Origin of the sequence: Aeromonas sp. ASNIH4, from assembly GCF_002934425.1 — a bacterium.
Classification (GTDB): domain Bacteria; phylum Pseudomonadota; class Gammaproteobacteria; order Enterobacterales; family Aeromonadaceae; genus Aeromonas; species Aeromonas hydrophila.
On the sequence record NZ_CP026217.1, the window covers coordinates 224,429 to 337,176 of the forward strand.

Annotated in this window: 108 protein-coding genes and 1 riboswitch (2 of these 109 running past the window's edge); of the genes, 75 read left to right on the top strand and 33 right to left on the bottom strand. The window is 63.2% G+C overall.

Annotation, left to right across the window (positions count from 1 at the left end):
- Positions 1 to 93 carry the start of an acetylornithine deacetylase gene (argE, locus tag C2U40_RS01055; RefSeq protein WP_103827363.1) on the bottom strand. It extends 1,053 nt beyond the left edge of the window, so the window shows 93 of its 1,146 coding nt (coding positions 1–93); it begins with the start codon at positions 91 to 93; its stop codon lies off the left edge, out of view.
- Between the two features lie 268 nt (positions 94 to 361).
- Here argE and argC point away from each other — a divergent pair, with 268 nt between their 5' ends.
- From argC to C2U40_RS01085, 6 genes are all read left to right on the top strand, one after another.
- Complete coding sequence (gene argC, locus C2U40_RS01060; protein ID WP_103827364.1) at positions 362 to 1,369, top strand: N-acetyl-gamma-glutamyl-phosphate reductase; 1,008 nt, start codon at positions 362 to 364, stop codon at positions 1,367 to 1,369.
- Positions 1,370 to 1,392: 23 nt separating this feature from the next.
- Positions 1,393 to 2,172: an acetylglutamate kinase gene (gene argB, locus C2U40_RS01065; RefSeq protein WP_103827365.1), complete on the top strand. Its 780-nt coding sequence runs from the start codon at positions 1,393 to 1,395 to the stop codon at positions 2,170 to 2,172.
- A 25-nt stretch (positions 2,173 to 2,197) separates the two neighbouring features.
- Complete coding sequence (locus C2U40_RS01070; protein ID WP_181014752.1) at positions 2,198 to 3,109, top strand: ornithine carbamoyltransferase; 912 nt, start codon at positions 2,198 to 2,200, stop codon at positions 3,107 to 3,109.
- A gap of 54 nt (positions 3,110 to 3,163) precedes the next feature.
- Positions 3,164 to 4,399 (top strand): argininosuccinate synthase, encoded by a 1,236-nt coding sequence (locus C2U40_RS01075; RefSeq protein ID WP_011704563.1) that lies wholly within the window; start codon positions 3,164 to 3,166, stop codon positions 4,397 to 4,399.
- 387 nt (positions 4,400 to 4,786) lie between these two features.
- The gene (gene argH, locus C2U40_RS01080) at positions 4,787 to 6,169 is read left to right on the top strand and encodes an argininosuccinate lyase (protein WP_103827367.1); all 1,383 of its coding nucleotides are present in this window, start codon (positions 4,787 to 4,789) and stop codon (positions 6,167 to 6,169) included.
- A 127-nt stretch (positions 6,170 to 6,296) separates the two neighbouring features.
- On the top strand, positions 6,297 to 6,932 hold the full coding sequence (locus C2U40_RS01085; protein WP_103827368.1) for an FMN-binding negative transcriptional regulator: 636 nt from the start codon (positions 6,297 to 6,299) through the stop codon (positions 6,930 to 6,932).
- A 73-nt stretch (positions 6,933 to 7,005) separates the two neighbouring features.
- On the opposite strand, the gene C2U40_RS01090 is transcribed toward C2U40_RS01085, so the two are convergent.
- The 5 genes from C2U40_RS01090 to C2U40_RS01110 form a co-directional block, all read right to left on the bottom strand.
- A complete protein-coding gene (locus C2U40_RS01090; RefSeq protein ID WP_103827369.1) occupies positions 7,006 to 7,467 on the bottom strand; it encodes a hypothetical protein in 462 nt (153 codons plus the stop codon).
- A gap of 200 nt (positions 7,468 to 7,667) precedes the next feature.
- Positions 7,668 to 7,880 (bottom strand): hypothetical protein, encoded by a 213-nt coding sequence (locus tag C2U40_RS01095; protein ID WP_016349365.1) that lies wholly within the window; start codon positions 7,878 to 7,880, stop codon positions 7,668 to 7,670.
- Between the two features lie 108 nt (positions 7,881 to 7,988).
- Positions 7,989 to 8,330, bottom strand: coding sequence for a DUF1294 domain-containing protein (locus C2U40_RS01100; protein ID WP_039215378.1), 342 nt, complete (start codon positions 8,328 to 8,330; stop codon positions 7,989 to 7,991).
- Positions 8,327 to 8,917, bottom strand: a complete 591-nt coding sequence (locus tag C2U40_RS01105) for a sugar O-acetyltransferase (RefSeq protein ID WP_016349367.1) — start codon at positions 8,915 to 8,917, stop codon at positions 8,327 to 8,329. The genes C2U40_RS01100 and C2U40_RS01105 overlap by 4 nt, the downstream gene beginning before the upstream one ends.
- An 80-nt stretch (positions 8,918 to 8,997) precedes the next feature.
- Positions 8,998 to 10,260, bottom strand: a complete 1,263-nt coding sequence (locus C2U40_RS01110) for an MgtC/SapB family protein (RefSeq protein WP_016349368.1) — start codon at positions 10,258 to 10,260, stop codon at positions 8,998 to 9,000.
- 209 nt (positions 10,261 to 10,469) lie between these two features.
- Between C2U40_RS01110 and C2U40_RS01115 the strand changes: the two genes are divergently transcribed.
- The 6 genes from C2U40_RS01115 (at position 10,470) to cbl (ending at position 16,329) form a co-directional block, all read left to right on the top strand.
- On the top strand, positions 10,470 to 11,471 hold the full coding sequence (locus C2U40_RS01115) for a sulfate ABC transporter substrate-binding protein (protein WP_029304545.1): 1,002 nt from the start codon (positions 10,470 to 10,472) through the stop codon (positions 11,469 to 11,471).
- Positions 11,472 to 11,527: 56 nt separating this feature from the next.
- Entirely contained in the window at positions 11,528 to 12,103 is a 576-nt protein-coding gene (locus tag C2U40_RS01120; protein WP_011704572.1) for an RBBP9/YdeN family alpha/beta hydrolase, read from the top strand.
- Between the two features lie 279 nt (positions 12,104 to 12,382).
- On the top strand, positions 12,383 to 13,222 hold the full coding sequence (cysT, locus tag C2U40_RS01125) for a sulfate ABC transporter permease subunit CysT (RefSeq protein WP_005308571.1): 840 nt from the start codon (positions 12,383 to 12,385) through the stop codon (positions 13,220 to 13,222).
- Entirely contained in the window at positions 13,219 to 14,115 is an 897-nt protein-coding gene (gene cysW, locus C2U40_RS01130; protein WP_024944616.1) for a sulfate ABC transporter permease subunit CysW, read from the top strand. The genes cysT and cysW overlap by 4 nt, the downstream gene beginning before the upstream one ends.
- Positions 14,116 to 14,137: 22 nt before the next feature.
- Positions 14,138 to 15,205, top strand: coding sequence for a sulfate/molybdate ABC transporter ATP-binding protein (locus C2U40_RS01135; RefSeq protein ID WP_011704575.1), 1,068 nt, complete (start codon positions 14,138 to 14,140; stop codon positions 15,203 to 15,205).
- A 176-nt stretch (positions 15,206 to 15,381) separates the two neighbouring features.
- Positions 15,382 to 16,329 carry an HTH-type transcriptional regulator Cbl gene (cbl, locus tag C2U40_RS01140; protein WP_011704576.1) on the top strand — a complete coding sequence of 316 codons (948 nt, stop codon included), beginning with the start codon at positions 15,382 to 15,384 and terminating at the stop codon, positions 16,327 to 16,329.
- Between the two features lie 72 nt (positions 16,330 to 16,401).
- On the opposite strand, the gene gbpA is transcribed toward cbl, so the two are convergent.
- Positions 16,402 to 17,826 (bottom strand): N-acetylglucosamine-binding protein GbpA, encoded by a 1,425-nt coding sequence (gbpA, locus tag C2U40_RS01145; protein ID WP_044799107.1) that lies wholly within the window; start codon positions 17,824 to 17,826, stop codon positions 16,402 to 16,404.
- Positions 17,827 to 17,888: 62 nt separating this feature from the next.
- Positions 17,889 to 17,974: riboswitch (cyclic di-GMP riboswitch) on the bottom strand.
- 265 nt (positions 17,975 to 18,239) lie between these two features.
- Complete coding sequence (locus C2U40_RS01150; protein ID WP_103827370.1) at positions 18,240 to 19,937, bottom strand: methyl-accepting chemotaxis protein; 1,698 nt, start codon at positions 19,935 to 19,937, stop codon at positions 18,240 to 18,242.
- A gap of 295 nt (positions 19,938 to 20,232) precedes the next feature.
- Between C2U40_RS01150 and C2U40_RS01155 the strand changes: the two genes are divergently transcribed.
- Positions 20,233 to 22,080, top strand: coding sequence for a M3 family metallopeptidase (locus tag C2U40_RS01155; protein ID WP_103827371.1), 1,848 nt, complete (start codon positions 20,233 to 20,235; stop codon positions 22,078 to 22,080).
- A 76-nt stretch (positions 22,081 to 22,156) separates the two neighbouring features.
- The gene (locus C2U40_RS01160; RefSeq protein ID WP_103827372.1) at positions 22,157 to 22,948 is read left to right on the top strand and encodes a substrate-binding periplasmic protein; all 792 of its coding nucleotides are present in this window, start codon (positions 22,157 to 22,159) and stop codon (positions 22,946 to 22,948) included.
- A gap of 13 nt (positions 22,949 to 22,961) precedes the next feature.
- Here C2U40_RS01160 and C2U40_RS01165 read toward each other — a convergent pair whose 3' ends face one another.
- The gene (locus C2U40_RS01165; RefSeq protein WP_103827373.1) at positions 22,962 to 25,157 is read right to left on the bottom strand and encodes a glycoside hydrolase; all 2,196 of its coding nucleotides are present in this window, start codon (positions 25,155 to 25,157) and stop codon (positions 22,962 to 22,964) included.
- A 332-nt stretch (positions 25,158 to 25,489) separates the two neighbouring features.
- Here C2U40_RS01165 and C2U40_RS01175 point away from each other — a divergent pair, with 332 nt between their 5' ends.
- Together C2U40_RS01175 and C2U40_RS01180 are read left to right on the top strand one after the other, a co-directional pair.
- Positions 25,490 to 26,152, top strand: coding sequence for a hypothetical protein (locus C2U40_RS01175; RefSeq protein WP_103827375.1), 663 nt, complete (start codon positions 25,490 to 25,492; stop codon positions 26,150 to 26,152).
- A gap of 20 nt (positions 26,153 to 26,172) precedes the next feature.
- A complete protein-coding gene (locus tag C2U40_RS01180) occupies positions 26,173 to 27,516 on the top strand; it encodes a zinc-dependent metalloprotease (protein WP_103827376.1) in 1,344 nt (447 codons plus the stop codon).
- Positions 27,517 to 27,618: 102 nt separating this feature from the next.
- Here the strand turns inward: C2U40_RS01180 and C2U40_RS01185 are convergent, their stop codons facing one another.
- Positions 27,619 to 30,789, bottom strand: coding sequence for a S41 family peptidase (locus tag C2U40_RS01185; protein WP_104467474.1), 3,171 nt, complete (start codon positions 30,787 to 30,789; stop codon positions 27,619 to 27,621).
- A 260-nt stretch (positions 30,790 to 31,049) separates the two neighbouring features.
- On the opposite strand from C2U40_RS01185, the gene C2U40_RS01190 reads away from it, so the two are divergent.
- The 6 genes from C2U40_RS01190 (at position 31,050) to C2U40_RS01215 (ending at position 35,786) form a co-directional block, all read left to right on the top strand.
- Positions 31,050 to 31,526: a L,D-transpeptidase family protein gene (locus tag C2U40_RS01190; protein WP_024944607.1), complete on the top strand. Its 477-nt coding sequence runs from the start codon at positions 31,050 to 31,052 to the stop codon at positions 31,524 to 31,526.
- 148 nt (positions 31,527 to 31,674) lie between these two features.
- Positions 31,675 to 32,394: an AzlC family ABC transporter permease gene (locus C2U40_RS01195; protein WP_011704586.1), complete on the top strand. Its 720-nt coding sequence runs from the start codon at positions 31,675 to 31,677 to the stop codon at positions 32,392 to 32,394.
- Between the two features lie 2 nt (positions 32,395 to 32,396).
- The gene (locus C2U40_RS01200) at positions 32,397 to 32,738 is read left to right on the top strand and encodes an AzlD domain-containing protein (protein ID WP_010635181.1); all 342 of its coding nucleotides are present in this window, start codon (positions 32,397 to 32,399) and stop codon (positions 32,736 to 32,738) included.
- 116 nt (positions 32,739 to 32,854) lie between these two features.
- Positions 32,855 to 34,381 (top strand): YjjI family glycine radical enzyme, encoded by a 1,527-nt coding sequence (locus tag C2U40_RS01205; RefSeq protein ID WP_103828470.1) that lies wholly within the window; start codon positions 32,855 to 32,857, stop codon positions 34,379 to 34,381.
- A gap of 37 nt (positions 34,382 to 34,418) precedes the next feature.
- Entirely contained in the window at positions 34,419 to 35,270 is an 852-nt protein-coding gene (locus C2U40_RS01210; RefSeq protein WP_103828471.1) for a YjjW family glycine radical enzyme activase, read from the top strand.
- A 192-nt stretch (positions 35,271 to 35,462) separates the two neighbouring features.
- Positions 35,463 to 35,786, top strand: coding sequence for a DUF1820 family protein (locus C2U40_RS01215; protein ID WP_011704589.1), 324 nt, complete (start codon positions 35,463 to 35,465; stop codon positions 35,784 to 35,786).
- Between the two features lie 42 nt (positions 35,787 to 35,828).
- On the opposite strand, the gene C2U40_RS01220 is transcribed toward C2U40_RS01215, so the two are convergent.
- From C2U40_RS01220 to C2U40_RS01230, 3 genes are all read right to left on the bottom strand, one after another.
- On the bottom strand, positions 35,829 to 36,752 hold the full coding sequence (locus C2U40_RS01220; protein ID WP_103828472.1) for a LysR family transcriptional regulator: 924 nt from the start codon (positions 36,750 to 36,752) through the stop codon (positions 35,829 to 35,831).
- 125 nt (positions 36,753 to 36,877) lie between these two features.
- Positions 36,878 to 38,074, bottom strand: a complete 1,197-nt coding sequence (locus C2U40_RS01225) for an amino acid aminotransferase (protein WP_103828473.1) — start codon at positions 38,072 to 38,074, stop codon at positions 36,878 to 36,880.
- A 168-nt stretch (positions 38,075 to 38,242) separates the two neighbouring features.
- The gene (locus C2U40_RS01230) at positions 38,243 to 38,518 is read right to left on the bottom strand and encodes a metal/formaldehyde-sensitive transcriptional repressor (RefSeq protein ID WP_017408992.1); all 276 of its coding nucleotides are present in this window, start codon (positions 38,516 to 38,518) and stop codon (positions 38,243 to 38,245) included.
- A 71-nt stretch (positions 38,519 to 38,589) separates the two neighbouring features.
- On the opposite strand from C2U40_RS01230, the gene dmeF reads away from it, so the two are divergent.
- Complete coding sequence (gene dmeF / locus C2U40_RS01235) at positions 38,590 to 39,540, top strand: CDF family Co(II)/Ni(II) efflux transporter DmeF (protein ID WP_103828474.1); 951 nt, start codon at positions 38,590 to 38,592, stop codon at positions 39,538 to 39,540.
- A gap of 63 nt (positions 39,541 to 39,603) precedes the next feature.
- Here dmeF and C2U40_RS01240 read toward each other — a convergent pair whose 3' ends face one another.
- Positions 39,604 to 40,014 (bottom strand): hypothetical protein, encoded by a 411-nt coding sequence (locus C2U40_RS01240; RefSeq protein ID WP_103828475.1) that lies wholly within the window; start codon positions 40,012 to 40,014, stop codon positions 39,604 to 39,606.
- 281 nt (positions 40,015 to 40,295) lie between these two features.
- Here C2U40_RS01240 and pulA point away from each other — a divergent pair, with 281 nt between their 5' ends.
- Positions 40,296 to 44,333: a pullulanase-type alpha-1,6-glucosidase gene (gene pulA / locus C2U40_RS01245; RefSeq protein ID WP_103828476.1), complete on the top strand. Its 4,038-nt coding sequence runs from the start codon at positions 40,296 to 40,298 to the stop codon at positions 44,331 to 44,333.
- 192 nt (positions 44,334 to 44,525) lie between these two features.
- Here pulA and C2U40_RS01250 read toward each other — a convergent pair whose 3' ends face one another.
- Positions 44,526 to 46,934: a zinc/cadmium/mercury/lead-transporting ATPase gene (locus C2U40_RS01250; protein ID WP_181014886.1), complete on the bottom strand. Its 2,409-nt coding sequence runs from the start codon at positions 46,932 to 46,934 to the stop codon at positions 44,526 to 44,528.
- A gap of 217 nt (positions 46,935 to 47,151) precedes the next feature.
- Here C2U40_RS01250 and tpx point away from each other — a divergent pair, with 217 nt between their 5' ends.
- A complete protein-coding gene (gene tpx, locus C2U40_RS01255; protein ID WP_016349389.1) occupies positions 47,152 to 47,652 on the top strand; it encodes a thiol peroxidase in 501 nt (166 codons plus the stop codon).
- Positions 47,653 to 47,719: 67 nt separating this feature from the next.
- On the opposite strand, the gene C2U40_RS01260 is transcribed toward tpx, so the two are convergent.
- Complete coding sequence (locus C2U40_RS01260) at positions 47,720 to 48,538, bottom strand: transporter substrate-binding domain-containing protein (RefSeq protein WP_103828477.1); 819 nt, start codon at positions 48,536 to 48,538, stop codon at positions 47,720 to 47,722.
- 169 nt (positions 48,539 to 48,707) lie between these two features.
- On the opposite strand from C2U40_RS01260, the gene C2U40_RS01265 reads away from it, so the two are divergent.
- Entirely contained in the window at positions 48,708 to 49,928 is a 1,221-nt protein-coding gene (locus C2U40_RS01265; RefSeq protein WP_103828478.1) for a DEAD/DEAH box helicase, read from the top strand.
- Between the two features lie 196 nt (positions 49,929 to 50,124).
- On the top strand, positions 50,125 to 51,618 hold the full coding sequence (locus C2U40_RS01270) for an alkaline phosphatase D family protein (protein ID WP_103828479.1): 1,494 nt from the start codon (positions 50,125 to 50,127) through the stop codon (positions 51,616 to 51,618).
- A gap of 73 nt (positions 51,619 to 51,691) precedes the next feature.
- On the opposite strand, the gene C2U40_RS01275 is transcribed toward C2U40_RS01270, so the two are convergent.
- From C2U40_RS01275 to C2U40_RS01300, 6 genes are all read right to left on the bottom strand, one after another.
- On the bottom strand, positions 51,692 to 52,480 hold the full coding sequence (locus C2U40_RS01275) for a hypothetical protein (protein ID WP_103828480.1): 789 nt from the start codon (positions 52,478 to 52,480) through the stop codon (positions 51,692 to 51,694).
- On the bottom strand, positions 52,477 to 53,793 hold the full coding sequence (locus C2U40_RS01280; RefSeq protein WP_103850978.1) for a sphingomyelin phosphodiesterase: 1,317 nt from the start codon (positions 53,791 to 53,793) through the stop codon (positions 52,477 to 52,479). Before C2U40_RS01280 ends, C2U40_RS01275 begins: the two co-directional genes overlap by 4 nt.
- A 204-nt stretch (positions 53,794 to 53,997) precedes the next feature.
- On the bottom strand, positions 53,998 to 55,557 hold the full coding sequence (locus C2U40_RS01285; RefSeq protein ID WP_103827832.1) for a methyl-accepting chemotaxis protein: 1,560 nt from the start codon (positions 55,555 to 55,557) through the stop codon (positions 53,998 to 54,000).
- Positions 55,558 to 55,795: 238 nt separating this feature from the next.
- Positions 55,796 to 56,626, bottom strand: coding sequence for a CPBP family intramembrane glutamic endopeptidase (locus C2U40_RS01290; protein WP_103827831.1), 831 nt, complete (start codon positions 56,624 to 56,626; stop codon positions 55,796 to 55,798).
- 163 nt (positions 56,627 to 56,789) lie between these two features.
- Entirely contained in the window at positions 56,790 to 57,083 is a 294-nt protein-coding gene (locus tag C2U40_RS01295) for a hypothetical protein (RefSeq protein ID WP_016349397.1), read from the bottom strand.
- A 63-nt stretch (positions 57,084 to 57,146) separates the two neighbouring features.
- Positions 57,147 to 57,521, bottom strand: coding sequence for a YacL family protein (locus tag C2U40_RS01300; protein WP_011704605.1), 375 nt, complete (start codon positions 57,519 to 57,521; stop codon positions 57,147 to 57,149).
- Positions 57,522 to 57,842: 321 nt separating this feature from the next.
- Here C2U40_RS01300 and C2U40_RS01305 point away from each other — a divergent pair, with 321 nt between their 5' ends.
- From C2U40_RS01305 to C2U40_RS01335, 7 genes are all read left to right on the top strand, one after another.
- A complete protein-coding gene (locus C2U40_RS01305; RefSeq protein WP_103827830.1) occupies positions 57,843 to 58,958 on the top strand; it encodes a sugar diacid recognition domain-containing protein in 1,116 nt (371 codons plus the stop codon).
- 119 nt (positions 58,959 to 59,077) lie between these two features.
- On the top strand, positions 59,078 to 60,340 hold the full coding sequence (locus C2U40_RS01310) for a GntP family permease (protein ID WP_016349399.1): 1,263 nt from the start codon (positions 59,078 to 59,080) through the stop codon (positions 60,338 to 60,340).
- A gap of 9 nt (positions 60,341 to 60,349) precedes the next feature.
- Positions 60,350 to 61,483 (top strand): glycerate kinase, encoded by a 1,134-nt coding sequence (locus C2U40_RS01315; RefSeq protein WP_039214270.1) that lies wholly within the window; start codon positions 60,350 to 60,352, stop codon positions 61,481 to 61,483.
- Positions 61,484 to 61,693: 210 nt separating this feature from the next.
- Positions 61,694 to 62,257, top strand: a complete 564-nt coding sequence (locus C2U40_RS01320) for an NnrU family protein (RefSeq protein WP_103827829.1) — start codon at positions 61,694 to 61,696, stop codon at positions 62,255 to 62,257.
- Positions 62,258 to 62,337: 80 nt separating this feature from the next.
- Entirely contained in the window at positions 62,338 to 62,853 is a 516-nt protein-coding gene (locus tag C2U40_RS01325; RefSeq protein ID WP_103827828.1) for a glutathione peroxidase, read from the top strand.
- An 82-nt stretch (positions 62,854 to 62,935) separates the two neighbouring features.
- Entirely contained in the window at positions 62,936 to 63,871 is a 936-nt protein-coding gene (locus C2U40_RS01330; RefSeq protein WP_016349403.1) for a LysR family transcriptional regulator, read from the top strand.
- Positions 63,872 to 64,053: 182 nt separating this feature from the next.
- The gene (locus tag C2U40_RS01335) at positions 64,054 to 65,250 is read left to right on the top strand and encodes a NupC/NupG family nucleoside CNT transporter (protein WP_011704612.1); all 1,197 of its coding nucleotides are present in this window, start codon (positions 64,054 to 64,056) and stop codon (positions 65,248 to 65,250) included.
- Positions 65,251 to 65,588: 338 nt separating this feature from the next.
- On the opposite strand, the gene C2U40_RS01340 is transcribed toward C2U40_RS01335, so the two are convergent.
- Positions 65,589 to 66,083 (bottom strand): methylated-DNA--[protein]-cysteine S-methyltransferase, encoded by a 495-nt coding sequence (locus C2U40_RS01340; RefSeq protein WP_103827827.1) that lies wholly within the window; start codon positions 66,081 to 66,083, stop codon positions 65,589 to 65,591.
- 33 nt (positions 66,084 to 66,116) lie between these two features.
- Positions 66,117 to 66,533, bottom strand: a complete 417-nt coding sequence (gene arfB / locus C2U40_RS01345) for an alternative ribosome rescue aminoacyl-tRNA hydrolase ArfB (protein WP_011704614.1) — start codon at positions 66,531 to 66,533, stop codon at positions 66,117 to 66,119.
- Between the two features lie 201 nt (positions 66,534 to 66,734).
- On the opposite strand from arfB, the gene glnK reads away from it, so the two are divergent.
- From glnK to C2U40_RS01370, 5 genes are all read left to right on the top strand, one after another.
- Positions 66,735 to 67,073: a P-II family nitrogen regulator gene (gene glnK, locus C2U40_RS01350; RefSeq protein ID WP_011704615.1), complete on the top strand. Its 339-nt coding sequence runs from the start codon at positions 66,735 to 66,737 to the stop codon at positions 67,071 to 67,073.
- 207 nt (positions 67,074 to 67,280) lie between these two features.
- On the top strand, positions 67,281 to 68,288 hold the full coding sequence (locus C2U40_RS01355; protein WP_103827826.1) for a Fe(3+) ABC transporter substrate-binding protein: 1,008 nt from the start codon (positions 67,281 to 67,283) through the stop codon (positions 68,286 to 68,288).
- 40 nt (positions 68,289 to 68,328) lie between these two features.
- A complete protein-coding gene (locus tag C2U40_RS01360; protein ID WP_103827825.1) occupies positions 68,329 to 69,954 on the top strand; it encodes an ABC transporter permease in 1,626 nt (541 codons plus the stop codon).
- Between the two features lie 69 nt (positions 69,955 to 70,023).
- Complete coding sequence (locus C2U40_RS01365; RefSeq protein WP_017409013.1) at positions 70,024 to 71,058, top strand: ABC transporter ATP-binding protein; 1,035 nt, start codon at positions 70,024 to 70,026, stop codon at positions 71,056 to 71,058.
- A 103-nt stretch (positions 71,059 to 71,161) separates the two neighbouring features.
- Entirely contained in the window at positions 71,162 to 72,067 is a 906-nt protein-coding gene (locus C2U40_RS01370) for a Dyp-type peroxidase (protein ID WP_060390416.1), read from the top strand.
- A gap of 86 nt (positions 72,068 to 72,153) precedes the next feature.
- Here C2U40_RS01370 and argR read toward each other — a convergent pair whose 3' ends face one another.
- Positions 72,154 to 72,624 (bottom strand): transcriptional regulator ArgR, encoded by a 471-nt coding sequence (gene argR, locus C2U40_RS01375; protein ID WP_005308670.1) that lies wholly within the window; start codon positions 72,622 to 72,624, stop codon positions 72,154 to 72,156.
- Positions 72,625 to 72,825: 201 nt separating this feature from the next.
- Here argR and C2U40_RS01380 point away from each other — a divergent pair, with 201 nt between their 5' ends.
- From C2U40_RS01380 to C2U40_RS01405, 6 genes are all read left to right on the top strand, one after another.
- A complete protein-coding gene (locus C2U40_RS01380; protein WP_005308671.1) occupies positions 72,826 to 73,566 on the top strand; it encodes an ATP-binding cassette domain-containing protein in 741 nt (246 codons plus the stop codon).
- A gap of 25 nt (positions 73,567 to 73,591) precedes the next feature.
- Positions 73,592 to 74,329, top strand: a complete 738-nt coding sequence (locus tag C2U40_RS01385) for a transporter substrate-binding domain-containing protein (protein WP_103827824.1) — start codon at positions 73,592 to 73,594, stop codon at positions 74,327 to 74,329.
- A gap of 3 nt (positions 74,330 to 74,332) precedes the next feature.
- A complete protein-coding gene (artQ, locus tag C2U40_RS01390; protein WP_017409015.1) occupies positions 74,333 to 74,983 on the top strand; it encodes an arginine ABC transporter permease ArtQ in 651 nt (216 codons plus the stop codon).
- A 2-nt stretch (positions 74,984 to 74,985) separates the two neighbouring features.
- Positions 74,986 to 75,648, top strand: coding sequence for an arginine ABC transporter permease ArtM (gene artM, locus C2U40_RS01395; protein WP_039214261.1), 663 nt, complete (start codon positions 74,986 to 74,988; stop codon positions 75,646 to 75,648).
- Positions 75,649 to 75,869: 221 nt separating this feature from the next.
- Positions 75,870 to 76,805 (top strand): malate dehydrogenase, encoded by a 936-nt coding sequence (mdh, locus tag C2U40_RS01400; RefSeq protein WP_103827823.1) that lies wholly within the window; start codon positions 75,870 to 75,872, stop codon positions 76,803 to 76,805.
- A gap of 436 nt (positions 76,806 to 77,241) precedes the next feature.
- Complete coding sequence (locus C2U40_RS01405) at positions 77,242 to 77,841, top strand: tetratricopeptide repeat protein (RefSeq protein WP_016349413.1); 600 nt, start codon at positions 77,242 to 77,244, stop codon at positions 77,839 to 77,841.
- 102 nt (positions 77,842 to 77,943) lie between these two features.
- Here C2U40_RS01405 and hmpA read toward each other — a convergent pair whose 3' ends face one another.
- The gene (hmpA, locus tag C2U40_RS01410) at positions 77,944 to 79,137 is read right to left on the bottom strand and encodes an NO-inducible flavohemoprotein (RefSeq protein ID WP_103827821.1); all 1,194 of its coding nucleotides are present in this window, start codon (positions 79,135 to 79,137) and stop codon (positions 77,944 to 77,946) included.
- Positions 79,138 to 79,248: 111 nt separating this feature from the next.
- On the opposite strand from hmpA, the gene C2U40_RS01415 reads away from it, so the two are divergent.
- The gene (locus tag C2U40_RS01415) at positions 79,249 to 79,716 is read left to right on the top strand and encodes an Rrf2 family transcriptional regulator (RefSeq protein WP_085734215.1); all 468 of its coding nucleotides are present in this window, start codon (positions 79,249 to 79,251) and stop codon (positions 79,714 to 79,716) included.
- Positions 79,717 to 79,749: 33 nt separating this feature from the next.
- Here the strand turns inward: C2U40_RS01415 and C2U40_RS01420 are convergent, their stop codons facing one another.
- Together C2U40_RS01420 and C2U40_RS01425 are read right to left on the bottom strand one after the other, a co-directional pair.
- Positions 79,750 to 81,030: an HlyC/CorC family transporter gene (locus C2U40_RS01420; RefSeq protein ID WP_011704627.1), complete on the bottom strand. Its 1,281-nt coding sequence runs from the start codon at positions 81,028 to 81,030 to the stop codon at positions 79,750 to 79,752.
- Positions 81,031 to 81,070: 40 nt separating this feature from the next.
- Positions 81,071 to 81,862: a cytochrome C assembly family protein gene (locus tag C2U40_RS01425; RefSeq protein ID WP_011704628.1), complete on the bottom strand. Its 792-nt coding sequence runs from the start codon at positions 81,860 to 81,862 to the stop codon at positions 81,071 to 81,073.
- A gap of 285 nt (positions 81,863 to 82,147) precedes the next feature.
- Between C2U40_RS01425 and ffh the strand changes: the two genes are divergently transcribed.
- The 5 genes from ffh (at position 82,148) to rplS (ending at position 85,666) form a co-directional block, all read left to right on the top strand.
- Entirely contained in the window at positions 82,148 to 83,524 is a 1,377-nt protein-coding gene (gene ffh / locus C2U40_RS01430; protein WP_011704629.1) for a signal recognition particle protein, read from the top strand.
- Between the two features lie 183 nt (positions 83,525 to 83,707).
- Positions 83,708 to 83,956 (top strand): 30S ribosomal protein S16, encoded by a 249-nt coding sequence (gene rpsP, locus C2U40_RS01435; RefSeq protein ID WP_005341383.1) that lies wholly within the window; start codon positions 83,708 to 83,710, stop codon positions 83,954 to 83,956.
- Positions 83,957 to 83,980: 24 nt separating this feature from the next.
- Positions 83,981 to 84,502, top strand: coding sequence for a ribosome maturation factor RimM (rimM, locus tag C2U40_RS01440; RefSeq protein WP_011704630.1), 522 nt, complete (start codon positions 83,981 to 83,983; stop codon positions 84,500 to 84,502).
- Between the two features lie 34 nt (positions 84,503 to 84,536).
- A complete protein-coding gene (gene trmD / locus C2U40_RS01445; protein ID WP_011704631.1) occupies positions 84,537 to 85,286 on the top strand; it encodes a tRNA (guanosine(37)-N1)-methyltransferase TrmD in 750 nt (249 codons plus the stop codon).
- Between the two features lie 32 nt (positions 85,287 to 85,318).
- Positions 85,319 to 85,666 (top strand): 50S ribosomal protein L19, encoded by a 348-nt coding sequence (gene rplS / locus C2U40_RS01450; RefSeq protein WP_005313505.1) that lies wholly within the window; start codon positions 85,319 to 85,321, stop codon positions 85,664 to 85,666.
- Positions 85,667 to 85,769: 103 nt separating this feature from the next.
- Here rplS and C2U40_RS01455 read toward each other — a convergent pair whose 3' ends face one another.
- Positions 85,770 to 86,099 carry an isoamylase early set domain-containing protein gene (locus C2U40_RS01455; RefSeq protein ID WP_011704632.1) on the bottom strand — a complete coding sequence of 110 codons (330 nt, stop codon included), beginning with the start codon at positions 86,097 to 86,099 and terminating at the stop codon, positions 85,770 to 85,772.
- An 82-nt stretch (positions 86,100 to 86,181) separates the two neighbouring features.
- Entirely contained in the window at positions 86,182 to 86,856 is a 675-nt protein-coding gene (gene mutH / locus C2U40_RS01460) for a DNA mismatch repair endonuclease MutH (protein ID WP_103827820.1), read from the bottom strand.
- A 733-nt stretch (positions 86,857 to 87,589) separates the two neighbouring features.
- On the opposite strand from mutH, the gene rppH reads away from it, so the two are divergent.
- The 8 genes from rppH to C2U40_RS01505 all read left to right on the top strand — a co-directional run bounded on the left by rppH (position 87,590) and on the right by C2U40_RS01505 (position 95,189).
- Positions 87,590 to 88,117 carry an RNA pyrophosphohydrolase gene (rppH, locus tag C2U40_RS01470; protein ID WP_011704634.1) on the top strand — a complete coding sequence of 176 codons (528 nt, stop codon included), beginning with the start codon at positions 87,590 to 87,592 and terminating at the stop codon, positions 88,115 to 88,117.
- Positions 88,118 to 88,131: 14 nt separating this feature from the next.
- Complete coding sequence (gene ptsP, locus C2U40_RS01475; protein WP_103827818.1) at positions 88,132 to 90,411, top strand: phosphoenolpyruvate--protein phosphotransferase; 2,280 nt, start codon at positions 88,132 to 88,134, stop codon at positions 90,409 to 90,411.
- A 67-nt stretch (positions 90,412 to 90,478) separates the two neighbouring features.
- Positions 90,479 to 91,303 carry a prolipoprotein diacylglyceryl transferase gene (gene lgt, locus C2U40_RS01480; RefSeq protein WP_103827817.1) on the top strand — a complete coding sequence of 275 codons (825 nt, stop codon included), beginning with the start codon at positions 90,479 to 90,481 and terminating at the stop codon, positions 91,301 to 91,303.
- Positions 91,303 to 92,097: a thymidylate synthase gene (thyA, locus tag C2U40_RS01485; RefSeq protein WP_103827816.1), complete on the top strand. Its 795-nt coding sequence runs from the start codon at positions 91,303 to 91,305 to the stop codon at positions 92,095 to 92,097. Before lgt ends, thyA begins: the two co-directional genes overlap by 1 nt.
- A 226-nt stretch (positions 92,098 to 92,323) precedes the next feature.
- Positions 92,324 to 93,514 carry a Na+/H+ antiporter NhaA gene (gene nhaA, locus C2U40_RS01490; protein WP_103827815.1) on the top strand — a complete coding sequence of 397 codons (1,191 nt, stop codon included), beginning with the start codon at positions 92,324 to 92,326 and terminating at the stop codon, positions 93,512 to 93,514.
- Positions 93,511 to 93,918: a hypothetical protein gene (locus tag C2U40_RS01495; protein ID WP_026080223.1), complete on the top strand. Its 408-nt coding sequence runs from the start codon at positions 93,511 to 93,513 to the stop codon at positions 93,916 to 93,918. Before nhaA ends, C2U40_RS01495 begins: the two co-directional genes overlap by 4 nt.
- On the top strand, positions 93,905 to 94,837 hold the full coding sequence (nhaR, locus tag C2U40_RS01500) for a transcriptional activator NhaR (protein WP_017409027.1): 933 nt from the start codon (positions 93,905 to 93,907) through the stop codon (positions 94,835 to 94,837). The genes C2U40_RS01495 and nhaR overlap by 14 nt, the downstream gene beginning before the upstream one ends.
- Before the next feature lie 49 nt (positions 94,838 to 94,886).
- Positions 94,887 to 95,189: an ArsR/SmtB family transcription factor gene (locus tag C2U40_RS01505; protein ID WP_016349423.1), complete on the top strand. Its 303-nt coding sequence runs from the start codon at positions 94,887 to 94,889 to the stop codon at positions 95,187 to 95,189.
- 50 nt (positions 95,190 to 95,239) lie between these two features.
- Here C2U40_RS01505 and rpsT read toward each other — a convergent pair whose 3' ends face one another.
- Positions 95,240 to 95,503, bottom strand: a complete 264-nt coding sequence (gene rpsT, locus C2U40_RS01510; RefSeq protein ID WP_005308808.1) for a 30S ribosomal protein S20 — start codon at positions 95,501 to 95,503, stop codon at positions 95,240 to 95,242.
- Between the two features lie 191 nt (positions 95,504 to 95,694).
- Between rpsT and murJ the strand changes: the two genes are divergently transcribed.
- Positions 95,695 to 97,260, top strand: coding sequence for a murein biosynthesis integral membrane protein MurJ (gene murJ, locus C2U40_RS01515; protein WP_016349424.1), 1,566 nt, complete (start codon positions 95,695 to 95,697; stop codon positions 97,258 to 97,260).
- 39 nt (positions 97,261 to 97,299) lie between these two features.
- Here the strand turns inward: murJ and C2U40_RS26430 are convergent, their stop codons facing one another.
- Positions 97,300 to 97,497 (bottom strand): hypothetical protein, encoded by a 198-nt coding sequence (locus C2U40_RS26430; RefSeq protein ID WP_181014800.1) that lies wholly within the window; start codon positions 97,495 to 97,497, stop codon positions 97,300 to 97,302.
- Here C2U40_RS26430 and ribF point away from each other — a divergent pair.
- From ribF to tppA, 11 genes are all read left to right on the top strand, one after another.
- Positions 97,402 to 98,376, top strand: coding sequence for a bifunctional riboflavin kinase/FAD synthetase (ribF, locus tag C2U40_RS01520; RefSeq protein WP_017409028.1), 975 nt, complete (start codon positions 97,402 to 97,404; stop codon positions 98,374 to 98,376). The two genes, C2U40_RS26430 and ribF, sit on opposite strands and share 96 nt — an antisense overlap.
- The gene (gene ileS, locus C2U40_RS01525) at positions 98,376 to 101,237 is read left to right on the top strand and encodes an isoleucine--tRNA ligase (RefSeq protein WP_011704643.1); all 2,862 of its coding nucleotides are present in this window, start codon (positions 98,376 to 98,378) and stop codon (positions 101,235 to 101,237) included. Before ribF ends, ileS begins: the two co-directional genes overlap by 1 nt.
- Positions 101,237 to 101,740, top strand: coding sequence for a signal peptidase II (lspA, locus tag C2U40_RS01530; RefSeq protein WP_011704644.1), 504 nt, complete (start codon positions 101,237 to 101,239; stop codon positions 101,738 to 101,740). The genes ileS and lspA overlap by 1 nt, the downstream gene beginning before the upstream one ends.
- Complete coding sequence (fkpB, locus tag C2U40_RS01535) at positions 101,737 to 102,189, top strand: FKBP-type peptidyl-prolyl cis-trans isomerase (RefSeq protein ID WP_103827814.1); 453 nt, start codon at positions 101,737 to 101,739, stop codon at positions 102,187 to 102,189. The genes lspA and fkpB overlap by 4 nt, the downstream gene beginning before the upstream one ends.
- Positions 102,189 to 103,124, top strand: coding sequence for a 4-hydroxy-3-methylbut-2-enyl diphosphate reductase (gene ispH / locus C2U40_RS01540; RefSeq protein ID WP_103827813.1), 936 nt, complete (start codon positions 102,189 to 102,191; stop codon positions 103,122 to 103,124). The genes fkpB and ispH overlap by 1 nt, the downstream gene beginning before the upstream one ends.
- Before the next feature lie 261 nt (positions 103,125 to 103,385).
- Positions 103,386 to 103,889, top strand: coding sequence for a type IVa pilus pseudopilin TppE (gene tppE, locus C2U40_RS01545; protein WP_011704647.1), 504 nt, complete (start codon positions 103,386 to 103,388; stop codon positions 103,887 to 103,889).
- Complete coding sequence (gene tppB, locus C2U40_RS01550; protein WP_016349429.1) at positions 103,886 to 104,299, top strand: type IVa pilus pseudopilin TppB; 414 nt, start codon at positions 103,886 to 103,888, stop codon at positions 104,297 to 104,299. The genes tppE and tppB overlap by 4 nt, the downstream gene beginning before the upstream one ends.
- Positions 104,296 to 105,390: a PilW family protein gene (locus tag C2U40_RS01555; protein WP_043166244.1), complete on the top strand. Its 1,095-nt coding sequence runs from the start codon at positions 104,296 to 104,298 to the stop codon at positions 105,388 to 105,390. Before tppB ends, C2U40_RS01555 begins: the two co-directional genes overlap by 4 nt.
- 10 nt (positions 105,391 to 105,400) lie before the next feature.
- On the top strand, positions 105,401 to 105,877 hold the full coding sequence (locus C2U40_RS01560; protein WP_075384410.1) for a pilus assembly PilX family protein: 477 nt from the start codon (positions 105,401 to 105,403) through the stop codon (positions 105,875 to 105,877).
- Positions 105,878 to 105,888: 11 nt separating this feature from the next.
- The gene (locus C2U40_RS01565; protein WP_103827812.1) at positions 105,889 to 109,242 is read left to right on the top strand and encodes a pilus assembly protein; all 3,354 of its coding nucleotides are present in this window, start codon (positions 105,889 to 105,891) and stop codon (positions 109,240 to 109,242) included.
- A gap of 8 nt (positions 109,243 to 109,250) precedes the next feature.
- Positions 109,251 to 109,652 (top strand): type IVa pilus pseudopilin TppA, encoded by a 402-nt coding sequence (gene tppA, locus C2U40_RS01570; protein ID WP_103827840.1) that lies wholly within the window; start codon positions 109,251 to 109,253, stop codon positions 109,650 to 109,652.
- Between the two features lie 4 nt (positions 109,653 to 109,656).
- On the opposite strand, the gene C2U40_RS01575 is transcribed toward tppA, so the two are convergent.
- On the bottom strand, positions 109,657 to 110,043 hold the full coding sequence (locus C2U40_RS01575; RefSeq protein WP_103827811.1) for a type IV pilin protein: 387 nt from the start codon (positions 110,041 to 110,043) through the stop codon (positions 109,657 to 109,659).
- Between the two features lie 94 nt (positions 110,044 to 110,137).
- Between C2U40_RS01575 and C2U40_RS01580 the strand changes: the two genes are divergently transcribed.
- The 4 genes in view from C2U40_RS01580 to C2U40_RS01595 are tightly spaced (at most 12 nt apart) and all read left to right on the top strand, a layout consistent with a single transcriptional unit that may run on beyond the window.
- Positions 110,138 to 110,674, top strand: coding sequence for a GspH/FimT family pseudopilin (locus C2U40_RS01580; RefSeq protein ID WP_103827810.1), 537 nt, complete (start codon positions 110,138 to 110,140; stop codon positions 110,672 to 110,674).
- Positions 110,665 to 111,288 (top strand): PilW family protein, encoded by a 624-nt coding sequence (locus C2U40_RS01585; protein ID WP_103827809.1) that lies wholly within the window; start codon positions 110,665 to 110,667, stop codon positions 111,286 to 111,288. The genes C2U40_RS01580 and C2U40_RS01585 overlap by 10 nt, the downstream gene beginning before the upstream one ends.
- Before the next feature lies 1 nt (position 111,289).
- Positions 111,290 to 112,387, top strand: a complete 1,098-nt coding sequence (locus C2U40_RS01590) for a PilX N-terminal domain-containing pilus assembly protein (RefSeq protein ID WP_103827808.1) — start codon at positions 111,290 to 111,292, stop codon at positions 112,385 to 112,387.
- Between the two features lie 12 nt (positions 112,388 to 112,399).
- A protein-coding gene (locus tag C2U40_RS01595) for a type IV pilus modification PilV family protein (RefSeq protein ID WP_103827839.1) crosses the window boundary here: on the top strand, positions 112,400 to 112,748 show its start. 1,751 nt of this gene lie beyond the right edge of the window; the window shows 349 of its 2,100 coding nt (coding positions 1–349); it begins with the start codon at positions 112,400 to 112,402; its stop codon lies beyond the right edge, outside the window.

A 112,748-nucleotide genomic window follows, 5' to 3' on the forward strand; every position in this document is an offset into this window, starting at 1 on the left:
CTCATTGCTCTGATCCCAGCGGGGATCCGTGCTGCTGATGGACGGAATCGCAATAATATTCTTGTAGAGTGAAAAAAAATCCAGATTGGCCACCTGCTCCTCCTTGCTTCCCCGGAATGTTTCTGTTAGAAAATACAAATGCAAAGTGAGTGCATGAATATTCTGTAGGTTTGCCTGAATACGTGGCTCATCGACAAGGCTTCTAGTTGTAAGGGAAAGTTAATGTTCTGTCACCTGATCTATAACCGACGACACACACCCGCCTGAATTGCCCCTCCGCACTCGTGCATGGGGCATCGAACCCCCTTGTGCACCGCAGCACCATGCTGTGAATCTCGAACTCTGACTTGGAATACTCAACATGCTTAACACCGTTATCGTCGGTGCCAGTGGCTACGCGGGAGCCGAGCTGGCCGCCCTGGTCCAGAACCATCCACAACTCAAGCTGTTCGGCCTCTATGTTTCCGCCGGCAGCCAAGACGCCCACAAGCGTTTCTCTTCTCTGCATCCCCAGTGGGTCGGCGCGCTGGATCAGCCGCTGCTGCCGTTGGACGAAGATGGCATGACCCGGATCCTGACCCAGGCCGATCTGGTGCTGCTGGCCACCGCCCACGAGGTGAGCGCCACGCTTGCCCCCAAGTTCCTCGCCAAGGGGCTGCCGGTGTTCGATCTCTCCGGTGCCTTCCGGGTCAAGGATCAGAGCTTTTACGACAGCTTCTACGGCTTCACCCATGAGAGCGAGGAGTGGCTGGATCAGGCCGCCTACGGCCTGGCCGAGTGGAATGCCGAAGCGGTCAAGGCGGCCCAGCTGATTGCCGTGCCAGGTTGCTACCCGACCGCCTCCCTGTGCGCCCTCAAGCCGCTGCAGCAGGCAGGACTGATTGCCAAGGGGTGGCAGCCCATCATCAACGCCGTTTCCGGGGTCTCCGGTGCCGGTCGCAAGGCGGCCATCAACACCAGCTTCTGCGAGGTGAGCCTCAATCCCTACGGCACCTTCAATCACCGGCACCAGCCGGAGATCAGCCACCACCTCGGCAAAGAGGTGCTGTTCCAGCCCCACCTTGGCAACTATGTGCGCGGCATTCTGGCCACCATCTATGTGCAGCTGGCGGACGGCGTGACGCCGACCCAGGTGGATCAGGCCTACCTCAAGGCCTACGAGGGCAAGCCGTTGGTGCGCCTGACCGGCCAGATGCCCTCCATCCGTGGTGTCGCGGGCACACCGTACTGCGACCTCGCCTGGCAACAGCAGGGCAACATGCTGGTGGTGGTTTCTGCCATCGACAACCTGCTCAAGGGCGCCGCCTCCCAGGCCATGCAGTGCATAAATATCAAGTTTGGATTTGAACCGGCCACCGGCCTGATTTAAGGACTCAAGGAAGGATCGCAACGATGGACAAGCAGACTCTGGTAATCAAGTTGGGTGGCGCACTGATCGAAAACGACGAGGCGCTGACCGCCCTGTTCGCCACCCTCAAGACCTTTCTGGACGAGCAGCACAGACCCCTGGTGCTGGTGCACGGCGGCGGCTGCCTGGTGGATGACCTGCTCAAGGGACTGGGTCTCACCTCCACCAAGAAGAACGGTCTGCGGGTGACCCCGTTCGACCAGATCCCCTTCATCGCCGGCGCGCTGGCCGGTACCGCCAACAAGATGATGATGGCCAAGGCCATCGCCACCGACATCCCGGCGGTGGGACTCTGTCTGGCGGATGGCGGTCTCTGCCAGGTGACCCAGCTCGACCCGGCACTCGGCGCCGTGGGTGACTGCCAGCCGGGCAACCCGGCGCTGGTGGCGGGCATCCTGGGGCAGGGCTTCTTGCCGGTGGTGAGCTCCATCGGCATCACGGCCGGGGGGCAGCTGATGAACGTCAACGCGGATCAGGCGGCCACCGCCATTGCCGAGGCGCTGGGCGCCGACCTGGTGATGCTCTCCGACGTGAGCGGCATCCTGGATGGCAAGGGCAAGCTGGTGCCTCAGCTCGACAAGGTGACCGCGCTGGATCTGATGGAGAAGGGGGTGATCAGCGACGGCATGGCGGTCAAGGTGAAAGCCGCCCTGCACGCTGCCGAGACCCTGGGCAAACCGGTCTGTGTCGCCAGCTGGCGCTACCCGGATCAGCTGCTCAAGCTGCTGGCTGGCGGCGCCGTCGGCACCCAGGTCACCCTCTGATCTCCACCGGAACAAGGAATATCCGATGCAACATCTTCTGAAAGACAGCGATTTGAGCAAGGCCCAGATCGAGGCGCTGATCGCGCTGGGCAAAGCGGTCAAGGCCGATCCGAAAAAGTACGGCCAGGCGCTGGCGGGCAAGAGCGTGGTGACTCTGTTTGAGAAACCCTCCCTGCGCACCCGGGTCACCTTCGACATCGGCATCGCCAAGCTGGGCGGTCACAGCGTCTATCTGGATCAGCAGAACGGCGCGCTCGGCAAGCGCGAGTCGGTGAAGGATTTCGCCGCCAACCTGTCGCGCTGGTGTGATGCCATCGTCGCCCGGGTGTTCGATCACCAGACCCTGGTCGAGCTGGCGGAGCACGGCACAGTGCCGGTGGTGAACAGCCTGTGCAACCTCTACCACCCCTGTCAGGGGCTGGCCGACTTTATGACCATTGCCGAACACTACGACGACCTGTCGAAGGTGAAGCTGGCCTACCTCGGTGATGGCAACAACGTCAGCCACTCCCTGCTGCTGCTGGGGGCGACCCTGGGTACCGACGTGACCCTGGTCTGCCCGAAAGGCCACGGCCCGGATACCCAGATCTTCCTGCAGGCCCAGGCGCTGGCAGCCCAGTCCGGTGCGACCATCCACATCAGCGACGACGTGGCGGCCATCGAAGGGTTTGACGTGGCCTACACGGATACCTGGGTCTCCATGGGTGACAACACGCCAATGGAGCAGGTAAAAGATATCTTTATGCCTTATCAGATCAACCAGGCCCTGCTCGACCGCACCGGCATCCAGCACGTGCTGCACTGCCAGCCGGCGCACCGGGAGCTGGAGATCACCTCTCAGGTCATGGACGGGCCTGGCTCCCTCATCATGGACGAGGCAGAAAACCGGATGCATATCCAGAACGCCGTGCTGCTGACCCTGTTTGGGCACAAATAACGGCAACCGACCCCAAATAACACCCTTTTATCGAATCATCATGGAGAGAAGTAAATGAGCGGAATCAACAAGATCGTACTGGCTTACTCGGGCGGACTGGATACCTCGGCCATCATTCCCTGGCTGAAGGAAAACTATGATGCGGAGATCATCGCCTTCGTCGCCGACGTCGGTCAGGAGCGTGACGATCTGGAAGGGATCGAGCAAAAAGCCATCGCCTCCGGCGCCACCAAGTGCATCGTCAAGGATCTGCGGGAAGAGTTCGTCAAAGAGTACGTCTACCCGACCCTGAAGACCGGCGCCGTCTATGAGGGCACCTACCTGCTGGGGACCTCCATGGCCCGTCCGGTGATCGCCAAGGCGATGGTCGAGGCCGCGCTGGCGGAAGGGGCCGATGCCATCTCCCACGGTTGCACCGGCAAGGGCAACGATCAGGTGCGTTTCGAAGGTGCAGTCGCCGCGCTGGCGCCCCAGCTGAAAGTGATCGCCCCCTGGCGTCTGTGGGACATGCGCTCCCGGGAAGATCTGCTGGCCTACCTGGAGACCCGCAACATCCCCTGCAAGGCGACCCTGAAGAAGATCTACAGCCGCGACGCCAACGCCTGGCACATCTCCACCGAGGGTGGCGAGCTGGAGAGCACCTGGAACGAACCGTCCGAAGCGGTCTGGCAGTGGACCGTGCCGGCCGAGCAGGCTCCGGATCAGCCGGAGTACGTCAAGCTGACCGTGGCCCAGGGTGAAGTGGTGGCCGTTGACGACCAGCCGCTCAGCCCGCACCAGATCCTGACCACCTTGAACGAGCGTGCCGGCAAGCACGGCGTGGGCCGCATCGACATCACCGAAAACCGGATGGTGGGCATGAAGTCCCGCGGCTGCTACGAGACCCCGGGCGGTACCGTGATGGTCGCCGCACTGCGCGCCGTGGAAGAGCTGGTACTGGATCGCCCGACCCGCGCCTGGCGGGAAAAGCTGGGTGCCGAGTTCTCCCATCTGGTCTATGACGGCCGTTGGTTCACTCCGTTGTGCAAGGCCATTGTCGCCTCTGCCAACGCCATTGCCGAAGATCTCGACGGTGAAGTGGTGCTGAAGATGTACAAGGGTCAGGTCACCGCGGTGCAGAAGAAGTCGCCGAACAGCCTCTACTCCGAAGACTTCGCCACCTTCGGCGCTGACGAAGTGTACGACCAGAGCCATGCCGAAGGCTTCATCCGTCTCTACACCCTGGCCAGCCGGATCCGCGCCATGAAGGAGCAGCACCAGGCCATCGGTGGGGATCATACCCACGGCTAAGCCGCTGGAGTTTAATCCGCTGGTACCAAAGAGGGGGCATTGCCCCCTCTTGTATCAATGGGGTGTGAGCAGAGCGGCAGCGCCCCGGCCGCTTCTGTGCGATAACAGGGGCTGTGTGAATATGATGCTGACGTATTTTCTCCCTTCTCCCCTTGTGGGAGAAGGGTCGGGGATGAGGGGGAATTACCCTCACCCTAGCCCTCTCCCAGAGGGAGAGGGGATCGGTTCGTAGTTGCTGGATGTGACGTGTTCAACGGCAACAGCGTCGCTCACCACCGCACTGTTATGCAGAAAAATACAGGGCAAGATTTTTGCGCGCAGGCCAAGGGGCCGCGCCAGTACGGCAGGCGCAAGGGCGCCGCCGACAACGCATTCAAGGAGAGCAGTATGGCACTTTGGGGTGGACGCTTCAGTCAGGGAGCCGATAGCCGGTTCAAGCAGTTCAACGATTCGCTGCGGTTCGATTACCGGCTGGCGGAGCAGGATATTCAGGGCTCCATGGCCTGGGCCAAAGCGCTGGTGAAGGTGGGCGTATTGACCGCCGATGAGCAGGGCAAACTGCAGCAGGCGATGGAGGTGCTGCTCGCCTCGGTGCAGCAGGATCCCCAGCAGATCCTGAGTTCGGACGCCGAAGATATCCACTCCTGGGTCGAGAGCCAGCTTATCGCCGCCGTCGGCGATCTCGGCAAGAAGCTGCACACCGGCCGTTCGCGCAACGATCAGGTCGCCACCGACCTGAAACTCTGGTGCAAGGCCCAGGGCGAGCTGCTGCTCGGTTCCATCACTGCCCTGCAACAGGGGCTGGTCGCCTCTGCCCGCGCCAATCAGGCCGCCGTGCTGCCGGGTTATACCCACCTGCAGCGGGCCCAACCGGTCACCTACGCCCACTGGGCGCTGGCTTATGTGGAGATGCTGGAGCGGGATTACTCCCGCCTGCAGGATGCCCTCAAGCGCCTCGACACCAGCCCGCTCGGCTGCGGCGCGCTGGCGGGCACCGCCTACGCCATCGACCGTGAAGCCTTGGCGCTCGACATGGGCTTTGCCGGTGCCACCCGCAACAGCCTGGATTCGGTCTCCGATCGGGATCACGTGGTGGAGCTGATGCACGTAGCGTCCCTCTCCATGACCCACCTGTCGCGCTTTGCCGAAGATCTCATCTTCTACAACACCGGCGAGGCGGGCTTTGTCGAGCTCTCCGATGCGGTCACTTCCGGCTCGTCGCTGATGCCGCAGAAGAAGAACCCGGATGCGCTGGAGCTGATCCGTGGCAAGACCGGCCGGGTGGTCGGCGCCCAGATGGGCATGCTGATGAGCCTGAAGGCGCTGCCGCTGGCCTACAACAAGGACATGCAGGAAGACAAAGAGGGGCTGTTCGATGCCCTCGACACCTGGCACGACTGCCTCGACATGGCGGCGCTGGTGCTGATCGATCTGAAGGTCAATGGCGAGCGCACCATGGCGGCGGCCCAGGGCGGCTACGCCAACGCCACCGAGCTGGCGGATTATCTGGTGGCCAAGGGCATTCCGTTCCGTGAGGCGCACCATATCGTCGGCGAGACCGTGGTCTACGCGATCGGCGTGAAGAAGCCGCTGGAGGAGCTGACCATCGGCGAGTTCCAGCGCTTCAGCCCGGTGATCGAGTTCGATGTCTACCCCAATCTGGAGCTGGAAGCGACCCTGGCCAAGCGGGTTGCCAAAGGCGGCGTTGCCCGCGAGCAGATCGAAGGCGCACTGGTCGCCGCCGAAGCCTGGCTGGCCAAGCGCGGCTGATTGCCAAGCCGAATGAAACGAAGAGGGCTCAGGCCCTCTTTTTTATGTTTATGCCATCGCCTGCCACTCCCGATTGCGCAAGAATGGGCTTCTGCATGGACGCCAATACCTCGCTCAAGGAGCCCTTATGTATCAACCACCCCATTTCACCGTTACCGATCCCGAGACCCTGCACCAGCTGATCCGGGCCTATCCGCTGGGGACCCTGATCACCTGTGGTGAAGGGGGGTTGGATGCCAACCATCTGCCATTCGAGCTGGATACTGGGGAAGGGGCCCATGGGGTTCTGCGTGCCCATGTTGCCCGCAACAACCCGCTCTGGCAGGAGATGAATGATGGAGACGAAGTGTTGGTGATCTTCAGGGCCGCCGACGGCTACATCTCCCCCAACGGGTATCCGGGCAAGCATGAACATCACCAGCAGGTGCCGACCTGGAACTACTGCGTGGTGCATGCTCACGGTCGCATCAAGATCCACGACGATGCCCGCTTTGTGCGCCGTCTGCTGGCAAATCTGACTCGCCACCATGAGGCCGGAGAGCCGATCCCATGGAAGATGGCGGATGCGCCGCGAGACTATCTCGAGGCCAAAGTGGCTGCTGTGGTGGGAATCGAAATCGAGATAACTGGACTGGTCGGCAAGTTCAAACTGAGTCAGAACAAGGAGGCGGCGGATCGCCTGGGAGCGGCCAATACCTTGCAGGAGCGCGGGCAGACCGCGCTGGCTGAGGCGATACTGAGTCCACCTTTCTCACTACCCTAGCGTGGCAGCATGGAATCTGGCCAGACAAAAACGGCAACCTTCAGGTTGCCATTTTTCATGGTTCCACTCCTGCTCACGCGCTGGCATTGAGCAGCTTGCCGACGCCTTCCCCCTTGCCATTGGGCAGGGTTTGCTTGAAGGCGTAGAGCAGCTGATCGAGGTTGAGGTCGCTGTTGCCAAGGGAGCTCTTGAGGGTGTCGAGCTCGCTCTGCAGTGCGTCGAGGCGGGTGCTCTGGGTGCCGTCGGCCAGCTGGGTGCGGGCGGCGTCGATGGCCTGGGGCAGCGACTGGCCCGAGTACTCCTGGCCCAGGGTCTGCATCAGCGCCCCCATGAAGTGGTTGATGGCGGGGCGGCTCTGCTCGCTGTTGGCATCCTTGACTCCCAGCCGCTGGAACAGGCTCTGCACCGTGGGGGCGAGCCGCTCTTCCTGCACGGGGGGCTCGGTCTTGGCCTGTGGCGTACCATCGCCGAGCAGCTTGCTGCCGAGCTTGAGGGCAAGGGAGGCGAGGGGAAGCAGGGTGCTGATGGCGATCATGATGTCACTCTCCGTACGACTGATGTCATGACGGAGCAGGGAATGGGCCAGCTTGGCGAAAATTCAGCCTGAAAATGGCAGGGGACTGATCCTGCTGTGAATTTAGTTTTTGCCTGGCAGGAGGCGGGTGAGCATGGGAGGGGGCGGCGGCAAACCCTTGCAGCCCGGGGGCTGGCCGGTTTGCCGCCCGGCTTGCCGGATCAGAGCTCCTTGAACGGGCGGCGCTTCTCCTCCTCGATGACGATGGCCTCCAGATTGGCGATGCGCTCCTGCAACTGGTTGATGAGCACGTCCTGTTTGCCGAGGCGGTCGGTGATGCGAATATCCCCCAGCTGGTAGCGGGCCCGCTTGCTGAGAAAGCCGAACAGTGCGCTGATGAAGACGATCAGCACGATACCGGTCCACATGGTCATGAGTGACTCCTTGCCGATGAACAAACGAGAAAACAGCCTGCTTGCCTTCTGTTGTCTCATACCCGATTGCCGGCTGCAATGGCCGGCAATCGGGCACTGCGACCCGCGTCAGATCGTCTGCCAGAGCGGACGGCCGAGCCAGAGCCCCCACAGGGTCAGGTGCAGCAGCACGATGAACCAGAACACCCGGCGGTAGCTCCCCTTCTGGGTCTTGTGGCGCAACCAGTGGCGGGCCACCAGGGCCCCTGGCCAGCCGCCGAACAGCTCCAGCAGGTGGAGCCGGGATTCGGGAATGCGCCAGCCGCCGCGAATGGCCTGGCGCTTGTCGTGAGCGTAGGCCAGCACCGTCAGCAGGCTCATGGTGGTGACGATGGCGAGCGGCCACCAGTTGGTGTCGGCCAGGCCGAGCCAGGCGGTCCACAGCAGGGGAAGCAGGGCGAGCCAGATCACAGGGCCAGCTCCCAGCCACGGGGGGCGTCCGGGCTCAGGCTGCGGATCACGCGCGCCGGGTTGCCCACCGCCACCGAGTCGGCCGGGATGTCGCGGGTGACCACGGCGCCGGCACCTATGATGGAGCGTGGCCCTATGGTGACGCCGGGGCAGATGATGGCGCCGCCGCCAATCCAGCAGTCATCGCCGATCCGCACCGGCTTGTTGTAGGCGGTCCAGTTGCGTCGCTCCAGATAGTCCATGGTGTGGGTGGCGGTGTAGATCTGCACGTTGGGGGCCAGCAGCACATGGCTGCCGATGTGCACCTCGCCCACGTCGAGAATGGTGATGTTGAAGTTGAAGAAGGTCTTCTCACCGATGTGGATGTTGCGGCCGAATTCGCAGGTGAAGGGTGTGCTGATCCAGCAGGAGTCGGGGCAGTGGCCGAACAGCTCGCCGCACAGGCGCTGGCGCAGGGCTTCGTCACCGGCCGGGGAGGCGTTGAGTTGTGCCAGCAGCGCCTGACCGCGGATCCGGTCGTTCGCTATCTCCTCGCTCTGGCTGTCCAGGGCGCCGCCCGCCAGTACCTTGTCCCAATCGCTTGCCATGCTACAGCTCCTCTCATGTGCCAAGAGGAGCCAGTATACGCGAGCACTCTGGCGGCGTCAGGCTGTCACTTGCTGCAAGCTCAGGCGCCGGGCCAGATCAGCGGCAGGATCAGCAGGGCCGAGACGAAGTAGGGCAGCAGCACCCGCAGCCCCAGCCGGCGACCGCCGATCCCCAGGGCCAGCAGCCCCTTCACCAGCGAGTTGACCAGCCCGGCCAGCAGGATGCCGCGGGCCGCCACCTCCAGCGCCAGCTCCTTGTGGGAGAGCTGGGAGAGCGACAAGGTGATGGCATCCACGTCGGTGATGCCGGAGACCAGCGACAGCAGGTAGACCCCGGAGTTGCCCACCTTGCTCTGCAGCAGGGTGGCCATGAAGCCGATCAGCGCCAGCAGCAGGCCGAACTTGATGGCGGTGGCCAGATCGAGCGGGTTGCTGGTCTGGGGCTGCACCGGGCCGTCGGTCAGCTCCTCGCGTTGGCGCCAGAACCAGAAGGCGAAGCCGTAGACGGTGGCCGCCAGCAGCAGCAGCGGCGCCGCGAGACGCATCGCCAGCTCGCTGTGAATGAGCAGCACCAGTACTAGCAGCCGCAGCCACATGGTGGCTCCCGCCAGCAGGATGCCGGTGGCCAGCAGCCGCTCCAGCCCGCCCTGCTCCTTGTTGAGGCGGGCAAACTGCAGGGTGAGGGCGGTGGAGGAGGCGAGCCCCGCCAGTATGCTGGTGAGCACCAGCCCGGCGCGGGTGCCGAGCAGGCGCACCGCGAAGTGGCCGCAGAACGAGATGCCGGCGATCACCACCACCATCAGCCAGATCTTGAAGGGGTTGAAGGCATCGAGCGGCCCCATCTCCTCGTTGGGCAGCACCGGCAGCAGCACCAGCGAGATGAGCAGAAAACGCAGGGTGGCGTGAAATTCGGTCTCGCTCAGAAACAGCATCCCCTGCTGGATCTTGCCCTTGAGCCCCATCAAGAGGGCCGCCAGCACGGCGCAGGCCACCGCCTCGCTCGGGCTCAGCAGCACCGACATCAGCCCCAGCAGATAGGTGAGCAGCATGGCCACCGAGCTGGTGAGGCCGAACTCCCCCTGCCAGCGCTGGGCCAGCCAGACCGAGAGGCCGCAACCCGTCACCACCGCCAGCAGACCGAGCAGCGGCAGCCAGGGGCCCAGGGTGGGCAGCAGCAGGGCACAGACCCCGCCGAGCAGGCCGATGAGGCCATAGGTGCGCATCCCGGCGATGCGTTGGTTGTCCCCCAGCTGGCGCACCTGCCAGCCCCGCTCCAGTCCGATGATGAGGCCGATGGCCAGCGACACCAGGGCGCCATTGACGGGTTCTGCATTGATCCACATAACGACTTCCTTTTCGTCATCTGCCTGCCTTGTTTCCATGATGGCACAGCCGGCACCGGGCCAGCGCGGCCTGGCTCACAGAGTGCGCGAATGGCGCCTGTGGCCTCCTGATATGAGCAAATGAGATAAGCAAAGCGTTATTTCTTGGTTCTCGGCATAACAAGCCCGCGGCATGCTGCATTCAACCCAACGAGATATGGAGTATCCCCATGAAACTGCGAATGACCGCCCTGACCCTGCTCTCCCTGCTGGCCCTCGGTCAGGCCAATGCCGCCGAGATCCGTTTACTCAACGTCTCCTACGATCCGACTCGCGAACTGTTCCAGGAGTACAACGGCGCCTTCGCCAAGGAGTGGAAGGCGAAGACCGGTGACGACGTGGTGGTCAGCCAGTCCCATGGCGGCTCCGGCAAGCAGGCGCGCGCCGTGGTGGACGGGCTGGAGGCGGACGTGGTGTCGCTGGCGCTGGCCTACGACGTCGATGCCGTGGCCAAGCAGGGGCTGATCGCTGCCGACTGGCAGAGCCGGCTGGCCAACAATGCGGCGCCCTATACCTCCACCATCGTGTTCCTGGTGAGAAAGGACAATCCCAAACAGATCAAGGACTGGGATGATCTGGTGCGCAAGGACGTGGCCATCGTCACCCCCAACCCCAAGACCTCCGGCGGGGCACGCTGGAACTATCTGGCTGCCTGGGGCTATGCCCTGAAGAAGAGCGGCAGCGAGGAGGGGGCCAAGCAGTTCGTCGGCGATCTCTACAAGAACGTGAAGGTGCTGGATTCCGGCGCCCGCGGTGCCACCACCAGCTTCATCGAGCGCGGCCTCGGCGACGTGCTGCTGGCCTGGGAGAACGAAGCCCTGCTGGTGCTGGGTCAGCCCGGCAATAGCGACAAGTTCGAACTGGTGGTGCCGTCGGTCTCCATCCTGGCCGAGCCGCCGGTGGCGGTGGTGGACAAGGTGGCCAAGAAGCACGGCACCGAGGCGGTGGCTAAGGCTTACCTCGACTACCTCTACTCCGACGAGGGGCAGCGCATCATCGCCAAATATCACTACCGCCCCAGCAACCCGGCGATCCTGAAGGAGACCGCGGCCCAGTTCCCGCAACTGGCGCTGTTCACCGTCAAGGATCTGGAAGGGGATTGGGACAAGGCGCAGAAGAAGCACTTCGCCCAGGGTGCCCTGTTTGACCAGATCTACCAGCCGGGTCGCTAAGCGGCCGGCCATCGCCCACTTAACTGGCCCCTGTGCCAGCTGATAGGAGCACCAAGATGAACAAGATCCTCCTGGTTCCCGGTCTGCACAACAGTGGGCCGGATCACTGGCAGAGCCGCTGGCACCAATACTTCCCCCACTGGCAGCGGATGGTGGGCCTGCCGTGGGATCGGCCTGACCTCACGGTCTGGAGCGCCAAGCTGGCGAGCAAGCTGCGCAGCCGGCGTGGCCGGGCCCATCTGGTGGCTCACTCCTTCGGCGCGCTGGCGGCCATCACGGCGGCGCGCCAGCAGCCCGACAAGGTGGCCTCGCTGTTCATCGTGGCGCCGGCGGATCCGGCCCGCTTCGGCTTGCCAGACGAGCTGCTGGCAGGGTCGCTCAAGGTGTCGGCCCAGCTGGTGGCCAGCCGCAACGATCCCTGGATGAGTTTTGAGCGGGCCGAGTACTGGAGTCGCCAGTGGCAGGTGCCGCTGTTCGATGCCGGTGAGGTGGGCCACATCAATGCCCAGTCCGGCCACGGTGAGTGGAACCAGGGGCTCAACCTGCTCGGCACCCTCTATCGGCGGGCCGAGATGGTGGTGGAGCCGACGCCGGCGGTGTGGGAGCGGCGGGCAGCCTTGAGTTTTCGCTGAGTGGCGAGCGTTGATCACAGAGGTTTGGAACAGAGAAGGAGGGCAGGCACCCGACACCACGACAGTTTGATTTGGATAGCTTGGTACATTGCACGACGCTCCATTTTTAGGTCTTTTATTTATATAAAAGACCTTTTTTTCATTTTATGGCTCTAAAAGCCTTGTCCGCCGCTGTTAGACAAAAAAGTGCTTAGCAAAGGCGTTATTGGTGTTTGTTGCCCCAAACAGGAATGCGCAGAATCGCTGTATCTAATGTTTTTCATAACAAACGGATGCGTTATGCGATTTGGTTCTTACTCCGTGCTGCCGGGCTTCGGCCCGACCCTCGGCTTCAGCCTGCTCTATCTGGGCGTGCTGGTGCTGCTGCCGCTCTCGGCGCTGGTGCTGTTCGCGGTGAACAATCTGACCCTGGCCGAGTTCTGGCAGGTGATAGGTTCGCCGCGGGTGCTCGCCTCCTTTCGTCTGAGCTTCGGGGCCGCCCTGGTGGCGGCGCTGCTCAACGCCCTGTTCGGCCTGATCCTGGCCTGGGTGCTGGTGCGCTACACCTTCCCCGGTCGTCGACTGGTGGATGCCCTGATCGACCTGCCGTTCGCCATGCCCACCGCCGTCTCCGGCATCGCCCTGTGCGCCATCTTCGCCCCGAATGGCTGGATCGGGCAGTGGGTCGCTCCGTTTGGCATCGAACTCGCCTACAACCCCATCGGGGTGGTGATCGCGCTCACCTTCATCGGGCTGCCGTTCGTGGTGCGCACCCTGCAGCCGGTGCTGCGGGAAGCCGAGACCGAGCAGGAGGAGGCCGCCGCCAGCCTGGGCGCCGATCGTTGGCAGACCTTCATCCGGGTGCTGTGGCCGACCCTGGTGCCGGCCCTGCTGACCGGCTTTGCCTTGGCCTTCGCGCGGGCGGTGGGGGAGTACGGCTCCGTCATCTTCATTGCCGGCAACCTGCCGATGGTGTCGGAGATCGCGCCGCTGATGATCATGAGCCACCTGGAGGAGTACGACTACGCCGGCGCCTCCGCCATCGCCGTGGTCATGCTGCTGATCTCTTTCATTTTGTTACTGCTTATCAACAAGTTGCAGGCCTGGAGCTGGGCCCGTATCGGAGGGAGCCGGATATGAATGCATCCAACGCAAGCCTGGCGCTGGCCACGGGCGAGGCGGCGCCGACCACTTCGGTGCGCCAGCCACCCGTCATCCGCGAGCCGGTCTGGGTCAAGTGGCTGCTGATCACGGTCGGTCTCGGCTGGTTTGCCGCCCTGCTGCTGCTGCCGCTGGCCACCGTCTTCATCCAGGCGCTGAGCCCTGGCTTGGCCTTCTTCTGGCACGCCATCAGCGAGCCGGACGCCCTCAGTGCCCTCGGCCTCACCGCCCTGGTGACCCTCTGCTCGGTGCCTCTCAACCTGCTGTTCGGGATCGCCGCGGCCTGGGCCATCGCCCGTTTCCGCTTCCCGGGCCGGCAGTTGCTCATCACCATCATCGATCTGCCGTTCTCCGTGTCGCCGGTGATCGCAGGGCTGATGTTCGTGCTGATGTTCGGCAGTCGCGGCTGGTTCGGCGAATGGCTGAGCGAGCACGACATCAAGGTGATCTTCGCCACCCCCGGCATCATCCTGGCCACCACCTTCATCACCGTGCCCTTCGTGGTGCGCGAGCTGCTGCCCCAGATGGAGGCGCGAGGCCCGGAAGAGGAAGAGGCGGCCATCATGCTGGGGGCGAGCGGCCTGCAGATGTTCTGGCGGGTCACCCTGCCCGGCATCCGCTGGAGCCTGATGTACGGCCTGCTGCTCTGTACCGCCCGGGCGGTGGGGGAGTTCGGCGCCGTCTCGGTGGTCTCCGGCCACATTCGCGGTCAGACCAACACCCTGCCGCTGCACATCGAGATCCTCTACAACGAGTACCAGACTGGCGCCGCCTTCGCGGTGGCCAGCCTGTTGGCCCTGTTCGGGATCTTCACCCTGCTGGGGGAAACCCTGCTGGCCCGGCTGCGTGCCCAGCCCACTCACTCTCACTGATCACCGAATTCAAGAGGCTGCCATGAGCATTCAGGTACAAGGACTCAACAAGCATTTCAACCAGTACGCGGCGCTGGCCGACATCAACCTCGACTTTCACGACGGTGAGCTGGTGGCGCTGCTCGGCCCCTCCGGCTGCGGCAAGACCACCTTGCTGCGGATCATCGCCGGGCTGGAGCAGGCCGACAGCGGCAGCGTGATCATCCGCGGTGAGGATGCCTCGGATCTGCACGTACGCGAGCGCAACGTCGGCTTTGTGTTCCAGCACTACGCCCTGTTTCGTCACATGACGGTGTTCGAGAACGTGGCGTTTGGCCTTAGGGTCAAGCCGCGCAGCGAGCGACCGGCCGAGGCGGCGATCCGCGCCCGGGTCAAGGAGCTGCTGGATCTGGTGCAGCTCAGCCACGTGGCCGCGCGCTACCCGACCCAGCTCTCCGGCGGTCAGCGCCAGCGGGTCGCGCTGGCCCGCGCGCTGGCGGTGCAGCCCAAGGTGCTGCTGCTGGACGAGCCCTTCGGCGCCCTCGACGCCCAGGTGCGCAAGGAGCTGCGCCGCTGGTTGCGTGAGCTGCACGACGAGCTGCACGTCACCAGCCTGTTCGTCACCCACGATCAGGAGGAGGCGCTGGAGGTGGCGGACCGGGTGGTGCTGATGAACGCCGGCAAGGTCGAGCAGATCGGCACCCCGGCCGAGGTCTACGACCAGCCCGCCAGCTCCTTCGTACACAGCTTCCTCGGCAGCGTGAACCTGTTTCGCGGCCGGGTGGCCGGGCAGGGGCTCGGCATCGGCGAGCAGCTGCTGGGCGGACCCATCAGCTCCCAGCTGGCGGAGGGCAGCGCGGCCGTCGCCTATGTGCGTCCCCACGAGCTGGAGATACTGCCGGCGGATGCGCCGGGCGGCATCAGTGCCACCATCACCCGCCTGCTGCCCATGGGGCCGCGCATCCGGGTGGAACTGCGTGGCAATGGGGATACAAACGGTGCACACTTCGAAGCCGAGCTGAGCAAGGAGGCGGCCCGCGCCTTCAGCCCGGGCCAGGGAGTGCGGCTGGTGGCCAAACAGGCCCAGCTCTACCCGGATTACCAGATTTGAGTGGCAGGCCCCTGGCGGGCCGCGCAGGCAAGCCGCGTGACCATGGCGGGGTCTGCCCGCCAGGGATACAACAGCGTCAGTATGGCGCTCAGAGTTCAGGCTCGGGCGGCCAGACAAGATAACAACAAGGCGGCGGGGAAGGCCCCGACCGGCCGGTCAGCGCAGGAGGCGATGACGTGAATTTTCAGCAGTTGCGAATTATCCGGGAGGCGGCACGGCGGGATTACAACCTGACCGAGGTGGCCAATGCCCTGTTTACCTCCCAGTCCGGGGTCAGCCGCCATATCCGCGAGCTGGAAGAGGAGCTGGGGATCGAGTTGTTCATCCGCTACGGCAAGCGGCTGCTCGGCATGACCGAGCCGGGCAAGGAGCTGCTGGTGATCGCCGAGCGCATCCTCAACGACGCCAACAACATCCGCAAGCTGGCCAGCACCTTCGCCAACCGCGAGTCGGGCCGGCTGCTGGTGGCGACCACCCATACCCAGGCCCGTTATGCCCTGCCGCGGGTGGTGAAGGCGTTTCGCGAGCAGTTCCCGCTGGTGCAGCTGGAGCTGCGCCAGGGCAGTCCGGAGGAGATAGTGCGGTTGGTGCAGACCGGCGAGGTGGACATCGGCATCAGCAGCGAGCAGCTCGACAAGAGCGAAGGGGTGGTGGCGTTTCCCTACTACCGCTGGCACCACAACATAGTGGTGCCGGAGCAGCATCCGCTCACCGCCGAGCGGGAGCTGACCCTGGCGGCGCTGGCGCACTGGCCCATCATCACCTATCAGGCCGGCCTGACCGGGCGGGCGCGGGTGGACGAGGCGTTTGCCGAGGCCGGCATCGCTCCGCAGATCCTGCTGACCGCGCAGGACTCCGACGTCATCAAGACCTATGTCGAGCTGGAGATGGGGGTGGGTATTCTCGCTGACATGGCGTTCGACACCCAGCGCGACAAGGGGCTGGTGCAGCTGGACGGCAGCCGGCTGTTCGCGCCCCACACCGCCTGGATCGGTCTCAAGCAGGGGCAGTTCCAGCACAACTTCGCTTGGCAGTTCATCCAGCTCTGCAACCCTGAGCTGGCGCTGGCGGACATTCAGGCCCGCGCCATGGGCAGCGAGGCGGCCATCGATTTCCAGATCTGAGGTGGTGCATCAGAGAAAACGGGGAGCCAGTGGCTCCCCGTTTTGTTGAGGGTGTCATGCTGTGCCTGCGGCTCAGTTCACCTGGATCCAGGCATCCTGCCAATTGGTGCCGACGCCGGGTTCATACTGGGTGGCACTGGCCGACCACTGGCTGCACCAGCCGCGATAGGGGAAGGGCTTGCACTGGTAGACCTTGCCGTTCTTGGGCTGCAGCACCTTGGTGCCGTCGGTGTAGGACTTGAGCCCGTCCGGGAAGGTGAACTGGTAGTCACCGCCGGCGGCCGGATCCTTGAGCATCAGATCCAGGGTCTGCTGCACCGCATCGCCACCGGCCTTGGGTTTGCCCTCGATCACCAGCTGGTGGTGACCGGCGCTGAGCCCGGTGAGCGGCATGGTGAAGCTGTGGGTGCTGTCCTTGATGTCGGCGCTGGTCTGCCCCTTGGCGGCGCCACCGTGATCATACAGGGTGTTGGTGACGGTCAGATCGCCCTCGGCGGCCACGGTAAAGTTGAGGGTAAGCTTGCCCTCGTCGAGCAGATAGTCGCTCTCCAGGCCGCTCACGCTGACGCCGTTGCTCACCGGCGGCTGCTGTTGCTCGAGCTGGATCTCGACTCGCTCCAGCGCGCTGCCCGCCTTGAAGTAGACCGGGTTCTGGCCGTAAACGGGGTTGAACTGGCCTTCGCCGCTCTGCTGGCCGGCGCGGATCTGGCTCTGCTCTGCATTGATCTTGCTCGCCAGGGCGTGGGTCCAGTTGTTCTTCTGGCCCTGCTCCGGGCTGGCGATGGTCAGCTCGGTCTGCAGATCGGGGCGCACGCCGTTGGCGTCGAACACCAGGGTTCTGGCCTTGTCGCCGACCGCCAGTTCGGTGGACGGATAGATGGTGCCGCCCTGGCTCCAGGCCAGCGGCGGCTGGGTGCCGCCCTTGAAGTTGGCATCGATCACGTTATAGAAGCTGTTGCTGGTGTCCCCCACTTCCCACACCCCCAGGATCACCTGATAGCCGGTGCGCTGGGGCAGATTGCACTGGTGGGTGACCTGCTTGGGCGGCTGGGTCATGTTGCCGTCCACCACACAGAAGGGGGTGAGCTCGAAGGCGGCGCGGGTCAGCGGCTGGTTCGGGTTCCAGTCCTGCTTGGTGAGGTAGTAGCGCCAGTTGCGGGTGACGTGGTTGGCGGTGAAGGTCCAGCTGATGGCGAAGGGGCCGGCCTGTACCTCGCGGCGGGTCCAGCGGTCGCTGGTCTGGGCGTTCAGCTCGCGCCAGCTGGCACTGCCGGCCGAGGCGATCTGGCCATCGGGCGGGCCGGCCTGCGGGAAGCCGGAGGGGCCTTCCACGCTCTGGGGCTCCCATTGCACCGCGCCGCACTGGCTGTTGCCGCCGGTCTTGCACAGGTAGTTGCGTGATTCCGGCTGGCTGATGTAGCCGTGGGCGAGCACGCTGCCACTGACCAGCAGGGCCAGCGTCGCAGCGACGTGATTGAGTTGGATTTTTGCTGCCATACATTCCTCTGTTCGACAGATGTGGGCAGTCAAGTTGGCAGGGGGAGTTCCCCGAAGCACGATGTGGCAACCCCGCTATCCTGGACGACATGTCTTTAGACCGGAGGCTTTGCGTCCTGGCCTTTCAACCAGTTTGCCAAATGACTACATAAAGGGTCATGGTGTCGCGTTTGGCGACAACCCATCATGGCTATTTTTGATTAAATAATTAAGTGTAAATCTTTACAGCTTGACCTCATCGGAGTAGAGCAAACACTTAACTGTTTGTTTTTAAATGGTGGTTAACTGAACGCCGCCGCATCAATGTCGTCGAACTGGTCGACAAGATGCAAAAAATCCACATTTTTCATCAATGAAGAACGCCCCCGTCAGCCGGGCTGACGGGGGCGTGCGCTGCGACAGGGCAGGACGGATCAGTGGCGAGCGCGGGGGCGTTCAGCCGGGCGCACCTGCTGATGCAGAGGGGCGAGCCGCTGCTCCAGCTGCTGGTCGATGGCGCTGCCGAGCTTGAATACCGCCAGCCGCTCGTCCAGGCTGCGCGAAAGCCCGGCCAGCAGCTCGCTCTCCTGGGCCAGCTGGGAGGCGGACTGGGACATCTCCAGCGCCGAGTCGTTGATACCGCTGACGTTGCGGTTCATATCCTCTGCCACCATGCTCTGCTGCTCCGCCGCGGTCGCTATCTGGGTCGCCATGTCGCTGACGTGCTGGATATGGTTGACGATGAGGGAGAGATCCTGGCCCGCCTTCTCCGACTGGCTGACGCTGCTCTCCGCCAGCTTGCGGCTGGCGTCCATGGCGCTGGCGGCGGTCACCGCCCGCTGTTGCAACTGGGCTATGGTGCTCTGGATCTCCTCGGTGGACTGGCGGGTGCGGCTGGCCAGCTGGCGTACCTCGTCGGCCACCACGGCAAACCCGCGGCCCTGCTCGCCGGCGCGGGCCGCCTCGATGGCGGCGTTGAGGGCCAGCAGGTTGGTCTGTTCCGAGATGGCGCTGATGACCGCCGTCACCTCGCTTATCTGCATCACCCCCTCCTTGAGCTGGTTGACTTGCAGGGTAGCCTGTTCCACCTCGGTGGCCAGTGCCTGGATGCCGTGCACGCTGGCGTGCACATCACGGTTGCCGAGGCCGGCTTCGCTGGTGGCGTCCTGGGTGTCGCGGGCGGTGTTCTCGGCGTGGCCCGCCACGTCGGAGATGGTGGCGCTCATCTCGTTCATGGCGGTGGCGAGCTGGGCCAGCTGATCCCGCTGGCTGTTGACCGCCTGGTTGGTCTGCTCGGCGGAGGCGGCGATGCGCAGGGCGGCATCCGCCACGTTGCGGGCCCCCTGGCTTGCCTCCAGCAGGGCGCGGCGAATGGCGTCGAGCCCCTGATTGGTGCAGCTGGCGACGGCCCCCAGCTCATCCTCGCCGTGCACCGGGATGCTCACCACCAGATCGCCGGCGGCCACCTGTTGCATGGCCCGGTTGATCTCGGCCAGCGGGTTGACGATGGAGCGGCTGATGGCAAAGCCCAGCAGCCCCATCAGCAGGGTCACCAGCAAGGTCGCGCCCCCCATCAGCTGATACTGGGACCAGATGGTGGCCTGGATGTCCTGCAGCAACACACCGGAGCCGAGGATCCAGCCCCAGGGCTGATAACCGGCCACCAGCGACATCTTCTGGGCCGCTTCGCCGGAGGGGGAGATCCACTTGTATTCCAGCCGGCCGCTGTGGCCCCCCTTGCCGAGAGCCACCATCTGCTGCCAGTGGACGCCGGCGGTGGCGGTGCCGCTCTCGCCCATCTGCTGGCCGACCAGCTCGGGCCTGACGGGGTGCACCACCATCCGGCGGTTCTCGTCCAGCACGAACAGGTAGTTGTCGCCGTCAAAACGCATGCTGTTGAGCATGGCCTTGGCTTCGGCCTGGGCCTGGGGGGCGGGCAGGGTGGCCGCCAGCGTCTGGATCCGGCTCATGGCGAGATCCAGCACGGCCTGCAGCCTGGCTTCCCGTTCACTCATCAGGTTGCGATGCAGGGCACTGGCCGAGATGAGCAGCAGTGCGATGAAACCGATCAGCGCCAGTGAGAGCAACAGCATCAATTTGCGGCTCACGGCAATATCACCGAGCTTGAACATAGTCTCTTCCTTAACTTTCCCGTGCGGGTCTGGTGGTGGCCAGTCCGTTGGCTGGCCCGGATTATTTTGTTATTAACATTTAATTAACTTTCAATGGCTTGGGCCCATAAAATGCCAATTGAGCAATTTGACAATCAGTATAGCCAGCAGACAGAAACCCTCGCTTTTGGTAGCGTGGTTGCGCGCATCCCGGCGCACTATTTGTCTGCTCAATTTGCAGAAAATGTGAATGTGTTGGCATTTCACCAAAAAGGAGTGGGCGCCCTCGCGGCCGCCCCATAACAAGAGGGAAGTTATGAGTTCCATTGCCAGGAATTATCTCAACCAGCTCAACGCCGACTACCTGCAGGTACACAGGCGCAAGGAGGATCTGTTCTGGTCCACCTACATGGGCACCAGCGACGATCAGGCCGGCTTCACCGCCGCCGAGCAGGCTTACAAGGCGTTCTGCGCCGATCCGGCGCGCCTGCCGGTGTTGCGGCAGATGCAGGCCCAGGCCGAGGAGACCGAGCTCAAGCGCGGTCTGGGGGGCTGGATCGCCTTCTTCGAGTGCAACGTCATCGAGGATCCTCAGGCCTCCGCCCTGATGGACGAGCTGGTGGCCGCCGAGGCTGCGCTGTTTGCCCGCCGCCGGGAGCTGAAGCTGACCTTGCTGGACGAGCAGGGCCGGCAGGTGGCCGGCAGCCTGCCCGCCGCCAGCACGGCGCTGGCCGCCAGTAGCGACGAGGCGGTGCGCCACAGCGCGCTCGCCATGTTCCACACCCTGGAGCAGTGGGTGGTCGACAACGGCTATCTGGCCATCGTCGCGCTGCGCAACCGCTTCGCCCGTGCCATGGGTTATCGCGACTACTTCGACTACAAGGTGCACAAGAACGAGCAGATGAGCCCGGCGCAGCTGTTCGCCATTCTCGACGACTTCATCGCCGGCACCGAGCAGCGGCTGCACCAGAGCCTGGCCGAGCTGAAAGCGGCCAAGGGGGAGGCGGCCCTGCTGCCCCACAACCTGCGCTACAGCGTGAGTGGCGACGTGACCCGCCAGCTCGACCCTTACGTGCCCTTCTCGCGGGCGCTGCAGGACTGGGTCGAGAGCTTTCGCCGGCTCGGCATCCAGTACCGCGGCGCCACCCTCACCCTGGATCTGCTGACCCGGGAGGGGAAATACGAGAACGGCTTCTGCCACGGCCCGGTGCCGAGCTTCTGGCAGGAGGGGGAGTGGGTGCCGGCGGTGGTCAACTTCACCAGCCTGGCCAACCCGGCCCAGGTGGGCAGCGGCTGGAGCGGACTCAACACCCTGTTCCACGAGGGCGGCCACGCGGCGCACTTTGCCAATGTCACCGGCAACGCCCCCTGCTTCTCCCAGGAGTTCCCGCCCACCTCCATGGCCTATGCCGAGACCCAGTCGATGTTCTGCGACAGCCTGCTGGACGACGCTGACTGGCTCAAGCGCTACGCCAGAAACGCGGCGGGGGAGCCGATCCCCGATGCGCTGATCAAGGCGATGATCGAGGCGCGCCAGCCGTTTCGCGCCTTCAACGAGCGCCAGATCGCGCTGGTAGCCTATTTCGAGCGGGATCTCTACGCCATGGACGAGGCCGAACGCACCCCGGCCGCCGTGTTGGCACTGGCCCGCCGCTGGGAGCGCCAGATCCTGGGGGTGGAGAGCCCGCGTCCGCTGCTGGCGATCCCGCACCTGCTCAACCAGGAGTCGGCCTGTGCCTATCACGGCTATCTGCTGGCGCTGATGGCGGTGGAGCAGACCCGCGTCTACTTCCTCAAACGCGACGGTTACCTCACCGACAACCCGCGCATCGGGCCGGATCTGGCTGCCCACTACTGGGGGCCGGGCAACGGCATGACCCATGACGAGACGCTGCAGAGCCTGACCGGCAAGGGCTTCAGCGCCGGCCCGCTGGCCCGGGCCTGCAACCAGAGCGTGGCCGAGGCGTGGCAGCAGGCAGAGGCCTGCATGGCGGCGGCCCGCCAGCGTCCGCCGGTCGGCGAGGGTGAGCCGCTCAATGCCCGCATCCGGGTGGTTCACGGCGACCAGCTTATCGCCGACAATAGCGGCTCCGAAGCGGCCATGCTGGCCGACTTCGAGCGCTGGATCCGCGACCACTACCAGGAGCCGGTGACCAGCCACTGAGGCGCAAGCCGGTGAACATGCGTTATGTCAGACCCCTGCCGCGGCAGGGGTCTGTTTTCATGGGAAGGAGTCGAGGGTGGGAACAACAGCGCGGTGGCGGTGGCTTCTGGTCACGCTGCTGCTGACGGGAGGGCTGGCGAAGCCGGCCCGGGCACTGCAGGCGCTGACCGAGCAGATGCCCCCTTACAACTATCAGCTGGCCGGTCAGCCGGTGAGCGGTTTCTCGGTGGATCTGCTGCATACCCTGCTGGCGCGCAGCGGCCTGACGCTGCGCGGTGACATCCAGCTGCAGCCCTGGGCACGGGCCTATCAGAATGCCCGCTATCAGGCGGGCAGCATCCTCTTCTCGGTGGCGCGCACCCCGGAGCGGGAACAGCAGTTCCAGTGGGTGGGGCCGGTCGGGCCGCGCACCATCAGGGTGTGGCGGCTGAGCTCGCGCACCGACATCCAGCCCCGCAGCCTGCAGGAGGCGAGCCACTACCGGATCGCCGTGGTGCGCAATTCGGCCTCGGCCCAGCAGCTGATCCGCCAGGGGCTGGCGCCGGTCAGCGTCAACAGCGAGGAGGACAAGTTTCGCATGCTGCTGCGCGGCCGGGTGGATCTGGTGACGGCGCTGGATCTGGGGGCCGCCTTTCACATGCACCAGCTGGGCCACGGCTTGGCGGCGCTTACCCCGCTGTTCGTCTATGACGACGGCGAGCAGTACTACTTCGCCCTCAACCTGGCGACGGAGCCGACCAAGGTGCAGGCTCTGCAGCGGGCCCTCGACCAGATGCGCCAGGATGGCTCGCTGGAGGCGCTGCGCCGGCGCTGGCTCAACCTCCATGCATTGCCGCCCGCCCCGGCCAGCGGGGCGACCCCCTCCTGATGGCGGCCCCGGCTCAGCCCTGGATCTTCAGCACGCTGACCGGCTTGTCCTTGAGCGCCACCAGCAGCTGGCGGCCCGGCAGCTTGTGGCCGTCGATCATGATGGAGCTGTGGCCGAAGTTGGCCACCAGCCGGCTGCCGTCGGAGAAGCGGGTCTCCTGCACCCGGCCCACCCCGTCACGCCAGCGAAAGCCCACCAGTGCCTTGTCCCACAGCGCCTCGTGCAGCGGGCCGAACTGGCTGTCGAGCCTCACCAGCTCCGGCAGCCGGCTCGCCAGCGTGCTGCGACTCAGGTTGACCAGCGGCGGCGTGTTGTAGAGCAGGCCGAGCAGGGCGCGCTCCTCCTTGATGCCCGGGAATTTCAGGTTGTCCAGCAGCCAGTGGTGGCTGTTGAGCACGGAGTCGTGGAACACCGCCTGATAGAGGGGCAGCCGATCTGCCGGGTTGAACACCGTCTTCAAATAGCGCGGCTTGAGGCGGGCGGGCTGGAAGAAGACCTGCGGTGCCTCGTCCGGCCACCACTTGCCGAGGTAGTAGGGGGACTTGGCCTGCTTGCGCATGGCGGCATCGGTCCAGCCAAAGCCCCAGCTCTGGATGCCGTGGGCAAACAGCAGCGGCTTGCTGGTGAGGGCGTTGCCATCCTCCGAGCCCAGCACCAGCCCGAGCCGCTCACCCACCCAGCTCATGCGGGCGTTGCGGTCGGCGATCATCGCCTGGCTGCCCTGTTGGTGGGCCGGGTTGTAATCGTTGGAGGCCATGGCGGTGCCGTCCACATCGAGGAACAGGCTGTTGATGCCGCTGGCCTTGGCCAGCTCGCTCATGCGGCTCTTGGCAAACGGCAGGGTGCAGCCCGGATTGAGATAGACCCCCTCGCCACCAAAGCCCGGCTTGGGCTTGCCGTTGGCCTCGACGATGGCACAGCGCTTGCCGATCTCCGGTGGCAGCTGGGCGGTGAGCCAGCTGTCGTTGGTGCCGGGCGCGATGGCGGTATCGTAGGAGTCATAGCTGCCCACCAGATAACCCTGGCGCTGGGCGGCGGTGAGGGCATAGCCCTGCTGCAGGGCTGCCGTCCACTGCGGGGTGCCGAGCCACAGCTTGCGCAGTCCCGCCTGCTGCAGCGCCTCGATCACCGGCAGCGACAGCCCCTGGCCCCAGCGCTCCTGCGCCACCAGTTGCTCGCCGAACTGGCTCTTGACCCACTGCTGGCGCAGGGCCAGCACCTTGCTCTGGGCCTGTGGGCCCTGCTGGGCAGGCAGCGGCAGCTGGTCGGCAATCAGCCGGTTGAGACCCGCCATGATCAGCGCCTGCTGCCAGGGTTCTGGCGCCTTGGCGGCCAGCGCCTCCCGCTCCTCGCTGTTGAAGCCTTGCAACCACTCCGGCTTTTGCCGGAGCTTGGCCTGCAGCGCGGGCCACGCCGTCACATCCTGCCGATCGAGCAGGGCATCGCCCCACAGGTAGACATGGCTGGCGCCGATCAGCCGCCGCCCGGCGGGAATGCGGGCGACCTTGTCGGCCAGAGACTGCCAGGCCCCCTCGCTCTGCAGCCACGTCCGGTAGCGGCGGGCGCCAGCCAGCCAGTCATCCCCCACGCTCAGCCGCACCACCATGGGCGCCTGCTGGTTGAAGCTGCTGAATTCATGGCTGGCGCTCAGTTGCAGCCGGCCTCCCTGGCGGCTGAAGCGAAGCCGGTTGTCGTAGGGGGTCTGCAGGATCCAGCTGTAGGTCTGCTTGCCGGCATCCTGGCTCCAGAGTGGCAGCTTGAGGTCGTAGTGGGTGTTGAGCTCGGCCAGCTCGTCGCCGACATAGCCGAGCCAGTCGCTGTCGCGCACCGAGAAGCGGCTGCCCTCGCCGAAGGCCAGGGAGAGGTGGGTCTGGTTTTTCGGCAGGCTGAACCAGGCCAGCTGACGGGGACTGTCGCTGACCAGCGTCAGCAAGAGGTCGTCACCATCCAGCTTGACCTCCACCCTGGCGTCTTGGGCGGGCCAGTGCCAGCTGGCCTGCTGCTCCCCTTGTTGCAACTGATCGACCTGGCGGGCGGGCTGGCCCGCGCTGACCGGGATCTGGTTGACCGAGATGGCCAGAGTATCGGGATCGATGCGGTAACGCTGGGTCTCGCCCTGCAGTGTCAGGGGGGCGGCGGCCAGCGGCGCCGCCAGCAGTGAAATCAACAGCCAGCCCAGTGCTGGCGCCCGTATCGGCAAACCGTTCATGCAACATCCTTGACCTGATTGATGCCATCAGGGTACGCCGACGCCCGCCCCCCGGTACAGCCAAATCTGCTTAACCCATATGGGGTGAATGGCCTCATTCCAGCCCTTTTGGGAGCCTTTTTCATGCGGCAAAAAAGCATCATTCGAACCCTCTCTCAGCCCCCGCCAGCACTGGCTTGTGCGACTCATCCTGCGGGGGTGAACCTCCCGCGCCCATTTTTTCGACGCCCCATATAGGGGGGTGCCAGCCTGCTCGACGGTTTCTAGCATGCCTGCTCACTTTTAACGCAATTCATTGTTTTATAAGGATTGTTTTTGACTGGAGTATCAGTATGAAGAAAGCGAAATGGAAGCCTTGGCTGGGGTTGTGCGCCCTCTTGGCCGGGGTGATCGGCTGGTACCTGTGGCCGCAAGCGGTGGAGCCCGGCCAGGCGGCGGCAGGGGATGAGGAGCACGCGGCGGATAGCGGCCCGCTGGCGGAGCTCGCGCCACTCGTCGCCATGCCTGCCCCCGTGCTCAAGCCGGCGCTGGTCGCAGCCCCCGCCAAGCCGGATCGGCTGCGGGAAGATGGCAGCCAGCAGCTGGAGACCCCTTGGCAGGCGGCCGAGGTGGATGCGGACTTTCCGCTGGCGGAGCCCGGCGATGCGGTCGAGCAACCCCAGCCGATCGCCCTGCAGGGCAGCGACCTGGAGCGGGCCCAGGTGGGCGACAGCGTGGCCCTACCAATGCCGGACGGCAGCACCCTGCAGGCCAGGGTGACCAAGGTTGAGCTGCAGCGGGGCGGGGAGCGCAACTGGCAGGGGGAAATTCGGGTCGACGGTGACAGCTATCCGGTCAATTTCACCGTCGGCAAGCAAGCGACTTTCGGGTTCATCGGCACGCCGCAAGGCAGTTACTCCGTCGAGACCCTGGGAGGCAAGGGCTGGGTTTACAAGAACCCGCCGCTGGATCTGGGTCATGGCGGCGATGACGCCCTGATCCAGACTCACCAATAACAACAGAAAAGGAAGATCACATGCAGAAAACCACTTTGGGGATCATGATTGCGGGATTGCTCGGGGCGACCCCCGTGCTGGCGGAAACCATCGACCTGATGGTGCTGCACAGCCCGGGGCTGGCGGCCCGCTATCAGGGGGACGCCCAGACCCGGATCCAGCACATGATCAACGTCACCAACCAGATCTATGCCGCCAGCGGCCTGGATCTGACGGTGCGGGCCGTGCACGACCAGCAGGTCAATTACCCGGATGGCGGCACCGACAAATCCGCGCTCAACGCGGTGACCTACCAGCAGGATCCGGCTTTCAAGCAGGTTCCGACCCTGCGCACCCGTTATGGCGCCGACATGGTGGTGCTGATGCGCCCCCAGACCGGTGACCACGGCAGCTGCGGGCTGGCCTGGGTTGGCGGTTCCGCGACCTATACCGATGGCAGCAAGGCGTATGCCGATGGGGATGTCTCCCAGGATGCGGGCAGCATGTTCAGCCATGTCACGGCCACCGGCTGTGGCGACGTGGTGCTGGCGCACGAGCTGGGTCACAACATGGGGCTCAACCACTCCCGCCTGCAAGATGGCACGGGGGGCACTTATCACTATGCGTTGGGGCACGGGGTGCGGGGTTCTTTCGCCACCGTGATGGCTTATCCCTCCAGCTTCGGGGTCTACAGCCACGAGTACAAGTTCTCCAGCCCGGATCTGGTCTGCAAGGGGCAGCCGTGCGGCGTGGATTACCGGGATCAGGCCAACGGTGCCGATGCGGTGCGGGCGCTGAAGGTGACGACGCCGCAGATCGCCGCTTTCTACCCCACCATGGTGACGGAAGCGCTGCCGGATCTGGGCGAGCTGGAACGCTCCCTCGAGACCCGGCGCCAGGACTTGGCGGCGGCTCAGGAGCACTACAGCCAGCAGGTGGCGGCCAGAACCGCCCTGCAGGATCGCCAGCAGACGCTCAAGGGCAACTTTGATCGCTACCAGCGCGAGCTGAACCAGCTGAACCAGCGCAACCGCCAGACGGTGCAGGAGATCAACCGGCTGGTGCGCGAGCACAACAGCTACAACGGCAGCTACGGCCCGGAAGAGTATCGCCGGATCCGCGCCATCCAGGCGAGCCTGAGCGCCCGCATCGATCAGCTGCACGATGAGAACAACGCCATCATTCGCCAGTCCAACGAGATCAGCCAACGCTACCAGGCCGAGGTGAACGAGTACAACGGCAGCTGGGATCGCTACAACCAGCTGGTGGCAGCAGTGAAGAGCGCCGACGGCAAGGTGGACGAGGCGCGCCGCGAGCTGGAGCTGGCCGAGCACAGGTATCAGCTGGCGCTGGCCCGCCAGCCGGCCGAGACGCAGCCGGCCTGATGCAACAAGGGCGCCCCGCAACAGGCGGGGCGCCCTTGATGTCTGTCTGTCAGAGGAGCCGACCGGGCAAGCCCGGCCGGCTCCTTATTTTGCAGGCCTGCGTCAGTCAGCCCGTTTGGCCGCGGGTTTCGCTTTCGTTGGCAGCTGGGCTAGGGCGGCCTGCACTGCGGCTGCCAGCTGGGGATCGCGCCCCGCCAGCATGTCGGCTGGGGTCAGCGCCACCTGCACGTCCGGGATCAGCTCCTGGTTCTCGTACAGGGTGCCGTCGGGGTTGCGCAGCCCCAGGGTCGGGATGCCGTAGGCAAGGCCCGGGATCAACCTGGAGGTGTGGGCATACACCATGGTGCCGGTGCCCGGCACCGGCTCGCCGACGATGGGGCCCACCTTGAGGGTGCGGTAGTACTGGGGAAAGGCCGAGCCTTCCGAGTAGCTGCCCGCATTGACCAGCACCACCGAGGGCTTGGTCCACTGGCGGGTGGCGGCGTCCGTCTCCCCCTTGCCAAGGCGTGGCCAGCTGCGGGCCATGCCCTGGGCGCTGCCGCTGCCGGTCAGGAACTCCACCAGGGTGTTGGCCAGATAACCCCCCTTGTTGAAGCGCACGTCGACGATCAGCGCCTCGCGGTTGCGCTGGCGACCGAGGGCGTCGGCCACCACCTCCTCATACACGGCGCTGCTCATCTCCGGCAGATAGACATAGCCGACCCGCCCCTGACTCAACTGTTCCACCTGGCTGCGGCGCTTGGCGATCCAGCCATCGAGCTGCAACTGATACTCCTGCTGCAGGTCGATGGCGGTGACCTCCAGCTGGCTGGGCTCCTTGGCCCCCTTGGGCAGCACAGTGAGCGCCAGCCGCTGGCCGGCCTGGTGGTTGAGCAGGGCATCCAGCTCGTTGAGGCTGTGCAGCTCGGTGCCGTTGACGGCCAGCAGGCGGGCGCCTGGCGCCAGATCCGTCTCCTGCTCCAGCGGGCCGCCGGCCAGCAGGGCGTCGAGCTCGACCGCCCCCTGTCGCTCGCGCCAGTAACCGCCGAGGCTGGCAGTCTCGTCCGGCATGCGCAGGGAGGGGGCCGGACCGCTGCCCCAGGTGTGGGAGACATTGAGCTCGCCGGCCAGCTCCGCCAGCAGGTTGCCGAAGTCACGATCGTTGCTGATGCCGGGCAGCAGGCGGCGATAGGCGGCCACATAGCCGTCCCAGTCCACTCCGTTCATGTCGGCCCGGTAGAACTCGTCCCGGGTGAGACGGGTGATCTGGTCGAAGGCGGCGCTCATCCGATCCTGCCAGCTGGCGGTGATCAGCAGATTGAAGGGGTGGCTGCTGGCCTCGCCGGAGCGGGTATCGATGAGGGCGATTTCCCCCTCCCGCACCAGGGTGGCGAGGCTGGCATCCTGGTTGAGGCTGGCCAGCGCCGGCCCCGGCTGCTCGGCAAACAGCAGCTTGGTTTCACCCTTGCGCAGATCCTGGGCATAGCCCTTGATCTCGCTCTCGCCGTTGGCGTCCATCACCTCCACCAGATAGATCAGATGATCGTCGACGATGCGACTGGCGAGGATGGGGCCCTCTGGCTGCAGCTGGAGTGCCTCCCGGTGGGCCAGTCGGTCAGCCTCGAAGCCGTAACCGGCCTTGGGCGGCGCCTGCTCGGCGATGAAGTCACTCTTGGCGGCGCGACTGCTGTAGAGGCCGAGCAGGCTGCCGCCGAGGGGCTCGCCATCGGCACCCAGCACCCCGTACTTGGTGGATTGCCAGTAGAGGATGCCGCCGTCCTGACTCCAGGCAGGATCGCCATCCCGATAGCCGTTGAGACTGACGTTGACTGGTTTGGCCTTGGCATCCCGGGTATCGATGACGGCGATCTCCTGCTGGGCGGAGTCGGGCTGGATGGTCAGCGCCAGGTGGCGCGAATCGGGGGCAAAGGCCAGCTCCACCGCGTGACGGGAGGGGTTGAACTCGGCGGCGACCAGCTGGCGCTGCTTGCCGCTGGCCAGATCCAGCAGGTGGATGGCCTGGCCGTCCACCACGAAGGCGAGCTGTTTGCCGTCGGGGGAGAGGGTCGGTACGCTGATGGCGGCGCCCGGGATGGCCAGCAGTTTTTCCTCGGTCAGGGTGCCGGGGTCGCTGAACAGCTTGTCCGGCTGCCCCTTCTTGAGGCGGTACAGCGCCGCCGGCCCCTCCTGTTCGGAGAGGTAGATGAGCTCCTGCTCTTTATCCAGATAGCGCGGTGCCGACTGCTCGCTGGGGTGGCGGGTGAGCTGGCGTACCCGCTCGCGCCGGGTATCGACCGCGTAGAGATCCCCCTGGCTGACCAGGATCACCTCTTCCCCATCCTGGCGGGCGATGGCCTCGTCGACGGGGCCGGGCTGCCAGCTCTGCTCGGCCGGTACCTTGGCGAACAGCGGCTGGATGACGAGCTTGCGCGGGGTGTCGCTGCCGGCATCGAGGCGGTAGAGCTCCCCCTGCCAGGACCAGACCAGATCCCCCTGGCGGGAGGCAGAGAGGCCGCGCACCGGATGGCCCTTGAAGTGGGTGAGCTGGCGATCCTGGCCGTTGGCCAGATCCCGTTGCCAGACGTTGAAATCGCCGCTGCGCTCGCTCAGGTAGTAGAGCTGCTTGCCCTGCTCGTCCCAGACCGGATCGCTGGCGGCCACCCTGTCTTCAGTCAGCTGGCGATGCTGTTTGCCGTCGAACAGCCACAGACGGGAGACCGCGAACGAGTGCTGGTGCTTGCGAAACGGCTGATCCATGCCCGGCATCTGGTAGGCCAGCTGGTTGCCGTGGGGGCGGGCCAGGGTGGCGGGCAGGGGCTGGGCCGGGGTCAGCGGGCCGCCGGCAACCGGCGTCCAGTAGAGGTTGCCGGCCTGATAGCCTTCTGCCACGAAGTGATCGGCGTCGGGGTCGGTGAGGCGCTGGCTGCTCAGCAGCAGCTGCGTGCCGTCGGCGCTGAAGGCCTGGGGCAGGTCGGGGCGCGAATCCCGGGTCAGCCGCACCATCTCGCCGCCGTGGCTCGGCACCACGAACACGTCTTCGTTGCCGTAGAGGTTGGCGGCAAAGGCTATGAGCTTGCCATCCGGCGACCAGAGCGGGCGCTGGCTCAGGTAGTTGCCGTCGGTGAGGGGCACGGCGGGGCCGCCATCCCCCGCGCTCAGGTAGACGCGGCCCTGCCAGGTGAAGGCAAGCTGCTTGCCGTCGGGGGAGAGGGAGGGCTCGCGCAGCCAGAGCGGCTCGGCCGCCTGCAGGGAGGAGCAGAGCAGCAGGAGCAGCAGGGAGAGTCGGTATCGCATCGTGAGGTTCCTGAGAGGTGAAAAGCGCCTTATCTTCCCCCAATGTCCCGCCCGGGACTATCCCGAGATAGGGGGGTTATCCCGTTGTTTTGGCAGTTAATTGTAACAATCTATAAAAGATGACGCGGGATATGTTTCTCTGGATATATTGAGTATTGATGGCGATCCAATATGATGGCGCTCGCCCGCCACACGAGGCGGTGCAGTTCAGATGATTTGGTAACAGAAAAGCCCTTACCAGAGGCTTGCCGAGGGATGGAATGAGAGCCGTATTACTGTGTTTGCTGGGGCTGTGGCCCGCATTGAGTTTTGCCACCCTGTCCGCCGATATGGTGGTGGTGAAGAAATCGAGTTATAGCCTGACCCTGATGAAGGATGGCAAGGAGGTCAAACGCTACTGGATCGCTCTGGGTCCGGCTCCCAAGGGGCACAAGCAGCGGGAAGGGGATCAGCGCACGCCGGAAGGCCGTTACATCCTCGACTACAAGAAGACCAATTCCAACTATTACAAGGCCATCCACATCAACTACCCGAATCTGGACGACATCAAGGCGGCCAACGAGATGGGTGTGCGACCGGGCGGCATGATCATGATCCACGGTCAGCGCAACAGCATAGGCAACACCCGCCTGCAGCCGTCCAACTGGACCAATGGCTGCATCGCCATGCTCAACAAGGATCTGGACGAAGTGTGGAACGCCATCGAACCCGGCACCCCCATCGTCATTCAGCCCTGACTCTCTGCAGTGCGCCACCTCCGGGTGGCGTTCTGTTTTTTGGGCCCTCTGTTCTGCTTCATCCTCTCTTTACCCGTAGCCTCTTGGTATCCGTCCCCGTGCTGTGCTAGTTTTTCCGGCTCGCCGTGGACGTAACAAGGATGATCCCATGCCATCAGCAACCTGCTCCCGGCCCGTCGGGGCCGAGAGTACCCGCGCGCTCTGGTGGCGCGCCTCCATCGATATTCTGCCGCTCTCCGTCTCGGTGATCCCCTGGGGGATCCTGTGCGGCGCCCTGGCGCTGCAGGTGGGGCTGAGCCCGCTGCAGGCCCAGCTGATGTCGCTGCTGGTCTATGCCGGTGCCGCCCAGCTCTCGGCCACCACCCTGTTCGGGGCGGGCACGCCGCTGCTGCCCATCATGGGCTCCACCTTCGTCATTACCTCCCAGCACCTGCTCTACGGCTTCACCTTTCGCCGCGATGTGCTGCCGCTCTCCCTGCGCTGGCGCGCCAGTCTGGCGTTCTTTCTGACCGACGAGATGTTCGCGGTGGCGCTCAAAGACCGGGAGCGCAGCGGCCGCTTCGATCCGGCCTACGCGCTCATCGCCGGCTTCGTCTTCTATCTGTTCTGGAATGCGGCGACCCTGCTCGGCATCGCCGCCGGTCAGTACATTGACGGGCTGGATCAGATGGGGCTGGATTTTGCCATTGCCGCCACCTTCATCGCCATGACCATTCCTGCCATGAAGAACCTGCCCATGGTGGCGGCCACCCTGGTGAGCGGTGCCATGGCGCTGCTCACCAAGCCGCTGCTGGCGGAGGTCTACATCATCATCTCGGCGCTCTCCGGCATGCTGGTGGGTTATGTGCTGCACCGGATGAGGAGGTAATCATGAGCTGGCTGATGATAGGCCTGCTGGCCCTGATCACCTTCTTCAACCGCTTCGCCTTCTTCTCGCGGCTGACCCGCTATCAGCCGGGCGCCGAGATGGGGGCTTTCCTCAGCTTCTCTGCCCAGTCGGTGCTGACCGCCATCTGGTTGCCCATCGTCTTCAGCTACCAGCCGGGCACCGGGCTGAGCTGGGATCCGGACTACCTGGTCGCCACCCTGCTGGTGACGGCGCTGACCCTGCTACGGCTGCCGACCCTGCTGGTGGTGGTGGTCGGCATGGGGGGCTTCTTCCTGCTGCGCTGGCAGGGGGGCGTGGCCCAGCTGCTGCCCTGGCTGGGCTAGGCCCGTGATCTTGCATGGCGGATGTCTTCATTGGATATCCGCCATGTTGTGAATGTCACTTCAAAAAACACCTCTCAAGTGTGAGGATTTAGCTCCCATCCGTCGAGGAGCGAGCCATGTCCTTCACCGAAACCTGCCAGCGCATCGTGCGCGATCCCCTGCTGTCACCGGCCCAGAAGAGCCATGCCCTGGCGCTGGCCGCCGAGAATGCGCTGCCCTATCCCGAGCTGCCCGCCGAGGTGAGCGAGGCGATGGCCAAGGGCTTTGTCTGCGACATGTTCGAGGGGCACGCCCCCTACAAGCCGCGCTATGTGCTGCCGGATTACGAGAAGTTTCTGCGCCAGGGCTCGGCCTGGCTGGAGCTGGCACCGCCGCAGGATTTCGACGAGGCGCTCGATGCCCTGCGCATCCTCTACCACCACGTGCCCTCCGTCACCGGCATGCCGGTCTGGCTGGGCCGGCTCGATCACCTGCTGCTGCCCTTCGTCGGTGAGCTGGATGACGAGGCGCTCTATCGCAAGTTGAAGGGATTCTGGATCTACCTGGACCGGGTGCTGCCGGATGCCTTCATGCACGTCAACATAGGCCCGGATGACAACCGGCTCTGCCGCCTGATCCTGCGCATCGACGGCGATCTCAAGCAGGTGGCCCCCAACCTCACCCTGTTCCACGATCCGGCGCAGACCCCGGACAGCCTGCTGCTGCAGGGGGTGAAGAACATAGCGGCCTGCAGCAAGCCCCACATCGCCAACTACCCGCTGCATCGCAGCACCTTCGATGAGCGCGGCTTCGGCATCGTCAGCTGCTACAACGCCTTGCCCCAGGCGGGCGGCACCAATACCCTGGTGCGGGTCTCCCTCAAGCGGGTGGCCGAGCAGGCCCACGGCATCGACGACTTCCTGGGCTGCCTGCTGCCCCACTACTGCCGTCTCGCCTCCCGTCTGATCGAGGCGCGTGCCGCCTTCCTGCACCAGGAGTCCGGTTTCTTCGACAGCTTCCTGGTGCAGGAGGGGCTGCTGGAAGAGGATCGCTTCGTCCCCATGTTCGGCATCTACGGCATGGCCGAGGCGGTCAACCTTCTGATGGACAAGGAGAATCTGCCGGAGCGTTACGGCCGGGACGAGGAGGCGAACCAGCTGGGCTACCGCATCTCGGCCCAGCTCGCCCGCCATGTGAGCGAAACGCCGCAGCGCCACGCCTGGGGCGGCCACGCCCTGCTCCACTCCCAGGGTGGGCTCAGCGTGGATCGCGGGGTGACCCCCGGGGTGCGCATCCCCTATGGCGAGGAGCCGGATCCCGCCAGCCACGTGCTGGCGCTGGCCCCCCACCACGGTTTCTATCACTCCGGGATCAGCGAGATCCTCACCCTGGATCCCACCATCCGCCAGAACCCGCAGGCGCTGCTGCAGCTGTGCAAGGGGGCGCTCGCCATCGGCATGCGCGAGTTCACCGCCAACGTAGCGGACAGCGACCTGGTGCGGGTGACCGGCTACATGATCCGCAAGAGCGACGTGGCCCGCTTCGCGACCGAGGGCTCGCGGCTGCAGACCACCTGCCTCGGCGCCGAGGCAAGCGAGCTGACCGGGATCCGCCAGCGGGCGCCGCGGGTGGTGGGGCGCGAGGCGACCCTGTGTGACTACTGAGTGCGGCAGGAGGGCAGGGGCGGCGCGCGCCGCGACGGTGAGTCGCTGGCTGCCCTTCTCCTGCGTGGACGGCCCCGGCAACCGGCTGGTGCTGTTTCTGCAGGGGTGCAACTTCGCCTGCCCCGGCTGTCATAACCCGCACACCATCGGCCTTTGCGATCACTGCGGTGACTGCGTGCCCGGCTGCCCGAGCGGGGCGCTGGCCCTGCACGAGGAGCGGGTGAGCTGGCAGGCGGCCCGCTGTACCGATTGCGATGCCTGTCTCGATGCCTGCCCCCGCAGCGCCAGCCCCAAGACCGCCACCATGACGGTGGCCGAGGTGCTGGCCCTGTTGCGCCGCTACGGCCCGCTGCTGACCGGGATTACCGTCTCCGGCGGTGAGGCCACCACCCAGCTGCCGTTCGTGATCGCGCTGTTCACCGCCATCAAGGAGGCGCCGGATCTGGCCCATCTCGGCTGCCTGCTCGACAGCAACGGTTCGCTTGCCGAGGCTGGCTGGCAGCGGCTGCTGCCGGTGCTGGACGGTGCCATGATCGACCTCAAGGGGTGGGGCGATCCGGTCCATCTCTCCCTCACCGGTTGCCATCGGGAGCGGGTGCTGGCGTCGCTGCAACTGCTGGCGCAGGCGGACAAGCTGGCGGAGGTGCGCCTGCTGCTAGTGCCGGGGCAGAGCGATTATCTCGCCGCCGACGGCACGCTGGGGGGCGGACTTGCCGCCTTCTTGCGCGCTCTCGGGCCCGTGCCCATCCGCCTCAACGGTTTTCGCCATCACGGGGTGCGCGGGGCGGCTCAGGACTGGCCAGAGGCGACGCGTGAGGAGCTGGAGCAACTGGCCGCTGCGCTGGCGGTGGCCGGGCTCGGCCCGGTCAGCCTGCCGCCACTGCTCTGAGTAGCCGGATGCTAATCAACTGATCGCAAAGGGATTTGATACTACAAGGCAAGATTGGACGGCGAACCGAGCGGTTCGGCGTGGCTTTTTTGCTGCCTGAGTCTTGAGATGACGTAACTGTGATTGCTGTCTATTTGAGCTCTGCGAGGTGGCGGCTAGAATGGGTCAATCGCCCACCATCAACAGACGAACATGAGTGAATCCAACGCCTTATATCGAGTGCAGTTCATTTGTCACAACGAGCGTTACGAAGTCTATGTCAGGGAAGTGAGCCAGGGTCAGCTGTTCGGCTTCATCGAGATCGCCAACTTCGTGTGGGACAACCACACGGCGCTCATCGTCGACCCCAGCCACGAGAAGTTGAAGAGTGAATTTGCCGACGTCAATCGCACCATGATCCCCATGCACCACGTGCTGCGGGTCGATCAGGTGCGCAAGCAGGGGGCCGCCCGCATCACCGAACTGGGCAACAACGTCTCTCCCTTCCCCAGCCCCATCTACACCAAGAAACCCTGACACCCACCATGCCCGGCCAGCGTGTGCCGGGCATGGTCGTCCTCATCCTAGCTCGCGGGCCAGTTGCAGGATGCGCTGGCGGAACCAGCGCCGGGCCGGCTCTTCTCCGGCGGGGCCGTACCATACCAGGCTGTGGGTGACGGCGCCGTAATCGAAGGGGACCGGCCTGCTCACCAGCGCGTGGGGGGCCGCCTGCTCGGCCCAGCCACCGATGGCGGTGAGGATCAGATCGCTCTGGCGCAGCAGGGCTGCCGCACTGCCAAAATCCGGCAGGATGGCGGCGATCTGCCGGCGCACCTGCAACTGGGCCAGGCTCTGTTCGAAGAAGGGATTGGCCAGCTCCTGATCGCGAATGGCGATATGGCGCCAGCTCAGGTAGGCATCGAGATCCCAGGATCGCGCCAGCGCCGGGTGATCCGCGCGTAGCAGGCAGACCAGCTTGTCCTCGCGCAGGGTCTCCCACACCAGCCCTTGTTGGCGGGGCAGCGGCTGGCTCTGATCGTGGGGCAGGATCACGAAGTCCAGCTTGCCCGCCGCCAGCGCCGCCAGCCCCTGCTCATCCTTGTTGCAAATGTCGGGCACCAGGCCCGGCACCTCGCGCATCAGCTGCGCCAGGATGGGCCCCATGGGCCAGACCATGCCGCTCTCGCGCAGGGCGAATTTCAGCTGCCCCTGCCAGCTGACGGGATCGAACCCGCCCTGGCCGGTGAGGCCGTTCAGCTCGCTCAGCAGCCGGTGCAGGGTGGGGCCGAGCCGCTCGGCGAACGGGGTCAGCAACAGCTGGTTGCCCTGGCGGTAGAGCAGCTGATCGCCGAGCAGATCCCGCAGCTGGTTGAGGGTCTTGCTGACGGTGGAGGGGGTGGTGCAGAGCCGCTCGGCGGTGCGGGTGACGCTCTGGCTGTCGAGCAGCAGGTGCAGGGTAACCAGATGGCGACCACCCAGTCGCGACAGCGCGATCAGATCCATGATGCCTCCTGCTGCGAGACGAGGCGGGCCGGATGGCGCAATGGAGACGGCGCGATCAGGTTCATAGGGACTCCACAAGCAAACGGGACAAACAAAAAGCCCCGCCTGAGCGGGGCTTGCGGGGATCAGCCCTTGAGCACAGCGGCCATGGCGTCGGCCACGTAGTCGACGTTGCGGCTGTTGAGGCCCGCCACGCACATGCGACCGGAGCGCACCAGGTAGACGGCGAACTCCTCGCGCAGGCGGTCCACCTGCTCCGGGGTGAAGCCGGTGTAGCTGAACATGCCGCGCTGGTTGATGAAGTAGCTGAAGTCACGGCCCGGCACCTTGGCGCTCAGCACCTCGAACAGCTTCTCGCGCATCGCCTTGATGCGGGTGCGCATCTCGGTCACCTCACCGACCCACATGACATGCAGGCTGGCATCGTTCATCACCGCCGCAGTGATCTGGCCACCGTGGGTGGGGGGGCTGGAGTAGTTGCGGCGCACGGTGGCCTTCATCTGGCCCAGCACCCGGCTCGCCTCTTCGGCATCCTGGCAGATGACCGACAGGCCGCCACAGCGCTCGCCGTAGAAGGAGAGGTTCTTGGAAAACGAGTTGCTGACGAAGAAGCTGACGCCGGCGGCCACCATGGCGCGAATGGCGTAGGCATCCTCTTCCAGCCCGTCGCCGAAGCCCTGATAGGCGATGTCCATAAAGGGGATCAGGTTCTTCTCGACCACCAGCGCGATCACCTGGTCCCACTGGGCACGGGAGAGATCCACCCCGGTCGGGTTGTGGCAGCAGGGGTGCAGCAGCACGATGCTTTTCGCCGGCAGGCTGCTCAGGCAGTCGATCATGGCGTCAAACTGCACGCCGCCGGTGGCCGCATCGTAGTAGGGGTAGTCGTGCACCTTGATGCCGGCACCCTCGAACATCGCCTTGTGGTTGTCCCAGGTGGGATTGCTGACCCACACCTCGGAGGTCGGGAAGTAGCGCTTGAGCAGATCGGCGCCGATCTTGAGCGCGCCGGAGCCGCCGATGGTCTGGATGGTGGCGATGCGACCCGCCTTGACCGCTGCGTGGTCGGCACCGAACAGCAGGTGCTGCACCGCGGTGCGGTAGTTGGCGGCGCCTTCCATCGGCTGGTAGGGGCGCGGGGCCGGGGCGGCGGCGCGCTGGGCTTCGGCCTGCTGTACCGAGGCCAGCAGCGGAATGCGGCCCTGCTCGTCGTAATAGAGGCCGATCCCCAGGTTCACCTTCTGCTCGCGGGTGTCTTTGTGGAAGGTCTCGACCAGGGTCAGGATGGGGTCGCCAGCATAGGCATCGACGTGTTCAAACATGGGGGGTCCTTGCGAAATGGAATCCAGGGTATGGCGATCAATGATCGGCGGTCATCATGGCGTAAAGCCGGCGAGGGCTCAAGTCTGAAAGGGGTGTGAGCTGGCGGGCCGACGCCACCCAGCCGTCAACGGGATGAGGCGGGCTACGCATGGCCCCATCCACCGGCCCTACTTCAGATAGGAACGCAATACCCGCACCACCTGATCCAGATCCTCCAGCCGCTCGGCCTGGGTCGCCTCTTCGGCGCCGAGATGCTCGCGCATGTGGCCCTCCAGCACCTCCAGCATCAGGCCGTTGACGGCGCCGCGAATGGCCGCGATCTGCTGCAGGATGGCGGCGCAGTCGCTCTCCTGCTCCAGCGCGCTCTCCAGTGCCCCTGCCTGTCCCTTGATGCGGCGCACCCGCGCCAGCAGCTTCTTCTTGCCGTGAATGGTGTGTGACATGCAGGATCCTCTCGATCAATAAAACTATACTGGGGTATAGTATATTGCATTGTCGTCCTCAGGAGAAATCCATGTCATCCCTCGCCTCATCCCACTGCCACCAACCCGTCGTCCACGAAGGGAATCCGCTGGCCGAACAGAAGACCCGCTGGGCCGTGCTGCTAACCGTCATCATGATGGTGGCGGAGATCGGCGGCGGCTGGTTCTACAACTCCATGGCGCTGCTGGCCGACGGTTGGCACATGAGCTCCCATGCGCTGGCGCTCGGCCTGTCGGTGCTGGCCTACCGCGCCGCCCGCCACTTCGCCCGCGACCACAGATTCAGCTTCGGCACCTGGAAGATCGAGGTGCTGGGGGGCTTTACCAGCGCCCTCTTGCTGGTGGGGGTGGCCGGCATGATGCTGTTCGAGTCGGTGTTCCGGCTGCTGGATCCCAGCCCGATCCACTATCAACAGGCCATCGTCATCGCCATCGTCGGCCTGCTGGTGAACCTGGCCTGCGCCTGGCTGCTCAAGGATGACCACGGTCATCACCATGGCCACGGTCACGACCACCATCATGATCATCACGACCACGATCACTCACACGATCATCACGGTCATCAGGATCTCAACCTGCGCGCCGCCTACATCCACGTGCTGGCGGATGCGGCCACCTCGGTGCTGGCCATTCTGGCGCTGGTGGGGGGCATGCTGTGGGGGGCCGACTGGCTGGATCCCCTGATGGGCATAGTGGGTGCCGGACTGGTCGCGGTGTGGGCCTGGGGCCTGCTGCGCGACTCCGGCCGGGTGCTGCTGGATGCCGAGATGGACGCGCCGCTGGTGGCGGAGATCCGCGAGGTGATCGCTGAGTTGCCGGACGCCGAAGTGCGCGATCTGCACGTCTGGCGGGTGGGCCAGCAGCAGTATGCCTGCGTGCTCTCCCTGCTGATGGCGGCGCCGGTTGCCGCCAGCGAGATCCGCGCCCGGCTCGCCATCCACGAGGAGCTGGTGCACGTCACCATCGAAGTGAGCGCCTCCTGATCCTGGCCGGTTGGCCGCCCGCAACAGCAGGAAGGGGCCAAGGCCCCTTCCTGTTTTTCTGTCTCAGTGCGGCTGGCCCTGCACATCGTCGGGTTTGTGCTGCCAGATGGCGCCGAGCAGCAGCTTGAGCAGCAGCTCGGGCGGGTTGTCCAGCAGCCGGCCCGACTCCAGCAGCAGGTGGCCGTCGGCCCGAAAGCCGAGGCTGGCGTGGATGGTGCCCTCCTCGCCGCACACCTGGATCAGCCCGCTCAAACTGCCGCGCTCCCCCGGCTGGCAGCGCAGCCGCAGCTCCCGCGGCTCCCCCAGCAGGGTAAAGGCTCGGGCGAGGGGCGGGGTATCCTCATAATCCGGCCAGTTGAAGAAGTGGTACTGCTCGGCGAGCGTCCCCGCCTGCTGACAAAATTGGTCAAACAGCTGGGCAATCTCTTGATATTCCTGGTCCAGCCGCCTGGCCTGCTCCTCAATCCGCTTCATCTGTCGTGGCTCCCTCTCTCTTGCCGTATCCACTTATCCATTTGATCGGAAATCAATTTTTCCAGACATCATGGCTCTGCCCGCAGGTATGTGCCGAATCGGGCGGCAGGTCTGTGAGCCCGATCCGATTTTCGTTATGAAAACGTTATCTTGTTGAAAGCGGTTAACTTTTTTGCCCCCCTGCTCACATTTGAAACGATTTCTGCTGATTAATATGGCACCGCTCGGCAATGACCGGGTACTCGGATATCGAGACTAACTACAGCGGGAATTATAAAAAAATGGATATGAAAAAGACCAAAGTGGCGCTGGTAACAGCCTCACTGCTCGCGCTTTTGTCCGGCTGCAATGACAACAGCTCCTCCCCCTCCACCCCTGACCCCACGGACGGCCCCGTCGCCCGTCTGCCCAATGTGCAACCCCCTGCCGAGCAACTGGTGGCCGGGCCCGATCAGGCGGTGATCGCCCTGGTGGATACCCAGACCAGTGCGGCCCGCGGGATCACTGGCCCCTTCGCCAACTACAGCCTGCACCTGTGGAACAACGACGCCTGCAGCGCCACCGCCGAGAGCGGCCTCAACGCAGGCTGGGACGACAAGGTCAACACCCCGGCCGCGGCCGACGGCTTCGGTCCGAGCTGGGTGGTGCCCCTTAGCAAGCTGGAAGGCTGCATCAACTTCATCGCCCGCAACGGCGATCTGGCCAACCTGACCGGCAGCGACATGAAGGTGGTCTTCAGCGATCACCCGGACCGCACCGTGGCCATCGTCGCCGGCAAGAACGAGATCTTCGGCAGCCGCGCCGAGGCCTTCACCGCCGCCTTCGGCGTGGCGGGCGCCAGTGCCCACTTGATCGACGGCAATACCCTGATCTGGCAAGGGGGCAAGGACAAGCCCCATGTGCGCCTCTATTACACCGAATCAGGCACCATCAAGGCCAACGCCGAAGGGGTGTTCGACTTCCCCTACATCACCCTTACCCCGACCAGCCTGACCGCCGAGCAGCAGGCCAAGTATCCGCATCTGAAGGATGCTGCCGCCTTCGCCCTGCCGGCTGGTAAAGATCTCAAGCCGCTGCTCAAGGGTGAGCTGGTGGCCATCGGCACCGACGCCGACGGCATTCTGCAGGGGGCGACCCTGGTGCAGAGCGCCGGCGCCCTCGATGCCCTCTACAGCGAAGCGGCTACCAAGCTGACTTATGGCGCCGTGGTCGAGGGGGGCAATGTCACCTTCCGGCTGTGGGCGCCGACCGCTAGGTCGGTCAAGCTGGCGCTGTTCGACGGCCAGCACAAGCCGCTCGGCGAGCGCACCATGACCCTGGACGAGGCCAGCGGCAGCTGGAGCGTGCAGGGTGGCAGCGAGCTGGTGGGCAAGTTCTACCGCTACGACATCCAGGTCTATCACCCGGTCAGCCGCAAGCTGGAATCCTATCAGGTGACCGACCCCTACTCCCTGAGCCTGGCGATGAACTCCGAGTTCAGCCAGGTGGTGGATCTCAACGATCCGGCCCTCAAGCCGGAAGGGTGGGACAGCCTCAAGGCGCCCCACAGCCAGCAGAACCCCGCCGACATCACCATCTATGAGGCCCATGTCCGCGATCTGACCGGCAACGACGACTCCACCCCGGCCGAGCACCGCGGCAAGTTCCTCGGCCTGACCGATACCGACACGGCGCCGGTCAAGCACCTGCAGGCGCTGGCCAAGAGCGGCGTCAGCCACCTGCACCTGCTGCCGGTGTTCGACATCGCCACCGTCAACGAGGATCCGGCCAAGGTCGCCAACATCAGCGACGATTTTGGCAAGCTGTGCCAGGTCAACCCCGAGGTGCAGAACTCCAAGTTCGCCGGCTACTGCAGCAGCGGCCAGACCATCGAGGCCGTGCTCGGCGATCTGCAAGGGGGCGACAGCAAGGAGAACCCGCAGGTGCAGGAGCTTTACGGCTATCTGCGTGGCGTCGACTCCTTCAACTGGGGTTATGACCCCTACCACTACACCACCCCGGAAGGCTCCTACGCCACCAACGCCGAGGGCAGCCAGCGCATCCTGGAGTTCCGCGAGATGGTCAAGGCCATCAAGCAGAACATCGGCATGAACGTGGTGATGGACGTGGTCTACAACCACACCAACGAGGCGGGCCTGGGGCCCAAGTCGGTGCTCGACAAGATAGTGCCCTGGTACTATCAGCGCCTCAATCCGGAGACCGGCTCGGTGGAGAACTCCACCTGCTGCTCCAACACGGCGCCGGAACACGCCATGTTCGCCAAGCTGATGGATGACTCCCTGGTCACCTGGGCGCGCGACTACAAGATCGACGCCTTCCGCTTCGACCTGATGGGCCACCACCCGAAAGATCAGATGGTGCAGGCGCTGGCCGCGGTGAAGAAGGTCAACCCGGAGATGTACTTCTACGGCGAGGGCTGGAACTTCGGCGAGGTGCAGGATGACAAGCGCTTCGTGCAGGCGACCCAGAAACACCTGGCCGGCACCGGCATCGGCTCCTTCTCCGACCGGCTGCGGGATGCGGTACGCGGCGGCAGTCCGTTCGACGGCGGCGACACCATTCGCAAGACCCAGGGCTTTGGCAACGGCGCCCTGGTGGATGCCAACGAGATGGACGGTGTCGATCGCGCTACCGCTCTGCATCAGGCCGATCTGGTGCGCCTCGGCATGGCCGGCAACCTCAAGGACTTCATCCTGACCGACAAGGACGGGATGCCGAAGAAGGGCTCCGACATCGACTACAACGGTCAACCGGCTGGCTACGCCCAGGATCCGACCGAAATCCAGAACTACGTCGACAAGCACGACAACCAGACCCTGTTCGACAACCTGATCTACAAGGCGCCGCAAGGGGCCGATCTGGTGCGGATGCAGGGGGTATCGCTCGCCACCGCCATGCTGGGGCAGGGCATTCCGTTTACCCACGCCGGTGTCGAGCTGCTGCGCTCCAAGTCCATGGAGCGGGACAGCTACGACTCGGGTGACTGGTACAACCGGGTCGACTATACCCTGGCCGACAACAACTTCGACAAGGGGTTGCCGCGCAAGGACAAGGATGGCGACAACTATCCGCTGATCGAGAAAGTACTCGGCAAGCACGTCAAGCCGAGCGGTGCCGACATGGCGACCATGGTGGGCTTCTATCAGGAGCTGGCCGAGCTGCGTCAATCCTCCCGTTTGCTGCGTCTGGGCAGCGGCGCCGAGGTGATCAAGCGGGTCGACTTCCGCAATACCGGCCCGGATCAGGAACCCGGCCTCATCGTGATGACGGTGGATGACGGCATCAATGCGGGGGCGGATCTGGATCCGGCCATCGACGGTCTGGTGGTGATGATCAACGCCACCAATGCTCCCCAGAGCATCAGTGACTTCCGTGACGGCAACGATCAGCCCATCGACCTGACCAGCCTGCAGTTGAGCCCGGCCCACCACGGCGGCGAGAGCATCGCCCGTGATGCGGCCGTCAATGGCGGTACCCTGACCCTGGGTGCCTGGTCGGCGGCAGTGTTCGTCAAGCCGCAGAGCGGTGCCCAGGGCACCGGCCTGCCGGTCGGCAAGAAGACTGATCTGAGCACGGTACCGCCGTTTGGTGACACCGCCGTCTATCTGAAGGGGTTCCTCAATGAGTGGGGCAACACCAACCAGATGACCTTCAGCAGCAACTTCATGTACGAGTTCACCACCGAGGTGAGCAGCGACAAGCTGGGCACCACCAACGTCAAGATCGCGGATGCCAGCTGGGGTCCCCTCAACTACGGCAGCTGCAATGCGGGCGACAAGCTGGTGGTCGGCACTCCGTTGACCCTTTGCAAGGGTGGCGATACCGGCAACATCGGGCTCGATCTGGCCAAGGCGGGCAGCTACAAGTTCGTGTTTACCGCCATGAACAAGGACAAACCCACCCTGAGCGTCAGCTTCACCGAGCCGGTGCAGAGCTGCAAGGTGCTGGACACGGTGGCGGGCAATCCGCTCGGCTACAACCTGTTCGTCAAGGGCGAGCTCTCCGGCTGGGCCGCTCAGCCCCAGTACCAGTTGAGCTACAAGGGGATGGATGGTGACCTTGCCATCTATCAGGCGGCCTTCAACTACACCGGCAGCACCGAGTTCAAGGTGGCCAACGAGGACTGGAGCAAGGAGTACCTGCTCAACGGTGGCGGCGCGGTGACGGCGGAGACGGGTTATGCCATCGGCTTCTCCCAGCCGGGCAGCGCCAACAACAGCATCACCTTGCCGCAGGGCTTGTGGAGCGTGCTGGTGAAGGTTGACCCTGCCGGCACCAAGGCCGGTACCGCTGTGATCCAGGAGTGCAGCGCCAAGTAGTCATTCCCATCGAGCCCGGGGCTGGCTCGGCACCCCAGGGTTGAATTCCACCTCGCCAAGGGTGGGATAACTCCGAGAGAGTAAGCAAAGCGCGACTGCCGACCGGCAGCCGCGCTTTTTCTTTGCTCGTGGGCGAGGCAATAAAAAGCCGCCCACTGGGGGCGGCTGTTGGTTGTGCCGTCAACGGCCGGCTTAGCGCTTGCGCAGCAGGCGCAGGGCGTTGGCGGTGACCAGGGCGGTGGCGCCGGTGTCGGCCAGCACCGCAATCCACAAGCCGGTGATGCCGAGCAGGCTGGTGACCAGGAAGATGGCCTTGAGCCCCAGCGCCAGCGCTATGTTCTGGTGGATGTTGGCCAGTGCCGCGCGAGAGAGCCGGATCATGGCGGCGACCCCACCGAGCTGGTTGTGGGTCAGCGCCGCATCGGCGGTCTCCAGCGCCACGTCGGTGCCGCCCCCCATGGCGATGCCGATGCTGGCCCGCTTCATGGCCGGTGCGTCGTTGATGCCGTCGCCGATCATTGCGACCTTTTGCGTCAGACCGAGCTTGGCGATTTCATCGACCTTGCCCTCCGGCAGCAGGCCGGCGCGCCAGCCCATGCCGAGCTCGCCGGCGATGGCCTCGGCGGCGCGGGGGTTGTCGCCGGTCAGCATGATGCTCTGCAGGCCGAGCTGGTTGAGCTCTTGCAGCGCCGCAGCCGCTTCCGGTCGGATCTGGTCGCGCAGGGCCAGCAGGGCGGCCGGGGCGGCGTCAGGCTGACCGAGCACCACCACCGTCTTGCCTTGCTGCTCCAGGGTGGCGACCCGGGCCTGCATCGCTGCATCCAGGGTGGCGACCCGGCTTGGCGCCAGCAGTTGCCAGAGAGTGCCGTCGATGCGACCTTCCACGCCCATGCCGGGCAGGGCGCGCAGCTCCTGGGCCGCGGCGAGGCTGAGGCCACGTTCGCTGGCCGCCGTCACCACGGCGCGGGCCAGCGGGTGGTGGGAGCCCTGCTCGATGGCCGCCGCCAGTGCCAGCAGTTCGGCCTCCGGCTGGCCATTGAGGCTCACCAGTTCGGTCAGCTGCGGCTTGCCCAGGGTCAGGGTGCCGGTCTTGTCGAAGGCCACGGTATCGATGTGGGCGAGGCGCTCCAGCGCGGCGCCCCCCTTGATGAGGGCCCCCTGTCGGGTGGCTGCCGCCAGCGCTGAGGTGACTGCCGCCGGGGTGGAGATGACCAGGGCGCAGGGGCAACCGATCAGCAGCAGCGCCAGCCCGCGATAGACCCACTCGTCCCAGCTCTGGCCGAAGGCGAGCGGTGGTACCAGCACCACCAGCAGGGCGACCAGCATCATGGCCGGGGTATACCAGCGGCTGAAGCGGTCGATGAAGCGCTCGATGGGGGCGCGCTGGGTCTCGGCCTCTTCGATGAGATGCAGGATGCGGTCGATGGCGTTGTTGCCGGGCTCGGACACTACCTCGAGGCGCAGCACCCGATCCGCCGCCAGACTGCCGGCGGGGACCTTGTCACCCTGGCGGCGCTCCACCGGGATGGATTCGCCGGTCAGGGCGCTCTCGTCAAAGGCGCCGAGGGCGTCGAGCAGGCGGGCATCGGCGGCCAGGCGGGCGCCCGGGGCGATTTCGATGATGTCACCGGGGCGCAGCTGGTCGGCAGCGACCTCTTCCCGCACTTCGCCCTCGGCAGTGGTGCGGATGCGCAGCGCCTTGTCGGGCACCAGCGCCATCAGGGCGGTGACCCCGGCGCGGGCGCGGCCGGCGGCGTAGGCCTCCAGATGTTCCCCCAGCATGAACAGCAGCAGCACCATGGCCGCTTCGGCGGTTTCGCCGAGGAACAGAGCCCCCACGGCGGCGACCGTCATCAGGGTCTCGATGGCGAAGGGGGAGCCGCTCTTGGTCAGTGCCCACGCCTTGCGGGAGATGGGCCACAGCCCCCAGAGGGTGGCTAGGGTAAACAGCGGCTGACCGATCTGGCTTGGCAGCAGGGCCGCCACCCCCATCAGGCCGGCCAGCGACAGCGGCTGCCAATACTTGGCGAGCAGGGTCTGCAGCGGGTTGCGCTCGCGGCCGGGCTCCTGCTTGCCGCTGCGCTCGCCCTTGAGCTGGAAGCCGGCGGCCAGCACGGCGGCGGTAACGGGATCGGGGGAGAGGCCGGGGGCCAGATCCACCACCAGCTTCTCGGTGGCAAACAGCACGCGGGCCTGTTGCACGCCGCTCACCCGGCTGACGGCGGTCTCTATTTTGCGGGCGCAGCTGGGGCAGTCCATCCCCAGCACCTGCCAGCTGTGGCGGCGGCTGTTCTGCTCGGGGGCGTCCAGCGGAGGTTCTGCCGTGACGGCATGCGCATGGTGGTCGTGCTCCCCGTCATGGGCATGGGCGGGCGGCGGAGTGGCGCAACACCCCCCTCTGGGGGGCTCTTCCCCCTCGGGAGCATCGCTGGCGGCATGATCCTGATGATCATGGGGGGCCTGACTCGCGCAGCAGCTGACCGGTGCGGCCTGGTCGCAGCAGTGGCTGTTGTGCTGGTGCTCGGTCTGGGGCGCAGCGCTCTTGCTGACGGCCTTGATGGGGGCGGCGGCGTGTTGATGGCTGCAGCAGGATTTGCTCATGATGAGTCCCTCTTGGATGGATCCCGCCGGTGCGAGATCTTCGATAACTGAGCCGAGTGTAAACCTTGGTGTTAAGTCCAAGGTCAAGCCCCTTTCTCCCGCTCCTCGCTGCAGGCTGCCGGCAGAGGTGATATCCCTGTGGTTGGCGGGTGTTTGTCCCCGCCCGGCGGGCCTATACTGGAGGGCCTGATCCTCCCTCGATAATCAAGGACATAACATGAGCAATTCCGTTACCCTGCAAGGCAACCCCGTCTCCGTCGCCGGTCACTTCCCGGTTGCCGGCGAGCAGGCCAAGCCGTTCTCCCTGGTGGCCAAGGATCTCTCCGATCTGACCCTGGCAAGCTTCGCCGGTCAGCGCAAGATCCTGAACATCTTCCCGAGCGTCGATACCCCGACCTGTGCCACTTCCGTGCGCAAGTTCAACGAGCAGGCCAGCGCGCTGAACAACGCCGTGGTGCTGTGCATCTCCGCCGACCTGCCGTTCGCCCAGTCCCGCTTCTGCGGCGCCGAAGGGCTGGACAAGGTAGTGACCCTCTCCACCCTGCGTGGTGCCGCCTTCCTGCAGGACTACGGCGTGGCCTTCTCCTCCGGCCCGCTGGTGGGTCTGGCTGCCCGCGCCATCGTGGTGCTGGATGAAGAGAACAAGGTGCTGCACAGCGAGCTGGTGGCCGAAGTCGCCGACGAGCCGAACTACGCCGCCGCCCTGGCTGTACTGTAAGCAGGCAGACTGACAATAATCCCGCCGGGGCATGGCCCCGGCGGGATTTTTTTATGGGTGGTCGCCGTCAGGGCGTCTTGTTGCCATCAGCGGCCGGCAGGGGGTCGGGGTGGGGTTGCCACTCGACATAGGGGCGGTGCAGCCTTGAGTAGATCTCTGCCAGTTTGCCGGAGGCGGCGAGTCGGTCGATCGCCTCGCCGAGGAAACGATCCGTTTCATCCCCGGCAGGCCCCTTGGCGATGATGAAGACATCCTCGAAATCCCCCAGGTGCTCCCGGTGAATGTTGGTCAGCTTGAGCTGGCGCAGCATCAGGTCGGCCTCCTCCTGGGCCCAGATGAAGGCGTCGATGCGTCCGCGCGAGAGCTTGCGCAGGGACTGCTCTATGCTCATCGACCGTTGCAGCGGAATGGGCAGAAAGCCGGGGGTCGCCTCGATCAGCAGATCCCGCTTGGTGGGCACTATGCCGTAGGCCATGTCGGGGGTGATGAGGTGGTCGGTATTGCTGTAGAGCACGTGGGTGACCTTGCCGAAGCTGCGGGTGCTGAAGCGATAGGGCAGCAGGTCGGCATCCTGCAGATTGCGGATGGCGGGCAGGCTGAAGTCGGCGGTGCCGGCGATCACCCCGGCCATGGCCCGGGCGAGGGGGTAGATGGTGATCCGGATGCTCACTTCGGGGTAGAGATCATCGATGGCGCGCACCAGATCGACGAAGGGGCCGGTCTTGTCGGCGTTGATGAGCCCCGGCAACTCGCCGAGGTGGGCGTTGAGGATGCGTACCGGTTTGGCGGCGGGAGCGACAGCCGTGTCGGCGCGGGAGAGGCTGAGGCTGGTCAGCCCCGTCAGGCAAAGCAGCAGCAACAGCAGCAGAGAGGGATGTCTGGTCATGGTCTGGTCACGTCCCCGGGGGAGGTTCCCTGAAGTGTAGTCAGGCCCGCTTTGCGCATGGCGGGCCGGGTGCGGGCCAGTGGCCGCGATGGATGGGATTTTACTTATGGTCGGCCGCTCACTAGACTTCGCCCCCACCTCCCTATTCTGTCGATAGCTGCGTAGCCCCATGACTTTTGATGAACTTGCCCTCGCCCCCGCCCTGCTGGCGACCTTGCCCGCCGACCTCAAGTACCCGACCCGGGTGCAGCAACTGGCCATTCCCGCCGCGCTGGCGGGTCGGGATCTGCTGGCGCTGGCCCGCACCGGCAGCGGCAAGACCCTGGCATTCGGCCTGCCGCTGCTGCAGCGCCTCGATCCGGCCAGCGATCGGGTGCAGGGGCTGGTGCTGGTGCCGACCCGCGAGCTGGCGGTGCAGGTGAGCGAGGCGTTGCAGGGGCCGACCGCCGGTCTGGGTCTGCGGCTGGTGACCCTGTGCGGCGGGGTGGCGCAGGAGCTGCAACAGGCCGAACTGGCGCTGGGGCCGCAACTGCTGGTGGCGACCCCGGGGCGGCTGCGGGATCTGCTGGCCCAGCAACTGCTGGGACTGAGCCAGCTGCGCCATCTGGTACTGGACGAGGCGGATCGGCTGCTGGAGATGGGCTTCTGGCCCGATATCCAGTGGCTGCTGAATGCCATGTCGGTCGAGCGTCAGACCCTGCTGTTCTCGGCCACCCTGCCGGCCGAGCTGGATGCGCTGGCGACCGGTCTGCTGACCGAGCCGGTGCGGGTGGAGGCGGATCCCCGCAACAGCGTGGCCGACGACATCGAGGAACGCCTCTATCTGGTCAACAAGAGCAGCAAGGTGCCGGCGCTCATCAGCCTGCTCAAGGCCCACGAGTGGCCGCAGGTGCTGGTCTTCATCAGCGCGCGGGACGACGCCGACGGGGTGGCCCGCAAGCTGGCCAAGGCGGGCATCGCGGTGGCGGCGCTGCACGGCGAGAAGGAGCAGGCGGTGCGCGAGCAGGCGCTCGGCGACTTCAAGGCGGGCAAGGTGCGAGTGCTGGTGGCCACCGATCTGATGGCGCGCGGCATTCACGTGGAGGCGCTGCCGCTGGTGATCAACCTGGATCTGCCCGCCAGCGCTCCCGTCTACGTGCACCGCATCGGCCGCACCGCCCGGGCCGGACGCAGCGGGCTCGCCATCTCGCTCACCTGCCATGGCGAGGCCGACACCCTGGCGGCGATCCGCACCCTCACCGGCCGCGAGCTGCCGCTGGCCGAGCTCGCCGGCTTCCCGGTCACCGATCAGCCAGCCAGCGGGGAGGGTAAGCGCGCGCCTCGCGACAAACAGGCCAATCGCCGCACCCAGGCCAAACGCAGCGCCAAGCAGTTCAAGAGCAAGGGCTGAGGTCATTGCTGCCGCCTTGCTCCGTTTCGCGACAAACAAGGTGATCACAACGTCGTACCTAGGCCAAACGCAGCGCGAAACAGTTCAAGAGCAAGGGCTAGGACAAGCCTGACCCAAGATGGACTGCCCGCTTGGGCAGTACCAAAGGACGCCCGTTTCACTATGCTCCATGGGTTCAACCACGGAGGGATAGGCAATGGCGAGTCTGGTGATGGGGCCCCTGCTGGGGCTCGAAGCGGAGACGCAATACAGCATCTGTTTTCTGGCAGGGCCCGGCTGCAAGGGCGCCGGGGTCAGGATCAACGGCAGCCTGCTGGCTGCCGGCAAGCAGGCGGATACCCCCAGGGGTGGCTTCTGGCGGGTCAGCTGGACGGCGACTCCGGCCGAGGCGGGTTCGAGCGTGGAGTACCAGATCCTACTGGACGGGGAGCCCGCCCGGGATCTGGCCGGTGGGGATCGCTGGCAGTTTCATCTGCCTGGGTCGGCGGAGCGGGTGCGCATCGGGTACGCCTCCTGCAACGGTTTTTCCGACTTCAAGCTGCTCACCTCCACCCCGCAGCCCTATGTGATGTGGGACAAGCTGGCTGCCGAGCACGCGACGCACCCCTTCTCGCTGCTGCTGATGGGGGGCGATCAGGTCTATGCCGACTCCCTCTGGACCACGGTGCCCAGCCTCAAGGCCTGGAACGAGCTGGACATGGCGGAGAAGGTCAAACGCAAGGCGACTCGCACCATGGAAGAGCAGCTCGATCGCTTCTACTGCGATCTCTACTGCAAGCAGTGGGGGCGGCCCGAGGTGGCGCGCCTGCTGGCCCGGATCCCGAGCGCCATGATGTGGGATGACCACGACATCTTCGATGGCTGGGGCAGCTATCCCGAGTCGCCAGACAATCTGCAGGGCTGCGACGTCTACCGGGTCATCTATGCCGCCGCGTCCCGCTATTTCCGGCTGTTCCAGCTGCGCTCCGTTGCCAACGTCTCCCTGCTGGACCCGGTCAAGCTGGGCCACCACTCCTGGCGGCTCAGTTTTCGGGGCTACCAGATCCTGGCGCTGGACAACCGGGCCAACCGGACCCGCGCCCAGGTGATGAGCCCGTCCCAGTGGGATCAGATCAACGACGCGCTGGCCGCCTGCGATGCGGGCCACCTGCTGGTGCTGGCGGGGGTGCCCGTGGTCTATCGTGACTTCTCCTTCACCGAGGCGGCGCTGGATGCCACCCCCTGGGAGGAGGAGCTGACCGACGATCTCAAGGATCACTGGCGGGCCAAGGACCATCAGGGGGAGCGGGCCCGGCTCATCATGCGGCTGCTGGACAATGCCAGGATCCGGCGCCAGAAGGATGCTGGCTGCAAGACCCTGATCCTCTCCGGCGACGTGCACGTGGGCTGCCTCGGGGTGATCCAGGACAAGCGGGACGGGGTGCTCAACGTGCACCAGCTGGTCTCCTCCGGTATCGTCCACCCCTGTCCCACCCAGTTCCAGTGGATGGGGATCCTCGCCATGACCAACGACGATGCCGAATACCTCGACGAGAACCGGCTGATCCGCGCCGAGCTTATCAAGCCGTTCGGCGCCCCCGTCTACCTACGTACCCGCAACTTTGCCACCCTGCTGATGGGCACCGACAACAAGCTGTGGGCCAACTGGCATTGCGAGAACGGGCTGGCGGCCAGTTACCCGCTGGCCTGATGGCGGGAAAATGCGAAGGGCCCTGACGGGCCCTTTTTCTTGTAGGGGTCAGAGCCCCCGAGCCGTAGTCTGTTCAGGGCTGCTCCGGCGTCTGGGCGAAGAAGTCGCGCCGAAACTGGCCGAGTACCGCCTCCCTGTGCTGCTGCCAGCTTGCCTCGTCCATGTTGCCCCGACTGGCCGCCAACTGCTGCTCCAGCTCGGTCAGCTGCTGCTGGTAGTGGCTGCGCTGCGCCAGCTGCTGCTGTCGGCTGGCGGCAAACTGCACGGTCGCTTCGGCCTGCCCGGCCGGCAGGAAGTGGTGGGCCAGAGTCGTCAGTTCCTCGTCCCCCCACAGCTGGCGCGCCTGCTGCAAGCGGGCAGCCGGGTTGAACAGTTCGGCCGCCAGATCTGGATGATCCGCCGCCCACTCATCCTGCAAGCGGGTGAGGGCGGCCAGTCGCTCGGCCAGCGGCAGCTGCTCGAGCTCCTGCGCCAGCTGCTCGAGTGCCAGGGCGTAGCGCCCCTGCAGCCGAAACAGGCTCTCCCCCTCGCTCAGCCATTGGGCCTCTATCGCCTCCAGATTGGCGAGCCGCTCGGCCAGCGGCTGCTCGCTGTCGCTCACCTCGCTGGCGAGCTGCCGGTTCATCTCGTCCGGCAGCTCGCGCCAGCTGGCAGGCGCAGGCGCAGGGCCGGCTGGTACGGCGGTGGCGGCAACCGGGCCGCTAGCGGGGGCCAGTGGCGGCTGTGTCTGTGGCGCCGCTGCGGTGGCTGGCTGAGCGCTCTGGCCGGTGTGTGTCGGCCGCGTTGGCGCCTCCTGCCAGCTTAGGTTGAGCAGCAACAAGGCCAGCACCGCCAGTGCCAGCAAGCCGTAGCGGCGCTTCATCGGCTGATCTCTCCCTTGACCGGGAAGTGATCGGAGAGGTTGCTGGCGGGCCAGAAGCTGCCATCGCTGCTGCGCGGGATCCAGACGCTGTTGAGGTTGTGGCGCACGGCGCCGTATTCCCGGCTCACCACCAGATAGTCGAGGTACTCCACGTTGGCACCGCCGGAGAGCGGACCGCCGGCATAGGGGTTGATCCTGGGATCGAAGGTGGCCTCGGTGTAGCCGCCATAACCCGGCTCGTCGGCGTTGAGATTGGCCAGCATGCCGGCGTAGTCGTCGGCAAACTTGCGCTTGTTGACGTTGAAGTCGCCGCCGTAGATGACGGTGTCGCTGGCGGGGATCTTCAGGCTGGCGGCCAGGGTGCGGATCTGGCCGAACTGGATCTGGCGCAGCCGGCGCGCCTCGTCGGTGTCGAAGCTGGCGGTGTGGGTGGCGAACAGGTGCCAGGCCTTGCCCCCCTTGATCACCTCCGCATACATCACCCCCTTGTCGGCGAAGCAGTCGGTGCCGGTGCACTGGGGATAGACCAGTTGGGCCTCGCGCACTATGGGATAGCGGCTGACGATCACCACGCCGCCGTCGTGGATGTTGACCCCCGGCTTGTCGAGCACCCTGGTCTGGTACGGGTACTCCTTGGCCAGTGCCTGCAGGAAGCCCTCGCGATGGCCATCGAACACCTCCTGCAACAGCAGGGCGTCATAACCCTTGAGGTACTCGGGCAGCAGCGCCAGTCGCTCGCCGATGCTGGAGGCGATCACCGGCAGCGCCCAGACGTTATAGCTGGCCACCTTGAGCTTGCTCTCCGCCGGTTCCGGTTGCTCCCGCTTTTGTGGCGGAGTGAGCATATAGTGCAGATCGTCGTAGCGGCCGGTGAACTTGGCAGCAAAGGCCAGCTCCTGCGGCCCGCTCAGGCGGTGGATGGTGCGATCGCTCTGCCAGCCGGAGTTGTCTGCCGGCGTCTCGCCGCCGTGTTGCAGGGTGCTGTTCCACCAGGTGCCCTCCATCTTCTGGTTGAGGCGATAGGTGTCGCCGCCGGGAGTGGTGACCCGGGTTTCGAACAGATAGCTCTTGCCCGCCTTCACCCCCTCGTAGCGGTTGAAGCTGAGCACCATGGCGCTCTCCCAGGGGCCCAGCTCGGTTCTGTGCTGAAGCCACTGGTTGCCGGCCTGCAGCTGGCCGGAGCCGCTCTGGCGGATCTCCAGCTGGACCGGATCCGGGCTGTTGTTGGTGAGGTAGACATCGGTGTCGGCCAGCGCCTGCAGCGGAAACTGGCTGGCCAGCAGCAGGGCGGCATAACTGAGGGGTTTGTGCATCATGAAGTCCTTCTGGTGGAGGCACGCTGGAAAGTGACTGTTATGGCGGGCACAGAGGTCATTTCATTTACATTTTTGTTACAAATAAATGAAAGGCCCCATATGGGGAGGTGTTAACCCATGGGGTTGGAGTGGCCGACAGGGGCGGGAGGGGGTAGAACGAGGTGAAGCGGGCGTGCCGGGCGGCACGCCCCTGCAAGGCGGTCAGTGCTGGAACTGGTTGATCAGGCGGGAGAGGGCATGCAGCCGCTCCACCAGCAGGGTGATGCCGTCGAGGGCCTGGCGGCTATTGTCGGCGGTGTGGCTGGCCAGCTGGTGGATCTGGTGGATGCCCTTGTCCAGGGTGCTGGTGACATCTGCCTGCTGGCTGACGGCCTGGGCAATCTCGTCGCTGGTATGGGTGACCCGGGCCAGCATGCGGTTGATCTGGTTGAGTACCTCGGCGGTGGTCCCCACGTGCTGCTGGCAGCGGTCCGAGGTCTGGGCGCCCTGGCTCATGCCGTCGGCCAGCTGACGGGTCGTCTGCTGCAGCGCCTGGATCATCTCGTTGATCTCGCCGGTGGAGCTGCGGGTCTTCTGGGCCAGCGCCCGGATCTCGTCGGCCACCACCGCAAAGCCGCGTCCCTGCTCGCCGGCCCGTGCCGCCTCGATGGCCGCGTTGAGGGAGAGCAGGTTGGTCTGATCGGCGATCTGGCTGATCACCTCCAGGATCCCGCTGATCTTCTGGCTGTCGCCGGTCAGTCGGGCCAGCACGGCGTGGTTGGCGTCGAGCTCGTGATGGAGCTGATCGACCGAAGACTGGGTGGTGGCCAGCGCCCGCAACCCCTCGGCGGAGACCTGCTGCACCTCGCCCACCAGTTCGCTGGCCTGATGGGCGTTGCTCGCCACGTCGCGAATGGAGTGGCTGAGCTCGGTGATGGCGGCGGCCAGCTGCTCGCTCTGGGCCCGCTGCTGCTGCAGGTGGGTATCTATGGTCTGGATATTGCCCCTGTCATCCTCGGCGGCCTGCAGGATCTGCTGGTTGGTGTCGGCGCTGCGCCCCACCACCGCCTTGAGCTCGGCCCGCTTCATGCGCAGCGCCAGCTCCAGGGCTGCCAGGGTGTCCCGCCGCCTGGTGTAGAGCACCTGGCAAAGCGGGGTGCCCATCTCTTCGCCGGCGGTGCGGGCCAGCCGGTTGAGCCGCTGCTGCAGGCGCCAGCCGTGCAGCATCTGGGCCAGCAGGGCCAGTGCGCCTGGCGCCCCCCACAGCGGATGGCCGCTGATGGTGGCCGCCAGCAGGGTGAGCAGGGCGCCGCCCGACAGCAGCAGGGTGAGCAGACCGGGTTCGAGGGTGAGCCGGCTCAGCCAGGGCAGCGTCTTGCCTGCCCGGATGCGGGCGTAGAGCTGCTCCGCCCAGGCGATGTCGTGTTCGCTCGGGCGGGTGCGCACCGACTGGTACTCGATGATCTGTCGCTGCTCGTTGAGGATGGGAGTGACATAGGCGTTGACCCAGTAGAACTTGCCGCTCTTAGCGCGGTTCTTCACCAGCCCCATCCAGCTTTTGCCCTGGCGCAGCCGCTGCCACATGTCGGCAAAGGCGGCCTTGGGCATGTCGGGGTGGCGTACCAGATTGTGGGGCACCCCCTCCATTTCGGCGGGGTGATAACCGGCCACGTCACAGAAGTGCTGGTTGGCGTAGGTGATGTGGCTGGCGGGGTCGGTCGTCGAGATCAGTGACAGGTGGTCGGGGAAACGTATCTCCCCCTCCCGTTGGGTTGTGGTCATGAGTGCATCCTGATTGAGCCAAGTAACTGATAGATTTGTTTTTATTTTTTGTGATTGTTACCGGCCCATTCTAGGGGGCAGCAAGCGCGCTATCTTGGCTTGGGTCAATTAATCGCCACTCTCGCTTAGCTAAATAGTGCAAATGAAAGGTGCATCTGCGCAGGCGGATGGCAAAGGGGGGTTGGCGTGCACCAAGGGGGGGCAGAGGTTGCAGGCGCCCCGTTGGGGGCGCCCGGGATCAGCGGCTGGCCAGCGGGTAGGTAAAGAGGGCCAGGTGGGCGAAGTTGAACAGGAAGTGGATCGCGATGGCGACGCTGAGGCGCCCGCTCAGCAGGAAGGCCAGGCCATAGCAGGCCCCCGCCAGCGCGGCGAACAGCACCAGCAGCGGGCCTCCGGCCAGGTGGGCGGCACCGAACAGCAGGCTGGCTACCAGCACCCCAAGCCAGCACCGGCTGTGTGCGGCGATCCCCTGCTGCAGGAAGCCGCGAAACAGCGCCTCTTCCGCCACGCAGGTGAACAGCAGGTTGTTGATGGCAAACAGCCACCACCAGCCGGGCAGGCCCACCTCGGGCTTGAGGGCCCCCAGCTGCCAGGCGGCGATCAGCAGGGCCGCCAGCGGCAACAGCAGCAGTGCCAGCCTGCGCCACTGAATGGCACCGCCCGGGCCCAGCAAGGCGGGCCAGGCCAGCAGCAGACCGAAGAAGACCAGCGGCTTGTCCAGGTTGAGGTACATGTTGAACGGCACGCTGGCGGGGCCGGCCCGCACCTGATCCAGCACCTTCAGGTTGGTGAAGCCGGGGATGAGGTGCAGCATCAGCGCCACCGCCCACAGCAGCACGGCGCCCAGGGCGACGGCGCGCCAGGGCTGGGGCAGGGAGGGGGTACGCCAGGCCAGCAGCAGGCCCGCCGCGCTGGCCAGCAGGGCGACTGGGCTCAGGTGGCCGAGGCCGAGAGCCGCCAGCAGAGCGACGGCCAGCATGATGAAGCCGGGCAGCCGTTGCCGGGCCAGACAGAGCAAGACGGCCAGCGCCAGTGCTCCCCAGATGAGTGAATCAGGTAGAGGTAACATTGAGTCTCCAAGGCCGATGAAAGTCCCGCACCTTAACAATGGGACATCCCATGAGACAAGGCTTAATAAGCTGGTCGGATCCCGTGTTCGGCTGGCTGCCAGGGCGCGCGGCCATAAAAAAACCGGAGCTGGGCTCCGGTTTTGACAAGGGTGACAAGGCGTCTCAGCGGCCGGATTCGGCGATCACCCGAGCAATGATGTCGGCACGCTTGCTGGCTTCCAGCTCGCCCAGGGCGATGAGGCCAGCTTTGAAGATTACATTCTTCGGCAGGCTGACGTCGTCCAGGGTGGCGATGGCTTCGACGTGCATACCGTTCAGACGGCTGGCATCGCGCGGGCTCAGGTTGACCTGGGTGTTCAGCACCTGCTTGCCTTTCTTCTTGGCAGGGGCGGCTTTTTTCGGTTGTTCCTGCTCGTCTTCTTCCGGCAGCTCGTCATCAAAATCGTAAATAGACATAGTCAATCCTGTTGGTTAGGCAATGGGGCATGGTTGCCCGATGTCGTTTTTCAGAGGGGTCGATCAGCCCATATCCTCGTTGCGGATAAAGGCGCGCCAGGAGCCGAGCACCTGGGCAAAATCTTCCAGCCCGCACATGGCCAGCTGTTCATCATCGTAGTAGGCGAGATCGTCGAGATCCTCATCCTGCTCGATATTGAGGACGTTGGCTTTCACCTCGGCTTCCTCGTGGGTCAGCAGCAGGGAGTAGTCGCCGCCCAGCAGCCGGTATTCGACGCGAGTCCGGCTGGAGAGCTGATCGATGATGGCGAACAGCTCGTCGAGTTTCTCCTCGTCCTTGCCCACTTCGTCGATCAGCCACTGGCCGATGGCCTCATGGCCCATGGAGAACCGGGCGCGATAACCGCCGAACGGATCGCGGCGAAATTCATAATCCATAGTTCAGTCCATAGCGGAAGGGTGAGTCGTCATGGGCAGGTCAAATCCTGCTCCATGGCGGGGCGCATATAGCGTAAAGTGGCCTATTCTAGCGAGCCCCCCCTCGCTTGTCTTGAAGATGTGGCATCTTTGCCCCGCTACCGGCGCTTTGTGGCCGGTCCGGCCCCCGCTTTGGAGATGTGATGCAGCTAAACGATACCCTCGCGCGCCAGATAGTCAGTCGAGCGATGAAGATCCTCTCTTCTTGGGCCAACGTGATGGACGAGCCACAGCGGCTCATCATCGCCTCAGGCTATTCCCGTTTCGTTCAGCGGAGTACCTATGCAGCTCAATGACACCCTCGCACGGCAGATTGTCAGTCGGGCGATGAAGATCCTCTCTTTTTCGGTCAACGTGATGGACGAGCGCGGCCTGATCATCGCGTCCGGCAACCCGGAGCGGCTCCATCAGCGTCATGAGGGGGCCGTGCTGGCGCTGACCGAAAACCGGGTGGTGGAGATCAGCGACGCCACCGCCCGCGAGCTCAAGGGGGTGCGCCCCGGCATCAACCTGCCCATCGCCTATCAGGGGGAGCTGCTCGGGGTCATCGGCATTTCGGGCGATCCGGACGAAGTTCGTGCTTACGCCGAGCTGGTACGCATGACCGCCGAGCTCATTCTGGAGCAGGCGGCGCTCACCGAGCAGCTGCAGTGGGACAAGCGCCACAAGGAGGAGCTGGTACTGCAGCTCATCCGTGGTGAAGGGCGGGAAGATCAGCTGCAGCAGGCGGCCCGTTTCCTCGGGCTGGATCTGGCCCAGCCGCGGGTGGTGGCGGTGCTGGCGCTGGAGGAGGCCGACCCGGCCCGGCTGCGGGAGCTGGTGCATCTGCTGGAAAACCCGGAGCGGGACAACCTGGTGGCCATCAACGGCCTGGACGAGATAGTGGTGCTCAAGCCGGCCCAGCTCAGCGACGGCATCTGGCAGTCGGCGCAGGAGCGCAGCCGCATCAAGCAGTTGCTGGCCCGCATTCCTCACTTTCGGGTGCGCATCGGGGTGGGTGATTACTTCGCCGGCACCGGCGGGCTGGCGCGTTCCTACCAGACGGCGCGGGACACCTTGCGCCGTGGCATGCGGCAGGCGCCGCGCAAGCAGGTCTATTTCTTCGAGGATTACCGGCTGCCGGTGCTGCTCGGTAGTCTGGCTGACTCCTGGCAGGCGGATCAGCTGCGGGCCCCGCTGCACAAGCTGGCGCAGGAGGACACAAAGGGAACGCTGCAGAAGACGCTGCGCCAATATTTCTTGCAGGATTGTGATCTGCATCCCTGCGCCGAAGCCTTGTTCATCCACCCCAATACCCTGCGCTATCGGCTGACCCGGATTGAGCAGATAACCGGGTTGAATTTCAACAAGTTAGATGACAAGTTCCTGCTCTATCTTGGGCTCAACCTCGACAGCTGATTTGTTCATTCATACAGAAAGTTACGTTTTATAAAGCTGATATTTGGTTTTTTGACCAAAGCATTCCGATCCCGGATCACCATAATGGCCACCACTCACTCATTTGAAAGGTGCCCGTCATGATCCCTGTATCCGCGCTCGGCGCTCTCGCCGCGCTCTCCATCGCCATCTTCCTGATCCTGAAGAAGGTGCCGCCCGCTTACGGCATGATCGTCGGCGCCCTGGCCGGCGGCCTGATCGGCGGCGCCGATCTGACCCAGACCGTCGCCCTGATGATCGGCGGTGCTCAGGGGATCACCACGGCGGTGATGCGGATCCTGGCGGCGGGCGTGCTGGCCGGCGTGCTGATCGAATCGGGCGCCGCCACCACCATCGCCGAGACCATCGTCAAGAAGCTGGGCGAGACCCGCGCCCTGCTGGCGCTGGCACTGGCGACCCTGATCCTGACCGCGGTCGGCGTGTTCGTGGACGTGGCCGTCATCACGGTCGCCCCCATTGCGCTGGCCATCGCCCGCCGTGCCGACCTCTCCAAGGCGGCCATCCTGCTGGCGATGATCGGTGGCGGCAAGGCGGGCAACGTCATGTCTCCCAACCCCAACGCCATCGCGGCAGCCGATGCCTTCCACCTGCCGCTCACCTCGGTGATGGCGGCCGGCATCATCCCGGGCCTGTTCGGGCTGGTGATGGCCTACTGGCTGGCCAAGCGCCTCAACAGCAAGGGCAGCAAGGTCGCCGCCGACGAGGTGGTGAGCTTCAATGGCAGCAAGCTGCCGGGCTTTGCCGCCGCCATCAGTGCACCGCTGGTGGCCATCCTGCTGCTGGCCCTGCGCCCCATCGCCGGCATCGTGGTGGACCCGCTCATTGCACTGCCCCTCGGCGGCCTAGTCGGTGCCCTGATGATGGGCAAGTTCAGCAAGGTGAACCAGTTTGCGGTCTCCGGTCTCGCCCGCATGGCGCCGGTGGCCATCATGCTGCTGGGTACCGGTACCCTGGCGGGCATCATCGCCAACTCCGGTCTCAAGGATGTGCTGATCAGCGGCCTGACCGCCTCCGGCCTGCCCTCCTACCTGCTGGCCCCCATCTCCGGTGCCCTGATGTCGCTGGCGACCGCCTCGACCACCGCCGGTACCGTGGTGGCCTCCAACGTGTTCAGCTCCACTCTGATAGAGCTTGGCATCAGCAGCCTGGCGGGGGCCGCCATGATCCACGCCGGTGCCACCGTGTTCGACCACATGCCCCACGGCTCCTTCTTCCATGCCACCGGCGGCAGCGTCCACATGGGCGTGGGTGAGCGGCTCAAGCTCATCCCCTACGAAACCGCGGTGGGTCTGACCATTGCCGCCGTCTCCACCCTGATGTTCGGCGTGTTTGGCCTCGCCTAAGGAATTGATATGAAAATTGTTATCGCCCCCGATTCATTCAAGGAGAGCCTCAGCGCCATGGCGGTGGCCGATGCCATCGAGGCCGGATTCAAGCAGGTGTTGCCGGATGCCACCTACGTCAAGCTGCCCATGGCGGATGGCGGCGAGGGGACGGTGCAGTCCCTGGTGGACGCCACCGGTGGCCGCATTCTGCCCTTCTACGTGACAGCTCCCCTTGGCAACAAGGTACAGGGCTTTGTCGGTCTGCTGGGGGATGGCGAGCGCGCCGTCATCGAGATGGCGGCGGCCTCCGGCCTGCATCTGGTGGCGCCTGAGCTGCGCAATCCGTTGCACACCTCGAGCAGCGGTACCGGCGAGCTGATCTTGGCGGCCCTCGACATGGGGGTGAAGCATCTGATCCTCGGTATCGGCGGCAGCGCCACCAATGACGGCGGTGCCGGCATGATCCAGGCGCTCGGCGGCAAGCTGCTCAAGCGCGATGGCACTCCCATCGCGCCGGGCGGCGCCGGTCTGGCCGAGCTGGCCACCATCGATCTGAGCGGGCTCGATTCGCGCCTCGCCAAGATCACCATCGAAGTGGCCTGTGACGTGGACAACCCGCTGTGCGGGCCGAAAGGGGCCTCCGCCGTGTTTGGTCCGCAGAAGGGGGCGACCCCCGCGATGGTGGCGCAGCTGGATGCCAATCTGGCCCACTACGCCGACTGCATCGAGCAGGCGCTTGGCAAGCAGGTGAAGGAGATTGCGGGGGCGGGCGCCGCCGGTGGCATGGGGGCGGCCCTGGTGGGTTTGCTCGGCGCCGAACTGAAACCCGGCATCCAGATCGTCATCGAGGCGTTGAAACTGGCCGAGGCGGTGGCCGATGCGGATCTGGTCATCACCGGCGAGGGACGCATCGACAGCCAGACCATCCACGGCAAGACGCCAATCGGTGTCGCACGCTGCGCCAAGCAGTTCGGCAAGCCGGTGATCGGCATTGCGGGCTGCCTGACCGACGATTACGGCGTGGTGCACGAGCACGGGCTGGATGCGGTGTTCGCTGTGGTCAACCGCGCCATGTCGCTGCCGGAGGCGCTGGCCACCGCCACCACCAACCTGCAGCTCACGGCCCGCAACGTGGCGGCGCTCTATCTGCTGCGACCCTGACTCTCTTCTGGCCGGTGCTTGGCGCCGGCCAACCCCGCCCCGTGTCGCGGTGACGACCTGCCCCGCTGCAGGTCTGCCCGAAACACCTTGCCGATCAGATGATCGGCTTTTTTCATTATCCTGCTGTATAGCCTGTGCTTTTCTGCGGTTTCTGTATTCTGGCCGCCGACTTTGCGGCATAGTGATCCCCCATAGTACAAGGAGCAACCCATGATCTTGCTGACCCTGGGGGTACTGCTGTTTACCCTGATCCACCTCTATCCCTGCTTCGCAGGTGCCCATCGGGCCCGTTTGCGCGAGCGGCTGGGGGAGAATCGCTACAAGGGACTCTTCTCGTTGCTGGTGTTCATCGCCATCGCCTGCATCATCGCCGGCTGGCGTACCGCCAGCCCGCTGCCGCTCTATTTTCTGCCCGCCTGGGGACCGACCCTGATGATGGTGGTCATGCCCATCGCCCTGATCCTGTTTTGCTCCGGCCAGGGGCCCAACCACCTGCGGCGCTGGCTGGTGCATCCCCAGCTGCTCGGCACCCTGCTCTGGGCCGGTGCCCACCTGGCGGTCAACAGCGAGGCCCGCTCCCTGGTGCTGTTTGGCGGCATCGGCCTGTGGGCGCTGGTGAGCATCGTCTGGATTTCGGTGCGGGACTGGCAGCGTCATCCCCGTCCGGCGGCCAACTGGTATGGCACCGGGCTCAGCGTAGGGGCCGGGCTGGCGCTCACGGCTCTGCTGATCTTCTGGGGGCACGGCATGCTCACCGGCATCCCCCTCTATTGAGCGGGTGAACCGGCCGGCGTGCCCGCGCGTATGTCACTCATCTGCCTGACAGGAGTCGCTCGATGAAATGGATCATGTAGTTGCTGACACTCGGGGCCGGGGCGGCCGTCGCCGCCTGCCCGGACTACTTCAACGTGGAGATGCGGGAGCTCAACAGCACCCAGCGCCACAATCTCTGCCAGCTGACCGAGGGAAAGGTGGTACTGGTGGTCAATACCGCCTCCTACTGCGGCTATCGCGGCCAGTTTCGGGATCTGGAGGCGCTCTACCAGACCTACAAGGAGAAGGGGTTGGTGGTGCTCGGCTTCCCCTCCAACGACTTCTGGCAGGAGGCGGGGGATGAGGGCAAGACAGCCGCCGTATGTCGCCGTGACTACGGGGTGACCTTCCCCATGTTCAACCGGCTGGCGGTGCGCGGTGACGATGCCAGCCCGCTCTACAAGGGGCTGGCCGCGGCGGCGGGCGAGGCGCCGGGCTGGAACTTTCACAAGTACCTGATCGGGCGCGATGGCAAGCTGGTCGCGAGTTATGGTGCGAACCAGAATCCGGCCGACGATCCCCTGCAAAAAGAGGTCAAACGGGCGCTCGGTCTTTAGGCCTACCCCGCTGCGGGCTGCTCTGGAATAATGGAGGCCCGCTTTCCTATCTGGTAATCCCGTGCTGCAACGTCTGCCCCAAATGGTGATCTTCGATGCCCTGGTCCGTGAACAGGGCATCTCGGCGGCCGCGCGACGGCTCGGCGTCTCCAAGTCCCACATCAGCAAGCAGCTGGCCCAGCTCGAGACCGAGCTCGGTGCCCAGCTGGTGCAGCGCACCACTCGCCGCTTCTCCCTCACCGAGCTTGGCCAGGAGTATGCCCGCCACTGCCGCGCCCTGGTGGCGGTGGCGCTGGAGGCAGACTCCATGGTGGCGGAGCGGCGCGGCAAGGTGAGCGGCATCCTGCATCTGGGGGTGGGCCAGTCCTTCGGCCGGCTGCACGTGATCCCGCGCCTCAAGGCGTTTCAGGATCGCTACCCCGAGCTGGAGCTGGAGGTCTCGCTGTTCGATCACCGCACCAACCTGGTGGATGAGGGGCTGGATCTCTGGATCACCACCTACGAGGACAAACCCGAGGCCCTGGTGGGGCAGCGGCTGGCGGACATTCACTTCGTGCTGGTGGCCTCGCCGGACTATCTGCTGAGCCATGGCACCCCGCTGCATCCCAGAGACCTGGCCCAGCACAACTGCATCACCTACCAGAGTCGGGAGCGGCGCTACCACGAGTGGTCGTTTCGCCAGGGCAAGGAGCGCCAAACGGTACAGGTGGCCGGCAACTACCGGGTGGATCTGGCGGAGGCGGTGCGCGACGCCGCCCTGGCCGGGCTCGGCATCGCCTACGTGGCCAACTATTTGCTGGACAAGGAGTTGCAGTCCGGTCAGCTGATCCCGCTGCTGCCCCAGTGGCGGCCGAACCAGAAGATGGCGGTGCACGCCGTCTATGCCAGACGCGAGCACCTTGATCCCAAGATCCGGCTGTTCATCGACTTCCTCAAGGAGAGCTTCGGTCCGAATCCCTACTGGGAGCAGCGGCTGGCCCCCTGGCTCGGCGGCAAATTGTCCGGTACCGAGGAATAATCGTTTCCACATAAGAACACTGGCTTTCGCTTGAAACCAAAATCGAGTCAAATCAGCCAGTTGCCGCAACCGGTATCGTGCAAACGTTTTTGCTAACAGGGCTGTAACCAAGTGGACTTGCAGTGGCGAGGCCGGGAGCGCAGAATCCGCGCCCATCTTTCGTCCCACCTGATGGAGTCCCTATGATTGCCCTGCTCGGCATCCTGAGCATTCTGGCCGTGGCCACGCTCTGCTCTGATAATCGTCGTCGTATCCCGTTACGAACAGTGGGCCTGGCCCTCTGCCTGCAGATCCTCTTCGCCGGCCTGGTGCTCTGGCTGCCCGCCGGTCAGCACGTGCTGAACGGGGTGAGCGAAAGCGTCAGCAGCGTGATAGGCTACGGTCAGGAGGGGATCGCCTTCCTGTTCGGTGATCTGGCCAAGTTCAAGCTGGGCTTCATCTTTGCCTTCAACGTGCTCCCGGTCATCATCTTTTTCTCCGCGGTGATCGCCATCCTCTACCACATCGGCCTGATGCCGAAAGTGATCGCCCTGCTCGGCGGTGGCCTGCAGAAGCTGCTGGGCACCGGCCGCGCCGAGAGCCTCTCCGCCACCGCCAACATCTTCGTCGGTATGGTGGAGGCGCCGCTGGTGGTCAAACCCTATCTCTCCAAGATGTCTGACTCCCAGTTCTTCGCGGTGATGAGCTGCGGCCTCGCCTCGGTAGCCGGCGGTACCCTGGTGGGTTACGCCAGCATCGGGGTCGAGCTGAAATACCTGATCGCGGCAGCCTTCATGTCGGCACCGGCCGGTCTGGCCATGGCCAAGATCCTGGTGCCGCCTGCCGCCGAAGAGCAGGACCATCATCAGGACGTGGTGATCCCGCGCGCCACCAACGTGATTGAAGCGGCCGCCGATGGCGCCATGTCCGGCCTCAACATCGCGGTTGCCGTGGGTGCCACCCTGCTGGCGTTCGTCGGGGTGATCGCCATGCTCAACGGCCTGCTGGGCTGGGCCGGCGACCTGGTGGGGCTGGAGCTGAGCTTCCAGATCATTCTGGGCTGGCTGTTTGCGCCTGTCTCCTGGCTGATCGGTATCCCCTGGGAGCAGGCTCAGGCTGCCGGCGCCCTGATCGGGACCAAGATAGTGGTGAACGAGTTCGTCGCCTTCATCGCCCTGGTACAGGACCAGACCCTGAGCGAGTCGAGCAAGGCCATCGTCACTTTTGCCCTGTGTGGTTTTGCCAACATCTCCTCCATGGCGATCCTGATCGGCGGCCTGGGTGCCATGGTGCCGGAGCGCAAATCCTTCATCGCCCGTTACGGCATGCGCGCCATCCTGGCGGGTGTGCTGGCGAACCTGATGAGTGCCTCGCTGGCAGGTTTGTTCCTCGCCCTCTGATTGACCCAGAAGCTAGCACCTTCCGGTCAGAGCCCGCTTCGGCGGGCTTTTTTGTGGCCGCTTGCCGGCAAAAAAAAGCGCCTCAGGGAGGCGCGGGGAAAAAGACAGATTGGAAGCGTCACATGGGTGCCACTTGAATGAGGGATGAGCCATGCCATCCAAGTGTGAAGCCATGATGCCTGATGCTGTCTGAAGCCCTTCTGAGGCGATTCTTCATACTATGTTCATTTTGCTAAACGCAATACGGGCTGTCTGGTCAGGGGGTCAGCGCGAAGTTGTCGGCGGCCTGTTGTTCCAGCGCCGGTAGCCAGCGCTGTGAACGGGATGCCGCCGGCTGGTCAGGGAGTCAGCACAAAGTGATCGGCGGTCTGCTGTTCCAGCGCCAGCAACCAGCGTTTGATGGGGATGCCGCCGGCATAACCGGTCAGCTCGCCGCTGCGGCCGATCACCCGGTGACAGGGCACTATGATGCTGAGCGGATTGCGGCCATTGGCGGCACCCACCGCCCGAACCGCCTTGGGATTGCCGATGGCCTGGGCTATCTCGAGGTAGCTGACGGTTTCGCCGTAGGGAATATCGCCCAGGGCACGCCACACCGACTGCTGAAAAGGGGTGCCCCGGGCGGCAAGCGGCAGATCGAAACGGCGCAGGCGACCGGCGAAGTAGGCTGCGAACTGTTCGACGAAGGGGGCCAGCGCCTGATCGTCGCGCTGCCACTCGTCGGTCGGGGTCACCGGCTGCTCGCCTAGCACGAACTCCACATAGCGCAGCCCGTCCCGGTCGATGGCGATGAGCAGGGGGCCGTGGGCGCTGTCGCAAAAACTGAATTTCATTCTGTCATCCTCGGGCGTTGGGCAAGGGCCCGGCTAGTCCACTACCGGCTTGCCGCGGGTCGATTTTATCTCCCCCTTGCGCTTCTTGGCATCGACCCGCTTGCGCTGGGAACTGCGGGTCGGCTTGGTGGCGTGGCGGGCCTTGGGGCGCCAGGCCGCTTTTTTCAGCAGCTCCACCAGACGGTTCATCGCCTCCTTGCGGTTCATGTCCTGGCTGCGGTGGGTCTCGACCCGGATCATGATGAAACCGTCGTGAACCCGGCTGTCGCTCAGCTTGTCGAGCCCTTCCTTGTAGAGCGGGGTGAGGCTGGGGGAGTTGCGGTAATCGAAGCGCAACCAGACGGCGGAGTCGGTCTTGTTGACGTGCTGGCCACCGTTGCCCTGCGCCCGCATGGTCTGGAATTGCAGTTCATGCCAGGGCAGGGTAACGCTGTTGGAGATGACTAACATACTGCGGTGCTCTTGTTTGGTGCATCGGCTGTGGCTGGCTCAGCTTGGTGCCTCATAATGGGGCGAGATGCGCTCCCTTGGTGATGCCGGGAGAGTCCTGCTCCAGACGTAAATGCTATCTTTTTGAAATTAAACAATAAAAAGACTTGGCACAAGAATTGATTCCCCATTCATGACATACCATGGATTGGGAGCAACCAGATGAAGCTGATTACTGCGATTATCAAACCCTTCAAGTTGGACGACGTGCGCGAAGCCATCGCCAACCTGGGGGTCGAGGGTCTGACCGTGTCCGAGGTCAAAGGGTTTGGCCGCCAGAAGGGGCACACCGAATTATACCGGGGAGCCGAGTATCAGGTCGACTTCCTGCCCAAGGTAAAGCTGGAGATAGCGACGGCCGACGACAACGTCGAAGGGGTGATCGAGGCGATCTGCAAGGCCGCCTATACCGGCAAGATCGGTGACGGCAAGATCTTCGTCTACGACCTGCTGCAGGCCGTGCGCATTCGGACCGGTGAGAGCGACGACGAGGCGCTCTGATCGCGCTGGATGGGGCGAATGATCGGTACTTTGTCGCTGATTGACTCCATGGTGGGGCCGGATAGGATTCTATCCGGCCCCTTTGTTTGAACAGGGTTTAAATATGTGATCCCGCCACATCAGGATTTCTTGATCCGGCTGTCGAGCTCAATGCAAAATGCAAACAGCAATGGTTCTCACTCGATATAGCAACTCAAGGAATGGATGATGAAAATGAAGATGTTGGCACTGGCTTTCTCTGCGTTGGCGGCTCAGTCGGCATTGGCGGCAGGGGAGGTGAATGTCTACTCCAACCGGCAGGATGAGCTGATCAAGCCCATCATCCAGCAGTTCGAGAAGGAATCGGGCATCAAGGTCAACGTGGTGTTCGCCAAAGAGGGGCTGAACGAGCGTCTGGAGCGGGAAGGCAAGCTCTCCCCGGCGGATCTGATGCTGACCGTCGACATCAGCCGGCTGACCGATCTGGTGGACAAGGGGCTGGTGCAGCCGGTGGACAGCAAGATCCTGCAGGAGAACATCCCCGCCATCTATCGCGATCCGGACAACCGCTGGTTCGCGCTGACTACCCGGGTGCGCGCCATCTATTCCAGCAAGGATCGTCTCGGCAAGCTCGATACCATCAGCTACGAAGATCTGGCCAAGCCTGAATTCAAAGGAAAAATCTGCACCCGCAGCGGCAAGCATGAGTACAATGTGGCGCTGGTCTCCTCCATGATCGCTCATCACGGCATGGCCGAGACCAAGAGCTGGCTGGAAGGGGTCAAGGCCAACCTGGCGCGCAAGCCGCAGGGCAACGACCGGGATCAGGTCAAGGCGATCAAGGATGGTATCTGTGATCTGTCGCTCGGCAACAGCTACTACCTGGGCGCCATGTTGAAGGACCCGGCGCAGAAGGCCTGGGCAGATGCGGTCTACATCAACTTCCCGAACCAGGCTGACCGCGGCGCCCACGTCAACGTGAGCGGCGTGGCCATGACCAAGTACGCCAAGAACAAGGCCGAGGCCCAGAAGCTGATGGAGTTCCTGGCCGGCGACACCGCCCAGCACATGTATGCGGACGTGAACGCCGAATATCCGGTCAAGGCCGGGGTCGAGCCTTCCGCCATGGTCAAGTCCTGGGGCAGCTTCAAGTCTGATGCGCTACCGGTCAGCGATTACGCCAAGCACCGCAAGGACGCCTTGCAGCTGCTGGATGAAGTGAAATTCGACTTGTAATTCAGATGGGGCCAAGGGCCCCATCAACCTCTGTGGTCTCATGAAAAATTTTGGATGGATTACCGGCAGCTGGGCCAGCGCCCTGCTGCTGGCTTTGCCGGTGCTCGCTCTGCTCTTCTCCGCCTTGTCGGCCGACGGAGATCTGTTTGGCCACCTCGCCGATACCGTGCTGTTCGACTATCTGGCCAATACCCTGGGGCTGGTGGTCGGCGTCGTGCTGCTGAGCCTGCTGTTCGGGGTGCCTACCGCCTGGCTGGTGGCCATGTGCCAGGTGCCGGGACGGCGGGCCCTGCAGTGGGCACTGATGCTGCCGATGGCCATGCCCTCCTATATCGTCGCCTACGTCTACACCGACCTGCTCGACTACTCGGGCCCGCTGCAGGCGGGACTGCGGCAGCTGTTTGGCTGGAGCGGGCCGGCCGACTACTGGTTTCCGGCCATCCGCTCCCTCGGCGGCGCCGCCTGGGTGCTGGCGCTGGTGCTGTTCCCGTACGTCTATCTGCTGACCCGCGCCTCCTTTCTGGAACAGTCAGTCAGCCTCATTCACTCCAGCCGCCTGCTCGGTTGTTCCCCCTGGCAGAGTTTTCGCCGTCTCAGCTTGCCGCTGGGGCGCCCGGCCATCATGGTGGCGGTATCGCTGGTGGCGATGGAGACGCTGGCCGATTTTGCCACCGTCCACTTCTTTGCCATCAACACCCTGACCACGGCGGTCTACGACACCTGGCTCGGCTACGGCAGTCTGGCCACCGCCGCCAAGCTCTCCTGCCTGATGCTGCTGGCGGTGGTGCTGCTGATCGCGCTGGAGCGCCGCTCGCGCAGCCGGCAGCAGGTGTTCCAGAAGTCGATGGGTCATGAGCAGCCGCTGCGCTACCCGCTCAAGGGGATTCGCCGCGCTCTGGCCGGGCTCTGGTGCTGGGGACTGGTGCTGGCCGGCTTCGGTCTGCCGTTCGTCATCCTGCTGGATTACGGCGTGCGCTACTTCGAATTGTCGTGGACGCCGGAGTTCGTCCGCTTCGCCGGCAACAGCTTGGCTATCTCGGCGCTGACCGCCCTGCTGGCCATGGGCATCGCCCTGCTGCTCGGCTTCTGTCGTCGCCTCGATGGCGGAGTCAAGAGCCTGCTGCCGCTGCGCATCGCCGCCATGGGTTACGCCATGCCGGGTACCGTGCTGGCCATCGGGGTGCTGGTGCCGCTCACCGCCCTCGATTTTGCCATCAACGATCTGGCCGAGTGGCTGGGGCGCCAGGGGCCGGGGCTGCTGCTGACCGGCACCATCACCGCCATCGTGTTCGGCTATCTGGTGCGCTTCGTGGCCATCGCCATCGGCTCGGTGGAGAGCAGCATGGGCAAGATCTCCCCCAGCCTCGACATGGCGGCCCGCTCCCTGGGGCAGGGGGATGGTGCCATGCTGCGGCGGGTGCACCTGCCGCTGGTGCGGCGCGGCCTGTTTGCCGGCGCCATGCTGGTGTTCATCGAATCCATGAAGGAGCTGCCCGCCGCCCTGCTGCTGCGGCCGTTCAACTTCGACACCCTGGCGACTCACGTCTACCAGTTCGTGTCGGACGAGATGCTGGAGCGCGGCGCGCTCGGCGCCATCGTCATCGTGCTGGTGGGGCTGTTGCCGCTGATCTGGGTCAACCGCAACCTGGATGGGGCGGGGCACTGAGTTTGCCGACCCTGGAATGTTGTCCGGCCGCCGGTCGGTCTGGTTCAAAAGAATATGAGGAAGTCAGCCTTGTCCTGTTTGCAGGTTGAAAATGTCAGTTGCCGTTACAACGGCCGCAATGTGCTGGAGCAGCTCTCCCTGACGGTGGCCGACAACGAGATTGTCTGCCTGCTGGGGGCGAGCGGCTGCGGCAAAACCACGCTGCTCAAGGCCATCGCCGGCCTGTTGCCGCTGGCGGAGGGCACGATTCGCCTCGGCGATACCCTGCTCGACGGGCCCGGTGCCAGCGTGCCGCCCGAGGCGCGCAATATCGGCATGATCTTCCAGGATTACGCCCTCTTTCCCCACCTGACGGTGGCCGACAACGTCGGCTTCGGTCTGACCAGACTCGATCGCCGGGCTCGCCTGCAGCAGGTGGATGAGGCACTGGCGCTGGTCAATCTGCAGGGGTTGGGGGATCGCTATCCGCACCAGCTCTCCGGTGGTCAGCAGCAGCGGGTAGCCATCGCCCGGGCGCTGGTGTGCAAGCCGCGGCTGATGCTGCTGGACGAGCCCTTCTCCAACATCGATACCCAGGTACGGATGAAGTTGATCCTGGAGATCCGCGCCCTGCTCAAGCAGCAGGGGATCGGCGCCATCTTCGTCAGCCACAGCAAGGAAGAGGCCTTTGCCTTCGCCGATCGGCTGGCGCTGTTTCGGGCGGGTCACATCGAACAGGTGGGCCAGCCGGAGCAGCTCTATCGCCGCCCGCAGAACCGCTTCGTGGCGGAGTTTCTCGGCGGGGTCAACTACCTGGCGGCTGAGGTGGTGGACAGCCACTGCGTGCGTACGGCGCTCGGGGTCATCTGCGGCAGCGAGCCTCATGGCCGGGCAGTGGGTGAGCTGCTGCAACTGATGCTCAGGCCGCAGCAGCTGTTGCTGGAGAGTGCCGCAGATGGCGAGCTCAAGGTGGTGGAGCAGCAGTTCCTCGGCCATCACTGCCGGGTGCTGTTCGAGAGCGGCGAGCTGCGGTTGGAGGCGAGCATTGGCGAGCCGCTGGAGGGGGCGCGGGCGCGGGTCAGGGTGACGCCCCACGCGCTGGTGTTGTTTGACCCTTTACCCTGAACGCGTGATATCGTCGTGAAATCAATGAACTGGAACCGCGCTGGTTTATAATCGCGCAACGCTAACCGCCCATATCGCCAATGTCTGTTCAGGGGAGAGATATATGAAAGCCCAAGCCGGGATCTGTGCCGAGCCCAATCTGCACGCCCTCTATCTGATGTTCAACCGCACCGGTGACGCCGCCGAGCTGGTGGCCCGTCTGGCCAGGTTGCCGGCCCTGTGGGAGGCGGTGGCCGCCGATTTCCCCGCTGCCGGCTTCAGCGGTCTGGTGGCCGTCGGTGCCGATGCCTGGGATGGCCTCTATCCTGCTGCCCGGCCACCCCAGTTCCGCGGTTTCATGGCGCAATCCGCCAACGGCCAGGAGGCGCCCAACACCCCGTTCGATCTGTTCGTGCAACTGCGCGCCGATCGGGTCGATGTGCTGCATCACGCCGGTCAGCGCGTCATGGCTCTGCTGGCCGGGCTGGTGGAGCTGGCGGAAGAGGTGCGCGGTTTTCGCAACCTCGACTGCCGCGATCTGACCGGTTTCGTCGACGGCACCGAGAACCCGCAGGATGAGCACCGCGCCGAAGTGGCGCTGCTGGACGGCGGCGAGTTTGCCGGCGGCTCCTACATCCACGTGCAGCGCTGGGTCCACGCCATGAGCGACTGGGAGAAGCTGGCACTGAAGGAGCAGGAAGACATCATAGGTCGCACCAAGGTCGACAACATCGAGTACGAGTCGGCCGACAAGCCGCTGACCGCCCACATCAAGCGGGTCAACCTCAAGACGCCGAAGGGGGAGTCCATGGAGATCCTGCGCCAGAGCATGCCCTGGGGCACCATGACCGAGCAGGGGCTCTACTTCATCTCCTGCTGCCGCACCCCGCAGCACTTCAACGCCATGCTGGCCAGCATGTACAAGGGGGAGGGCAGTCACTTCGATCACCTGCTGCGCTTCACCAAAGCGGTGACCGGCGCAGCCTTCTTCGCCCCTTCAGAAGATTTTCTGGTGGCGCAGGGCAAATAAGGCTCGCCCACCCGCAGATAACAAAAATCCCGGCCTTGGCCGGGATTTTGCGTGTTGGCGGCACCGCGATGACGCGGCGGCAACCATTACGGCGTCTGTTCGAACAGCTCGAGGGCGGAGAGGTAGAGCTCTTCGATGTCGGTGTCGCTGGTCGGGGTGATGAAGATGGTGTCGTCACCGGCGATGGTGCCGAGGATCCCTTCGGCCTTGCCGAGGGAGTCGAGCAGGCGGGCGATCAGCTGGGCCGCACCCGGGCTGGTGTGGATCACCACCAGGGCACCGTTGTGGTCGACATCCAGCACCAGATTCTTGAGCGGGCTGGAGGTGGTGGGCACGCCCAGTTCCACCGGCAGGCAGTAGACCATCTCCATCTTGGCATTGCGGGTGCGAACGGCGCCGAAGCGGCTCAGCATGCGCGATACCTTGGACTGGTTGATGTTTTCGAAGCCCATCTCTTGCAGGGCAGTCACTATCTCTGCTTGGGAGCCAAATCGTTCTTCTTTCAGCAAGGCTTTAAAGGCCTTGGCCAGTTTTTCTTGCTTGTCGTTATGCTTCATCTTGGACTCACGAATGAGGAGGTTTGGCTGCCTGTCACGCTCAGGCGGCAGATATGAACAGCGTGCCCATTTTGCATTCATATGCCTATTTTTGCAAGGAAGCGGCGCTTGTTCTGCATATTGATTCAAATATAGCTTGCATCCACCCATGCCAGCGTTAGAATCAGGACGAAATTTTGAAAACTTATTCAATTGGGCTGTATGGGTATTGAATTAATCGGTATCGAAAAATCCTGGCACAAGGTGCCGGTACTGCAACAGGTCAGCTTTCGGACTGCTCCCGGTGAGACCTTGGTGCTGCTGGGCCCGAGCGGTGCCGGCAAGAGTTCTCTGCTGCGCATGATGAACCTGCTGGACACCCCGGATGCCGGTGTTCTGCGCATCGGTGAAAGTGAATTTTCTTTCCCGTCCAGCCTCTCCACCGCCGAGTTCAACCGCCAGACCCAGGCGCTGCGGCGCAAGGTGGGCATGGTGTTCCAGCAGTACAATCTGTGGCCCCATCTCACCGTGATGGAGAACCTCATCGAGGCGCCGGTCAAGCTGCTCGGCATGAGCAAGGCGGCGGCCATGGAGAAGGGGGGCTATCTGCTGGCCCAGCTGCAACTGGCGGACAAGCGCGACGCCTGGCCGGCGCGGCTGTCCGGTGGTCAACAGCAGCGGGTGGCCATCGCCCGTACCCTGATGATGGACCCCCAGGTGCTGTTGTTTGATGAGCCGACCGCTGCCCTCGACCCCGAGATCACCAAGGAAGTGGCGGAGATCATCCGCAACCTGGGTCAAACCGGCATCACCCAGGTGGTGGTGACCCACGAGGTGGAGTTCGCCCGCAAGGTGGCCAGCCAGGTGATCTATCTGGAGAAGGGGCGGATCATCGAAGCCGGCTCCGCCGCCATTTTCCAAGCCCCGCAAACCAGCCGGTTTGCCGAATTCTTGATGCATTGATATTCAAATCGATAAGGAAGCTGTCATGAAAAAGAGTCTGTTGCTGGTCGCCGCCATGGGCCTGCTGAGCACCTCGGTGCTGGCCAAGGAGATCAAGTTCGCCACCGAGGCCACCTACGCGCCGTTCGAATACCTGGACGACAAGAACGAGTTCCAGGGTTTTGACATCGATCTGGCCCGCGCCATCTGTGAACAGGCCAAGCTGGAGTGCAGCTTCCATAACCAGGCCTTCGACAGCCTGATCCCCAGCCTGAAATTCCGTCGCTATGACGCCGCCATCGCCGCCATGGACGTGACCCCGGAGCGGGCCGCCCAGGTCGATTTCTCCGACATCTATTACCAGAACTCCGCCGTGTTCGTGACCAAGAAGGGCGCCTTCAAGGGGCCGGAAGAGCTGGTGGACAAGACAGTCGGCGTGCAGAACGGCACTTCCCACCAGTCCTATCTGGTGGACAACTGGGTGAGCAAAGGTCTGCTGACCGTACCTTACGCCAGCTATCAGAGCGCCTTCCTCGACATGATGAACGGCCGCACCGACGGCGTGTTTGCCGATACCGCGGTCGCCGCCGACTGGCTCAAGCAGCACAAGGAGTATGCCGTGATCGGTACGCCGGTGACTGACGCCAAGTACTTCGGTACCGGTTTTGGCATCGCGGTGGCCAAGGGCAATCAGGAGCTGCTGACTCAGCTGAACAAGGGGCTGGCCGACATTAAGGCCAGCGGCACCTATCAGAAGATCTACGACAAATATTTCGCGCACTAAGCCATGTTGAGCCTGTTGTTGGATGCAGCCTGGATGACCCTCGGGCTGGCCTTGGCATCCCTGGTCGGGGGCATGGTGCTGGCGCTGGCGTTCAGCGCCGCCGAACTGAGCAAGCAGCGCGCTCTGGTGTGGCCGGTGGCCACCCTGACCACGCTGATCCGCGGCTTGCCCGAGCTGCTGGTGGTACTGTTCATCTACTTCGGCTCGACCCAGGTGTTGTTCCTCATCACCGGCGAGTACGTGGAGTTCAGCCCGTTCGCCTGCGGCGTGCTGGCGCTCTCCCTGCTGTTCGCCAGTTACGCTACCCAGACCCTGCGGGCTGCCCTCAATGCGGTACCCGCCGGACAGCGGCTGGCGGCGCTGGCGCTCGGCCTTGGCAAGGGGCACATCTTCTTTCGCATCGTGCTGCCCCAGGCGTGGCGGCACGCCCTGCCGGGACTCGGCAACCAGTGGCTGGTGCTGCTCAAGGACACCGCACTGGTCTCCCTCATCGGAGTGAACGAGATGATGCGCCAGGCCCAGATGGCCTCGGCCAGTACCTATCAACCCTTCACCTGGTATGCCGCGGCGGCCCTCATCTACCTGGCCATCAGCCTGGTGAGTGAGTTTGGCTTGAAGCAGGCGTCCCGTTACACCCGCCGTTACGGAGGCTGATCATGCAGGATTACCTGATGACCCTGCTGGGTGGCCTGGCGATTACCCTGCAACTCACGGCATTCAGCCTGCTGCTCGGCGTGCTGATGGCGGCAGCAATGACCTGGGTGCTGGAGCGCCGCATTCCGGTGGCGACCCAGCTGGTGCAGCTGTGGGTGCTGATCTTCACCGGCACGCCGCTGTTGATCCAGATCTTCCTCATCTACTACGGGCCGGGCCAGTTTGCCTGGCTCAAAGAAGGGCCGCTCTGGCCGCTGCTCAAGCAGCCCTGGTTCTGCGCCGTGCTGGCGCTCGGCTTCAATACCGCCGCCTACTCCACCCGGCTGTTCAAGGGGGCGCTTGATGCCATCCCGGCCGGTGAGGTAGAGGCCTGCCGCGCGCTCGGTTTCTCCGCCAGCCAGACTTTGTGGATGAAGGTGCGTCACGCCGCCCGGCGGCTGGTACCCGCCTACTCCAACGAGGTGATCCTGGTGCTCAAGGGGAGTTCGCTCGCCAGTACCATTACCATCATGGATGTGATGGGGCTGGCTCAGCGTCTCAATGCCCAGACCTATGACACCCTGGCGGTGTTCACCGTGGCCGGTGCCCTCTACCTGACCATGAACGGATTGTTAACAATTGGTTTTCGTTGGTGTGAGCGCCGGGCGTTGGCCTTCCAGGGCTGAAGTCGGTAGATCTACCTATTAATGGTGAGTGGAAGTGCAGGAAATCTGTGCTTCCCCTCCAATTTTTTGCATTTTCCCCCATTTTTATTCGCCGCCTGTTTATTGGCTCACAGAACCTGTGATTACAACTGTTATCAGATTGTTTTTTAGGGGGGGATCCTTTAAGGTTGGGCGCACAACAAGAAACAACCTTAAACCTACGCTTAAACATGGAGTTGATCATGAAAGTTGCCGTTCTGGGTGCCGCCGGTGGCATCGGCCAAGCCCTCGCTCTGCTGTTGAAAAACCGTCTGCCTGCTGGTTCCGAATTGAGCCTGTATGACATCGCTCCGGTGACCCCGGGCGTGGCGGTCGATCTGAGCCATATCCCGACTGACGTGAAAGTAAAAGGTTTCTGCGGTGAAGATCCGAGCCCGGCTCTGGTCGGCGCCGATGTCGTGCTGATCTCCGCCGGCGTGGCTCGCAAGCCCGGCATGGATCGTTCCGACCTGTTCAACATCAACGCCGGCATCGTCAAGAATCTGGTGGAAAAGTGCGCCGCCTCTTGCCCGAAAGCGCTGATCGGCATCATCACCAACCCGGTCAACACCACGGTCGCCATCGCTGCCGAAGTACTGAAGAAAGCCGGTGTCTATGACAAGCGTCGCCTGTTCGGCGTCACCACCCTGGACGTGATCCGTGCCGAGACCTTCGTGGCCGAGGCCAAGGGTCTGAACGTCGACAAGGTGCGCGTCAACGTGATCGGTGGCCACAGTGGCGTGACCATTCTGCCGCTGCTCTCCCAGATCGAAGGTGCCAGCTTCACCACCGACGACGTGGCCGCCATGACCAAGCGTATCCAGAACGCCGGTACCGAAGTGGTGGAAGCCAAGGCCGGTGGCGGTTCCGCTACCCTCTCCATGGGCCAGGCTGCCTGCCGTTTCGGCCTGTCGCTCATCAAGGGTCTGCAGGGTGAAGCCAACGTCATCGAGTGCGCCTACGTGGAAGGTGACGGCAAACACGCCACCTTCTTCGCGCAGCCCATCCTGCTTGGCAAGAACGGTGTCGAAACCGTGCTGGACTACGGCAAGCTGAGCGCCTTCGAACAAGAGGCGATGGATGGCATGCTGGCCACTCTGAAAGCCGATATCCAGCTGGGTGTCGACTTCGTCAAGTAAGGTGTCCGGATGGACAGCAAGGGGAGCTTCGGCTCCCCTTTGTCGTTATGGTGGCGGATGCAGGCGGCGCCGGCCTAAGGGGATGCCACCGGCTGCCGATAACAGGGTGCTGCAGGAGATCCTTATGATGAAACCCATTACCCTTGTCGGCCTTCTCTGTTTGCTGATGCCCCCATTGCTGACGAGCCAAGCGCAGGGGGCCGAGCCTTCCGCCTCTGCCGCCGCCGCGACGAGCGGGGCCGTGGCCGCCTCCGCACCGGCCGGTACGCCGGCGCAGCCGGAGGCGGCGGTCCCATCTGCTGCGGCCGCTGTGCCGGCGGCTGCGGATACCACGGCTGCGCCATCGGCCAGCCCGGCGACGGCTGATGCACCGGCAGCGGCCCCCATTCCCGCTCCTGTCGCCACGGATAGCGGGCGCTCACCCAATAGCCGCCCCATGACCAGCACCCCGAGCAGCAGCAGCGGGCTGAATGTGGACAGCGGCACGCTGCAGGCGGTGCCGCTCTATCGCCAGGACGAGCTGCTCAACTGGATTGAGCAGGGGCGTCACCTGCAGCAGGTGAAGCAGGACAGGTGCCAGCTTACCCAGGATATCGAGGTGCGGGCCGAGGTGATGAAGGTGCCTGCCTATCAGTTTTTGTGGGGGGACATGCTGGCCTGGGGGGTCTGCATCAAGCCCAACGCGGAGCTGGGGGTCAAATTCATGTGGGAGGCGGCCAATCAGGGGTTGGCGCCGGCGCTGGAACAACTGGGCCGTTACTACTGGAAAGGCACGCTGGTGCAAAAGGATCTGCTCAAGGCCGAGACCCTGATGCGGGAGGCCGCCAGTCTGGGCTTCCAGCGGGCACAGATCGAATGGGTGGAGATGCTGCTGCAGGGAATGGGCAGCCCGCTCGACTATGAAGAGGCCTACCACTGGTTGCACAGTACGGTGATCGGCGACAAGGCGCTGCACCAGAAGGCGACCAGCCTGCTGAGCCGGCTCGGCAACCGGATGCCGGCCAACGCCATCGCCCGCGCCAAGGCGATGCACTGAGCCAAAAAAATGACCCACGGATCTGCATCCGTGGGCCGGGAGGAGCCGGCCGCCGTGCCGTGACAGGCTGGCCCCTCATCTGGTTATAGTGAGTAGCCCGCCTTACAGATCTTGGTGGGGACCAAAAACTTCGTAATGGAGCTGGCCGGCTGGAATGCCCGCCGCGATCAGCTGCTGCTTGACTGCCTGCATGAAGCCGACGGGACCACAGAAGTAGTAGTGGGCCTGCGGCGTGATGCGATCCTTAACGGCAACCAGATCCATGGTACCGGCAAAGTCGTACCCTTCGCCCTGGACATCACTGGCCTGCGGCTCCCGATACCAGACCCGGCTCAGCAGGTTGGCGTTCTGGCGGGACTTTTGCTGAATATCCTCCCTGAAGGCATGTACGGCACCCTGTTCACAGGCGTGCAGCCAGGTGATGTCGGCTTGATGGCCGTTCGCCAGCAGTTGGTTGAGCATGCTCATCATCGGCGTGATACCCACACCGGCCGAGAGCAGCACCACCGGGGTATGGCCATCGGCTTTCAGGTAGAAGTCGCCGGTGGGTGGCATCACCTCAATCTGGTCACCTGCTTGCAGATGATCGTGCAGCAGGTTGGAAACCTGACCCTGTGGCTCGCGCTTGACGCTGATGCGGTAGTGCTGGCCATTGGGCGCATCGGAGAGGGAGTACTGGCGGATCTCCTGATATTCCAGCTCGGGGTGGACCAGCTTGATGCTGAGGTACTGGCCCGGCTTGAAGTCCAGGACCGGCTTGCCATCCACCGGCGCCAGCAGGAAGGAGGTGATGAGTTCGCTCTCGACCCGCTTCTCCTTGATCAGGAAGGGGCGGGAACCCTGCCAGCCACCTGCCTGGCCCGCCTTCTCCTGATAAATCTCGCTCTCGCGGCCGATGAAGATGCTGGCGAGCACGCCATACGCCTTGCCCCAGGCATCCAGCACCTCGTCGGTGACCGCACTTCCACCCAATTCTTTGAGCGTGGCCAAGAGATGACTACCTACAATGTGATATTGTTCTGGTTGGATCAGGAAACCCGTGTGCTTGTGGGCGATACGCTCCACGGCCCCGGCCAGTGCCCCCAGGTTGTCGATGTTCTTGGCATAGGCCGCCACCGCATTGAACAGCGCAAGCGGCTGACCACCGCTGCGCTGGTGCGCCAGGTTGAAAATGTCCTTCAGTTCCGGGTTATGGCTGAACATGCGCTGGTAGAAGTGCTGGGTGAGCGCGGGGCCCGCCGATTCGAGCAAAGGGATGGTGCTTTTGATGACGGCGATGGTGGCTTGGTCTAACATAGGGGGGTCCTTGTTAATTGAACATCTAAAATGTCACTTAATAAGCTGCATCCTAGATGTTTATTTGATCTGAATCAATAATCAATTTCCGCGCGATGCGCCACAGGCACTATGAGACTAACTAGCTATACCGATTTTGGATTGAGAGCCCTGCTCTATCTGGCGACCCTGCCGGAGGGCGAATTGTCGAGCGTGGCCAAGGTCTCCGCCTTGTATGACGTCTCCCGCAATCACATGGTGAAGGTGGTGAACCAGCTGGTGAAACTGGGCTATCTGCAGTCCCAGCGCGGCAAGAATGGCGGGATCCGCATGGCCTGCGCGCCGGAGACCGTCAATATCGGTCAGGTGATCCGGGCGCTGGAAGGCAATCTTGACGGCATCGATTGCAATTCGCCGGCCTGCCACATCGTCTCGGTCTGTCTGCTGAAGAATGCCCTGAAGGAGGCGATGAACGCCTTTCTGGCGGTGATGGACAGCTATACCCTGCAAGACCTGCTGGCCAATCGCGACGAGCTGCAGAAGGTATTTGGCGAATTGATTCCGACTCTGGTGCTGGAGCCGGATGAAGAGAGCGAGTGAGCAAGAAAAAAGGCTGCCAGTGGCAGCCTTTTTTCAATCTTCAAAACCAGACTCGTTACGGTATAAATCAGGCATGATCCGTGCCATCTTCACCATGTTGTTCTCCACTTCCAGGATCTCGATGGGGTAGCCGGCCAGCCGCAAGCTGATGTTGGGCTGGGGGATCTCCTCCAGGTATTCCAGGATGGCGCCATTGAGCGTTCTCGGTCCGTCGATGGGCAGTTGCCAGCTCATCTCCTTGTTCAGCTCGCGGATGCTGGCCGAGCCCTCCACCAGGAAGGAGCCGTCCGGCTGGGGGTGGATCTCGTCGCTGGGTGCGGGGGTCATGGAGGTGGTGAAGTCGCCCACAATCTCTTCCAGAATGTCGTCCAGGGTGATCAACCCCTGAATGTCGCCGTACTCGTCAACGATGAGGCCGATCCGCTCCTTGTTGCGCTGGAACTTGGCCAGTTGCACGTTGAGCGGCGTTCCCTCCGGGATGAAGTAGATCTCGTCCACTTCCCGCAGCAGGCTCGACTTGTTGAACTGATCCCTGGCCATCAGCCGCAGTGCGTCGCGGGCGTGCAGAAAGCCCACCACGTCGTCTATGTTGTCGCGATAAAGCAGGATCTTGGTGTGGGCGCAGTGGGCCAGCTGGCGCAGTATGGTTTTCCAGTCATCGTTGATGTCGATGGCGTAGATCTCGCTGCGCGGCACCATGATGTGCTCCACCGTCATCTTGTCCAGATCCAGAATGCTGAGCAGCATCTCCTGATGGCGCTGGGGGATTAGGCTGCCGGCCTCGTTGACGATGGTGCGTAGCTCCTCGGTATTGAGGGCGTCATCCTTGCTGGGGTTGAGCCGCAGCAGCTTGAGCAGGCCGCTGGTGATGCCGTTGATCAGCCAGACCAGCGGCGAGAGCGGCACCATCAGTCCCTTGAGCACCCAGGAGGCCGGGTAGGCAATCTTCTCCGGGAACATGGCTGCCAGGGTCTTGGGGGTCACTTCACCAAACACCAGCACGATCAGGGTCAGGCCGAAGGTGGCGATGGCCACCCCGAGATCGCCGAAGACGCGGATACAGACGATGGTGGCGATGGCCGAGGCGAGGATGTTGACCAGGTTGTTGCCGATCAGGATCAGCCCCAGCAGGCGATCCGGGCGAGAGAGCAGCTTTTCTACCCGGCGGGCGGCCTTGTGTTTGGTCTGGGCCAGATGCCGCAACTTGTAGCGGTTGAGGGACATCATGCCGGTTTCGGAACTGGAGAAAAAAGCAGACAAGAGGATCAAGATAACGAGAACAATCAGCAATGTACTCGTTGAGATACTGTCCAAGAAGGGCTCCTGTGGGAGTGGGTGATAAAAAGGGTGGCGGTCAGCTCAACAAGACTTCTTTGACGAAGCGGCTGCCAAAATAGGCCAGGGTCAAAATGAAGCTGCCGATCAGGCTCAGGGTGATGACCTTGCGGCCGCGCCAGCCACGGGTATGGTGGCCCCACAGCAGCAGCACGTAGACGCACCAGGCCAGGATCGAGAGGATGGCCTTGTGGGATTTGCCCTGAGCGAACATGTCTTCGAGGAAGAACAGGCCGGAGGCAATGGAGAGGGTCAGCAGGAACAGACCCGCCGAGATGAGCTGGAACAGCCGCTTCTCCACCGTCATCAGGGGGGGCATGGCGGGCAGCTGGCTGATCTTGCGCGATTTCAGCTGCCGGTCCAGGCAGGCGAGCTGCAGCGCAAACAGGCAGGCGATCATCAATACCGAGTAGGCCATCAGCGCCAGACCAATGTGCAACAGCAGCTGGGGATGGGCCTCCAGATGGGTGATGTAGCGACCGGGAATGAGGGCGCTGGCGGCCAGCAGCAGGGCCGAGAAGCTGTAGACCACCGGCAGCAGGATCCAGCCGTTGAAGCGGCGGGTGACGCAGGTCATGAAGCAGCTGATGATGAGACTGACCAGCGATGCCACGTTGAGCATGCTCAGATTCTGGCCGGAGTGAGTCACCAGCACTTCGCCGGCCACGGCGGTGCCATGGGCGATCAGGGCCAGTCCGATGCAGGCAAACAGGGGGGCTTGTCCCACTGGTTTGGCACTGAGCAGCAGGTGCAGAGAGGCGATGATGGCCAGCAGATAGAACGCCAGGGCCAGAACAGAGATCACGATCATAACCGGGTCGTTGTCGAGCAAGCGATTGGGAATAGGAAGGGCAGTATACCTTGCACAAGATGTGCTCGCCAGTTGTGCTGCCGCCGATCCGCCCATATATAGGCAGCAGTCTGCCGCAGCGGCGCGCGCTAGAAGGCGCGCCGGCACCGGCCGAAATACCAGCCTGGGTTCATTGTGCCTGCCCTTTTGAGGGCAGGTCACCGTCGTGTGCGGCGAATAATCGTCCTCATTGCGCCGGCTGAGGTATAATGCCCCCATTTGTTACGCCAAGAACCGGAATGCGTCATGTTTGAGAATTTGACTGAACGACTCTCGCGCACCCTGCGCAATGTCAGCGGCCGTGGTCGTCTGACCGAAGAGAACATCAAAGAGACCTTGCGCGAAGTTCGCATGGCGCTGCTCGAGGCGGACGTCGCCCTGCCGGTGGTGCGTGACTTCGTGGCTCGCGTCAAGGAGCGGGCGGTTGGCCAGGAAGTGGCCAAGTCCCTGAGCCCGGGCCAGGCCTTCATCAAGATTGTGCATGGCGAACTGGTCTCGGTGATGGGGGAGGCCAACGAGCAGCTCAATCTGGCGGCCCAGCCACCGGCCATCATCCTGATGGCGGGTCTGCAGGGTGCCGGTAAAACCACCACGGTCGGCAAGCTGGCCAAGCTGCTCAAAGAGCGCAGCAAGAAAAAGGTGCTGGTAGTCAGTGCCGACGTCTATCGTCCGGCGGCGATCAAACAGCTGGAAACCCTGGCCAATGACATCGGTGTGGACTTCTTCCCGAGCGATGCCAGCCAGAAGCCGGTCGACATCGCCAATGCGGCCATCGATCAGGCGCGCAAGAAGTTCTATGACGTGGTGATCGTCGATACCGCCGGTCGCCTGCACGTCGACAGCGACATGATGGACGAGATCAAGCATCTCCACGCCACCATCAAGCCGGTCGAGACCCTGTTCGTGGTGGATGCCATGACCGGTCAGGATGCCGCCAACACCGCCAAGGCCTTCAACGAGGCGCTGCCGCTCACCGGCGTGATCCTCACCAAGGCGGACGGCGATGCCCGCGGTGGTGCCGCTCTGTCGGTGCGCCACATCACCGGCAAACCGGTCAAGTTCATCGGTATGGGCGAGAAGACCGATGCGCTGGAGCCGTTCCACCCGGATCGTCTGGCCTCCCGCATCCTCGGCATGGGCGACGTGCTCTCCCTCATCGAAGAGGTGGAGCGCAACGTCGATAAAGAGAAGGCGGCCAAGCTGGCCAGCAAGGTCAAGAGCGGCAAGGGCTTCGATCTGGAAGATTTCCGCGAGCAGCTGGCCCAGATGCGCAACATGGGCGGCATGATGGGGATGCTCGACAAGCTGCCGGGCATGTCCGGCCTGCCGGACAACATCAAGGATCAGATGGATGACAAGCTCACCGTGCGGATGGAGGCGATAATCAGCTCCATGACGCCCAAGGAGCGTGCCCATCCCGACCTCATCAAGGGCTCTCGCAAGCGTCGTATCGCCGCGGGTTCGGGTATGCAGGTGCAGGACGTGAACAAGCTGCTCAAGCAGTTCACTGAGATGCAGCGGATGATGAAGAAGATGTCCGGCAAGGGTGGCATGCGCAAGATGATGGGGCAGATGAAGAACATGCTGCCGCCGGGATTCGGTGGTGGCCGCGGCCCCTTCTGATTGCCGGTCGTCATGCACACGTCAAGGGCTCACCATGGGTGGGCCCTTTTCATGAGGCCGCTTGTGCAAAAAATGGCTGGCTTGGTTGCAATTATTACGAATCCAAGTAGAATTACGCGGCTTATTTTAAGCTAGGGTCCGCGTGTTTGCGGGCCTTGTTCATTAGATGTTAATGAGGACGATATGGTAACCATTCGTTTACAACGTGGTGGCGCGAAAAAGCGTCCGTTCTACCAGGTAGTAGTTGCTGACAGCCGTAACGCCCGTGACGGTCGTTTCATCGAGCGCGTTGGTTTCTTCAACCCGGTTGCTTCTGGTAACGCTGAAAAGCTGAACCTGGACCTGGCTCGCATCGAGCATTGGGTTGGTACTGGTGCCGCTGTTTCTGACCGCGTTGCCAAGCTGATCAAAGACGCTGCCAAAGCTGCTTAATCAGCCAAACGGTAAGGAGTTAAGGTGGAAAAACCTGTAGTTCTGGGCACCCTGGGTACCGTTTACGGCATCAAGGGCTGGCTTAAAGTGAACTCCTTCACCGATGTTGCCGAAGCGATTTTCGATTACAACCCCTGGCTGATCAATCAGAACGGGGTGTGGCGTGAAATTCAGGTTTCATCCTGGAAGCGTCACAACAAGGGTCTGATCTGCAAACTCGATGGTATCGACGTGCGCGAGGATGCCCTGGCATTGACCAATGTCGAGATTGGCGTAGCCGCCGATCTGTTGCCTGCGTTGCCTGAGGGCGAGTTCTACTGGCGTGACCTGATTGGTTGCTCGGTAGTGACCACCAAGGGATACGACCTGGGCAAGGTGACCGAATTGATGGAAACCGGCTCCAACGATGTGTTGGTGGTTGAGGCCAATGTAAAAGATGCCTTTGGTGCGAAGGAGCGGTTGATTCCGTTCCTGGAAGAGCAGGTGATCAAGAACATTGATCTGACTGCTCGAACAATCGAAGTTGATTGGGATCCTGGTTTCTAGTTTCTCGCGCTAACACGGGTGCCGGAGGTTTCTTATGTGGATTGGGGTGATTAGCCTCTTCCCTGAAATGTTCCGAGCCATTACCGAGCACGGGGTAACGGGTCGGGCCGTCAAGAGTGGCCTGCTGCAGATTGAGTGCTGGAACCCCCGGGACTTTACCCACGACAAACACCGTACGGTCGATGATCGTCCTTATGGTGGTGGGCCCGGCATGTTAATGATGGTTCAGCCGCTGCGTGACGCGATTCATGCAGCCAAGCAAGCGGCGGGAGACGGGGCGAAAGTCATCTATCTCTCTCCTCAGGGACGCAAGCTGACTCAAGCGGGCGTGACCGAGTTGGCGACGAATCAGAAACTGATTCTGGTCGCCGGTCGATACGAAGGTATCGATGAACGCGTGATACAAACCGAAGTCGACGAAGAGTGGTCTATCGGGGATTACGTGTTAAGTGGTGGCGAGTTGCCTGCCATGACCCTGATCGATGCGGTTTCGCGTCTGGTCCCTGGGGTTTTGGGCGATCAGGCCAGTGCCGAGCAGGACTCCTTCACGGATGGCCTGCTGGATCATCCCCACTACACTCGGCCGGAGTTGTTGGATGGATTGGCGGTACCAGAGGCGCTGACAAGCGGCAATCACGAAGTGATTCGGCGCTGGCGGCTCAAGCAATCGCTCGGACGAACCTGGCAGAGAAGGCCGGAACTTATTAACAACCTAGCTCTGACTGACGAGCAAGAATCACTTCTTGCCGAGTATGTCCGCGAAGTGCGTGACAGCGTTAAGTAGAGTTTTCAGTTTATCCTAGGTAAGGAAAGACAATGAGCAAGATTATTCAGCAGCTTGAACAAGAGCAACTGCGTACCGACATCCCGGCTTTTGCCCAGGGCGACACCGTACGTGTTCAAGTTCGTGTTAAAGAAGGTGGTAAAGAGCGTCTGCAGGCTTTCGAAGGCATCGTTATTGCCAAGCGTAACCGCGGTCTGCACTCTGCTTTCACCGTTCGCAAGATCTCCAACGGCGAAGGTGTTGAGCGTGTATTCCAGACTCACTCTCCGCTGATCCACAGTGTAGAACTGAAGCGTCGTGGTGATGTTCGCCGCGCCAAACTGTACTACCTGCGCAACCTGTCCGGCAAAGCTGCTCGTATCAAAGAGAAGCTCAACTAATTCGATTCGAATTGGTGTCGGTATGTCGGCGAAAAGCTCGACAGGTAGTGAAAAGGCTCGCCAATGGCGAGCCTTTTTTGTATCCGCTTTCGGGTGTGCCGGCTCAACCTGGCTGGCTGACCCGCACCACCGAGTTGTCGCGTCCGAAGGGACCGGGCACGTAGTCATCCGCCGCCCAGTCATTGTCGTAGTGGGTCTCCCCATTGGGTTGCACCAGCTGGTAGCAATACTCGAAATGAGCGGGACCGTCGGTCGGCAGATTGAGGGTGGTCTTGAACTCACCGCTCTTCATCCGCTTGAGCTCGATGGGTTGCCACTGGCTGAACTCCCCCAGCAACAGCACCTGCTCGGCCTCTCCTGCTGCCTCTTTTTCCACGGCAAAGGTCACCTTGACCTCGGGGCGGGACTTGAGAAATTGCTTGTTGATCGGCATGACGCCTCCTTGTCCTGATTGCGAAGAAATAGCTGCTGGCTATTTTTATATCACTTTATGACAAGGATGTTGATAACCGAGATCAAGCGGGCAGGGCAAAGTGGCGCTGCAGCAGCCCGTGGGTAAAGCCTATCTTGAGGTAAAAGCCGCGCGGCAGGGTCATGATCGGCTGGCCGTTGCGGCCGATGGCCCGGGTCAGTGCCTTGTTGTTGGCCGCCTTGGGGCGCAGTTGCAGCACCTGGCCGTGGCGGGCGCTGATCTGCTCCACTTCTCCCAGCACTATCATGTCCATCAGCTCTTCCCAGTCCTGGCGCAGCAGCCGCTCCTCCTCTTCATTCGGACTCCACAACAGCGGCATACCGATCCGGCGCTCACCGATGGGGATCTCGCGGCTGCCCTCCACCGGGATCCAGAGCACGCGAGAGAGCTTGTTGCGCACATTGGACTGTTCCCACTGCTGGCCGCTGACACCGATCAGCGGTGCCACGCAGACGAAGGTCGTCTCCAGCGGTTTGCCCTGAGGATCGATGGGGATCGTCTTGAGTTCGATGCCGAGATCCGGGAAGTCCTGTTCGGGTTTGCTGCCGGCGCTGGCCCCCAGCTGCCACTCGATCAGCTGACCAACCCAGCCCTTGTCACGACGCAGATCCGCCGGCACGGCGACGCCGGCCGTGGCGGCCAGCTGGGCCAGCGTGAAGCCCGCCATGGCATAGGCGCGGGCCAGCAATTCCTGCTCGGACTGGGGGTTGGTGGGCATGGGTCACTCCTGCAAAGGGGAATTATTCTAGCAACTCTGATCCTCGCTGAGGATCGCTGTTTTTATAACCGATCCTGGCAGGGGTATGCACAGGGGGGGCTGTTTTGTGAGTAAGTACTTATCATAATGATTTTAAACAAATTTGTCTCTATGTCGTCGGTCATTGACCGGCAGGATCCAGGCTCAAAATAGTTGTCCAAGGGTTTGCTCGCGCTGTTGCACACAGTTATCCACAGAAATCTTGGATAACTGCCGGCAAGTGCTAATAGTTGGCTCATTGTTACAAAAAAATGTGAAACAGCACCGATTTCAACGGCGATTCCAGCGCAGATAGTGTGCCACTCCTGTGGATAAAATAGCCGTGGTGGATCTTTGAACAGTCGAACTTGTTCACAATCGAGATCCCGGATCGCCAGCCGTGAAAGACATGGATCTTGATCCAGCATTGATTGTTTAACGTCATGTATTTAAATACATATTCTGTTTTTATCAACATGGGGTATGCTGTCGCCTGGTTTGGATCAGATAAATGAAACTACTGTATATACCTGCTTGCTCACAGGCTTATGCACAGTCTGGGTGGGCAACTTGGCTCAGTTGATCCTTGGATTTGTTTATAAGTCGGCTTGAAATTGAAAGTTATTCATGAGTGGGGGATCGCAGTCCCTGTTTGCTGCCACGAGGTGAATGTGGAACAATCCCCTTATAGATTCAGCCTTTATAAGGTGATCACGTGATAGATGGCGACGGGTTTCGTCCCAATGTCGGAATCGTGATCTGTAACCGTGACGGACAAGTATTGTGGGCTAAGCGCTATGGGCAGCACTCCTGGCAGTTTCCGCAGGGAGGGGTTGATGATGGTGAGACGCCGGAGCAGGCCATGTATCGTGAGCTGTATGAGGAGATAGGCCTCAAGCCCGAAGATGTGACCATCATGGCCACCAGTCGCAACTGGCTGAAGTACCGCTTGCCCAAACGCCTCGTTCGTTGGGACAGTTCACCGGTCTGTATTGGCCAAAAACAAAAATGGTTCTTGCTGCAGCTGGATCCGGGCAGGGAGTCCAGGATCCAGTTTGGCTGTCATGGTCATCCCGAGTTTGATGACTGGCGTTGGGTCAGCTTCTGGTATCCGGTCCGTCAGGTCGTCTCCTTCAAGCGGGAAGTCTATCGACGGGTAATGAAGGAGTTTGCCCCGCTGGCGATGCCGGTGCCGGCTGTTCAGGTCAACAAGAAGGATGGGCGGCGCAATCGCCCCCGTTAAGGAGCACAGATTAGTTGTTAACGGAACTCAGACGCATCGTCGAAAGCATGGCCGAGGCCAATACCCTCGAGCTGGCCTTGCAGGCACTGGTCAGCCAGACCCGGCTGGCCATGATGGTGGACTGCTGTTCCGTTTATGTCTCAGAACCCGAGATGCGCCGCTACCGGCTGGCCGCGACCGATGGTCTGGCCGAGTCAGCGGTGGGTAAGGCCACCCTGCCGTTCGAGCAGGGCATCGTCGGTCTGGTGGGTCAGCGGGAAGAGCTGATCAACCTGGCCGATGCCCCCTCCCATCCCAGCTTCAAGTTCCTGCCCGATGTGGCCGAAGAGGCGTTTCGTTCCTTCCTCGGTGCCCCCATCATGCATCAGCGTCAGGTGGTGGGCATTCTGGTGGTGCAACAGAAGGAGAGCCGCCTCTTCGATGAGGGGGAAGAGTCCTTCATGGTGACCCTGGCGGCCCAGCTGGCGGCCCGGATCGCCCAGGCCCAGGCCAAGGGCTGGCTGCAGAAGACTGACTGGAGCAAGCCGCTGCGCGGTATTGCCGGTGCCAGCGGCATCGCCATGGCCAAGGCCTGGGTGTGGCGGCCGCGCAAGGAACTCAACTCCATCACCCCGCGCAAGGATGAGGATCACGCCAGACAGCTGGAGCGGCTGAATGTGGCGGTGGAAGAGGTGCGCCACGATCTGGAGAGCCTGGCACTGCGGTTTCGCGAGAGCTACAGCCAGGACTCGGTCGCCATCTTCGACATTTACCTGCATCTGCTGAACGATCCGGGTTACATCAAGCCCATTCGCAACAAGGTGAGCAAGGAGCACTGGACGGCGGTCTCGGCGGTCAAGCTCATCAGTGACCGGCTGATCGATCAGTTCAAGGGGATGAAGGATCCCTATCTGCAGGAACGCTCCACCGATGTGAAGGACATCGCCCAGCGGCTCATAAGCCGGTTGGTGCAAAACGAGCCCGAGCATATCGCCATCGGCGAGCCGGTGGTGCTGGTCGCCGACGAGGTGACCGCCACCATCCTGGCTGAAGTCCCCCGCGAGTTTCTGACCGGGGTGGTGTCGCTCAAGGGGGGCACCAACTCCCACGCCGCCATTCTGGCTCGCGCCATGGGAGTGGCGGCCATCATGGGGGTGGATCTGCCGCTCGGCGACATCGGCGGTCGCATGCTGGTGGTCGATGGCTACAGCGGTGATCTCTTCATCGAACCCAATCAGGTGATCCTGACCGAGTACCGCCAGCTGCTGAGCGAAGAGCGGGCACTCGATACCCTGGTGCGCAGCGTCGACAGCCAGCCCTCCGAGACGGCCGACGGCGTGCCTGTCTCCCTGCTGCTCAACGCCGGACTCAGTGCCGACACCGAAATATCCCTCAATCAGCTGGCGGACGGGGTCGGTCTCTATCGCACCGAAATTCCCTTCATGCTGCAGGACAGCTTCCCCTCTGAGTGGGAGCAGACCGCCCGTTATCGCGGGATTCTGGAGACCTACCGCAACCGGCCGGTCTGCATGCGCACCCTGGATGTGGGCGGCGACAAGCAGCTGCCCTATTTCCCCATCGTCGAGGAAAATCCCTTCCTTGGCTGGCGGGGGATCCGGCTCACCCTGGATCACCCCGAACTGTTCCTGGTGCAGCTCAAGGCGATGCTGCGAGCCAGCGAAGGGCTGGACAATCTGGCCATCATGCTGCCGATGATCAGCAGCGTGAGTGAAATCAAGGCTTCCCGCCGCCTGCTGGATCAGGCCTGGCGCGAAGTGTCGGAAGAGGCGGCCAGCCGTGAGGCGGTGATCCGCTACCCGAGCCTGGGGGTGATGATCGAGGTGCCTTCCGCCCTCTACATCCTGCCCGAAATGGCACCGCTCATCGATTTCTGGTCGGTGGGCAGCAACGATCTGACCCAGTACCTGCTGGCGGTGGATCGCAACAACGCCAGGGTCGCCAACATCTACGATGCCTTCCATCCGGCGGTGATCCGCGCCCTGCAACTGCTGGTCGATGCCTCCCATCGTTACCAGAAGCCGGTGTCGGTGTGTGGCGAGCTGGCCGGCGATCCGGTCGGGGTGCTGCTGCTGCTGGCCATGGGCTATCGCCGCTTCAGCATGAACACCCACAACATCGCCCGCATCAAGTACGTGCTGCGTCAGTCCACCCTGAGCGAACTGACGGTGCTGCTGACGGATGGCCTCAAGCACGACAACCCGCACGTGCTGCGCGGCCTGTTTGCCCGCTATCTGGAAGAGCACGGCCTGGGCGGTTTGCTGCGCGCCGGTCACAAAACGAAACAGACTGATTGATAATCATGCCTTGTCCCTGCTGACGAATGATCGGAAAATGCGGCTTTTCTTATGACTGGGGCCGCATATGCAGCACGATGGATATTGGGTTTTCTCGCAGATTGATCCCGTAGCATTCAGTTTGGGACCACTATCGGTACGCTGGTATGGTCTCATGTACCTGTTTGGTTTCGCCTTTGCCATGTGGCTGGCGGGGCGTCGCGCGGATGCGCCGAACAGTGGCTGGACCCGCAACGAGGTCTCGGACCTGCTGTTTTACGGCTTCCTCGGGGTGATCCTGGGTGGCCGGGTCGGTTACGTGCTGTTCTACAACTTCGACATGTTCCTGGCCGATCCCCTCTACCTGTTCAAGATCTGGACCGGTGGCATGTCGTTCCACGGCGGCCTGATCGGGGTCATCACCGCCATGGTCTGGTTTGCCCACAAGACCAACCGCCACTTCTTCACCGTGGCTGACTTCGTGGCGCCGCTCATTCCGTTCGGCCTCGGCGTCGGTCGCATCGGCAACTTCCTCAACGGCGAGCTGTGGGGCCGGGTCACCGATGTGCCCTGGGCCATCATCTTCCCGGAGGCAGGTCCCGAGCCGCGCCATCCGTCCCAGCTCTATCAGTTCGCGCTGGAAGGGGTGGTGCTGTTCATCATCCTCAACCTGTTCTGGCGCAAGAGCCCGCCCCGGGGCGCCATCTCCGGCATGTTCCTGCTGTTCTACGGCCTGTTCCGCTTCCTGGTGGAGTTCGTGCGCCAGCCGGACAGCCAGCTCGGTCTCTACTTCCAGGAGATCAGCATGGGCCAGATCCTCTCCACCCCGATGATCATCATCGGTGCCCTGATGATCTGGGTTGCCTACAAGCGCCCGCAGCTGTTCGGTAACAGCGTCAAGGAGGCAAAGTAATGCGAGCCTATCTCGACCTGATGCAGAAGATCCTCGATGAAGGGACCGTCAAATCCGACCGTACCGGTACCGGCACCGTCTCCCTGTTCGGCCATCAGATGCGCTTCAATCTGGCGGAAGGCTTCCCGCTGGTCACCACCAAGAAGTGCCACCTGCGCTCCATCATTCACGAGCTGCTGTGGTTCCTCAATGGCGATACCAACACCGCCTACCTGAAAGAGCACGGCGTCAGCATCTGGGACGAGTGGGCCGACGAGAACGGCGATCTGGGGCCGGTGTATGGCGCCCAGTGGCGCTCCTGGCCGGCGGCTGACGGGTCTGTCATCGATCAGATCCAGAAGGCGGTGGACGACATCAAGCACAATCCGGATTCGCGCCGCATCATCGTCTCCGCCTGGAACGTGGGCGAACTGGACAAGATGGCGCTGGCTCCCTGCCATGCCTTCTTCCAGTTCTATGTGGCCGACGGCAAGCTCTCCTGCCAGCTCTACCAGCGCAGCTGTGACGTGTTCCTCGGCTTGCCGTTCAACATCGCCAGCTACGCCCTGCTGACCCATATGATGGCCCAGCAGTGTGGTCTGGAAGTGGGCGACTTTGTCTGGACCGGCGGCGATGTGCACCTCTACTCCAACCACATGGAGCAGACTGCACTGCAGCTCACCCGTGAGCCGCGTCCGCTGCCGACCCTGGTGATCAAGCGCAAGCCGGACTCCATCTTCGAGTACAGGTTCGAGGATTTCGAGATAGAGGGTTACGACCCCCATCCCGGCATCAAGGCGCCCGTCGCCATCTGATGTGAAAGGCGCCCATGAGGCGCCTTTTTTATGCATAAAAACCACGGAATATTCACTCTGATGACTGGGCTTCGAGGGATATCCGTGTGGGAGAAAACCTGCTTATAGCAGACATGTTTGATTTTGCCTTCGGTTTTCTCGTTGTATTTCGCAGTAAGAAACGATTTTCCATTAATTGTTATGGGATATAGACTCAAAACAAAGTAATACTGTGGATAATTTAACCATGAGCGACGTAATCAAAAAGTTCCTCAAGCTGGAGGCCGCCTCCGGAATAATTCTGATCATGGCGGCCATGCTGGCGATGATCCTGGCCAACAGCGGCCTGGCCGGCAGCTATCAGGCCTTCCTCGATACCCAGGTGCAGGTACGCATCGCCGCCCTCGATATCAACAAGCCGCTGCTGCTCTGGATCAACGATGGCTTCATGGCCGTCTTCTTCCTGCTGGTCGGCCTCGAGGTGAAGCGCGAGATGCTGGAAGGGGCCCTCTCTTCCCGGGTGCAGGCCACCTTCCCGGCCATCGCCGCGGTGGGCGGCATGCTGGCGCCCGCGCTCATCTATGCCTTCTTCAACTACTCGGATGAAGTGGCGCGCGCCGGCTGGGCCATTCCCGCCGCCACCGACATCGCCTTCGCCCTCGGGATGATGGCGCTGCTGGGCAAGCGGGTGCCGGTCAGCCTCAAGGTGTTCCTGCTGGCGTTGGCCATCATGGATGACCTGGGCGTGATCATCATCATAGCGCTGTTCTACACCCAGCAGCTGTCGCTGACGGCGCTGGCGATCGGCATCCTGGCGACCCTGACCCTGCTGTGGATGAACCGCCGCGGCGAGGATCGGATCAGCCTCTACATGCTGGTGGGGCTGGTGCTCTGGGTGGCGGTGCTTAAGTCGGGCGTCCATGCGACCTTGGCCGGGGTCATCGTGGGTTTCATGATCCCGCTCAACGGCAAACGCTATGCCTCGCCGCTCAAGCAGCTGGAGCATGCCCTGCACCCCTGGAGTGCCTACCTGATCCTGCCGCTGTTCGCCTTTGCCAATGCCGGGGTGTCGCTGGAGGGGATCGGTCTCTCTGCCCTGCTGAGCCCGGTGCCGCTCGGCATCATGCTGGGGCTGTTCATCGGCAAGCCGCTCGGGGTGTTCACCATCAGTTGGCTGGCGGTGAAGCTCGGCATTGCCCAATTGCCCAACGGGGTCAATTTCAAACAGATCTTCGCGGTCAGCATCCTGTGTGGCATCGGCTTTACCATGTCGATGTTCATCGCCTCGCTGGCCTTCGAGCACGGCGGGTTGGATTACGGCAGCTATTCGCGCCTCGGGATACTGGTGGGATCGACCCTGGCGGCGATCGTCGGTTATCTCGCCCTGCGCATGGCGCTCCCTAACCGGGAGGCCGACCAAAGCACGGAGGGGTTATGAAAAGACTAGGATGGCTGGCCTTGCTGGCGCTGAGCCAGACGGCCTGGGCCGGCAGTCTGCAGGATTGTCAGCAGGATGCGGCCTCGGCCGGCTGCTCGGCCTACCTCAACGGGGTGGTCGACAGCGCCCTGATGCTGGGGGACAAGCAGGCCAAGGCCCAGTTTGGCGAGACCTTCGCCGAGCGGGCGCTGAGCAGCCGGGCCGGCGAGCGTGTCAAACAGTCCAACAAGCGTTACTGCGGGGAGCGGATGCCGGATCCGGCCCGCCTCAAGGCCCATCTGCAGGCACAGTTCGACGCGAACAAGGTTGACTCGATCAGCGACATGTATGACATTCTGGCGGCTGAACTCAGTTGCTACCGGAGTCCGCGCAGCGCGGGAACCCCATCGGATGTCACACCTTAATTACAATCATCTTTACTATTTTTGGATGACTCAGAAGAAGGGCTCCGTCACGCAAGCGGCGGAAGCCCTCTTCTTGACGCCGCAGACCGTCACCGGCCAGATCAAGCTGCTGGAGCAGCGCCTGGGCGGCAAGCTGTTGATGCGTAAAGGGCGCTCCCTCGAGGCGACCGAGCTGGGTCAGCTGGTGTTTCGCTATGCCGACAAGATGTTCAGCCTCTCCTACGAGATGCTGGATATCGTCAACTACCGCAAGGAGAGCCAGATCCTGTTTGACGTCGGCATCGCCGATGCGCTCTCCAAACGCCTTGCCAGCCGGGTACTGCTCTCCGTCATCCCCAACGACGGTTCCATCCACCTGCGTTGCTTCGAATCGACCCACGAGTTGCTGCTGGAGCAGCTGAGCGAGCACAAGCTCGACATGATCCTGTCGGACTGCCCGGTGGACTCCAGCCAGCACGCCGGCCTGCTCTCCAAGCGGCTCGGTGGCTGCGGGGTCAGCTTCTTCTGCAAGGCGCCACTGCCGTCGCTGCCTTTTCCGGCCTGTCTGGAAGAGCGCAAGTTGCTTATCCCGGGCCGGCGCACCGCCATGGGCCGCCAGCTGACCCAGTGGTTCGAGCAGCAGGGCGTATCGCCCAGCATCCTCGGTGAGTTTGACGATGCGGCCCTGATGAAGGCATTCGGCTTCTTCAACCAGGGCATCTTCATGGCTCCTACCATCTATCGGGAGGAGATCCTGGAAGGGGAGGAGGTGATGCTGCTGGGGGAGACCCAGGATCTGATGGAAGAGTACTACGTCATCTTCGCCGAACGGATGATCCAGCATCCGGCGGTAAAACGGGTATGCGAGAGCGATTTCTCCTTTCTGTTTGCCGGTCAGGAGGATTTCACCACGATTCAACCGGCAACCCTGTCATTTTAAATCGACGGGCCACAGAGTATGATTCTTGCCTCGAACGAGAGGGAATGAGATGCAACTGGAAGAGATGGAGGCAAATGCAAGCCGGGCGGTCGCTCTGCTCAAGGCGCTGGCCAACGAGCGGCGCTTGTTTATCCTGTGTCAGCTGCTGGAGCGGGAGCTGTCGGTGGGCGAGCTCAACGAGCGGCTTGGTTTGAGCCAGTCGGCGTTGTCACAGCATCTGGCTGTGTTGCGGCGGGATGAATTGGTGGAGACACGCAAGGAGGCCCAGACGGTCTACTATTCGCTGCGCAGCCACGAGGTGCGCGAGATGATAGGATTGCTGCACAAGTTGTATTGCAGCGAACAGAAATAAAAAACCGGCACGAAGGCCGGTTTTTTTAGCTTTGTTCAGCAGATGCTGAATTAAGCCATAGCTTTGATCTGGGCAGACAGGCGGCTCTTGTGACGAGCAGCTTTGTTCTTGTGGATCAGGCCTTTGGTCGCCATACGATCCATGATCGGCTGAGCAACAGCGAAAGCGGCAGTCGCGGCAGCCTTGTCGCCGGAGGCGATGGCAGCGATGACTTTCTTCAGGTAGGTACGGGTCATGGAACGACGGCTGGCGTTGTGCTGACGACGTTTCTCTGACTGAAGAGCGCGCTTCTTAGCAGATTTGATGTTAGCCAAGGTAAAACTCCTAAAACTGTCTTAGCGAGTGTATTGAAAAGGCCCGGAAATATGCCTTCTCAACCACATATTGTCAAATGATTTGTGCAAATAAACACCGCCCCCCGGTGGTGTGTCAGATGGGAGACGGTTAAACTGTCGGCCGATTCTAACAGCATTCTTTTCTTTCCGACAGTTCCAGAGGCCTCGTCTTGAGTAAGAAATTGATCAAATCCGGCATGATAGTGTCCGGAATGACGTTGGCGTCCCGCGTGATGGGCTTGGTGCGCGATGTGGTCATCGCAAATCTGCTCGGTGCCGGGGTGGCCGCAGACGTCTTCTTCTTTGCCAACCGCATTCCCAACTTTCTGCGTCGCCTGTTCGCCGAAGGTGCCTTCAACCAGGCCTTTGTTCCCGTGATGACGGAGTACAAGAAAAAGGGCGACGAGAGCGAAGTGCGCGAGTTGCTGGCCGCAGTGGCGGGCACCCTCGGGGGGATCGTCACCGTGGTCACCCTGCTCGGGGTGTTGGGCTCCGGGGTGCTGACCGCCCTGTTCGGCTGGGGCTGGTTCTGGGACTGGTTGCACGGCGGGCCGGCGGCCGAGAAGTTCGAGATGGCGAGCCTGATGCTCAAGATCACCTTCCCCTATCTCTGGTTCATCACCTTTACCGCCATGGCGGGGGCCATCCTCAATACCTTCGGCCGCTTCGGGGTTTCCTCCTTCACGCCGATCTTTCTCAACATCACCATGATCGCCGCCGCCTGGTGGATCTCACCCTGGCTGGACGACCCTGAGCTGGCGCTGGCCATCGGTGTCTTCCTCGGTGGTCTGGTGCAGTTCCTGTTCCAGTTCCCGTTCCTGCGCCAGATCAACATGCTGGTGTGGCCCAAGTGGGGTTGGCACCATCCGGGGGTGGTGAAGATCCGCACTCTGATGATCCCGGCGCTGTTCGGGGTGTCGGTCAGCCAGATCAACCTGCTGGTCAACACCATGCTCGCCTCCTTCCTCGCGACCGGCGCCATCAGCTATCTCTATTACTCGGACCGACTGCTGGAGTTCCCGCTCGGCATGTTCGGTGTCGCCATCAGCACCGTCATCCTGCCGGCGCTGGCCAAAAAACACGTGGATGCCGATCCGGCCGACTTCTCCCGCACCATGGACTGGGGGGTACGGATGGTGATGCTGCTCGGCCTGCCGGCCATGGTGGGCATCGCCGTGCTGCGCGAACCCATTCTGCGGGTGCTGTTCATGCGCGGCGAGTTCGGGTTGCACGAGGTGAGCATGTCCAGCGCCAGCCTGCTGGCATCCACCACGGGCTTGCTGTCGCTGATGTTGATCAAGGTGCTGGCCCCCGGCTACTACGCCCGCCAGGATACCCGCACTCCGGTACGGATCGGGATGATGTCGATGGCGGCCAACATGGCCTGCAACCTCATCTTCATCTATCCGCTCGGTTACGTGGGGCTGGCGCTGTCGACTGCCTGCTCTGGCACGCTGAACGCGGCCCTGCTGTTCAAGGGGCTCCATCAGCAGAACGTCTACCGGCCCTCCCGCCACACCGGGGTATTCTGCCTCAAGCTGCTGACCGCAAGTCTGCTGATGGGGGGCGTGCTCCTCTACCTCTCGCCGGATCTGGCCCAATGGGGCGCCTGGCACATGAGCAAGGCGAGCATGCAGCTGACCATGCTGTTGGTGCTGGGGGGCGCCATCTATGCCGGTGTCCTGCTGGCGCTGGGCATTCGGCCAAAAGATCTGAGAGCGGGGCGGGATGACTGAGTCGGCGCGCCATGGCGGAAGTCCCGCCTGAGCCTGCAATCAGAGCGGGATGGCTGAAATCGGGTCAGCAACAGGGCTGACCCAGAGTGCCGCCTGATATATAATCCGGCGATTTTCATAGCAGCGACGCACAAGGCATTGATGGAGCTTATCCGCGGTATTCACAATATCAAGCCCCGTCACCGGGGGTGTGTATTGACCATTGGCAACTTTGATGGGGTTCATCAGGGTCATCATGCCGTGCTGTCTCGCCTGCAGGAAAAAGCAGCCCAACTGGGTCTGCCGGCCTGTGTCATGCTGTTTGAACCGCAGCCGCTGGAGCTGTTTGCCGGGGCTGCGGCGCCGGCTCGCCTCAGCCGCCTGCGGGAGAAGTATGAAGCGCTCAAGGGGATGCAGATCGATCGCATGCTCTGCGTGCGCTTCAACCATCGCTTCGCCGAGCAGTCGGCCACCACCTTCATCGAGCAACTGCTGGTGGAGAAACTCGGTGTGCACTATCTGGTGGTGGGCGACGATTTTCGTTTCGGCAAGGGGCGGGAAGGGGACTTCCACCTGCTGGAAGAGGCCGGCCGGCGCTTCGGTTTCGAGGTGATCAGCACCCAGAGCTTCCAGTTGTCCCGCCAGCGGGTCAGCAGCACGCTGGTGCGCGAGGCCCTCGCGGCCGGCCGCATGGCGGAGGTGGAGCTGATGCTTGGCCGTCCCTATACCATCAGCGGTCGGGTGGCCCACGGCGACAAGCTGGGCCGCACCATAGGTTTTCCCACCGCCAATCTGGCCCTCAAGCGCCAGGTGATCCCGGTCGGTGGCGTGTTCGCGGTGGAAGTGTTATGTTCCGGCAAGACCTTCCCCGGTGTCGCCAATGTGGGTGTACGGCCGACCTTGAGCGGTACACAAGCCAGATTGGAAGTACATCTATTTGATTTTTCTGGCGACCTATATGGTCAACAGGTCAAGGTGCTGCTTCGCCACAAGCTGCGCGAAGAGCAGAAGTTTGCCTCTTTCACCGCCTTGAAAGAGCAGATCGAACGAGATGCCCTGGCGGCCCGAGCCTGGTTCGGGCTGCCACTACTCCATTTACCCAGCACTCTTTTAGAAAAGAAGGGAACCCAGGACTGATGAGCGACTATAAACACACCCTGAATCTTCCGGAAACCGAGTTTCCGATGCGTGGCGATCTGGCCAAGCGCGAACCCAACATGCTGAAACGTTGGTACGATCAGGATCTTTACGGCGCCATTCGCCGCGCCAAAGCGGGCAAGCCTTCGTTCATTCTGCACGATGGCCCCCCCTATGCGAACGGCAGCATTCACATCGGTCACTCGGTCAACAAGATCCTCAAAGACATCATCATCAAGTCCAAGGGCCTCTCCGGCTTCGACTCCCCCTATGTGCCGGGCTGGGATTGCCACGGTCTGCCCATCGAACTGAAAGTAGAAGGCATGGTCGGCAAGCCGGGCGAGAAGGTCTCCGCTGCCGAGTTCCGCGCCGAGTGCCGCAAATACGCCAAGACCCAGATCGAAGCGCAGAAGACCGACTTCATCCGTCTGGGCGTGCTGGGTGACTGGGAACACCCCTACCTGACCATGGATTTTGGCACCGAAGCCAACATCATCCGCTCCATGGCCAAGATCGTTGAAAACGGCCACCTGCACAAAGGCTCCAAGCCGGTGCACTGGTGTACCGACTGTGGCTCCGCGCTGGCCGAAGCCGAAGTGGAGTACTACGACAAGAACTCCCCCTCCATCGATGTGCGCTTCAAGGCCGTCGACGAGGCGGGCGTTGCCGCCAAGTTTGACTGCGCCGAAGGCCACACCGGCAAAGGCCCGATCTCTGCCGTGATCTGGACCACCACCCCCTGGACCCTGCCCGCCAACCGCGGCATCGCCATGCACGCCGATCTGGACTATGCGCTGGTGCAGGTGGAAGGCGAGCATCCCGAGCGCCTGATCCTGGCCGCCGAGCTGGTCAAGGACGTGATGGACCGCGCCGGTATCGAGCAGTTCCACAATCTGGGCTACGCCAAGGGCGCGGCGCTTGAGCTGCTGCGCTTCAACCACCCCTTCTACAGCTTCGACGTGCCGGTGGTGCTGGGTGACCACGTTACCCTGGATGCCGGTACCGGTGCCGTGCACACCGCCCCTGGCCACGGTCAGGAAGACTTCGTGGTCGGTCAGAAGTACGGTCTGGAAGTGGCCAACCCGGTTGGCAGCAACGGCGTGTACCTGCCGGATACCGAACTGTTTGCCGGCCAGCACGTGTTCAAGGCCAACGCCTCCGTGGTCGAGGTGCTGACCGAGCGTGGCGCCCTGCTGCACCACAAGGTGTTCAACCACTCCTACCCGCACTGCTGGCGTCACAAGACCCCGATCATCTTCCGTGCCACCCCGCAGTGGTTCATCAGCATGGAGCAGAAGGGTCTGCGGCAGCGCGCGCTGGAAGAGATCGAGCGCATCGAGCAAGACGGCATCAAACAGCACGGCCAGAGCGGCTGGGTGCCAGCCTGGGGTAAAAACCGCATCCAGGCGATGGTCGAGAACCGCCCTGACTGGTGTATCTCCCGTCAGCGTACCTGGGGCGTGCCCATCTCCCTGTTCGTCCACAAGGAGACCCAGGAACTGCACCCGGAATCCGTGCGCCTGATGCACGAAGTCGCCAAGCGGGTCGAACAGTCCGGCATTCAGGCCTGGTGGGATCTGGACAAGGCCGAACTGCTGGGCAGCGACGCCGACCTGTACGACAAGGTGCCCGATACCCTGGACGTCTGGTTTGACTCAGGTTCGACCCACTCCTCCGTGGTCGACGCCCGTCCCGAGTTCAACGGCAACCCGGCCGACATGTATCTGGAAGGCTCTGACCAGCATCGCGGCTGGTTCATGTCCTCCCTGATGATCGGCGTGGCGATGAAAGACAAGGCTCCCTACAACCAGGTGCTGACTCACGGCTTCACCGTGGATGGCCAGGGTCGCAAGATGTCCAAGTCCATCGGCAACGTGGTGAGCCCGCAGGACGTGATGAACAAGCTGGGTGCCGACATCCTGCGTCTGTGGGTCGCCAGCACCGACTACACCGGCGAGATGACCGTCTCCGACGAGATCCTCAAGCGCTCTGCCGACGCCTATCGCCGTATCCGCAACACTGCCCGCTTCCTACTGGCCAACCTGAACGGCTTCAATCCGGCGACCGACATGGTGGCGCCTGCCGACATGGTGGTGGTGGATCGCTGGGCCGTGGGTCGTGCCAAAGCGGTACAGGCCGAGATCATGGCGGCGTTCGACGAGTACAACTTCCACGGTGTGACCCAGAAGCTGATGCAGTTCTGCTCCATCGAGATGGGCTCCTTCTACCTGGACGTCATCAAGGACCGTCAGTACACCGCCAAGGCCGATAGCCTGGCCCGTCGCTCCTGCCAGACCGCCCTGTATCACATCGCCGAGGCCATGGTGCGCTGGATGGCGCCGATCATGAGCTTCACCGCCGACGAGATCTGGGCGCTGCTACCGGGTGAGCGCGGTGAGTTCGTGTTCACCGAGGAGTGGTACGACGGCCTGTTCGGGCTGGAAGCGGGTGAAACCCTCAACGACGATTTCTGGGCCGAGATCCTCACCGTGCGTGGTGAAGTGAACAAGGCGCTGGAAGTGGCTCGTGGCGAGAAGCGCATCGGTGGCTCCCTGCAGGCTGAGCTGACCCTGTTCGCCAAGCCGGCACTGGCTGCGCGTCTGAACGCCCTGGCCGATGAGCTGCGCTTCGTGCTGCTCACCTCCAAGGCCAAGGTGGTCAGCGTCGATGCCGCCCCGGCAGACGCCGTGGCGACCGAGCGCGACGACCTGTGGCTGAGTGTGGCCCAGTCTGCTGCCGCCAAGTGCGACCGCTGCTGGCACCATGTGGAAGACGTGGGCACCATCGCTGGTCACGAAGAGATCTGTGGCCGCTGCGTCACCAACGTCGAGGGTGACGGCGAAACTCGTCAATTTGCCTGATGAACATGACTCACCATAAAAGCGGCCTGCGTTGGCTGTGGCTGGCAGTGCTGGCCTTTGTACTGGACCAGGCGAGCAAGCTCGCCGTGGTCAAGCTGCTGCCATTTGGCTACCCGGGGGTGGAGATCACCCCCTTCTTCAACCTGGTCCATGTCTACAACAAGGGGGCAGCTTTCAGCTTCCTGGCCGATCAGGGCGGCTGGCAGCGCTGGTTCTTCGCGGTGCTGGCGTTTGCCATCTGCGGCTTGCTGATCCACTGGCTGCGCAAGCAGTCCGTCGCTCAGCGCTGGAGTGGCATCGCCTACTCGCTGATCATCGGCGGGGCGCTCGGCAACGTGTTTGACCGGCTGGTGCTGGGCCACGTGGTCGACTTCCTCGATTTCTACTGGCAGCGCGCCCACTGGCCTGCGTTCAACCTGGCGGACAGCTTCATCTTCATCGGTGCCGCCATGATAGTGCTGGACGGTTTTCGCAGTGAGAAGAAGAAGGACGTGACGCCATGAGCCAGCCGATTGCGGCAGACAGCTGCGTGCTGTTCCACTTCGCCATCAAGCTGGAAGATGGCTCGGTGGCCGACAGCACTGCGCTGCAAGGCAAGCCTGCCCGCCTGCGGATGGGCGATGGCAGCCTGACCTCCAGTTTCGAGCAGTGCCTGCTGGGGCTGCGCGAAGGGGAGAGCAAGAGCTTCACGCTGGCACCGGAAGAGGCCTTCGGCCTCTCCAATCCCGACAACATCTATCATCTGGACCGCGCCAAGTTCGGTGCCGATGTAGAGCCCAAGGTCGGCACCATCATCCTGTTCGACCAGCCCAACGGCAGCGAGCTGCCGGGTATCATCCGGGCGGTGGCAGGCATGTCGGTGACGGTCGATTTCAACCATCCCCTGGCCGGTCACACCGTCACGTTCGAGGTGGAGATCCTGGGGGTTGATGACGAGGAAGCGGTTCACTGATGAATATTCTTCTGGCCAATCCCCGTGGTTTCTGTGCCGGTGTCGATCGGGCGATCAGCATCGTCGAGAGTGCGCTGGAGAAGTTCGGTGCCCCCATCTATGTCCGTCACGAGGTGGTGCACAACCGCTACGTGGTGAACAAGCTCAAGGAGGCGGGCGCCGTCTTCGTCGAAGAGCTGGATGAGGTGCCGGACGACAGCATCGTCATCTTCTCCGCCCACGGCGTCTCCAAAGCGGTGCGCGAGATGGCCAAGTCCCGTGCCCTCAAGGTGTTCGATGCCACTTGCCCGCTGGTGACCAAGGTGCACATGGAGGTCCATCGCGCCAGTCGCAAGGGCTCCGAGGCTGTGCTCATCGGTCATGCCGGTCACCCCGAGGTGATCGGCACCATGGGTCAGTACGAGAATCGCGAGGGGGGCATGTATCTGGTGGAGACGCCGGAAGACGTGGCCAAGCTCAAGGTGAAGAACCCGGATGACCTCTGCTTCGTCACCCAGACCACCCTCAGCGTGGACGAGACCTCCGACGTCATCGATGCCTTGCGTGTCCACTTCCCCAAGATCCAGGGGCCGCGCAAGGACGACATCTGCTACGCCACCCAGAACCGCCAGGACGCGGTGCGGGAGATGGCGGGGCTGGTGGACGCCATGCTGGTGGTGGGGTCGCGCAACTCCTCCAACTCTAACCGCTTGCGGGAGCTGGCCGAGAAGGTGGGCACCAAAGCTTACCTGATCGACGACGCCTCCATGATCGAGGCCGACTGGCTGGCGGGAGTAGAGGCGATCGGTGTCACCGCCGGCGCTTCCGCCCCCGAGGTGCTGGTGCAGTCGGTCATCACGCGCCTGCGCGAGCTGGGCGGCAAGGTGGTGGCCGAGCATCCCGGTCGTGAAGAGAACGTGGTGTTTGAGGTACCGCCGGAGCTGCGCATCCTTTGAGTCAGCCATCCCGTGCGGGATAGTGCCATGAGTGCCTGAGCCACCTCCTGTGAGGTGGCTTTTTCATGGGCGATTCTTATGACTCTTGTCGCCCGGTTTGTGGTGAGATTGCAGCGAAATTTGATGATGTATGTCCAAGATCTGAGTAGATTGAATTGCAAGCGAAGGTCTGCGGTCTAGACTGCTGATGATCTTCTCATCTGGCTTGATGGCACATGGATATGCGAACGAGCCTCCCCGACAAAATCAGAGCGAAACAGGATGTTTTTGCGTTCAGGTTTTAGCCTCATCGAGCTGATGGTCACCGTTGCGCTCATCTCTATCCTGCTGACGTTGGGAGTTCCCTCCTTTAGCGCGATATTGCGCAACATGACGCTGACCAGCCAGGCCAACAACTTCGTGGCCGCCATCAACCTCGCCCGCTCCGAAGCCATTCGCCGCAATACCGCGGTCACGCTCTCCGCAACCGCCAGCAACCTGACCCAGAACCACTGGGAATCGGGTTGGCAGATCTGGGTCGACCGCAACGGCAATGGCACCCTCGACAACGGCGAACTGCTGCGGCTCTTTCCCGACATGGGCGCCGGCACCCTGGTCAGCAATACGTCGCTGGTGCGTTTCAGTGGCAATGGCTTTCTCGACGGGCGTCAGCAGGTGGCGCTGGTGTTCTCTCTGCAGCCGCCGGAGTGTGCCCAAGAGGCCTCGCGCGACATCACGATCACCCCGGCCGGGCGTCCATCCATCGTGGAGACCAGCTGCATATGAAACGACATCAGGGGGTATCTCTGCTTGAGATCATGATTGCCGTGCTGGTGCTGTCGATCGGCATTCTCGGCATGGCGACCCTGCAGTTGCAGGCGCTCAAGAGCAATCAATCGGCGCTCACCCGCACAGAAGCGACCCAGTTCGGCTACATGATCACCGACATGATGCGAGCCAATCGCAGCGCGGCCCTGCTCGGCCAATACAATGTCGGGCTGGGAGAGGCCGTCTCCGGCAGCTCGATGGCGATACAGGATGTGCAGTACTGGAAACAGGCGCTGACCGGCCTGCCGGGTGGTGACGGGGCCATTGCCGTCAGCGCCGGGCAGGCGACCATCACCATCCAGTGGGATGCCAGCCGGCTGGCTACCGAGCCTGCGCTGCGCAGCATGACCCTGAGGACGGATCTGTGAGCGGGCGGCGCACCTTGTTGCGTCAGGCCGGTGTCGGTCTGGTGGAGGTGATGATCGCCCTGCTGCTGTCACTGCTGACGGTCGGGGTCATCATTCAGGTGCTGCTTGGCAACCACAAAACCTATCTGACCGGTGAGGCCATCGCCCGGGTTCAGGAGGACAGCCGGTTTGCCGTCAACCTGCTGCAGCAGGAGCTGCGGATGGTGGGCTACCAGGGCTGCCTCAGCAAGCAGGGCGTGAACATCACCAACACCCTTAACGGTGGTACGGCGCTGCCCTACAACTTCACCGTCTATCTGCGCGGCTATGACAATGTCACTGCGACGCTGCCCACGGCGTTGTCGGCCCTGTTTACCGCTGCCGAGCCCAAACCCAAAGCGGGAACCGACGTGCTGCTGGTGCAGGGGCCGACCGGCGCCGGGGTGCCGGTCACTCGCAACAACAGTGCCGCCCAGCTGTTCGTGCAGCAACTCTCCAGCAAGGCCAACTACTGCGGTACCGGCAAGCAGGGCTACAGCGACCTGTGCGAGGGGGACATCGTCATGGTGTCCGACTGTCAGAAGGCGCGGATCTTCCAGATCACCCAGACCCAGGTGGTGGGTGGCGGCAGCGAGGTCAATATCGGCCACTCCAACGACAACAAATACACCCCTGGCAATGCCGTCAGCTCCTGGGGTGGCGCCAGCAGCCCGGTCGAGGAGCGCTTCGGTGCTGGCTCGGTATTGAGCCGGATGGAGACCCGGATCTATTACGTCGCCCGCCCCTCTGCCAACGCGCCCTATGCCCTTTATCGCAAGAGCGGTCTGGCCGCCGGCATGCTGCTGGTGGACGGTGTCACCGATGTTCAGCTGACCTTCGGCGAGGATCAGAACCGGGATCGGGCGGCGGATCGCTATGTGAGTGCCGCCAGCAACCCGAACTGGGACAACGTGCTGGGGATCGGTGTTCAACTGCTGATGCGCAGCGGTCAGGGCAATGTGGTATCGGATCCGCAGGCCATCAGCTTTGCCGGTGCCACCTTCCAGGCTGTCGACAGTCACTGGTACTGGGTGGCCGAAACCACGGTCGCCTTGCGTAACCGGCTGCCATGAGGAGGGAGGCATGATGGCTCGACAAGAGGGAATGGCGTTGGTGATCAGCCTGATTTTTCTTGCGGTGGTGAGCCTGCTGGCGATGGCCAGCATGCAGAGCGCCCTGCTGCAGGAGAAGATGGCGGGCAACCAGAAGGAGTCACAGCAGGCGCTGCAGGCGGCGGAGGCGGCGCTGCGTGCTGCCGAGCGCTATCTGGAGGCGGGCAGTTCAGGTCCCTACGACAACAGTGCCGGCCTCTATGAGTTCGTCAGCGTGGCGGTGGATCCCGCCTCTCCCTCCACGGCCTGGCGCACCTATGCCAATAGCGGCCTGACCGGACGGGCCCCCGAATATTTCATCGAGCGGTTGCCCTATACCCAGGGCAGCAACGAGAGTCTGGCGGTTGACGAGCCCATCAGCGAGCGCCGCCTCTATCGCATCACGGCAAGGGGATTCGGACTCTCGGACGAGAGCCGGGTGCTGTTGCAATCGACCTACAGCCGCTAGGAGAACAACCCATGCGTGCATCTGGCTACGGACTCTCGGCCCTGCTGCTCTGCTCCCAGGTGCAGGCAGCCCTCGACATCGCCCAGGTTCCCCTCTATCTCGGTACCCGGGCCGAACCCAACATCATGTTCAGTCTCGATGACTCAGGTTCGATGCACTTCGAGTTGATGCCGGAGGGGTTGATCGAGAACAGCGCTCGCTACGTCTATCCCAGAGCCGACAACGTCTATGGCAGCGAGGATTACGACAACCGGACCGTGACCTTCACCAGCAACAACGATCGCAACGCCTATACCCGCTCAAGCAACAACAACAAACTCTACTACAACCCGCAGCAGAGCTATCGGCCCTGGGCCAAGGCAGACGGTACCCTGATGGCGAATGCCAGCATCAGCTGCGCACCGCACAACCCCTTCAATACCGCCGCCGGCTGTCGTGATCTGACCAAGAACAACCGCTCCAAGTCCCTGCGTTACTACACCGGGTTCTCCTCCACTGACTACAACGACGATGAGACCTTCTGGCCTGCCATCTACTTTGCCTACAAGGGCAGTGGCGACGTGAAGAAGGTGGGCAGCTATACCCGGGTGGAGATAAAGTCCGGCAGTACCTATGGCGGGCGCCCCAATCGCAGCGATTGCAAGAGCGCCCCCGTTTGTACCTATGACGAGGAGATCCAGAACTTCGCCAACTGGTACACCTACTACCGCTCCCGGATCCTGGCGGCTCGTGCCGGGGTCGGCCGTGCTTTTGCAAGCCAGGGGCAAGCCCTGCGGGTGGGGTTTGCCACCATCAACGCCAGCGGCAGCGTGATCCGCGGGGTGGCACCTTTTTCCGGCACCGATCGCAGCGCTTTTTTCAGTGACCTCTACAGCCGCGATATTCCGGCCGCCGGCACGCCGCTGCGTACCAGTCTGAAGGACGTGGGAGAGTACTTCTCCCGCACCGACAACAACGGCCCCTGGGCGGCCAGCGCCGGCAGCACCTTGCCCCACCTCACCTGCCGGCAGAGTTACAACATCCTGATGACCGATGGCTACTGGAACGGGGATACCCCCTCGGTAGGGGATCTGGACAAGGATGGCTACAGCAATACCCTGGCCGACGTGGCCTACAAATACTGGAAAACCGACCTGCGTGCCGATCTGGCCGACAAGGTGCCGACCAGCACGGCGGATCCGGCCAACTGGCAGCATCTGGTCAACTTTACCGTTGGACTCGGGGTCAACGGGTCGCTCAATCCGGCCAACGGCATCCCGAACAGCTGGCCCAATCCCCATGATCCGGATGACAAGGAGTACAAGAACGCGACCTACATTCCGGAGTACAAGATCGATGACCTGTGGCACGCGGCACTCAACAGCAAGGGCAGCTTTTTTAGCGCGGGCGACCCCGACATCTTTGCCGCAGCCCTGAGCAGCACCCTGGCCCAGATCGCTGCCCGCAACAGCTCCGCCAGCTCGGTGACCGCCAACGCCACCCGGCTGGACAGCAACACCCACATCTACCAGGCCCGTTACAACAGCGGCGACTGGTCGGGGCAACTCATCTCCATCCCCCTCAACAGCGATGGATCGCTGGGCAACATGGCCTGGGATGCCGCCACCCTGATCCCGGCACACACCTCCCGCAGCATCTTTACTCGACAAAACGGGGTCGGCATTCCCTTCACCTGGGCCGATCTCAATGCCACCAACCGTGCCCTGTTCAACCTTGCTGGCGACAGCCAGGGGGAAAACCGGGTTGCCTACTTGCGCGGTGATCGCAGTCGCGAGCAGAGCAATGGCGGCCTGTTTCGCAGCCGCAGCGATCTGCTGGGGGACATCATCAACTCGGATCCCGTCTATGTCGGCAGCCGGGATTACGGCTACGGCAGCGCCACCGGCCTGACCCAGGCGGAGCGGGACGGTTATCTGAGTTTCCTCGGTTCGACGGCTATTCGCAGCCGTACTCCCATGCTCTACGTGGGGGCCAATGACGGCATGCTGCATGGTTTCAGGGTCGCCAACGGGGTGGAGACCCTGGCCTACATTCCTGCCAGCCTGTTGGGGGATCTGAGCTTGCTGACCAAGCCGGATTACAGCCATCGTTACTATGTCGATGGCACGGCCAAGGTAGGCGATGCCTATCTTGGCAGCAGTTGGAAAACCGTGCTGCTGGGATCGACCGGTGCTGGCGGCAAGGCCGTGTTTGCCATCGACGTGACGGCACCGGACAACTTTACCGCCGACAAGATGCTGTGGGAGTTTACCAATACCGAGATGGGAGTGGCGCTGGCGGCGCCGACCCTGGTTCGGGTCAAGTCCGGCAACAAATGGGTGGCGCTGGTGGCCAATGGTTACAACAGCACCAGCCAAACGGCGCGCCTGTTTGTGCTGGATCTGGCGACCGGTGCGGTGATCAAGGAGATAGACACCCAGGTGGGCTCGGCCAGCGAGCCCAATGGTCTCTCATCTCCCTTGCCGGTAGACGAGGATGGCGATCGGGTGGCGGACTATGTCTATGCCGGCGATCTGCAGGGCAATCTGTGGAAATTCGATCTGACCGACAACAACAGCGCCCAGTGGGGGAGTGCCTTCAAGACCGGCAACAAGCCAAAACCGCTGTTTCAGGCGTGCAACGGGACCTGCTCTGCCAGCACGCGCCAGCCTATTACCATGCGACCGCTGGCTATTCGTCATCCCAAGGGGGGCATCATGGTGCTGATGGGGACGGGCAGCTATTTCACCAATGACGACAAGTTGCTGCCGGCAACTCCCAGGCTGGAAGCCGTCTACGGCATCTGGGATACGGGGGTGACCGTGCTCAGCAGCCAGTTGCAGCAGCAGAGCATCACCCACGAGTATTCCGCCAATGGCACCACCATCAAGTTCAACGTGAGGGTGGTGTCCAATACGGCGGTCAACTACACCAGCCAGAAAGGGTGGTATCTGGTGCTCAAATCCCCTGCGTTGAGCAAGGGGGTGGGGGAACGAGCCGTGTCAGAGATGCTCTACCGCAACAAGCGGCTGATCTTCAACACCCTGATCCCCTCGGCGGACGCCTGTGACTTCGGTGGGCGCTCCTGGTTGATGGAGCTGGATCCTGTCTCGGGGGCGCGTTTGACCTACTCGGTGTTCGACGTCAATGGCGATGGTGCCGTCAACGATGACGACTATGTGGGGATCAAGGACAGTGGCGGCAACGACATCAAGGTGCCGGTCAGCGGCAAGCAGTTTGACGAGCTCACCACGACGCCGAGCGTGGTGGAAGACGCCGACATGGAGCGCAAGTACATCAGTGGCTCCAGCGGCAACATATCGGTCACGCTGGAAGAGGGGGCGGGTGATCTGGGTGGTCGCCAGTCCTGGTTGCAACTGGAGTAGAGGTGGAGATGGAACGCGGATTTTCCCTGATGGAGCTGATGATTGCGGTAGCCGTGATGGCCATTCTGACCGTGATCGCCTATCCCAGTTACAACAGCTACATGGCCTCTGCCAAGCGGGCAGAGGCCAAGGCCGCCCTGCTGGAGGCGGCGCAATACATGGAGCGACAGTTTACCGCTGACGGCAACTATGATGGTGGCAACCTGGCCTCTGCCGGGCTGGCTACCTTGCCCAGGGATGGCGGGACTGCCTATTACAATCTGGCGCTCAATGCCAGCGGCGCCAGCTATACCCTGACGGCGATCCCGACCGGGGTGATGAACGGTGATCCTTGCGGCCTGCTGACCATTGATCAGGGTGGGCAGCAGGGGGTATCGATGGCCAGCATGACGGCGGCCGAGTGCTGGTAGTCTGTCACCAGCAGGCGGCGGGAGTCTTGGTATCGGCCTTGTTGATGGTCAGTGTATCGCAGGTGGTGCTGCCGCTCTTGTCGCCTACCTGTGCCCCCTTGCTGGTAGCGATCAGGGTATAGCCGGTTGCGGTGGCACCTGAAATGGAAAAGTCATAGTAGCTGCTGGTGGGGTTGCCCACTTGAGACGGGGTGGCGCTGTAACTGGTATTGGAAACCCGGAACTCTTCCTGTTTCAGCTGCATGCTGAGCAAGCCCTTGAGCGCGTCGGCCCGGCGGGATTTGCGCAAGCCATCGGTGAAGCTGGGATAGGCGACAGACGCTATGATGGCGACGATGGCGACCACGACGATCAGTTCAAGCAAGGTGATTCCGGACTGTTTGATTCTCATGGGGCGGCATGCTTCGTGAAACAGGTTGATACTATAGGATAGTACTGACAGTAGACCCTACTGGCACGTGCAAAAAGAAAGGAGTCTTGAGCTGATGGAAGGCAGAAAGGGCAGATCCGCCGGTTTTACCCTGATAGAGCTGATGGTTGCCCTGTCCTTGGTCGCCCTGTTGCTGACCGTGGCCATCCCCAGTTATCAATCCCTGCGCCAGGATCAGATGGTCAAGGCGGCCACCCAGGCGGTCTACACCGACATGATGCTGCTCAAGTCCGAAGCGCTCAAACGCAACAGCAATTTGCAAATGATCCTGTTCAACAGCGGTACCAACAGCTGGTGCTATCGCATCAGCATCGATGGCAGTTGCGCCAGTTGCAGCGACACCTGTTCCAGTATCGAGGGGCGCAAAGGCGCTGATGCCAGTGAATTTCCCGGGATCATTCTGACGGGCACCTACACGGAGTCCTCAAGCCAGATACGTCCCATCAGCTTCTCCCCCCGGCGCGGTACCTTGCCAAGCGGCAGCATCACGGTGAGCTCCTCGGCCGCCAGTATGAAAGTGGTCACCAACAACCTTGGGCGGGTACGTACCTGTGCCGTCAGCAACCTGGCGGGGGAGGTGGCATGCAACTGAAAGTGCGGGGTTTCAACCTGGTCGAGCTGATGGTGGCCATGGTGGCGGGCTTGCTGCTGGTGGCCGCCGTCATTTCGCTGTTTGCCACCATTCTCAAGGCCAATTACACCGCCATGCAGACCAGCCGCCTGAATCAGGAAGTTCAGTTGCTGACGGACATGATGGCACGAGACATCCAGCGAGCCGGGTATGATGCCAACGCCACCCAGTTTCTTGCCGCCCCTTCTGGCAGCCGATCCAGCTTCTATTTTGATACTGCCACGGACCTGATGAATGAAACCGCGACGGGATCTGGCCTGTATACCTGTATCAGGGTGCGCTATGACAACGATGAAAATGGAGTGCTGAGCAGTGATGACACCCTGGTTTACAGCTACAGCAGTGCTGACAAGGGGATCAAGCAGGGGACCGGGACTACTACCTGCGGTAATGGCAGTCTGATCTCCAGCGACGATACCGTAGAAATCACCGCCATGACGTTCAGGCTCCTGCCAAGCAGTCAGGTCAGCGGGGCGAGGGCGCTGCAATTGATGGTGAGCGGGCGGTTCAAGGCCACACCGGCACTGACGCTGAATCTGCAGCGGGATATCAAACTGCGCAATGATGGGTACTGACATGAGCCGACAAGCCGGTTTTACCACCTTCACCATCACTTTGTTGCTGGTGCTGATCCTGCTGGGCATTTCACTGTTGGTTGGCAAGATGCTGGTGGCAGATCGGCGAGTGACCCTCAACGAGGTGCTCTATCGTCAGGCCATGGCAATGGCGGAAGTGGGTCTGGCCGATGGACTGGGGCGGCTGACGCTGGATCCGAGCTGGAGGACCAGCGGGGCCACGACTACCTTGACCACGGGCAGCTATACCGTGTCATCTTCTGACGATACAGCCATCACGGTGGGGTCGGTGGTCGTGACGCCGATAAGGGTTCGTTCCCAGGCGACTCTTAGTAACAGTCAGGCCCAGGCGGCAGTTGAAACCAAGGTTGTACGTTTCAGCGTATTGGCCGGCTCTCCTGCTGCGCCTCTGACCGTGGCCGGCGGCATGGCGGTTGGCGGCAACTTCACCATAGTGGCCAATCCCAATGGTGGCGGGCTGGGGGTACCACTGTCGGTCTGGACCAGCGGCAATGTCGACCTGATAACGGGGACCGGGCAGACCTGTCATCAGGGGGACTACGACGGCGGCTGTTCGGCCAACATCAGTCAGAAGGGGGACAAGCAGCCGGATATCAAGGACAACGATACTGCCTTCCCGACCGACCTGGTCTGGTATCTGTTCAATGAAAAGGATGATGCCAACGGCTGGGCCAATCTGGAGGCTAGGGCGACCCAGAAGCTGACAGACTGCAGCTCGCTTGGTCCTGCCTCAACTGGACTCATCATTGTGGATGGGGATTGCAAGCCCTCCTCCAATGTCGGCTCCGCAACGGCGCCTGTGATTCTCATCGTGCGCAATGGCAATCTGGCGGTCAACGGCAATACGGTGCTGTATGGCTTGGTATTTGCCTACTCATCCAACCCCGCAGCCGCCGGGACGGACGTGAAGCTGACCGGTGGGGCCATCGTGCATGGCGCCATGGTCTCCAACTATCAACTGGGCAACGCCAACGGTACCTACGATGCCAAGTATGATGCCGATGTCCTGAGCAACATCTCGAATGGAGCCGCATTCCAGATCGTCAATCAGGTGCCCGGCAGCTGGCGAGACTGGTAAGGGGATATGGAGATGAAAGGGCAAAAAGGATTTGGCCTGCTGGAGATCCTGATCACGCTAGTGGTGCTGGGAGTGGGTATTGTCGGCCTGGTCGCCATGTCCAAGTCGGCGCTGACGGTTTCGCAGGATGGCCGGCGTTATGAGACGGCGATGAGACTGGCGGAGTCCAAGCTGGATGAGTTTCGCAATTTCAATGGCGTGGTGAGTGCAACCGCGCCGCTGACGGCCTACAACCAGATAGCCTCGGCCAGTGCGGCCGTGACTCTGTCGGGTGAGGCCTACTCGGTGGCATGGACGGTGACCAATCAGTATCTGAATGGCTCAACCTGGCAGAACGTGGCCCCGGCGGGCTATCGCCTGA

Bases quoted from the DNA above. Each gene is read 5' to 3' on its own strand.
- argC (WP_103827364.1), top strand. From the start codon at position 362: ATGCTTAACACCGTTATCGTCGGTGCCAGTGGCTACGCGGGAGCCGAG.
- argB (WP_103827365.1), top strand. From the start codon at position 1,393: ATGGACAAGCAGACTCTGGTAATCAAGTTGGGTGGCGCACTGATCGAA.
- C2U40_RS01070 (WP_181014752.1), top strand. From the start codon at position 2,198: ATGCAACATCTTCTGAAAGACAGCGATTTGAGCAAGGCCCAGATCGAG.
- C2U40_RS01075 (WP_011704563.1), top strand. From the start codon at position 3,164: ATGAGCGGAATCAACAAGATCGTACTGGCTTACTCGGGCGGACTGGAT.
- argH (WP_103827367.1), top strand. From the start codon at position 4,787: ATGGCACTTTGGGGTGGACGCTTCAGTCAGGGAGCCGATAGCCGGTTC.
- C2U40_RS01085 (WP_103827368.1), top strand. From the start codon at position 6,297: ATGTATCAACCACCCCATTTCACCGTTACCGATCCCGAGACCCTGCAC.
- C2U40_RS01090 (WP_103827369.1), bottom strand. From the start codon at position 7,467: ATGATCGCCATCAGCACCCTGCTTCCCCTCGCCTCCCTTGCCCTCAAG.
- C2U40_RS01095 (WP_016349365.1), bottom strand. From the start codon at position 7,880: ATGACCATGTGGACCGGTATCGTGCTGATCGTCTTCATCAGCGCACTG.
- C2U40_RS01105 (WP_016349367.1), bottom strand. From the start codon at position 8,917: ATGGCAAGCGATTGGGACAAGGTACTGGCGGGCGGCGCCCTGGACAGC.
- C2U40_RS01110 (WP_016349368.1), bottom strand. From the start codon at position 10,260: ATGTGGATCAATGCAGAACCCGTCAATGGCGCCCTGGTGTCGCTGGCC.
- C2U40_RS01115 (WP_029304545.1), top strand. From the start codon at position 10,470: ATGAAACTGCGAATGACCGCCCTGACCCTGCTCTCCCTGCTGGCCCTC.
- C2U40_RS01120 (WP_011704572.1), top strand. From the start codon at position 11,528: ATGAACAAGATCCTCCTGGTTCCCGGTCTGCACAACAGTGGGCCGGAT.
- cysT (WP_005308571.1), top strand. From the start codon at position 12,383: ATGCGATTTGGTTCTTACTCCGTGCTGCCGGGCTTCGGCCCGACCCTC.
- cysW (WP_024944616.1), top strand. From the start codon at position 13,219: ATGAATGCATCCAACGCAAGCCTGGCGCTGGCCACGGGCGAGGCGGCG.
- C2U40_RS01135 (WP_011704575.1), top strand. From the start codon at position 14,138: ATGAGCATTCAGGTACAAGGACTCAACAAGCATTTCAACCAGTACGCG.
- gbpA (WP_044799107.1), bottom strand. From the start codon at position 17,826: ATGGCAGCAAAAATCCAACTCAATCACGTCGCTGCGACGCTGGCCCTG.
- C2U40_RS01150 (WP_103827370.1), bottom strand. From the start codon at position 19,937: ATGTTCAAGCTCGGTGATATTGCCGTGAGCCGCAAATTGATGCTGTTG.
- C2U40_RS01155 (WP_103827371.1), top strand. From the start codon at position 20,233: ATGAGTTCCATTGCCAGGAATTATCTCAACCAGCTCAACGCCGACTAC.
- C2U40_RS01165 (WP_103827373.1), bottom strand. From the start codon at position 25,157: ATGAACGGTTTGCCGATACGGGCGCCAGCACTGGGCTGGCTGTTGATT.
- C2U40_RS01175 (WP_103827375.1), top strand. From the start codon at position 25,490: ATGAAGAAAGCGAAATGGAAGCCTTGGCTGGGGTTGTGCGCCCTCTTG.
- C2U40_RS01180 (WP_103827376.1), top strand. From the start codon at position 26,173: ATGCAGAAAACCACTTTGGGGATCATGATTGCGGGATTGCTCGGGGCG.
- C2U40_RS01185 (WP_104467474.1), bottom strand. From the start codon at position 30,789: ATGCGATACCGACTCTCCCTGCTGCTCCTGCTGCTCTGCTCCTCCCTG.
- C2U40_RS01190 (WP_024944607.1), top strand. From the start codon at position 31,050: ATGAGAGCCGTATTACTGTGTTTGCTGGGGCTGTGGCCCGCATTGAGT.
- C2U40_RS01195 (WP_011704586.1), top strand. From the start codon at position 31,675: ATGCCATCAGCAACCTGCTCCCGGCCCGTCGGGGCCGAGAGTACCCGC.
- C2U40_RS01200 (WP_010635181.1), top strand. From the start codon at position 32,397: ATGAGCTGGCTGATGATAGGCCTGCTGGCCCTGATCACCTTCTTCAAC.
- C2U40_RS01205 (WP_103828470.1), top strand. From the start codon at position 32,855: ATGTCCTTCACCGAAACCTGCCAGCGCATCGTGCGCGATCCCCTGCTG.
- C2U40_RS01215 (WP_011704589.1), top strand. From the start codon at position 35,463: ATGAGTGAATCCAACGCCTTATATCGAGTGCAGTTCATTTGTCACAAC.
- C2U40_RS01220 (WP_103828472.1), bottom strand. From the start codon at position 36,752: ATGGATCTGATCGCGCTGTCGCGACTGGGTGGTCGCCATCTGGTTACC.
- C2U40_RS01225 (WP_103828473.1), bottom strand. From the start codon at position 38,074: ATGTTTGAACACGTCGATGCCTATGCTGGCGACCCCATCCTGACCCTG.
- C2U40_RS01230 (WP_017408992.1), bottom strand. From the start codon at position 38,518: ATGTCACACACCATTCACGGCAAGAAGAAGCTGCTGGCGCGGGTGCGC.
- dmeF (WP_103828474.1), top strand. From the start codon at position 38,590: ATGTCATCCCTCGCCTCATCCCACTGCCACCAACCCGTCGTCCACGAA.
- C2U40_RS01240 (WP_103828475.1), bottom strand. From the start codon at position 40,014: ATGAAGCGGATTGAGGAGCAGGCCAGGCGGCTGGACCAGGAATATCAA.
- pulA (WP_103828476.1), top strand. From the start codon at position 40,296: ATGGATATGAAAAAGACCAAAGTGGCGCTGGTAACAGCCTCACTGCTC.
- C2U40_RS01250 (WP_181014886.1), bottom strand. From the start codon at position 46,934: ATGAGCAAATCCTGCTGCAGCCATCAACACGCCGCCGCCCCCATCAAG.
- tpx (WP_016349389.1), top strand. From the start codon at position 47,152: ATGAGCAATTCCGTTACCCTGCAAGGCAACCCCGTCTCCGTCGCCGGT.
- C2U40_RS01260 (WP_103828477.1), bottom strand. From the start codon at position 48,538: ATGACCAGACATCCCTCTCTGCTGCTGTTGCTGCTGCTTTGCCTGACG.
- C2U40_RS01265 (WP_103828478.1), top strand. From the start codon at position 48,708: ATGACTTTTGATGAACTTGCCCTCGCCCCCGCCCTGCTGGCGACCTTG.
- C2U40_RS01270 (WP_103828479.1), top strand. From the start codon at position 50,125: ATGGCGAGTCTGGTGATGGGGCCCCTGCTGGGGCTCGAAGCGGAGACG.
- C2U40_RS01275 (WP_103828480.1), bottom strand. From the start codon at position 52,480: ATGAAGCGCCGCTACGGCTTGCTGGCACTGGCGGTGCTGGCCTTGTTG.
- C2U40_RS01280 (WP_103850978.1), bottom strand. From the start codon at position 53,793: ATGCACAAACCCCTCAGTTATGCCGCCCTGCTGCTGGCCAGCCAGTTT.
- C2U40_RS01285 (WP_103827832.1), bottom strand. From the start codon at position 55,557: ATGACCACAACCCAACGGGAGGGGGAGATACGTTTCCCCGACCACCTG.
- C2U40_RS01290 (WP_103827831.1), bottom strand. From the start codon at position 56,626: ATGTTACCTCTACCTGATTCACTCATCTGGGGAGCACTGGCGCTGGCC.
- C2U40_RS01295 (WP_016349397.1), bottom strand. From the start codon at position 57,083: ATGTCTATTTACGATTTTGATGACGAGCTGCCGGAAGAAGACGAGCAG.
- C2U40_RS01300 (WP_011704605.1), bottom strand. From the start codon at position 57,521: ATGGATTATGAATTTCGCCGCGATCCGTTCGGCGGTTATCGCGCCCGG.
- C2U40_RS01305 (WP_103827830.1), top strand. From the start codon at position 57,843: ATGCAGCTCAATGACACCCTCGCACGGCAGATTGTCAGTCGGGCGATG.
- C2U40_RS01310 (WP_016349399.1), top strand. From the start codon at position 59,078: ATGATCCCTGTATCCGCGCTCGGCGCTCTCGCCGCGCTCTCCATCGCC.
- C2U40_RS01315 (WP_039214270.1), top strand. From the start codon at position 60,350: ATGAAAATTGTTATCGCCCCCGATTCATTCAAGGAGAGCCTCAGCGCC.
- C2U40_RS01320 (WP_103827829.1), top strand. From the start codon at position 61,694: ATGATCTTGCTGACCCTGGGGGTACTGCTGTTTACCCTGATCCACCTC.
- C2U40_RS01330 (WP_016349403.1), top strand. From the start codon at position 62,936: ATGGTGATCTTCGATGCCCTGGTCCGTGAACAGGGCATCTCGGCGGCC.
- C2U40_RS01335 (WP_011704612.1), top strand. From the start codon at position 64,054: ATGATTGCCCTGCTCGGCATCCTGAGCATTCTGGCCGTGGCCACGCTC.
- C2U40_RS01340 (WP_103827827.1), bottom strand. From the start codon at position 66,083: ATGAAATTCAGTTTTTGCGACAGCGCCCACGGCCCCCTGCTCATCGCC.
- arfB (WP_011704614.1), bottom strand. From the start codon at position 66,533: ATGTTAGTCATCTCCAACAGCGTTACCCTGCCCTGGCATGAACTGCAA.
- glnK (WP_011704615.1), top strand. From the start codon at position 66,735: ATGAAGCTGATTACTGCGATTATCAAACCCTTCAAGTTGGACGACGTG.
- C2U40_RS01355 (WP_103827826.1), top strand. From the start codon at position 67,281: ATGAAAATGAAGATGTTGGCACTGGCTTTCTCTGCGTTGGCGGCTCAG.
- C2U40_RS01360 (WP_103827825.1), top strand. From the start codon at position 68,329: ATGAAAAATTTTGGATGGATTACCGGCAGCTGGGCCAGCGCCCTGCTG.
- C2U40_RS01370 (WP_060390416.1), top strand. From the start codon at position 71,162: ATGAAAGCCCAAGCCGGGATCTGTGCCGAGCCCAATCTGCACGCCCTC.
- argR (WP_005308670.1), bottom strand. From the start codon at position 72,624: ATGAAGCATAACGACAAGCAAGAAAAACTGGCCAAGGCCTTTAAAGCC.
- C2U40_RS01380 (WP_005308671.1), top strand. From the start codon at position 72,826: ATGGGTATTGAATTAATCGGTATCGAAAAATCCTGGCACAAGGTGCCG.
- C2U40_RS01385 (WP_103827824.1), top strand. From the start codon at position 73,592: ATGAAAAAGAGTCTGTTGCTGGTCGCCGCCATGGGCCTGCTGAGCACC.
- artQ (WP_017409015.1), top strand. From the start codon at position 74,333: ATGTTGAGCCTGTTGTTGGATGCAGCCTGGATGACCCTCGGGCTGGCC.
- artM (WP_039214261.1), top strand. From the start codon at position 74,986: ATGCAGGATTACCTGATGACCCTGCTGGGTGGCCTGGCGATTACCCTG.
- mdh (WP_103827823.1), top strand. From the start codon at position 75,870: ATGAAAGTTGCCGTTCTGGGTGCCGCCGGTGGCATCGGCCAAGCCCTC.
- C2U40_RS01405 (WP_016349413.1), top strand. From the start codon at position 77,242: ATGACCAGCACCCCGAGCAGCAGCAGCGGGCTGAATGTGGACAGCGGC.
- hmpA (WP_103827821.1), bottom strand. From the start codon at position 79,137: ATGTTAGACCAAGCCACCATCGCCGTCATCAAAAGCACCATCCCTTTG.
- C2U40_RS01415 (WP_085734215.1), top strand. From the start codon at position 79,249: ATGAGACTAACTAGCTATACCGATTTTGGATTGAGAGCCCTGCTCTAT.
- C2U40_RS01425 (WP_011704628.1), bottom strand. From the start codon at position 81,862: ATGATCGTGATCTCTGTTCTGGCCCTGGCGTTCTATCTGCTGGCCATC.
- ffh (WP_011704629.1), top strand. From the start codon at position 82,148: ATGTTTGAGAATTTGACTGAACGACTCTCGCGCACCCTGCGCAATGTC.
- rpsP (WP_005341383.1), top strand. From the start codon at position 83,708: ATGGTAACCATTCGTTTACAACGTGGTGGCGCGAAAAAGCGTCCGTTC.
- trmD (WP_011704631.1), top strand. From the start codon at position 84,537: ATGTGGATTGGGGTGATTAGCCTCTTCCCTGAAATGTTCCGAGCCATT.
- rplS (WP_005313505.1), top strand. From the start codon at position 85,319: ATGAGCAAGATTATTCAGCAGCTTGAACAAGAGCAACTGCGTACCGAC.
- C2U40_RS01455 (WP_011704632.1), bottom strand. From the start codon at position 86,099: ATGCCGATCAACAAGCAATTTCTCAAGTCCCGCCCCGAGGTCAAGGTG.
- mutH (WP_103827820.1), bottom strand. From the start codon at position 86,856: ATGCCCACCAACCCCCAGTCCGAGCAGGAATTGCTGGCCCGCGCCTAT.
- lgt (WP_103827817.1), top strand. From the start codon at position 90,479: ATGCAGCACGATGGATATTGGGTTTTCTCGCAGATTGATCCCGTAGCA.
- thyA (WP_103827816.1), top strand. From the start codon at position 91,303: ATGCGAGCCTATCTCGACCTGATGCAGAAGATCCTCGATGAAGGGACC.
- nhaA (WP_103827815.1), top strand. From the start codon at position 92,324: ATGAGCGACGTAATCAAAAAGTTCCTCAAGCTGGAGGCCGCCTCCGGA.
- C2U40_RS01495 (WP_026080223.1), top strand. From the start codon at position 93,511: ATGAAAAGACTAGGATGGCTGGCCTTGCTGGCGCTGAGCCAGACGGCC.
- nhaR (WP_017409027.1), top strand. From the start codon at position 93,905: ATGTCACACCTTAATTACAATCATCTTTACTATTTTTGGATGACTCAG.
- C2U40_RS01505 (WP_016349423.1), top strand. From the start codon at position 94,887: ATGCAACTGGAAGAGATGGAGGCAAATGCAAGCCGGGCGGTCGCTCTG.
- ribF (WP_017409028.1), top strand. From the start codon at position 97,402: ATGGAGCTTATCCGCGGTATTCACAATATCAAGCCCCGTCACCGGGGG.
- C2U40_RS26430 (WP_181014800.1), bottom strand. From the start codon at position 97,497: ATGATGACCCTGATGAACCCCATCAAAGTTGCCAATGGTCAATACACA.
- ileS (WP_011704643.1), top strand. From the start codon at position 98,376: ATGAGCGACTATAAACACACCCTGAATCTTCCGGAAACCGAGTTTCCG.
- lspA (WP_011704644.1), top strand. From the start codon at position 101,237: ATGAACATGACTCACCATAAAAGCGGCCTGCGTTGGCTGTGGCTGGCA.
- fkpB (WP_103827814.1), top strand. From the start codon at position 101,737: ATGAGCCAGCCGATTGCGGCAGACAGCTGCGTGCTGTTCCACTTCGCC.
- ispH (WP_103827813.1), top strand. From the start codon at position 102,189: ATGAATATTCTTCTGGCCAATCCCCGTGGTTTCTGTGCCGGTGTCGAT.
- tppE (WP_011704647.1), top strand. From the start codon at position 103,386: ATGTTTTTGCGTTCAGGTTTTAGCCTCATCGAGCTGATGGTCACCGTT.
- tppB (WP_016349429.1), top strand. From the start codon at position 103,886: ATGAAACGACATCAGGGGGTATCTCTGCTTGAGATCATGATTGCCGTG.
- C2U40_RS01560 (WP_075384410.1), top strand. From the start codon at position 105,401: ATGATGGCTCGACAAGAGGGAATGGCGTTGGTGATCAGCCTGATTTTT.
- C2U40_RS01565 (WP_103827812.1), top strand. From the start codon at position 105,889: ATGCGTGCATCTGGCTACGGACTCTCGGCCCTGCTGCTCTGCTCCCAG.
- tppA (WP_103827840.1), top strand. From the start codon at position 109,251: ATGGAACGCGGATTTTCCCTGATGGAGCTGATGATTGCGGTAGCCGTG.
- C2U40_RS01575 (WP_103827811.1), bottom strand. From the start codon at position 110,043: ATGAGAATCAAACAGTCCGGAATCACCTTGCTTGAACTGATCGTCGTG.
- C2U40_RS01580 (WP_103827810.1), top strand. From the start codon at position 110,138: ATGGAAGGCAGAAAGGGCAGATCCGCCGGTTTTACCCTGATAGAGCTG.
- C2U40_RS01585 (WP_103827809.1), top strand. From the start codon at position 110,665: ATGCAACTGAAAGTGCGGGGTTTCAACCTGGTCGAGCTGATGGTGGCC.
- C2U40_RS01590 (WP_103827808.1), top strand. From the start codon at position 111,290: ATGAGCCGACAAGCCGGTTTTACCACCTTCACCATCACTTTGTTGCTG.